The sequence below is a fragment of the Polycladomyces zharkentensis genome (assembly GCF_016938855.1).
Classification (GTDB): domain Bacteria; phylum Bacillota; class Bacilli; order Thermoactinomycetales; family JIR-001; genus Polycladomyces; species Polycladomyces zharkentensis.
Window position 1 is genome coordinate 1 of the sequence record NZ_JAFHAP010000010.1, and the last position, 114,727, is coordinate 114,727.

General features: G+C 53.1%; 121 protein-coding genes, 5 pseudogenes and 2 other annotated features (1 of these 128 cut by a window edge). Of the genes and pseudogenes, 32 read left to right on the forward strand and 94 right to left on the reverse strand.

The annotated features are described in order from the left end of the window. Nucleotides 1-49 precede the first annotated feature (49 nt). From JQC72_RS11275 to JQC72_RS11305, 7 genes are all read right to left on the reverse strand, one after another. Nucleotides 50-607 carry a thioredoxin family protein gene (locus tag JQC72_RS11275; RefSeq protein ID WP_205495717.1) on the reverse strand — a complete coding sequence of 186 codons (558 nt, stop codon included), beginning with the start codon at nt 605-607 and terminating at the stop codon, nt 50-52. A gap of 378 nt (nt 608-985) precedes the next feature. Further along, the gene (locus tag JQC72_RS11280) at nt 986-1,981 is read right to left on the reverse strand and encodes a YncE family protein (RefSeq protein ID WP_205495718.1); all 996 of its coding nucleotides are present in this window, start codon (nt 1,979-1,981) and stop codon (nt 986-988) included. Between the two features lie 115 nt (nt 1,982-2,096). Continuing rightward, on the reverse strand, nt 2,097-2,798 hold the full coding sequence (locus JQC72_RS11285; RefSeq protein ID WP_205495720.1) for a YiiX/YebB-like N1pC/P60 family cysteine hydrolase: 702 nt from the start codon (nt 2,796-2,798) through the stop codon (nt 2,097-2,099). 286 nt (nt 2,799-3,084) lie between these two features. Continuing rightward, nucleotides 3,085-3,579 (reverse strand): molybdopterin-guanine dinucleotide biosynthesis protein B, encoded by a 495-nt coding sequence (gene mobB / locus JQC72_RS11290; RefSeq protein ID WP_205495722.1) that lies wholly within the window; start codon nt 3,577-3,579, stop codon nt 3,085-3,087. Nucleotides 3,580-3,866: 287 nt separating this feature from the next. Continuing rightward, nucleotides 3,867-5,240 (reverse strand): ABC transporter substrate-binding protein, encoded by a 1,374-nt coding sequence (locus tag JQC72_RS11295; RefSeq protein ID WP_205495725.1) that lies wholly within the window; start codon nt 5,238-5,240, stop codon nt 3,867-3,869. 12 nt (nt 5,241-5,252) lie between these two features. Beyond that, complete coding sequence (locus JQC72_RS11300) at nt 5,253-6,089, reverse strand: carbohydrate ABC transporter permease (protein ID WP_205495726.1); 837 nt, start codon at nt 6,087-6,089, stop codon at nt 5,253-5,255. Nucleotides 6,090-6,436: 347 nt separating this feature from the next. Then, the gene (locus JQC72_RS11305) at nt 6,437-6,856 is read right to left on the reverse strand and encodes a DoxX family protein (RefSeq protein ID WP_205495728.1); all 420 of its coding nucleotides are present in this window, start codon (nt 6,854-6,856) and stop codon (nt 6,437-6,439) included. A 761-nt stretch (nt 6,857-7,617) separates the two neighbouring features. Here JQC72_RS11305 and JQC72_RS11310 point away from each other — a divergent pair. After that, nucleotides 7,618-7,938, forward strand: a complete 321-nt coding sequence (locus tag JQC72_RS11310; protein WP_205495730.1) for a hypothetical protein — start codon at nt 7,618-7,620, stop codon at nt 7,936-7,938. A gap of 265 nt (nt 7,939-8,203) precedes the next feature. Here the strand turns inward: JQC72_RS11310 and JQC72_RS11315 are convergent, their stop codons facing one another. From JQC72_RS11315 to JQC72_RS11340, 7 genes are all read right to left on the reverse strand, one after another. After that, nucleotides 8,204-9,091: a carbohydrate ABC transporter permease gene (locus JQC72_RS11315; protein ID WP_205495732.1), complete on the reverse strand. Its 888-nt coding sequence runs from the start codon at nt 9,089-9,091 to the stop codon at nt 8,204-8,206. Between the two features lie 95 nt (nt 9,092-9,186). Next, nucleotides 9,187-9,699, reverse strand: coding sequence for an adenine phosphoribosyltransferase (locus tag JQC72_RS11320; protein WP_205495733.1), 513 nt, complete (start codon nt 9,697-9,699; stop codon nt 9,187-9,189). Then, nucleotides 9,638-12,064, reverse strand: a complete 2,427-nt coding sequence (gene recJ / locus JQC72_RS11325) for a single-stranded-DNA-specific exonuclease RecJ (RefSeq protein ID WP_205495734.1) — start codon at nt 12,062-12,064, stop codon at nt 9,638-9,640. Before recJ ends, JQC72_RS11320 begins: the two co-directional genes overlap by 62 nt. Nucleotides 12,065-12,117: 53 nt before the next feature. Continuing rightward, the gene (locus JQC72_RS11330) at nt 12,118-13,023 is read right to left on the reverse strand and encodes a cation diffusion facilitator family transporter (protein WP_205495735.1); all 906 of its coding nucleotides are present in this window, start codon (nt 13,021-13,023) and stop codon (nt 12,118-12,120) included. A 71-nt stretch (nt 13,024-13,094) separates the two neighbouring features. After that, on the reverse strand, nt 13,095-13,994 hold the full coding sequence (gene secF / locus JQC72_RS16580; protein WP_335342449.1) for a protein translocase subunit SecF: 900 nt from the start codon (nt 13,992-13,994) through the stop codon (nt 13,095-13,097). Beyond that, nucleotides 13,984-15,225, reverse strand: coding sequence for a protein translocase subunit SecD (gene secD / locus JQC72_RS16585; protein WP_302104794.1), 1,242 nt, complete (start codon nt 15,223-15,225; stop codon nt 13,984-13,986). The genes secF and secD overlap by 11 nt, the downstream gene beginning before the upstream one ends. Before the next feature lie 405 nt (nt 15,226-15,630). Beyond that, nucleotides 15,631-15,963 (reverse strand): post-transcriptional regulator, encoded by a 333-nt coding sequence (locus JQC72_RS11340; RefSeq protein ID WP_302104795.1) that lies wholly within the window; start codon nt 15,961-15,963, stop codon nt 15,631-15,633. 170 nt (nt 15,964-16,133) lie between these two features. Here JQC72_RS11340 and spoVB point away from each other — a divergent pair, with 170 nt between their 5' ends. After that, nucleotides 16,134-17,693, forward strand: a complete 1,560-nt coding sequence (gene spoVB / locus JQC72_RS11345) for a stage V sporulation protein B (RefSeq protein ID WP_335342450.1) — start codon at nt 16,134-16,136, stop codon at nt 17,691-17,693. Here the strand turns inward: spoVB and JQC72_RS11350 are convergent. Further along, nucleotides 17,690-18,376 (reverse strand): DUF421 domain-containing protein, encoded by a 687-nt coding sequence (locus tag JQC72_RS11350; protein WP_205495737.1) that lies wholly within the window; start codon nt 18,374-18,376, stop codon nt 17,690-17,692. The genes spoVB and JQC72_RS11350 overlap by 4 nt on opposite strands. 219 nt (nt 18,377-18,595) lie before the next feature. Here JQC72_RS11350 and JQC72_RS11355 point away from each other — a divergent pair, with 219 nt between their 5' ends. Both JQC72_RS11355 and JQC72_RS11360 read left to right on the forward strand, forming a co-directional pair. Beyond that, the gene (locus tag JQC72_RS11355) at nt 18,596-18,991 is read left to right on the forward strand and encodes a TIGR04086 family membrane protein (RefSeq protein ID WP_205495738.1); all 396 of its coding nucleotides are present in this window, start codon (nt 18,596-18,598) and stop codon (nt 18,989-18,991) included. A gap of 115 nt (nt 18,992-19,106) precedes the next feature. Then, on the forward strand, nt 19,107-19,946 hold the full coding sequence (locus JQC72_RS11360) for a phosphatase PAP2 family protein (protein ID WP_205495740.1): 840 nt from the start codon (nt 19,107-19,109) through the stop codon (nt 19,944-19,946). A gap of 70 nt (nt 19,947-20,016) precedes the next feature. Here the strand turns inward: JQC72_RS11360 and JQC72_RS11365 are convergent, their stop codons facing one another. Beyond that, the gene (locus tag JQC72_RS11365; protein WP_205495742.1) at nt 20,017-20,367 is read right to left on the reverse strand and encodes a hypothetical protein; all 351 of its coding nucleotides are present in this window, start codon (nt 20,365-20,367) and stop codon (nt 20,017-20,019) included. Between the two features lie 240 nt (nt 20,368-20,607). Continuing rightward, on the reverse strand, nt 20,608-21,552 hold the full coding sequence (locus JQC72_RS11370; RefSeq protein ID WP_205495744.1) for a metal ABC transporter substrate-binding protein: 945 nt from the start codon (nt 21,550-21,552) through the stop codon (nt 20,608-20,610). Between the two features lie 424 nt (nt 21,553-21,976). On the opposite strand from JQC72_RS11370, the gene JQC72_RS11375 reads away from it, so the two are divergent. The 9 genes and pseudogenes from JQC72_RS11375 to JQC72_RS11415 all read left to right on the forward strand — a co-directional run bounded on the left by JQC72_RS11375 (nt 21,977) and on the right by JQC72_RS11415 (nt 29,488). Continuing rightward, entirely contained in the window at nt 21,977-22,822 is an 846-nt protein-coding gene (locus JQC72_RS11375; protein ID WP_205495745.1) for a TIGR03943 family putative permease subunit, read from the forward strand. Between the two features lie 4 nt (nt 22,823-22,826). Then, on the forward strand, nt 22,827-23,741 hold the full coding sequence (locus JQC72_RS11380) for a permease (RefSeq protein ID WP_205495746.1): 915 nt from the start codon (nt 22,827-22,829) through the stop codon (nt 23,739-23,741). Beyond that, the gene (locus JQC72_RS11385) at nt 23,742-24,002 is read left to right on the forward strand and encodes a hypothetical protein (protein WP_205495747.1); all 261 of its coding nucleotides are present in this window, start codon (nt 23,742-23,744) and stop codon (nt 24,000-24,002) included. It begins immediately after the preceding gene. 353 nt (nt 24,003-24,355) lie between these two features. Then, a pseudogene (locus JQC72_RS11390) lies at nt 24,356-25,711 on the forward strand (alpha-amylase family glycosyl hydrolase); the annotation flags it as partial. Nucleotides 25,712-25,855: 144 nt separating this feature from the next. Further along, nucleotides 25,856-27,172, forward strand: coding sequence for a serine hydrolase domain-containing protein (locus JQC72_RS11395; RefSeq protein WP_205495749.1), 1,317 nt, complete (start codon nt 25,856-25,858; stop codon nt 27,170-27,172). A gap of 118 nt (nt 27,173-27,290) precedes the next feature. Further along, nucleotides 27,291-28,004, forward strand: coding sequence for a DUF975 family protein (locus JQC72_RS11400; protein WP_302104797.1), 714 nt, complete (start codon nt 27,291-27,293; stop codon nt 28,002-28,004). A 106-nt stretch (nt 28,005-28,110) separates the two neighbouring features. Then, the gene (gene rraA, locus JQC72_RS11405) at nt 28,111-28,593 is read left to right on the forward strand and encodes a ribonuclease E activity regulator RraA (protein ID WP_205495751.1); all 483 of its coding nucleotides are present in this window, start codon (nt 28,111-28,113) and stop codon (nt 28,591-28,593) included. 264 nt (nt 28,594-28,857) lie between these two features. Then, a complete protein-coding gene (locus JQC72_RS11410) occupies nt 28,858-29,007 on the forward strand; it encodes a hypothetical protein (protein ID WP_205495754.1) in 150 nt (49 codons plus the stop codon). Between the two features lie 22 nt (nt 29,008-29,029). After that, nucleotides 29,030-29,488, forward strand: a complete 459-nt coding sequence (locus JQC72_RS11415) for a CBO0543 family protein (protein ID WP_205495755.1) — start codon at nt 29,030-29,032, stop codon at nt 29,486-29,488. A gap of 34 nt (nt 29,489-29,522) precedes the next feature. Here the strand turns inward: JQC72_RS11415 and yajC are convergent, their stop codons facing one another. From yajC to JQC72_RS11455, 8 genes are all read right to left on the reverse strand, one after another. Further along, nucleotides 29,523-29,867, reverse strand: a complete 345-nt coding sequence (gene yajC, locus JQC72_RS11420) for a preprotein translocase subunit YajC (RefSeq protein ID WP_205495758.1) — start codon at nt 29,865-29,867, stop codon at nt 29,523-29,525. Nucleotides 29,868-29,930: 63 nt separating this feature from the next. After that, a complete protein-coding gene (tgt, locus tag JQC72_RS11425) occupies nt 29,931-31,064 on the reverse strand; it encodes a tRNA guanosine(34) transglycosylase Tgt (RefSeq protein WP_205495765.1) in 1,134 nt (377 codons plus the stop codon). A 129-nt stretch (nt 31,065-31,193) separates the two neighbouring features. Next, nucleotides 31,194-32,225 carry a tRNA preQ1(34) S-adenosylmethionine ribosyltransferase-isomerase QueA gene (gene queA, locus JQC72_RS11430; protein WP_205495767.1) on the reverse strand — a complete coding sequence of 344 codons (1,032 nt, stop codon included), beginning with the start codon at nt 32,223-32,225 and terminating at the stop codon, nt 31,194-31,196. Between the two features lie 60 nt (nt 32,226-32,285). Continuing rightward, nucleotides 32,286-32,504 carry a DUF2905 domain-containing protein gene (locus tag JQC72_RS11435; protein ID WP_205495769.1) on the reverse strand — a complete coding sequence of 73 codons (219 nt, stop codon included), beginning with the start codon at nt 32,502-32,504 and terminating at the stop codon, nt 32,286-32,288. Then, nucleotides 32,501-33,499 carry a Holliday junction branch migration DNA helicase RuvB gene (ruvB, locus tag JQC72_RS11440; RefSeq protein ID WP_205495771.1) on the reverse strand — a complete coding sequence of 333 codons (999 nt, stop codon included), beginning with the start codon at nt 33,497-33,499 and terminating at the stop codon, nt 32,501-32,503. The genes JQC72_RS11435 and ruvB overlap by 4 nt, the downstream gene beginning before the upstream one ends. Nucleotides 33,500-33,511: 12 nt before the next feature. Beyond that, entirely contained in the window at nt 33,512-34,138 is a 627-nt protein-coding gene (gene ruvA, locus JQC72_RS11445; protein WP_205495773.1) for a Holliday junction branch migration protein RuvA, read from the reverse strand. After that, nucleotides 34,135-34,641: a crossover junction endodeoxyribonuclease RuvC gene (ruvC, locus tag JQC72_RS11450; protein WP_205495775.1), complete on the reverse strand. Its 507-nt coding sequence runs from the start codon at nt 34,639-34,641 to the stop codon at nt 34,135-34,137. Before ruvC ends, ruvA begins: the two co-directional genes overlap by 4 nt. A 294-nt stretch (nt 34,642-34,935) precedes the next feature. Continuing rightward, the gene (locus JQC72_RS11455; RefSeq protein ID WP_205495777.1) at nt 34,936-35,103 is read right to left on the reverse strand and encodes a hypothetical protein; all 168 of its coding nucleotides are present in this window, start codon (nt 35,101-35,103) and stop codon (nt 34,936-34,938) included. A gap of 463 nt (nt 35,104-35,566) precedes the next feature. On the opposite strand from JQC72_RS11455, the gene JQC72_RS11460 reads away from it, so the two are divergent. Beyond that, nucleotides 35,567-36,946 (forward strand): MATE family efflux transporter, encoded by a 1,380-nt coding sequence (locus tag JQC72_RS11460; RefSeq protein WP_302104813.1) that lies wholly within the window; start codon nt 35,567-35,569, stop codon nt 36,944-36,946. Nucleotides 36,947-37,074: 128 nt separating this feature from the next. On the opposite strand, the gene JQC72_RS11465 is transcribed toward JQC72_RS11460, so the two are convergent. Beyond that, entirely contained in the window at nt 37,075-37,806 is a 732-nt protein-coding gene (locus JQC72_RS11465) for an MBL fold metallo-hydrolase (protein ID WP_205495779.1), read from the reverse strand. Between the two features lie 101 nt (nt 37,807-37,907). Beyond that, nucleotides 37,908-38,186 carry a hypothetical protein gene (locus JQC72_RS11470; protein ID WP_205495781.1) on the reverse strand — a complete coding sequence of 93 codons (279 nt, stop codon included), beginning with the start codon at nt 38,184-38,186 and terminating at the stop codon, nt 37,908-37,910. Between JQC72_RS11470 and JQC72_RS11475 the strand changes: the two genes are divergently transcribed. Further along, entirely contained in the window at nt 38,185-38,871 is a 687-nt protein-coding gene (locus tag JQC72_RS11475) for a class I SAM-dependent methyltransferase (RefSeq protein ID WP_205495783.1), read from the forward strand. The two genes, JQC72_RS11470 and JQC72_RS11475, sit on opposite strands and share 2 nt — an antisense overlap. 543 nt (nt 38,872-39,414) lie before the next feature. Here the strand turns inward: JQC72_RS11475 and JQC72_RS11480 are convergent. Then, nucleotides 39,415-40,434 carry a threonine ammonia-lyase gene (locus tag JQC72_RS11480; RefSeq protein ID WP_302104798.1) on the reverse strand — a complete coding sequence of 340 codons (1,020 nt, stop codon included), beginning with the start codon at nt 40,432-40,434 and terminating at the stop codon, nt 39,415-39,417. A gap of 163 nt (nt 40,435-40,597) precedes the next feature. Here JQC72_RS11480 and JQC72_RS11485 point away from each other — a divergent pair, with 163 nt between their 5' ends. The 3 genes and pseudogenes from JQC72_RS11485 (at nt 40,598) to JQC72_RS11495 (ending at nt 42,964) form a co-directional block, all read left to right on the forward strand. Then, nucleotides 40,598-41,380 (forward strand): class I SAM-dependent methyltransferase, encoded by a 783-nt coding sequence (locus tag JQC72_RS11485; protein WP_205495785.1) that lies wholly within the window; start codon nt 40,598-40,600, stop codon nt 41,378-41,380. A 317-nt stretch (nt 41,381-41,697) separates the two neighbouring features. Further along, a pseudogene (locus JQC72_RS11490) lies at nt 41,698-41,835 on the forward strand (transposase); the annotation flags it as partial. Nucleotides 41,836-41,908: 73 nt separating this feature from the next. Further along, nucleotides 41,909-42,964 carry an RNA-guided endonuclease InsQ/TnpB family protein gene (locus JQC72_RS11495; RefSeq protein ID WP_205495787.1) on the forward strand — a complete coding sequence of 352 codons (1,056 nt, stop codon included), beginning with the start codon at nt 41,909-41,911 and terminating at the stop codon, nt 42,962-42,964. A 152-nt stretch (nt 42,965-43,116) separates the two neighbouring features. On the opposite strand, the gene qoxD is transcribed toward JQC72_RS11495, so the two are convergent. The 12 genes from qoxD to JQC72_RS11555 all read right to left on the reverse strand — a co-directional run bounded on the left by qoxD (nt 43,117) and on the right by JQC72_RS11555 (nt 53,588). Next, on the reverse strand, nt 43,117-43,440 hold the full coding sequence (gene qoxD / locus JQC72_RS11500) for a cytochrome aa3 quinol oxidase subunit IV (protein WP_205495788.1): 324 nt from the start codon (nt 43,438-43,440) through the stop codon (nt 43,117-43,119). Continuing rightward, the gene (qoxC, locus tag JQC72_RS11505; RefSeq protein ID WP_205495789.1) at nt 43,440-44,072 is read right to left on the reverse strand and encodes a cytochrome aa3 quinol oxidase subunit III; all 633 of its coding nucleotides are present in this window, start codon (nt 44,070-44,072) and stop codon (nt 43,440-43,442) included. The genes qoxD and qoxC overlap by 1 nt, the downstream gene beginning before the upstream one ends. A gap of 2 nt (nt 44,073-44,074) precedes the next feature. Next, nucleotides 44,075-46,027: a cytochrome aa3 quinol oxidase subunit I gene (gene qoxB, locus JQC72_RS11510; protein ID WP_205495790.1), complete on the reverse strand. Its 1,953-nt coding sequence runs from the start codon at nt 46,025-46,027 to the stop codon at nt 44,075-44,077. 22 nt (nt 46,028-46,049) lie between these two features. Continuing rightward, nucleotides 46,050-46,973: a cytochrome aa3 quinol oxidase subunit II gene (gene qoxA, locus JQC72_RS11515; protein ID WP_205495791.1), complete on the reverse strand. Its 924-nt coding sequence runs from the start codon at nt 46,971-46,973 to the stop codon at nt 46,050-46,052. A 271-nt stretch (nt 46,974-47,244) separates the two neighbouring features. Next, the gene (locus tag JQC72_RS11520; RefSeq protein WP_205495793.1) at nt 47,245-47,526 is read right to left on the reverse strand and encodes a hypothetical protein; all 282 of its coding nucleotides are present in this window, start codon (nt 47,524-47,526) and stop codon (nt 47,245-47,247) included. Nucleotides 47,527-47,711: 185 nt separating this feature from the next. Beyond that, nucleotides 47,712-48,674 (reverse strand): polysaccharide deacetylase family protein, encoded by a 963-nt coding sequence (locus JQC72_RS11525; RefSeq protein ID WP_302104799.1) that lies wholly within the window; start codon nt 48,672-48,674, stop codon nt 47,712-47,714. A 252-nt stretch (nt 48,675-48,926) separates the two neighbouring features. Beyond that, nucleotides 48,927-49,508 (reverse strand): GNAT family N-acetyltransferase, encoded by a 582-nt coding sequence (locus JQC72_RS11530; RefSeq protein WP_205495795.1) that lies wholly within the window; start codon nt 49,506-49,508, stop codon nt 48,927-48,929. Next, nucleotides 49,501-50,256 carry a YebC/PmpR family DNA-binding transcriptional regulator gene (locus JQC72_RS11535; protein ID WP_205495797.1) on the reverse strand — a complete coding sequence of 252 codons (756 nt, stop codon included), beginning with the start codon at nt 50,254-50,256 and terminating at the stop codon, nt 49,501-49,503. The genes JQC72_RS11530 and JQC72_RS11535 overlap by 8 nt, the downstream gene beginning before the upstream one ends. Before the next feature lie 35 nt (nt 50,257-50,291). Continuing rightward, nucleotides 50,292-51,143, reverse strand: coding sequence for an NAD+ synthase (locus JQC72_RS11540; protein ID WP_302104800.1), 852 nt, complete (start codon nt 51,141-51,143; stop codon nt 50,292-50,294). Then, nucleotides 51,140-51,997 (reverse strand): nitrilase-related carbon-nitrogen hydrolase, encoded by an 858-nt coding sequence (locus tag JQC72_RS11545; protein ID WP_205495799.1) that lies wholly within the window; start codon nt 51,995-51,997, stop codon nt 51,140-51,142. The genes JQC72_RS11540 and JQC72_RS11545 overlap by 4 nt, the downstream gene beginning before the upstream one ends. Before the next feature lie 72 nt (nt 51,998-52,069). Next, nucleotides 52,070-53,017, reverse strand: a complete 948-nt coding sequence (locus JQC72_RS11550) for a protein kinase family protein (protein ID WP_205495800.1) — start codon at nt 53,015-53,017, stop codon at nt 52,070-52,072. A gap of 13 nt (nt 53,018-53,030) precedes the next feature. Then, nucleotides 53,031-53,588 (reverse strand): LysM peptidoglycan-binding domain-containing protein, encoded by a 558-nt coding sequence (locus JQC72_RS11555; RefSeq protein WP_205495802.1) that lies wholly within the window; start codon nt 53,586-53,588, stop codon nt 53,031-53,033. Between the two features lie 221 nt (nt 53,589-53,809). On the opposite strand from JQC72_RS11555, the gene JQC72_RS11560 reads away from it, so the two are divergent. Genes JQC72_RS11560 through JQC72_RS11570 form a run of 3 tightly spaced genes read left to right on the forward strand, consistent with a single transcriptional unit; the run spans nt 53,810 to nt 56,532 of the window. Continuing rightward, nucleotides 53,810-54,628 (forward strand): GDSL-type esterase/lipase family protein, encoded by an 819-nt coding sequence (locus JQC72_RS11560; protein ID WP_205495804.1) that lies wholly within the window; start codon nt 53,810-53,812, stop codon nt 54,626-54,628. Further along, a complete protein-coding gene (locus tag JQC72_RS11565) occupies nt 54,618-55,547 on the forward strand; it encodes an ABC transporter ATP-binding protein (RefSeq protein WP_205495806.1) in 930 nt (309 codons plus the stop codon). The genes JQC72_RS11560 and JQC72_RS11565 overlap by 11 nt, the downstream gene beginning before the upstream one ends. Further along, nucleotides 55,540-56,532, forward strand: coding sequence for an ABC transporter permease (locus JQC72_RS11570; RefSeq protein WP_205495808.1), 993 nt, complete (start codon nt 55,540-55,542; stop codon nt 56,530-56,532). The genes JQC72_RS11565 and JQC72_RS11570 overlap by 8 nt, the downstream gene beginning before the upstream one ends. A 213-nt stretch (nt 56,533-56,745) precedes the next feature. Here JQC72_RS11570 and JQC72_RS11575 read toward each other — a convergent pair whose 3' ends face one another. Next, nucleotides 56,746-57,609, reverse strand: coding sequence for a polysaccharide deacetylase family protein (locus tag JQC72_RS11575; protein WP_302104801.1), 864 nt, complete (start codon nt 57,607-57,609; stop codon nt 56,746-56,748). Nucleotides 57,610-57,817: 208 nt separating this feature from the next. Here JQC72_RS11575 and map point away from each other — a divergent pair, with 208 nt between their 5' ends. Then, on the forward strand, nt 57,818-58,564 hold the full coding sequence (gene map / locus JQC72_RS11580; RefSeq protein ID WP_205495809.1) for a type I methionyl aminopeptidase: 747 nt from the start codon (nt 57,818-57,820) through the stop codon (nt 58,562-58,564). Nucleotides 58,565-58,570: 6 nt separating this feature from the next. Here the strand turns inward: map and JQC72_RS11585 are convergent, their stop codons facing one another. Further along, entirely contained in the window at nt 58,571-59,290 is a 720-nt protein-coding gene (locus tag JQC72_RS11585; protein ID WP_205495811.1) for a hypothetical protein, read from the reverse strand. A gap of 65 nt (nt 59,291-59,355) precedes the next feature. On the opposite strand from JQC72_RS11585, the gene JQC72_RS11590 reads away from it, so the two are divergent. Further along, complete coding sequence (locus JQC72_RS11590) at nt 59,356-59,640, forward strand: cytochrome C oxidase subunit IV family protein (protein WP_205495812.1); 285 nt, start codon at nt 59,356-59,358, stop codon at nt 59,638-59,640. Nucleotides 59,641-60,080: 440 nt separating this feature from the next. Here JQC72_RS11590 and JQC72_RS11595 read toward each other — a convergent pair whose 3' ends face one another. The 6 genes from JQC72_RS11595 to JQC72_RS11620 form a co-directional block, all read right to left on the reverse strand. Next, complete coding sequence (locus tag JQC72_RS11595; protein WP_205495814.1) at nt 60,081-60,380, reverse strand: hypothetical protein; 300 nt, start codon at nt 60,378-60,380, stop codon at nt 60,081-60,083. 278 nt (nt 60,381-60,658) lie between these two features. Then, nucleotides 60,659-61,567, reverse strand: a complete 909-nt coding sequence (gene ilvE, locus JQC72_RS11600) for a branched-chain-amino-acid transaminase (RefSeq protein ID WP_205495816.1) — start codon at nt 61,565-61,567, stop codon at nt 60,659-60,661. Between the two features lie 236 nt (nt 61,568-61,803). Then, a complete protein-coding gene (gene pheA, locus JQC72_RS11605; RefSeq protein WP_205495817.1) occupies nt 61,804-62,682 on the reverse strand; it encodes a prephenate dehydratase in 879 nt (292 codons plus the stop codon). A gap of 13 nt (nt 62,683-62,695) precedes the next feature. After that, entirely contained in the window at nt 62,696-63,637 is a 942-nt protein-coding gene (thrB, locus tag JQC72_RS11610; protein WP_205495819.1) for a homoserine kinase, read from the reverse strand. Then, a complete protein-coding gene (gene thrC / locus JQC72_RS11615) occupies nt 63,630-64,700 on the reverse strand; it encodes a threonine synthase (protein WP_205495821.1) in 1,071 nt (356 codons plus the stop codon). The genes thrB and thrC overlap by 8 nt, the downstream gene beginning before the upstream one ends. Nucleotides 64,701-64,739: 39 nt before the next feature. Further along, nucleotides 64,740-65,189 carry an ACT domain-containing protein gene (locus JQC72_RS11620; RefSeq protein ID WP_205495822.1) on the reverse strand — a complete coding sequence of 150 codons (450 nt, stop codon included), beginning with the start codon at nt 65,187-65,189 and terminating at the stop codon, nt 64,740-64,742. A gap of 162 nt (nt 65,190-65,351) precedes the next feature. Between JQC72_RS11620 and JQC72_RS11625 the strand changes: the two genes are divergently transcribed. Then, nucleotides 65,352-65,822 (forward strand): low molecular weight protein-tyrosine-phosphatase, encoded by a 471-nt coding sequence (locus JQC72_RS11625; RefSeq protein ID WP_205495823.1) that lies wholly within the window; start codon nt 65,352-65,354, stop codon nt 65,820-65,822. A gap of 205 nt (nt 65,823-66,027) precedes the next feature. Here the strand turns inward: JQC72_RS11625 and JQC72_RS11630 are convergent, their stop codons facing one another. From JQC72_RS11630 to pdxR, 20 genes are all read right to left on the reverse strand, one after another. Further along, nucleotides 66,028-66,333 carry a hypothetical protein gene (locus tag JQC72_RS11630; protein WP_205496032.1) on the reverse strand — a complete coding sequence of 102 codons (306 nt, stop codon included), beginning with the start codon at nt 66,331-66,333 and terminating at the stop codon, nt 66,028-66,030. A gap of 97 nt (nt 66,334-66,430) precedes the next feature. Then, nucleotides 66,431-67,642 carry a NupC/NupG family nucleoside CNT transporter gene (locus tag JQC72_RS11635; RefSeq protein ID WP_205495824.1) on the reverse strand — a complete coding sequence of 404 codons (1,212 nt, stop codon included), beginning with the start codon at nt 67,640-67,642 and terminating at the stop codon, nt 66,431-66,433. A 23-nt stretch (nt 67,643-67,665) separates the two neighbouring features. Beyond that, entirely contained in the window at nt 67,666-68,946 is a 1,281-nt protein-coding gene (gene obgE / locus JQC72_RS11640) for a GTPase ObgE (protein ID WP_205495825.1), read from the reverse strand. A 16-nt stretch (nt 68,947-68,962) separates the two neighbouring features. Continuing rightward, on the reverse strand, nt 68,963-69,697 hold the full coding sequence (locus tag JQC72_RS11645; protein ID WP_205495826.1) for a Spo0B domain-containing protein: 735 nt from the start codon (nt 69,695-69,697) through the stop codon (nt 68,963-68,965). A gap of 110 nt (nt 69,698-69,807) precedes the next feature. Beyond that, complete coding sequence (gene rpmA / locus JQC72_RS11650) at nt 69,808-70,104, reverse strand: 50S ribosomal protein L27 (protein WP_205495827.1); 297 nt, start codon at nt 70,102-70,104, stop codon at nt 69,808-69,810. Nucleotides 70,105-70,136: 32 nt separating this feature from the next. Then, the gene (locus tag JQC72_RS11655; RefSeq protein WP_205495829.1) at nt 70,137-70,460 is read right to left on the reverse strand and encodes a ribosomal-processing cysteine protease Prp; all 324 of its coding nucleotides are present in this window, start codon (nt 70,458-70,460) and stop codon (nt 70,137-70,139) included. Between the two features lie 10 nt (nt 70,461-70,470). After that, nucleotides 70,471-70,782 (reverse strand): 50S ribosomal protein L21, encoded by a 312-nt coding sequence (gene rplU / locus JQC72_RS11660; RefSeq protein WP_205495831.1) that lies wholly within the window; start codon nt 70,780-70,782, stop codon nt 70,471-70,473. 9 nt (nt 70,783-70,791) lie between these two features. Continuing rightward, nucleotides 70,792-70,861, reverse strand: a sequence feature (ribosomal protein L21 leader region). Between the two features lie 75 nt (nt 70,862-70,936). Further along, a complete protein-coding gene (locus JQC72_RS11665; protein ID WP_205495832.1) occupies nt 70,937-71,782 on the reverse strand; it encodes a M50 family metallopeptidase in 846 nt (281 codons plus the stop codon). After that, complete coding sequence (locus JQC72_RS11670; protein WP_205495833.1) at nt 71,775-72,551, reverse strand: M23 family metallopeptidase; 777 nt, start codon at nt 72,549-72,551, stop codon at nt 71,775-71,777. The genes JQC72_RS11665 and JQC72_RS11670 overlap by 8 nt, the downstream gene beginning before the upstream one ends. Nucleotides 72,552-72,749: 198 nt before the next feature. Beyond that, nucleotides 72,750-73,544 carry a septum site-determining protein MinD gene (gene minD, locus JQC72_RS11675; RefSeq protein WP_205495834.1) on the reverse strand — a complete coding sequence of 265 codons (795 nt, stop codon included), beginning with the start codon at nt 73,542-73,544 and terminating at the stop codon, nt 72,750-72,752. Nucleotides 73,545-73,574: 30 nt separating this feature from the next. Beyond that, nucleotides 73,575-74,249, reverse strand: coding sequence for a septum site-determining protein MinC (locus tag JQC72_RS11680; protein ID WP_205495835.1), 675 nt, complete (start codon nt 74,247-74,249; stop codon nt 73,575-73,577). A 102-nt stretch (nt 74,250-74,351) separates the two neighbouring features. Further along, nucleotides 74,352-74,873, reverse strand: a complete 522-nt coding sequence (mreD, locus tag JQC72_RS11685) for a rod shape-determining protein MreD (RefSeq protein ID WP_205495836.1) — start codon at nt 74,871-74,873, stop codon at nt 74,352-74,354. A 2-nt stretch (nt 74,874-74,875) separates the two neighbouring features. After that, nucleotides 74,876-75,742: a rod shape-determining protein MreC gene (gene mreC / locus JQC72_RS11690; RefSeq protein WP_205495837.1), complete on the reverse strand. Its 867-nt coding sequence runs from the start codon at nt 75,740-75,742 to the stop codon at nt 74,876-74,878. A gap of 17 nt (nt 75,743-75,759) precedes the next feature. Continuing rightward, nucleotides 75,760-76,803, reverse strand: a complete 1,044-nt coding sequence (locus tag JQC72_RS11695; RefSeq protein ID WP_205496018.1) for a rod shape-determining protein — start codon at nt 76,801-76,803, stop codon at nt 75,760-75,762. 72 nt (nt 76,804-76,875) lie between these two features. Beyond that, complete coding sequence (radC, locus tag JQC72_RS11700) at nt 76,876-77,586, reverse strand: RadC family protein (protein ID WP_335342452.1); 711 nt, start codon at nt 77,584-77,586, stop codon at nt 76,876-76,878. Between the two features lie 54 nt (nt 77,587-77,640). Then, complete coding sequence (locus JQC72_RS11705; RefSeq protein ID WP_205496020.1) at nt 77,641-78,258, reverse strand: Maf family protein; 618 nt, start codon at nt 78,256-78,258, stop codon at nt 77,641-77,643. A 238-nt stretch (nt 78,259-78,496) separates the two neighbouring features. Further along, nucleotides 78,497-79,606, reverse strand: a complete 1,110-nt coding sequence (locus JQC72_RS11710) for an SPOR domain-containing protein (RefSeq protein ID WP_205495838.1) — start codon at nt 79,604-79,606, stop codon at nt 78,497-78,499. A gap of 25 nt (nt 79,607-79,631) precedes the next feature. Next, on the reverse strand, nt 79,632-80,339 hold the full coding sequence (locus JQC72_RS11715; RefSeq protein WP_205495840.1) for a prepilin peptidase: 708 nt from the start codon (nt 80,337-80,339) through the stop codon (nt 79,632-79,634). Then, nucleotides 80,330-81,352, reverse strand: coding sequence for a type IV pilus twitching motility protein PilT (locus JQC72_RS11720; protein WP_205495842.1), 1,023 nt, complete (start codon nt 81,350-81,352; stop codon nt 80,330-80,332). The genes JQC72_RS11715 and JQC72_RS11720 overlap by 10 nt, the downstream gene beginning before the upstream one ends. Nucleotides 81,353-81,533: 181 nt before the next feature. Next, the gene (pdxR, locus tag JQC72_RS11725) at nt 81,534-83,003 is read right to left on the reverse strand and encodes a MocR-like pyridoxine biosynthesis transcription factor PdxR (protein ID WP_205495844.1); all 1,470 of its coding nucleotides are present in this window, start codon (nt 83,001-83,003) and stop codon (nt 81,534-81,536) included. 98 nt (nt 83,004-83,101) lie between these two features. Between pdxR and pdxS the strand changes: the two genes are divergently transcribed. Further along, the gene (gene pdxS, locus JQC72_RS11730) at nt 83,102-83,992 is read left to right on the forward strand and encodes a pyridoxal 5'-phosphate synthase lyase subunit PdxS (RefSeq protein ID WP_205495846.1); all 891 of its coding nucleotides are present in this window, start codon (nt 83,102-83,104) and stop codon (nt 83,990-83,992) included. Nucleotides 83,993-84,038: 46 nt separating this feature from the next. On the opposite strand, the gene JQC72_RS11735 is transcribed toward pdxS, so the two are convergent. After that, nucleotides 84,039-84,686, reverse strand: coding sequence for an SCO family protein (locus JQC72_RS11735; protein ID WP_205495847.1), 648 nt, complete (start codon nt 84,684-84,686; stop codon nt 84,039-84,041). A 24-nt stretch (nt 84,687-84,710) separates the two neighbouring features. Further along, nucleotides 84,711-85,151: a FixH family protein gene (locus JQC72_RS11740; protein WP_205495848.1), complete on the reverse strand. Its 441-nt coding sequence runs from the start codon at nt 85,149-85,151 to the stop codon at nt 84,711-84,713. A gap of 231 nt (nt 85,152-85,382) precedes the next feature. Here JQC72_RS11740 and JQC72_RS11745 point away from each other — a divergent pair, with 231 nt between their 5' ends. Next, the gene (locus JQC72_RS11745; protein ID WP_205495849.1) at nt 85,383-85,544 is read left to right on the forward strand and encodes a hypothetical protein; all 162 of its coding nucleotides are present in this window, start codon (nt 85,383-85,385) and stop codon (nt 85,542-85,544) included. Nucleotides 85,545-85,753: 209 nt separating this feature from the next. Here the strand turns inward: JQC72_RS11745 and JQC72_RS11750 are convergent, their stop codons facing one another. The 8 genes from JQC72_RS11750 to JQC72_RS11785 form a co-directional block, all read right to left on the reverse strand. Then, nucleotides 85,754-86,383, reverse strand: coding sequence for a HoxN/HupN/NixA family nickel/cobalt transporter (locus JQC72_RS11750; RefSeq protein ID WP_205495850.1), 630 nt, complete (start codon nt 86,381-86,383; stop codon nt 85,754-85,756). A gap of 19 nt (nt 86,384-86,402) precedes the next feature. Beyond that, entirely contained in the window at nt 86,403-87,221 is an 819-nt protein-coding gene (locus JQC72_RS11755) for an urease accessory protein UreD (RefSeq protein ID WP_205495854.1), read from the reverse strand. A 1-nt stretch (nt 87,222) separates the two neighbouring features. After that, entirely contained in the window at nt 87,223-87,834 is a 612-nt protein-coding gene (gene ureG, locus JQC72_RS11760; RefSeq protein WP_205495855.1) for an urease accessory protein UreG, read from the reverse strand. Between the two features lie 20 nt (nt 87,835-87,854). Continuing rightward, complete coding sequence (locus JQC72_RS11765; protein ID WP_205495856.1) at nt 87,855-88,556, reverse strand: urease accessory protein UreF; 702 nt, start codon at nt 88,554-88,556, stop codon at nt 87,855-87,857. Beyond that, a complete protein-coding gene (gene ureE / locus JQC72_RS11770) occupies nt 88,534-88,980 on the reverse strand; it encodes an urease accessory protein UreE (protein ID WP_205495857.1) in 447 nt (148 codons plus the stop codon). The genes JQC72_RS11765 and ureE overlap by 23 nt, the downstream gene beginning before the upstream one ends. An 11-nt stretch (nt 88,981-88,991) precedes the next feature. Continuing rightward, nucleotides 88,992-90,704, reverse strand: a complete 1,713-nt coding sequence (gene ureC, locus JQC72_RS11775; RefSeq protein WP_205495859.1) for an urease subunit alpha — start codon at nt 90,702-90,704, stop codon at nt 88,992-88,994. Continuing rightward, nucleotides 90,701-91,081, reverse strand: a complete 381-nt coding sequence (locus JQC72_RS11780; protein ID WP_205495868.1) for an urease subunit beta — start codon at nt 91,079-91,081, stop codon at nt 90,701-90,703. The genes ureC and JQC72_RS11780 overlap by 4 nt, the downstream gene beginning before the upstream one ends. 168 nt (nt 91,082-91,249) lie before the next feature. Next, nucleotides 91,250-91,552 carry an urease subunit gamma gene (locus JQC72_RS11785; RefSeq protein ID WP_205495870.1) on the reverse strand — a complete coding sequence of 101 codons (303 nt, stop codon included), beginning with the start codon at nt 91,550-91,552 and terminating at the stop codon, nt 91,250-91,252. Nucleotides 91,553-91,688: 136 nt separating this feature from the next. Here JQC72_RS11785 and JQC72_RS11790 point away from each other — a divergent pair, with 136 nt between their 5' ends. Both JQC72_RS11790 and JQC72_RS11795 read left to right on the forward strand, forming a co-directional pair. Then, nucleotides 91,689-93,224 carry a sodium:solute symporter family protein gene (locus JQC72_RS11790; RefSeq protein ID WP_302104804.1) on the forward strand — a complete coding sequence of 512 codons (1,536 nt, stop codon included), beginning with the start codon at nt 91,689-91,691 and terminating at the stop codon, nt 93,222-93,224. Continuing rightward, on the forward strand, nt 93,221-93,451 hold the full coding sequence (locus JQC72_RS11795; RefSeq protein ID WP_205495872.1) for a hypothetical protein: 231 nt from the start codon (nt 93,221-93,223) through the stop codon (nt 93,449-93,451). Before JQC72_RS11790 ends, JQC72_RS11795 begins: the two co-directional genes overlap by 4 nt. A gap of 172 nt (nt 93,452-93,623) precedes the next feature. Here JQC72_RS11795 and JQC72_RS11800 read toward each other — a convergent pair. From JQC72_RS11800 to JQC72_RS11850, 10 genes and pseudogenes are all read right to left on the reverse strand, one after another. Beyond that, nucleotides 93,624-94,096: pseudogene (locus tag JQC72_RS11800) on the reverse strand (immunity protein YezG family protein). Continuing rightward, nucleotides 94,045-94,233, reverse strand: a complete 189-nt coding sequence (locus tag JQC72_RS11810) for a hypothetical protein (RefSeq protein WP_205496034.1) — start codon at nt 94,231-94,233, stop codon at nt 94,045-94,047. The pseudogene JQC72_RS11800 and the gene JQC72_RS11810 overlap by 52 nt, the downstream one beginning before the upstream one ends. Nucleotides 94,234-94,370: 137 nt before the next feature. Continuing rightward, nucleotides 94,371-95,033, reverse strand: a pseudogene (locus tag JQC72_RS11815) (aldo/keto reductase). 123 nt (nt 95,034-95,156) lie between these two features. Further along, a complete protein-coding gene (murC, locus tag JQC72_RS11820) occupies nt 95,157-96,551 on the reverse strand; it encodes a UDP-N-acetylmuramate--L-alanine ligase (protein ID WP_205495883.1) in 1,395 nt (464 codons plus the stop codon). A gap of 15 nt (nt 96,552-96,566) precedes the next feature. Further along, nucleotides 96,567-97,895 (reverse strand): bifunctional folylpolyglutamate synthase/dihydrofolate synthase, encoded by a 1,329-nt coding sequence (locus JQC72_RS11825; RefSeq protein WP_205495884.1) that lies wholly within the window; start codon nt 97,893-97,895, stop codon nt 96,567-96,569. A gap of 58 nt (nt 97,896-97,953) precedes the next feature. Then, entirely contained in the window at nt 97,954-100,608 is a 2,655-nt protein-coding gene (locus JQC72_RS11830) for a valine--tRNA ligase (RefSeq protein ID WP_205495892.1), read from the reverse strand. A 45-nt stretch (nt 100,609-100,653) separates the two neighbouring features. Continuing rightward, nucleotides 100,654-100,885 (reverse strand) — a binding site (T-box leader). Nucleotides 100,886-101,269: 384 nt separating this feature from the next. Further along, nucleotides 101,270-101,431, reverse strand: a complete 162-nt coding sequence (locus JQC72_RS11835) for a hypothetical protein (protein ID WP_205495894.1) — start codon at nt 101,429-101,431, stop codon at nt 101,270-101,272. A 607-nt stretch (nt 101,432-102,038) separates the two neighbouring features. Continuing rightward, complete coding sequence (locus JQC72_RS11840; protein ID WP_205495896.1) at nt 102,039-103,457, reverse strand: pyridoxal phosphate-dependent decarboxylase family protein; 1,419 nt, start codon at nt 103,455-103,457, stop codon at nt 102,039-102,041. A gap of 789 nt (nt 103,458-104,246) precedes the next feature. Further along, nucleotides 104,247-105,317 carry a YutH/CotS family kinase-like spore coat protein gene (locus tag JQC72_RS11845; RefSeq protein ID WP_205495898.1) on the reverse strand — a complete coding sequence of 357 codons (1,071 nt, stop codon included), beginning with the start codon at nt 105,315-105,317 and terminating at the stop codon, nt 104,247-104,249. 79 nt (nt 105,318-105,396) lie between these two features. Then, complete coding sequence (locus JQC72_RS11850; protein ID WP_205495899.1) at nt 105,397-106,809, reverse strand: LysM peptidoglycan-binding domain-containing protein; 1,413 nt, start codon at nt 106,807-106,809, stop codon at nt 105,397-105,399. A 26-nt stretch (nt 106,810-106,835) separates the two neighbouring features. Here JQC72_RS11850 and JQC72_RS11855 point away from each other — a divergent pair, with 26 nt between their 5' ends. Beyond that, a complete protein-coding gene (locus JQC72_RS11855) occupies nt 106,836-107,153 on the forward strand; it encodes a hypothetical protein (RefSeq protein WP_205495901.1) in 318 nt (105 codons plus the stop codon). 339 nt (nt 107,154-107,492) lie between these two features. Here JQC72_RS11855 and hemL read toward each other — a convergent pair whose 3' ends face one another. Continuing rightward, nucleotides 107,493-108,782, reverse strand: coding sequence for a glutamate-1-semialdehyde 2,1-aminomutase (gene hemL, locus JQC72_RS11860; protein ID WP_205495903.1), 1,290 nt, complete (start codon nt 108,780-108,782; stop codon nt 107,493-107,495). A 336-nt stretch (nt 108,783-109,118) separates the two neighbouring features. Beyond that, the gene (locus JQC72_RS11865; RefSeq protein ID WP_205495905.1) at nt 109,119-109,571 is read right to left on the reverse strand and encodes a M23 family metallopeptidase; all 453 of its coding nucleotides are present in this window, start codon (nt 109,569-109,571) and stop codon (nt 109,119-109,121) included. 526 nt (nt 109,572-110,097) lie between these two features. On the opposite strand from JQC72_RS11865, the gene JQC72_RS11870 reads away from it, so the two are divergent. Both JQC72_RS11870 and JQC72_RS11875 read left to right on the forward strand, forming a co-directional pair. Further along, a complete protein-coding gene (locus JQC72_RS11870) occupies nt 110,098-110,445 on the forward strand; it encodes an ArsR/SmtB family transcription factor (RefSeq protein WP_205495907.1) in 348 nt (115 codons plus the stop codon). Nucleotides 110,446-110,449: 4 nt separating this feature from the next. Next, the gene (locus tag JQC72_RS11875) at nt 110,450-110,896 is read left to right on the forward strand and encodes an SRPBCC family protein (RefSeq protein ID WP_205495909.1); all 447 of its coding nucleotides are present in this window, start codon (nt 110,450-110,452) and stop codon (nt 110,894-110,896) included. 309 nt (nt 110,897-111,205) lie between these two features. Here JQC72_RS11875 and JQC72_RS11880 read toward each other — a convergent pair whose 3' ends face one another. Beyond that, nucleotides 111,206-112,078: a DUF6612 family protein gene (locus tag JQC72_RS11880; RefSeq protein ID WP_205495911.1), complete on the reverse strand. Its 873-nt coding sequence runs from the start codon at nt 112,076-112,078 to the stop codon at nt 111,206-111,208. Nucleotides 112,079-112,393: 315 nt separating this feature from the next. Between JQC72_RS11880 and JQC72_RS11885 the strand changes: the two genes are divergently transcribed. Continuing rightward, nucleotides 112,394-112,609, forward strand: a complete 216-nt coding sequence (locus JQC72_RS11885; RefSeq protein WP_205495913.1) for a hypothetical protein — start codon at nt 112,394-112,396, stop codon at nt 112,607-112,609. Between the two features lie 160 nt (nt 112,610-112,769). Here JQC72_RS11885 and JQC72_RS16590 read toward each other — a convergent pair. From JQC72_RS16590 to hemB, 3 genes and pseudogenes are all read right to left on the reverse strand, one after another. Continuing rightward, nucleotides 112,770-112,988: pseudogene (locus JQC72_RS16590) on the reverse strand (zinc ribbon domain-containing protein); the annotation flags it as partial. Between the two features lie 83 nt (nt 112,989-113,071). Continuing rightward, the gene (ahbA, locus tag JQC72_RS11895; RefSeq protein ID WP_205495916.1) at nt 113,072-114,124 is read right to left on the reverse strand and encodes a siroheme decarboxylase subunit alpha; all 1,053 of its coding nucleotides are present in this window, start codon (nt 114,122-114,124) and stop codon (nt 113,072-113,074) included. Then, on the reverse strand, nt 114,121-114,727 hold the 3' portion of the coding sequence (gene hemB, locus JQC72_RS11900) for a porphobilinogen synthase (RefSeq protein ID WP_205495919.1). 377 nt of this gene lie beyond the right edge of the window; 607 of the gene's 984 nt are visible here — the last part of the coding sequence; the start codon falls outside the window, past its right edge; the stop codon is at nt 114,121-114,123. The genes ahbA and hemB overlap by 4 nt, the downstream gene beginning before the upstream one ends.

The following is a 114,727-nucleotide window of genomic DNA, read 5'->3' on the forward strand; positions in this document are numbered from 1 at the left end:
TACCCGAGAATCCCCCGCCTCTAAGCGTTAGCGTAGGCGGAGGGAGTGTTCAATCTTTCCATTTGATATTGCATCCGATGCTGGGTTTTTGTTTCACTGTGATCGGCTCGTTTCGAAGCAAGCTGTCCAAGGCGGAGCGAATGGATTCGCCGGTGACGGGGATGTCATTGCCGGGGCGGGAATCGTCCAACTGTCCGCGGTATACGCATTTCAAGTCCCGGTCAAAAATGTAGAAGTCCGGTGTACAAGCCGCTTGATACGCTTTCGCAACCTCTTGGGTTTCGTCAAAGAGATAAGGGAACGGATATCCCAGCTTTTGGGCAACTTCTTTCATCTTTTCAGGAGAATCTTCCGGGTATTTTTCCGCGTCATTGGCGTTAATGGCGATAAAGGAAATGCCTTTGGGGATATAATCGTTGGCCAGTTTGACCAGTTGATCTTGCACGTGCTTGACGTAGGGACAATGGTTACAGATAAACATGATTACGGTGGCGATTTCCGACTTCAATTCGTCCAAGGAAACGTTTTTACCGGAAACGACATCGGGCAGGGTGAAAGAGGGAGCTTTTGCCCCGAGCGGAAACATGTTGGATTCGGTAAGCGCCATGGCTGATCCTCCTTTTGATCATTTCTTCAACCTATCGTGACTTGCCCCACACGGCTGAAGCACCGGAGGAGCTCTCTTCTGTTGCCGTGGGCCTGTTTCATCCGGAGTGGCAGCCCACATTCATCCACGAAGGCTTCGTCCAGGCCTGGGTAATTTTTGTAACGAATTTTCGCTCGTATAGTAGTTTAGGTGTTTTCGCAGTTCTCGACTCCATTGTACCAAAATTCTGTTGGTCTTGCGATCAGGACAAAGCCCTCCTGCGTCCGACGCTTGCTTTCATCCCGACCCTGAAGGGCCGGGTTGCTCTTTATACATTCACTTGGTGATTGAACCCCGATTGAGATATTGGGGAATGACCACCACCGAAGCGTTCACTTTCTACCTCTCCGCCACTTCCAAATCCTGCACCAGGGTATCGCGAATCACAGGCAAATCCCACCGTCTCTCCCGTTTCCAGTCTTTGATGGAATACACTCCGATCTCCCCGCCTTTTTCCCGCGAGTGCGATTGGGTGAGAACATACAGCTTGCCGTTCGCCTCACTCACCTTATAGATGGGTTGGGGAAGCCGTATCGTACCCGTGACCCGAAGGGTGGCGGCATCCAGGATGCTGATCCGCCCTTTTGAACCCGCATGCGTGACCAGGATTCGGTCTCCGTCCGGCAGCAGGTATTGGGGTTCGGCAAAGGGAAGCGTCACGTAACGCACCTGCCAGTTCTGCTGCTCCACCACGGCAATCCGCCCGCCTCCGCTCCTCGATGACAGCAGGACTCGACCGTCCGACAGAAGAATGTCATCCGCTTCACCCGTCTCCAGCGGGATCTCCCGCTTCATCTTGCCCGTTTTCCGGTCCAACACGTACAAGAGGGACTTTTTGGCGCTCACCAGGTCGGCGAACACATACACCCTTTGCTCATCCGCCTCCAAGACGCGGAGGAAACCGTCCAGTTCCACATGGTAAGTACGTCCCTCTTTCTTCAAATCTACCTCCAGTGTATTGGTATGGAGCCCGCTGTTGTATGAGGCCAGCAGGATACCGGGCTTAGAAAGGACATCAATCGGAAACGGACGGACGCTTTCCTTTGTCTCCTTGCCCTCCCTGGTGATTCGTATCCACCCTTGACCGAACTGCACGGGCAAGAGCCAGTCCCCTCTCTCATCCGGCACGATCCGGAAGATGCCCATTTCGTTGAAACGTCGGCTGCCAACTCGCTCTCCGCCTTGATCAAACATGACCAGTTCGCTGTCTTTACGGAGCGCATCGGTATAGATCACACCCACCTCCGCCCGGTCAAAACCCGGGTCACCCCAAGCACAGGAGGTCTGTGACAACATCAGGATGATCACCATGAACCGGGCAAACCAGCTGTTCATGCACACACCTTCCTCCAACAAAAATGCGGAGACACACTCCGCCGAATTCGCTTGGCATTTCTCTCATCTGACCATGACCGCTGTGGCCGTGTCATGTCCCAACCGGCTTCCGATCTTATCCCTGGCTGTAGAAGACGATGGTATAAGGGCTTTCGAGCAGGTCCACCGGCCAGACAGCACCGCCGTCATTGAGCTCCCATCCCTGGTTGTACCAGGAGCGCCAGACCAGCTGGGAGCAGTAGAACGAACTGGTGGTGGTGATGTTGAAAAAGTTGTAGTTGTACGGAAGACCGATCTGGTTTCGGGAATAGGAGGCGGAGTAAGCGTAGTTGGAATCATACGCGCCGGACACCCACAACCCCCGCACATGGTGATACCGGGTCGCCCAGTCGTTGGGCCAGTGGCGTACGCCGTTCAGGTCACCCTTGTTGCCGAAGCTCTCCACCACATAGCCGGAGACATCCGACACCACACCTGCGTGCCCGCCTGCCCAGGCCGAAGAGCCGGAGCTGGTGCCGTCCAGGGTCACCAGTATGTCACCAGCGGTTCCCACCGCACTTGCTATCGCACCTATTTGTTGACGCTGAAGTACTTTGTTCGAATCCAAGTTCCGTTTCCGGGATTCCTCCCGCACTTTTTGGATATCAAACACCTTGGACGGCTGAATCAACTCCCTCTCCGTCTTTGCCTTGGCCTGTTCCACGTCCTTCCATTGTTCTGCAGACAAATCGGTCACACCTGCCGCAGCACCCTGCGGTACCCCCACTCCCAGCCCAACGGTCAAAACAACGAGCGCCAACCACCATCGGAAACGCATCGCCACCATACCTCCCTGATCCAATTTTCAGAAATATATTTTCTGTCCGGTGCAAAAATACACCTTTTGATTTTTTGTAAAGAAATCCTGATCGAAATCCGAACATTGATTCCCGTCTCCATCACTTCCACACGGTACAACCCACCGTTCTGCTTGCGGAACTGCACATGCCGTTTGAGCGGAATCTCTCTCACGAAGGTAAAAATCCATCCTTTTTCTCTCATCCCTTTAACCCGTCTGCCATGGAATGCAAAAAAATCCCTTCCACATGGAAGGGATGGTGGGATCACGCTTGATTCAACCAACGGACCAAAGCCGCTTCCATACCGTCCACATCGTCGACGGCGTACAGCGGATACGGACAGTCGTCGATCGGAAACCAGCTGACCACCGCCTGGATGTTGTGCAACTCCCTCAACAGCGGGAAATCTTCCTCCCGGCGAAGGACGACCCATTTTGGCCAACCCGCCCGCTTGAATCCTTCCACCAGCACGAGATCACACGCAGAGTAAAAGGGCAACAGCTCTTCCACCTCCAATGTCCGCGGAAAACACACCACCGTCTGATTGGACGCGCTGATCGTCACGATGTCCGCCCCGGCCTCTCGGTGCCGCCACGTGTCCTTGCCCGGCCGGTCCCATTCCATGGTTTTCCCGTGGTGCTTGATTGTCCCCACTTTCCACCCGTGTTGGCACAATCGCTCGATCAGACGGGTGATCAGAGTGGTTTTGCCGGAGTTGGAATACCCGACGACGGAGAGTACGGCAGGTTGTTGATTCATCTGATATCGCCTCTTTTTGTCGAACGTGTTGGTTCCATTGTACGGCATGGAAACGCTGTTGTCATTCCCGGAGGGCAGGGCAGAAAAAGCCAAGCGGTATCCGTTCGCCCAGTTTGTTGACAAAGTCTGCGTGCTCCGATCTCCCGTTTCGCTCCGGAACGACAGCCAGGTCGCTTGACAGGAAAGAAAGAGGGCTCCGCTTCTCTGAAAGAGATTGACCGTTTTCCCACGAACCACCTCACAGCATTGCAGGAGAGCAGAAACACGACTCACCCGAAACCACCTTGTCAACGCCCCTGTTCCTCGGCCCATTGTTCCATTCGCTGTTGCAACTGGTCAATCTCTTTGTTCAGATCGACCCGCTTTCCTTGCTGCACCTGGGATAACACTTTGCTCACCCAGGGGACCAGGATCGTTTTTTGGTACGGCATATCCATCAACCACGGCGTAGTGGTATTGGTTTTGGCATTTTGAACGTAGACGGGCACATAGGGATCGTCTTTTCTTTGGAAATCAAAGGGCTGAACGCTGGGCGGAACCATTTCATTTTCGTATTTGAACTGCTGAATTTGGGGGCCTGAGAGGAATTTGACCACTTCCCACGCCGCCGCCGGGTTGCGCGTTTTGGCTGAGATGCACCACGGCGTCGTGCTGATCGGCGAACCCAAGCCATCCGGTCCCTTGAAGTTGACACGCAGGGAAAAGCGTTGCAACAAACGGCTATCCTTTTTCCCGACATATTGTTTCCACGGTACTTCCATGTTGGGGTTTTCCAGCACGATCGCATGCTGATTCCGGTCGGTAAACAGGTTTTCCTGTCCCTGGCTCACCAGGAATCCGGGATGAACATAGGGGGTTGCCGCCATCATCCACTGCACGCTTTTGACAAATGCGGGATGGTGAAAGTGGAAATTCAACGTGTGCGGTCGGGAGACGTCACCGGTGACCACCTCGTTTCTCCCCCCATAATAGCTGATCAAGCTTTCCAACAGTGTGGAGGTGCGCCAGACGCCGTCCCAGTAGAGGCCGTAGGTTTGTTCACCCGTTCGTGGATTTTTCCCCGTCATACGCTTCGCTTTCGCCAATACTTCTTCGGGTGTGGGACGGGTCGACAGCGGTTCGACCCCCCAATCGCGGAACAGTTGATTGTCCACCGTGATCAGACGCGAAAACGCCCCGGACGGCAGTCCCAACGTATTTTTCCCCGTACGGTCTTTGATCAGTGGCAAAACCGACCGCTGATAACGTGAGGAAAGCCGCAGCGTGGTGTCTTGCCGGAGCAGATCATCGATCGGGCGGATCAGTCCCTGCTCATAAAAGGCGCGAAACTGCGGGAGATAGAACACATCCGCCTGCCCGCTCATCAGCATGGTTTGCTGTTTGGTGTTGTAATCCTGCCACGGTATGTTGATGAATTCCACCTGCAAATTTGGATGTTTTTTCAAAAAGGGTTTCATCGCGGTCTTCAGTCCCGGCATTTTGGCTCCCGTCACCGGATCCGTGTAATCGTCGATTTTAAAGTCGATGGTGTTGACCACCACTTTGCCCTCCAACCGGGCCGGATCTCCGCTTACTTTCCAGTCTTGGGAGCCTGAGCAAGCCGTCATCACCGTCAACAGCACCGCAAACCACCCGCCGAGAAACCAACGTTGCCGTCTCATTCCGCATCCCCCTCATTGCTTGATCCCGGAATAAGCGATACTTTTCACCACATACCGCTGTAACAGCAGATACAAGACCAGCACCGGCAACAAACTGAGTACCGCCACCGCCATGTGAATGGCGGGCAAAATCCGCTGACCGCTGTCATGCACAAACATCGCCACCCCGATCTGCACGGTATACCAGTCCGGATGACTCAGCATCAACAACGGCCACAACACGTCATTCCAAGACCATAAAAACTGCAGGATCACCAGTGTGGCGATAACCGGTCCGGACAGCGGAACATAGATGCGCCAGAAAATGGTCCATTCGGATGCGCCATCCATTTTGGCCGCATCCCGCAATTCCGCAGGTAATGTATCCATGTACTGCTTGACCAAAAACGTACCGACGACCGCCGCCAATGACGGCAAAAGAAATGCCCACAACGAATTGGTCATCCCCCATTCATTCAGCAGCAGAAACGAGGGAATCATCGCCACTTCCGGCGGGATCATCAACGTTCCCAATGCAAACAGAAACAACCCTCTCGCACCGCGGAAACGCAGCAGGGAAAACGCATATCCCGCCATCAATGCCGACAATACGGAAACCGATACTTCACACAATGCAATAAGAAAGGAATTGAGAAAATAGCGGGCCAGCGGTACATTGGCAAACGGAATGACATAGCTTTTCCAAGTCGGCTCCTCCGGAATCAATCGCGGCGGAAACGGCACCTGCGTCATCGCCTGACCGTCCAAACTGGTGGACACCATCCACAGGAACGGAACCAGCATGATCCCCGCCCCGATCGACAACAACACCATGACGCACCATTGACCCCAAGTGGTTTGACGAAACATGGTCCCCCTCCTCTCATGAAAGTGGTTAGTCCATTGTATGGGCTTTCCGCAATGGTTATGTGCCCGCCACACCGGGTGATTGCCGGACTCGGCGGACATAAAAAACCGGTTCCTCGATGGAACCGGTGAGACTACTGACATGTGGCGAACCATTCACGATTTCAGGTGAGGCGCTTTCCTTTCCGCTCCTCTTGTCGGCAAGCTATGTGGTCAAATGCGGAAATACGACCACCCTCTTTTAGAGGAACAGTTCCGAATTTCCTGTCAAGCGCAGAGTTTCAGACGGGAAACCGAAACCCACCACTTTGGCAACAACCAAACCGGTTCTGCGATGGAACCGGTATTAGTCAGCTTGCGTCGGTAGGGTCCTCCTCCGATGATGCTTTTTTTGACCACAGCGAAGACAACGCCCATTTCCGACTGCCGCTCAGCGTCAGCACCAGACTGAGTCCCAACAATGCCAGATCCAGTTCGTATCCGCCGAAAAAGCCCGCTTTCCATTTGACTGTGGCGATCGCCCCCACCATCACCAATCCGACTGCCGCGGCTGCGATTTCCACCCACAATCCCACGATCAATAACAATCCGGCTACGGTCTCCACCACAGCCACGACATATGCCAACGGTCCCGGCAATCCCATTTGACCAGTGAACATCTGCGCCACTTGACCCAGTGCAAACATTTTTTGCAATCCATGTGCCAACATCACGATACCCAAAACGATTCGACCCAACAACAAGCCCCACTCTGTTCTTGATTGTGTCATGATACATCCTCCTCAGTTTCTTACTATATTCAATTTACTATTATATTTATAGCTACACGAAAAAGATGTGAACTAGATCACACCTGAGAAAAAAACTTTTTGGAAGGCGTTTTATCCAGAACCTGGAGTGAGATGTTTGTCGGGATCTTGTCCTGGTTCATCTCCCGCCAATGGCGATTGAATTGAAACCCTCTTTTTCCCCAACTCTTTCTTCGTGTAAAGAAGAATCTTCATTGATATGTTATCTATAAATCCTTAATATAAGGGAGAGATCAATATATTGACTAAGGAGCCGATGAAAATGGGTTTCTTTGAATCACTACATATCCTGTGGTTAACACCGGTTACGATCTTTTATTTCATAGCAGGCATTGGTCTTTTTAAAACGAGATTCAAAGAGACGATACTGAAATTTGTGAAAATCTCTTTCTATATTCTTCTCATCCTAACCATCCTATCCATTGCCACTTCACCGACGCACACAATAAAAATCATCATCCGTACATCGGCCTGTCTCGTGTTCTCGCTATATTTTTTTATTTTTCCTGCGGGGAACTATACACTTTCCACAGATCATCTGTGGGAAAAAAGTATGAAGTTTGCGAAACCCATATTCACCATCAGTCTCATCCTTCTTGTTTTGATTTATGCTCCCGCTGTCATTCATCGCCTCCTTGAAAGTATCTAAGAACGGTCGCGTAAGAAAGGGATGAAAGTTCATGTGGTTTCTCTCCATTGTCTTCATCCTTGGTGGATTTTTCTTGTTACTGATTTCCTTTTTCTTTATCCGATATATCATTCAACTATTTAAAAAGTATCAATATGTGATGCAGCATATGGTACCCACCGTGGGGGTTATCATTGATGTAAAAAAAGTGGAACTGGATGAACCGATGAAAGTCGGTTATCTTCTCCAAGGTGTCACAACTGTTGTCCATCATATTTATTGTCCCGTTTACGCTTATACCGATTTGCACGGAAATCATCGTTTGCTGGACACCGAAAAACAACGGACGGGGCTTTTCGATCAACGGCAGTATGTATTCTCCTATGGAGAAAAGACCGATTGTCGGGGAAAGTAAAACCATTCTTTATCGTCCTGATACCGGTGAACAGTACGTGGATACCGGGCTTCGGTCGGTTCGGCGAACATGGGGAATGGCAATCGTTTGTTTCTGTTTACTTGCGCTCGTTGCCATCTATTTTTTGTCGGCTGGAATCGCCGGTTTTTTCATTGATTCAACATCATCATAAAACCACGGATTTTGTACCTGATGTTACCACGTGCGTTAGACGGCTTTGCATACTTTGTCAGCAATTCTTTCGAACCGGATTACACAGACAACCCTATTCACGCCGTTGAAACCGGATCAGGCGAAAATGAGCCAACGTGAGCAAAAAGACGACAACAAACAACAAATACGCGGCGGCTGAAGCCTTGCCCAGCTCAAAGCTGTGAAAACCGACACGATAGATGTACAGCATCAATGTGGACAAACTCCCCCCGGGATTGCCCGCCTCGCCGCCAATCATCCATACGTCGTTGAATCGCCGCATGGCGCTGATCATGCCGGTGATCAGCAAAAAAACGAGAATCGGGCGGACGCCCGGCAAGGTTACGTGCCACCATTGTCGAAACGGTCCGGCGCCGTCAATCGAGGCCGCTTCATACAATTCGCCCGGCACCGACTGCAAACCCGCCAACACGATCAAGATAGAATATCCGATCCCATGCCATACGCCCATCAGAGCCACCGCCAGCTTGGATGTATCGGGATCGGCAAACCAACCCTGCGCCGGAAGACCCAATCCGGTCAGCACATAATTGATCAACCCTTGATCGGTGGGATAGAAAAGAAACTGAAAAACGACCGCCACCGCCACCATCGACGTGATGTTGGGCAGGAAATACACCGCACGGAAAAAGGTGCGGCACCATCGGGCCGAATGAATCCATGTCGCCAACACCAACGAACCGGGAATGCTGATCGCTATTCCCATCCCACCCAGAACCAGTGTGTTGCGCAGCGCTTCCCAGAAATCATCGTCCAGCAGCAGGTAACGGTAATTGTCCCATCCCGCCCACGTTTCCACCACCCCGTTGGTATGAAAAAAACTGAGTCTCAGGGATTCCACCAACGGATACAACCGAAACATCAACAATCCCGCCATCAGCGGCAGGATGAATCCCCATCCCGCGAGGTCTTCCAACCGAATTCGGCCTCGTTTGCCCATGACTTTCCGCTCCTTGACCTGTCCTTTTTTCTCATATGTATGGGCCATGACATGAAAAAAGCACCGGGAGATTCCGGTGCCAAACGGTTGACAACTCAATACCGAACCAAGGAGAACACGTCGATGCCTTGCAATTTTTCGCGACCGTTGAGGTAGGTCAATTCAATGAAAAACGCAGCGCCCACCAACTCGCCCTGGAGTTGTCGAACCAGGTTGATCGTGGCACTGATCGTACCGCCCGTGGCCAGGAGGTCATCCGCAACCAGTACGCGTTGCCCCGGCTGGATCGCATCCCGGTGGATGGCCAGTTTGTCTTTCCCGTATTCCAGGCTGTACTCGGTTTCAATCGTTTCCCCCGGCAATTTGCCCGCTTTTCGTACAGGTACGAAGCCGGCCCCCAATGCGTAGGCCAACGGCGCGCCGACGACGAACCCCCGTGCTTCCGGTCCGACAATCAAGTCGATTTGCTTGTCCTTCAGACGTTCCACCATGGTATCGATGGCTGCGCGGTAAGCCGGTCCTTCCTTTAACAGCGTGGTGATGTCCTTAAACCGAATACCCGGTTGCGGGAAGTCCGGAATGACGCGAATCTTTTCTTTGAAATCCATTTTCGTCTCCTCCTATTTTCAAGTCCAGTCCCAGAAGATCGAATACATAATGGCATAATTCCCGGTAGGAAGAATACACGAGTTGGCGCATCACGCGCTCTCGCTCGATCTGCCGCCGATAGGAAGCGGAGGTGTGGAGCGGTCGCTTGGCCGGTTGTGGCACGACCCGAAGATGATCCCCGCTGCCATCCACAAATTCCAGTTCCTGAAACACCCGCAACATGAAGGCGATCATCCGCCTGGAAAGACCGGTCAGCTTTTGAAGACGTTGTAAATCCCGCGGCAAACGAACTGACTCCACGCGCAACAACCAACCGTACAATTGTTTGAACCCTTCCCTGTCCGGGGTTTTCAACAGCACATCATCCATCCCGGCATCGCCGAACGCGAAATAAAAACGTTCCACATGCGAAAGTGTGTAAACGAGCCGTTCCCACGTCTGCAAACTGGGAGGGGGTTCCAACAACACCAACCGGCGAATCTCCGACCACCGCTCCGGTGCCGTCTGTGCTTCCTTCTCCCATTCGTCCCAGGATACCGACCAAGCCGTCGGTTGATCCGGAGCCAATGTCTTTTCAGGAGCGGAAGTCAGCAATAACGTGTACGGATCCGCAAGCAACCGATCCAGTCGATCCCGTTTGTCTCCGTTTCCCCGCCAATCGAAGATCTGGACGTGCGGAACGTGAACATCGCGAATCAACAGCTGAGGGGTTCGTTGGTTGTTCCACTCGTTGATCTGCAGTTCTCCCAACACCTCGATCCGGGCGTGCGGGGTGATTTCCTCGGCCAACTCCTTCATACGGAATCCCACCGCATCCAATGTACCGTTTCCGCCCGATAAAATCAATTTCACATGATTGCGGTCCGCTCCCATTAGTTGGATTTGGGACAAACCCGCTCCCGTGACACGAAACCGCGGGGTGGGATTCCCCACGCCGTACGGTGCAAGGTGCTCTAATTGTTCGATCAATTCCACGCTCACCTGATCCGGTGTCAGTTCGGATTCCACCCGGGAGACCGGAATGTAATCCTCCTCGGTCAGCCATTCGGCCGCCAGACGGTTCAGCCGCCGGTGCAATTCCGGTACGTCCCGGGCCGGAAGCGTCATGCCCGCCGCCATTTTGTGGCCGCCGAAATGAGGGAGCAGATCGGCGCACTCCGACAGGGCACGATACATGTCCAGTCCTTCGATACTGCGTGCCGAACCTTTGGCCATCCCCGTCTCCTCGTCGATACCGAGCACGATGGCGGGCCGGTAGTAGCGTTCCACCAACCGGGATGCAACGATACCGATGACACCGACATTCCAACCGGGTGATGCGACCACGATGAACCGGCGATGCGCTTCAGGGTCCGCTTCCACCATCGCCTGCGCTTCCGCAAAGATCTTCTCTACCAATTGTTGTCGTTCCCGGTTCATCTGATCCAGTTGATTGGCCAGCGCATAAGCGGTTTCATCGTCTTGCGTCAACAACAGTTCCACCGCATGCACCGCACTGTCCAGACGTCCGCTCGCATTGATTCTCGGACCGAGCGAAAATCCGACATGACCCGACCCCACCTCGCCGCGGATCCCGGAGACATCCATCAACGCCCGCAGGCCGACATGTCTCCGCTGGTTCATTCTACGCAAACCGCCGACAGCGATGATTCGGTTTTCATCCACCAATGGGACGAGGTCCGCGATCGTACCCAGTGCCGCCAATTCCCACACTTCTTCCGGCACTTCTCCCAGCAAAGCCTGAACCAATTTGAACGCAACGCCCACTCCGGCCAACATATCAAACGGATACGGGCAGTTCGGCTTTTTTGGATTGATCACCGCCAATGACTCGGGGATCACATCCGGAGGTTCGTGATGGTCCGTAATGATGAGATCCAACCCCAACTCCCGGGCATATGCGGCTTCTTCCACCGCACTGATACCGGTATCCACCGTAATGACCAAATCGACCTCATCCGCTTTGGCTTTGGCCAGCGCTTCCTTGTTCAACCCATATCCTTCACGAAAACGATTGGGTATGTAATAGTGTGCATCAGCACCCAGGCGCCGCAATACCGTCATCATCAAGGCGGTACTGGATATACCGTCTGCGTCGTAATCACCGTATACCAAGATTTTCTCATTTCGTTTCAGTGCTGTTCGGATGCGGTCCACCGCTTCTTCCATCCCGTCCATCAAAAAAGGATCGTGCAAATCGGAAGCGTCTGCACGTAAAAACCGCCGCGCAGATTCCACCTCGGTCAATCCCCGATTGACCAAGAGACGCGCGACGACCGGATGGACTCCAAGCGAGTCCGCCAAGGCAGAACAGCTGGCCTGATCCGCCTCCACGGTCAGCCAGCGTGTTTTCGGGCGCAGCATGGAATCAGGATCACCTCGCTTTGCGCTTCCATTATAGCACACCCCCACCGAAGTCATGTCTTCTTTTCTTCTTCGGAATAGGGATTGACATGTACCAGCACGTCGGAAACATGATCAAAGCGATCCATCAGCGTATGTTTGACCCGTTTGCCGATTTGATGTCCCTGTTCCACCGTGATCTGGGGATCTACCGCGATTTTCACGTCAACGATGACATAATGTCCGTGCTCTCTGGCGCGCAACTCGTCCACCCGCGTCACCCCGGGTACGGAAGCGGCCGTATCCACCAACTCCGCGGCATCCTCCTCGTGCAAAACGTGGTCCATCGTGGTGTGAATCGACTCTTTGGCCAACTTGTAAGCCATCAGCAAAACCAGAATGGATACAAAGATGCCTGCAACCGCATCCAAATAAACCAACGGGGATACACCCAGGCGAGCTCCCAAAATCGCGCCGCCGATTCCAAGCAAAGCGGCAAATGAGGAAAACACGTCGGAACGGTGTTCCCACGCGTTGACAATCAAAGCCTGCGAACCAATCCGTTGGCCCAACCGGTACTTGTAGCGAAACATCCATTCCTTGACGACCATGGAAACCACTGCGGCAACAGCGGCCCACCAACCGGGCGCCCGAGCGGGTACAAACAGCGACTCAAACGAGTCATACACCATCTGAAATCCCACTACGCCCAGCAGCACCGCGACGATAATCGCAGCGATGGATTCGGCTTTGCCGTGGCCGTAAGGATGATCTTCATCCGGCGGCAATTGCGCGGCCCGCACCCCGATCAGCACGGCGAGGGAACCGGCCACATCGGAGGCCGAATGGACAGCGTCCGCGATCAAGGCTTGACTCTGTGCCATCACGCCGATCATCCCCTTGAATAAAGCCAACAGCGCGTTTCCGATGATCCCGATCCAAGCTCCCTTTTCCGCTTGACGAAATTGATCCGATCTCATGGTGGAAACCTCCGAAAGAGATGGCCGCGGAATACCGCGGCCAATGGAAGTTTATGTGATTTCTTTCATTCTTATTCGGAAGCCGGGTTGGCCCGATTCATCGAGCGCCATTTCCAATCGAGCCAGATTTGGCTCGCGATGAAAATCGACGAATACGCGCCGAAAAGCAGTCCCAGCAACAATGCCAGTGAGAAGTAGAAAATACTTTCCCCTCCGAACAACAGCAGAGTGGCTGCACCGAACACCACGGTCAATACCGTGTTGATCGAACGAACCAGCGTTTGGTGGATGCTCTCGTTCACCACACGGGCCAGATCTTCGAACTTTTTGGGTTTATGCAGTTCCACGTTTTCGCGAATCCGGTCGAAAATCACGATCGTGTCGTTGACCGAATACCCGACGATGGTGAGGATGGCGGCCACGAACACCAGATCCACTTCCCACTGAAACAGTGAGAACAGCCCGATTACGATCAATACGTCATGCAACAGCGCCACCACGGCGGAAACAGCAAACCGATACTCAAACCGGATCGTCAGGTACAGGATGATTCCGATCGACGCGATCGCCACGGAGATGATCGCGTTTCGAACCAGTTCCTGCCCGATGATCGGATCCACCTTTTGCTCCTGAATGTCCACTTGTTTGCCGTACTTCTGCTGGAATGCCGTGCGTATCTTCGCCACCTTGTCGGGAGAAAGCACCTCATTGGTGCGAAACACCAGTACCTCTTTGTTGTTACCGGCCGCCCGCACATTGGCGTCCTTGTAACCCAATCCGGTCAACACCTTTTTGGCTTCCGTCAAATCATAGGGATGACCGATGCGAACATCCACCCGGGTCCCGGACTTGAAGTCGATCCCAAGGTTGAGTCCTTGCAGCAAGAACGATACCAAGCCCAGCAACAACAGCACACCGGAGATGAGATAAAACCATTTGCGACGTCTGACGAAGTCCAGTTTATAGTTCACCGATCTCACTCTCCTTCACACCAAACAACGCCGGGCTTTTCAGCACATTGGCCTTCAACAGCAGAGTCATCAGAATCCGTGCCAACGCCACCGCAGTGAGGAAGCTGACGGCGATGCTGACGATCAGCGAGACGGCAAATCCTTTCACGCCGGCAGTTCCGAAGTAGAACAGCACCGCAGCCGCCAACACGGTTGTGATGTTGGCGTCAAAGATGGTGAGGAACGATCGACGGGAGCCGGAACGCACGGAGGCGGGAATGCTTTTGCCCCGACGCATTTCTTCCTTGATCCGCTCATACATGATGATGTTGGCGTCCACCGCCATCCCGATCCCGAGTATGTAAGCGGCAATGCCCGGCAACGTCAACGTGACGTTCAACAAAGAGAAAGTCAACAATACCAGATAGGAATACGCCAGCAGCGTCACAACGGCGATCAATCCCGGCAACCGATAATAACCGATCACGAAAACAAAAATCATCACCAGCGCGATCAAGCCGGCGCGCAAGCTTTTCATCAGTGAATCCTGTCCGAGACTGGCATCCACGGAGTAGCTTTGCTTTTCTTTCAAGTCGACCGGCAGCGATCCGGCGTTGAGCAGATTGGCCAATGTTTTGGCCGACTCCGCCGTAAAGTTTCCCGTGATGATCGCTTTGCCGTTGGGAATCGGCTCATTGATCACCGGTGCATCCAGCTGCTGGTCGTCCAAATAGATCGGCATGGGTTGTCCAACATACTTCCGCGTCAAATCATAAAACTTCTGCGGATTCTTCAGTTCCAGCATTACGGCAGGCCGTCCACTTTGGTCATAATCCTGCGATGCACTGCCCTCCTTCAGGTCTCCCCCGTCCAGGAGCACTTTTTTTCCGGTAGGATCCCGGAATGTGAGACGGGCCGGTTTGCCCAGGATCTCACGCGCCTTCTCCTTGTCCTTCACCCCGGCCAACTGCACGCGAATCCGGTTGTTTCCTTCGATGGTGATGTCAGGTTCGGTCACACCCAACACGTCGATCCGGTTCCGCAGGGCTTCCGCCGCACTGGCCAACGTTTGCGGGGTGATCTTCTGTCCCTTTTCGTGGGGCTTCGCTTCGTACAAGACTTCGAAACCGCCTCTCAAATCCAGTCCCAATGTGATCCGATTGACGACGTCTTTCGTGGTCAGCGCCACCGTCGCCAAAACGGCGATCACCAAGAGGGAAAACCAAACGAGTTGACCCCAGCGAACCCTCATACATCCGATCCTCCTTCATTTGCCCAGACAACTATTCCCATTATCCCAACTGGATCGGGCCATGTCAATTTATCGTTCCGGGCCTTTTGCAGTTCTTTGATATGGACTGATTCCAACTTCTCTACAATAAGAACTCACCTCTATCATAAGAAACATCCCCCCTCAGCCAACTGAAGGGCGTGAATGTCTCTTTGTTGCAGAAACAACCGCGAGGTTGAAGGGATCAAACGGATTTAAGCATCCCGTCCACCAGAACTGCCTTCCGTCAAATCCGGCTTTCGATAAAGAAGTCAGAATCGTATACCCTTGACCTGAGATTTTCATTTAACCAATCCGTTTTTCTATATAATCGGCAAGAAAAAAACACCATCGGCAAATCCTTCCGATGGTGTCAAACACGTTTCCTCAATCACGCTTGTCCAGCGAATCCGATTTGTAAACGCTGATCATCAGCCAGTTCATGAAACGGGTAGCTTTCAGGGACAAAATGTCATTCACCAGGCGGTTCAAGCGCGGCCACCCACGCCGATAATTCTCGGAAACGCAAGCCCACACCTGTTCACCCGTCACATTTTCGTATCCGTACATCCGGAATTCTTCGGCTTTGCTGTTGCACAAATCCTCGATACACTGCATCAGCTCGGATTCGCTCAACAGCTCCACAGAGGACTTGGCTTTCCGGGTCACCGGTTTCAAAGATTGCCGCATGTTGACGCAGACCTCCTTCCACAGGCGCAATCGAAGGCCCTCCTACAGGGTGATTCGATCCCTTTCTATCAAAATCCTGCCGGAAAATCAACCGACGATTTTTAGTCATGAATCGATTGGACAAGGGCATAGGCTTGTATGGAAAAAAGTGTGTCTGGTTCCATCGATCAGACACATCTGAAAGAAAGCGGGGACCACAGGTGACCAAGCAGTCTTTTTTGCACGGCACCCTGATCCTGGTCGGTGCGGGGTTTATCACGAAAATCCTCGGATTTGTCTACCGGATTGCTTTGTCCCGTATCATCGGCGACGAAGGCATGGGCTTGTTCCAAATGGCGTTCCCGATCCTGCTGTTCGTGATCGTCCTCGCGACTGCGGGCTTGCCCGTGGCCATCTCCAAGCTGGTCTCGGAAGCCGAAGCCACCGGCGATGAAGAACGCATCCGCTTCATCCTGAGGGTATCGCTGGGTATCGTCATCGTCACCAGTATGGTGTTGACGGGAATGACGGTTCTGTTTGCACCGTGGATTGCCTCCCATCTCTTGACGGATGAGAGAGCCGTCTACGCTTTGACGGGGATCGCTCCCGTTATCCCCATCGTGGCGATCGCTTCCATCTTTCGGGGCTATTTTCAGGGACGCCAACAGATGAATCCGTATGCGGTTGCCCAGATCGTCGAGCAGATCGTTCGAATCGCCACGATTCTCCTGTTGGCGCAATATTTGTTGCCCTATGGTGTGGAATACGCATCGGCAGGCGCCATGTTCGGCATTGTGGCGGGAGAAGGGGCAGGTTTGTTCGTGTTGTTGCGCGCATTTCGCAATGATCCCCGGAGACCGCCGCTTCGCATGCGGATTGGACGGAAGGACAGCGTCGGCACCCTGAAACGGCTGAGTCGGTTGGCTTTACCTGTTACAGCCAGCAGAACGTTCGGTTCGCTTTCCTATGCGGTGGAACCGATTGTCGTCTCCCAGAGCCTGGCCATCGCCGGCATTGCAACCGCCACGGCGACGGCACTGTATGGACAATTGGAGGGAATGGCCATTCCGTTGGTCTATTTTCCGGCATTCATCACATATGCGCTGTCCGTTTCACTCGTCCCCGCCGTATCCGAAGCGGCGGCACGCGGACAGCGTCGATTGGTCGAACATCGTCTCCGGCAGGCGGTTCGGTTGTCACTGATCGTCGGCGCTCCTTGCGCGGTGTGGATGTTTGTATTGGCTGAGCCTTTGACACTCTTGGTTTACCACAACACAGAGGTGGCCCGCTTGATGCAGATTCTTGCCCCCTTCGCCGTCTTCCTGTACCTCCAGGGACCGTTGGCGGCTGTTCTGCAAGGGTTGGACAAAGCAAACGAGGCCATGCGCAATTCCATTTTCGGATCGTTGATCAAAACAGGATTGATTTTTCTGTTCGCCTCCCGTCCATCCCTCGGGATCGACGGAGTGGCACTGGCTATCAATTGTGGAATCGTCATCGTAACGTCGCTCCATCTCTTGAGCATCATGCGCCATATTCCGTTCACCGTGCATCTGAAGGGCTGGATCAAACTCACCGTCTGCATCGCCGGAATGGGGACAGTATCGTACCTGTGGTTGAATCACAGCATCGGTGCGTTGTGGTTGCGGTTATTGTCCACAGTTGGGGTGAGTGCCGGGGTGTACGGTGCACTCCTGATCCTGTTTTCGCTCATTCGCGGAGAGGATGCCCGACACTTGCCGGTGATCGGCAAATGGATGAACCGCCTTCTGCCGCGTTAATCCTTTTTGGGATCGATATAGAGCCGTCCCCGGTGATCGACGCTGGCGAAGAAAATCTCTTTGAAGTCCTTGTATCCGTACTGCTGAATTTGGTTTTTCAACCAAAAACGGTTTTGTCCGATCTGGTTCAATCCTTCTTCCTGTACCTTGCCATCCACAATCAACGTTACCGGCATCATAAACGGACGGAACCCCGCATTTTCATCTGCGTCTCTTTCTTCCCTTTTTTCCTCCGACGTGCGCGGGATGACGCTCAATTTCCCCGTAGTCTCCAAAATCGCAAATTCCACGTCGGAGATGTTGGATATGTTTTTCTCCCGCAACTGCGTCATGAGATCATCCAAATTGTATCGCTGTTTGGCCATTTCCTCTTCCATGATCTTGCCGTTTTTGATCAGGACAGAGGGTTGGCCGTCCACCAAATGACGCAGGTGGGTATTTTTCAATGAAAGATAAGAAAGTATCAGTTGTCCCAACAACAGGGTCATGATCGGAATCATGCCTTTCATCAACGGCACGCGGGTATCTTCAATGAAGATAACGGCCAAATCGGCAATCATGATGAACACAACCAGATCGAATATGGACAGCTTGCCGATTTCCCGCTTGCCCATCAACCGCATAACCAACAGTACCAAAAAATATGCGAATAATGAACGAAGAAACAGTGACCACCATTCCATGGCCGTGCCCCCTTTCTCCCGATTTGCATCCCGACTGGGGTTCCGTATCCTTGTGGCATTGGCCTTGGCGAGGCCTTCCAGGGCATGTTTGACCAAGATCGTCCGTCGCTTTCCCCACTAGTTTCGTCCAGCGGCACGAGATTTATGATGGCCGCACGATCATAAAACCATGAGAAAGTTCATACCCATGTACAAAATCGGACAATCAGGAGGATGGCCATGAAAACGCCCATGGTGGATCATTCATCCAAATTTCGCCTGCGCTCCCCCCTGTTGGCAGGGTTGCTTCTGATCTGGACGGTAGTGATCGCCGGATCGGTATTGGTCACGTTTTTGTTGCGCTGGACTTCCGTACAGGAATCTTCCCTGCCGTTGTTCACATACGGCATCAATGGCTTCGCCCTGATCGGCGGCGGTTGGCTTGCCGGAAGGAAAAGCAAGCGGAAAGGTTGGTTGTACGGGGGAATGACCGGTTTGATGTATGCACTCATCGTCTGGATGATCGCATTTCTCGCTTTTGATACCGCCATGCGTCTGCAACCGTTGCTGTTTACCGGAGCTGCGTTTGGATTAAGTGCATTGGGCGGCATGCTCGGCGTCAACTCCAGTCGATGACAAAATCAGAAACATCCGGTTTCAAGTGTGCACGCGCGGGGAATATATTCAAAAGCCCAACGCTTCGGTCTGAACGATGCCGGAGCTTTCCTTTTCATATAAAGGAGGGGAATCGGTGTTTCAGTCAGTCGAAACGATCATCGTAACCTGGATTGCATCTATCCTCCTCATCATCGGCTGGTGTCTTCGTTCCAATCCTTTCTCCGCCCTGCACGGCTTTGTCATCGATCTCTTTCGACAGAGGCGCCTGTTGATCCTTTTTGCGGGGGCACTCAGTGTATTGCTGCTCAACAAGCTGGAACTCTTGATCGAACCGCATATTCAGCAAAAAATCGATTTCACCCCGTACATTTTTGCCTTTGAAGGCCATGTGACGCCCTTGTTTCAACAAACATTGGCATCCCGGCCTCTCACCTACATCACCACCTATTTTTATGTGATTGTATTTGCGGCTGTGATGGTTGCTTCACTGGCCATCTACCATCGGGAAAAGGACTTCCGTTCGTTGTACGCGTTTTTGTATGCCATTTCGCTCAATTATTTTCTCGCGATCCCGTTTTTCCTGTTCATACCGGTGGAAGAGACATGGCACATGCATCCGGCTATACGATTCCTGATCCCAGACGTCTATCCGGCCTTTGAGGAACAATACCGTCATTTCTCCGGATTGGACAACTCCTTCCCCAGCCTGCATACGTCCATCTCAGTCATGATGGCCATGATCGCGTATCAGTCCAAAAATCGCCGGTTTGCCCGATTGACGATCGTTTCGGCCGCCGTCATTCTGTTTTCCATTTTGTATTTGGGTATCCACTGGATCATGGATTTGCTGGCCGGCGTCATTCTGGGCATCGTCAGCGCATCGCTGGCATTCAGATGGAGTGACTATACACTCGCTTATCCGTGGTATTTCCCGAACCGAAAAAAACCTGCTTCGGAACAGTCTTATCATTGAAGAAAAAAACAACACCCCCTCGACTTCTTCTTGATCGAGGGGATGTTGTTTTTTTAAAACGAGCTTCATTTTATCCTGATTGAACAGTGATCAATTCCACAGGCCCATGATCATCACAATGATCACCATGAACGTGATGAAGCCGACCATTTACCAGATAATCTGTATGATCACCATGAGGAACCATCTCGTGACCACAATCTTTATCATGGTTACAACCACAAGCAACAGGACGACATGTGTCCGGGTTTATATCAGATACATCAATTTTGCATTCATCCCAATGATCCCCATGTTGATGATGAAGATGGCCATCATGTACATAATCAACATGGCCTCTATGAAGGATTTTGGTATGACCACAAGATAAGCTGTGAATGTGTCCATGGTTTCCATGAACCTGATGCTCTAATTCACTCAAAGAAATTGCCCCCTTTCATTGATTATTCCTTGCCCATCACCAGTATCCTCTTTTGTCATGGAAACATGCATCAGCGTTGCACATGCATGCGCATAAGTGAACGACTGAACAAAAAATAGAGGTTGTGCTGGCCGGAATGGCATCCAAAGGCCAATATCTCCCCGGTTTGCAGAGAGTATGTTTCAACTCTGTATCACCGATGAATAGAAGGTTTCCTTCCAAGATAAGGGAGTATTGTTTTTAGTTTGGCTGAGCTTCCAATGCCTTCTCTAAACTCTCTGCGTTCTTTTTCATCATGGAGAAGTAATCCTCACCTCTATCTCGTTCTTTTTGGGTCAGTCCCTCCACTGGGTTCAAGGTTAACGATTCCGCGCCGATTTCCTTTTTGACAGCGTTAGCCGCTTTTCCATTGACCAGGGTTTCAAAGAGGATGTAGTGGATTGCGTGTTTTCGGGCGATATCTGTGATTTTCTCCAACTCCTTCGCAGTAGGCTCGTCTTCCGGTGACAGACCGGAAACCGGGATCTGCTCCCAACCATATCGTTTGGCTAAATACCCAAAGGCCGCATGAGAAACGATGAATTGATGTTTTGTCGCTCGGTTGGCGATTTCTTGAAAACGATGGTGCAAATCGTTTAAACCTGCCTCCAATCGTTTATAATTCGCTCGATAAGCTTTTTCGTGTTTGGGGTCGGCTTGGATCAAACCATCACGGATCGCTGCAGCTTGCTGCTTGGCCAAAACTGGATCCAACCATACATGAGGATCATACACCCCGTGGTCATGTTCCTCTTTATGTGACTCCTCCGACGGGTGCAACTGGATGGATCGAGTCGAATTTACAATCACTGTTCGTTTCGTATCCAAAAAGGGCTTAACTTTGTCGACCCAACCTTCCAATCCAGCACCGTTGTAAATGAATACGTCAGCTTCTGACAATCGGCTCATCTGTTTAGGAGAGGGTTCGAAATCATGCGGTTCCACTCCAGCCGGCACCATGTTCGTAACCTCAACATAATGTCCTCCGATCTTTTCCGCAAAATCCGCCAAAGGATAAAAGCTGGCATATACCTGGATTTTTTCTTTCTGTGAAGATTGGTCCCCCATTGCCGAAGTGGTACATCCGACGAGGAAGCAAATTCCCACCACAAGAAAGACAAACCATCCGTAGCGCAACAATTTCATATCCATTCCTCCATTCAAATACATACGATTAGTCAACCCTACTGGATACACAATGATTAAATCGTAATCATTATGATTTATATGAACTTATGATAAACCTATTCAACAGTTGTTGTCTACATAATCCGGAAGCCCTTTATGCATGAATTTTACCTATTAGTCGAAATTAGTCGAAGTGACCTTTTGATGTGGAATCCATCTGATGAGTATGTTATACTGGCCAATAAAGCGTAATTATTCGTATTTATGGAGACAGGATCAATGTTCAAATCGAGCGTATCCGGCGGAAATTGTCCCAGTACTTTCCCGCCTTGCTTCACCTATACTCTGCAAGAAAGCTGGTTATGGCCTCTCCGACCATTTCAGCGCCCTGAAAATGGGATGTACGATTGCGGGTGAGATCCCAAAGGTGAGGTGAAAGTGAATGAAGAGGAAACGATTTGATTTTGGAAGATTATTGCAAGCTGTGATTCTATTTGGTTTTTCGATCTATCTGATCAAGCTTTTTGGCACCGGGGAAATCCACAAATTAGTAGCCCCTCATATTGCAGCTTTATTGAAGCTGACACTCGGTGTCCTCGTTGTGATGACCTTGTATGCTCTGTTGACATTCTTTACGAAGCGGTCATCTTGTGAGTGTGACCATGATCATTCCCATCATCATGCGCATGATCATGGCCAATTGAATCCGGTGTCGCTTCTGTTAGTAGTCCCCGTTGTTCTGGGATTGTTAGTGCCTACTCAAGCATTAGGAGTCTCAAAGATGAAAAATGGTCTTCAAACGTTACCCAAAGTCGACTTATCAAAGGTTCCCCGAGAAGAGGCGTCGTATGTTACAAAACCTCCAAAACCCAAAGAAGGATCGGAATTGTCCTTAGCCGATGTGGCGGAAAATATCTTAATAGCACCAGAGTATTATTTTAATCGGAGGTTCAAATTTACTGGATTTGTTTATCATCCAGATGGTTGGCCGTCAAACCGCATGATCTTGTGCCGATACTTAATTGCCTGCTGTGCGGCTGATGCGAGTCCGATTGGAATTGCAGTAGAGATGAAGGACGCAGCGAAGTACAAAAACAATTCTTGGGTACATATTGAAGGGACGATATCAACACGGAAGATTCCTCAATTAGACCGCATTGAAGCCACCAATTGGTATTACGGTTACCCGGAAAAGCCCGTACTGTTCGTTCATACCATTAAACAAATTAAGGAACCCAAAGATCCTTATATCTATTTCACCGGACTGAATGTGACAGGGGGCAACTAAAACAATGTGGCAAGCCGCACAAACAATATTTCTTTCCATTGTCCTTGAGTCGTTGCCTTTCGTTTTATTAGGCGTATTACTTTCTTCGTTGATTCAGGAACTCGTGTCACAAGAGAGAATGTTACGGCTGATGCCGAAAAACGGTAAAATGGCTGTTCTCGTCTCCTCTCTTTTCGGACTGGTTCTCCCGGTTTGTGATTGCGGAACGATCCCGGTTGCTCGTAGCTTGATAAGAAAGGGAATGCCAACTTCTGTAGCAGTGTCCTTCACACTGTCAGCGCCTGTAGTTAATCCGATCACAATGATTGCAACTTATGTCGCGTTTGGCATGAATGCTTCCATGATGTGGTTGCGGGTGACCACAACGTTTGTTATTTCTGTCGTGATTGGCTGGATACTCCTCTCTATTGAAACAAAGGAAAATAAACATTTGGAAACGAGATGTTACGAACATGCTCTAGCAGAAACAGCGACTACGCGCTCTGTTCAACATAGACGATCTGTCTCGCAAGTCTTTGGTGCAGTTATTGGACATGCGATTATCGAGTTTTTCGAAGTCGGGGGATTTGTGGTTGCCAGTGCAGCAGTGGCTGCCGTATTGCAAACGTGGATTCCTGCATCCGTATTGTCTCCTGTTGGAAAAGATCCAATTTGGTCCGTTGCAGGGATGATGATTCTCGCTATTCTGTTATCCCTCTGTTCAGAAGCAGATGCATTTGTTGCACGCTCACTGTCGGGATTGACAACAACTGGAGGGGTATTGGGGTTCTTGGTGATCGGACAAATGATCGATATGCGAAATATGTTTCTACTCCCAAGCGTTTTTTCACGTCGGATCGTCATCATTGCTTTTTCCCTCGCCATGATCCTGACGCTATGTGGAGGGATTCTGATCAACTACATCGGGTTTAAGATCTAGATGGTTCCAAATCGGAATGATGGCCATGATCGCGTATCAGTCCAAAAATCGCCGGTTTGCCCGATTGACGGTCGTTTCGGCCGCCATCATTCTGTTTTCCATTTTGTATTTGGGAATCCACTGGATCATGAATTGCTGGCCGGCGTCATTCTGGGTATCGCCAGCGCATCGCTGGCATTCAGATGGAGTGACGATACTCTCGCTTATCCGTGGTATTTCCCGAACCGTAAAAAACCTGCTTCGGAACAGTCCTTGCAGTGATCAATCAACCGGTGCCGCATTTCGGCGCCGGTTGTTTTTTGGATGGGAAAACGTTTGCACAAACGATGTACCATCTTTTTTACTGATTGATAAACCTTTTGTATAAACAACCGAAAGATAGCACCAGAACGCTTTTGCAATCGTTTTCTTCATTTTGCACATGTTTGCGCATATATGCGAATCTTGAAATATTTTCGCAATTTTTGTATGATCTTTTGCGAAACCGGTTTCACAACCGGTAAACCATCACGGAGGTGGCGATGTGGATGAGATGGGTGTTGCGCACGGTCGTCATTGCGACACTCGCGGGTTTGTTATGGACAGGTTCCACCCCTCCCGCTCAGGCATTGACGTCCACGGAATGGCAAAAGAAAAGCATCTATTTCATCATGACGGACCGGTTTTCCGATGGTGATCCATCCAACAACAACTACGGGGGATTCGCATCGGACAAATCGGACCCGCGCAAATGGCATGGCGGTGATTTCCAAGGGATTATCAATCAGCTGGATTACATCAAGGGAATGGGCTTCAACGCGATTTGGATCACACCGGTTACGATGCAGAAAAGTGCAAACGCTTACCATGGCTACTGGACCTACGACTTCTACAGCGTGGACGGCCATCTGGGTTCGATGGCCAAATTGCAGGAGTTGGTGCAGACCGCTCACAGCAAGGGGATTTCCGTCATGTTGGACGTGGTGGCCAACCACACGGGCGATTTCCAACCCGGCAGCTATGCGGCTCCGCCATTTGACAAGCATGATTGGTATCACCACAACGGCGATGTGCAAGACTGGAATGATCAATGGTGGGTGGAAAACGGGGACGTAGCGGGTTTGGACGATCTGAATCAGGAGAACCCGGCCACTGCCGCCGAGTTGAAAAACTGGATTCGCTGGCTGGTGCAGACCACAGTCGTGGACGGCTTGCGCGTGGACACGGTGAAACACGTTCCGAAGTGGTTCTGGCGCGATTTTGACGCCGCCGCCAACACATTCACCATCGGTGAGGTGTACAGCGGAGATCCCGCTTATGTCGCGGATTACACCAATTATCTGGATGCTGTGCTGGATTTCCCCATGTATTACACGATCAAAAACGTCTTCGGGCACGATCAGTCGATGTATCAAATCCGGGACCGCTATGCCGATGATTGGCGTTATCAAAACAAATTCACCAACGGCCTGTTCATCGACAACCACGATGTTCCCCGCTTTTTGTCCGACGCCACCGGGCGGCCCGGTGCCAGCTGGGACAAGTGGCCACAGTTGAAAGCAGCCCTCGGGTTTATCTTCACTTCCCGCGGCATACCCATCGTTTATCAGGGAACGGAACAGGGATTCAGCGGCGGCAATGATCCCTACAACCGTGAGGACATGGTTTTCAATCCCAACCACGAACTGTACAAATACATCGCCAAACTGAACAGCATTCGCAACGCTCATCCCGCCCTGCAGGACGGTTCGCAGGAGGAAAAATGGGTGGACGACACCTTCTACGCCTTCCAACGGTCCAAAAACGGCGACGAGGTTGTGGTGATGATCAACAACTCCTGGAACAGCCAGACACGCACCATTCCCAATCTCTCCAATCTGCCCGACGGCACTGTGCTGTATAACCGGATGGGAACGGACACGGCCACCGTCAACAACGGCGCCATCACCTCCACCTTGGGACCGAAGGAAGTGAAGATTTTTACCAAATGATGATGTGTCATTTCACTTGCAGGCCTGGCAGTTGCCGGGCCTGATCAATTGTTCGGCAAGTGAATCACTCTTTATTCCACATCGATCTGGTTTTCTGCTATGATGTTGATGAAATCGATGCCATCCAAAAAGGAGCAACCCATTTTGCAAGCCATCGTATCCCGTCTCCATGAATATATGAATGCGCTGGATCAACGCGGTTATTTCCAAGGAGCCGTTTTGGTGGGCCATCAAGGTGAAAAATTGCTTTGCCGGGGTTATGGCATGGCCAATGAGGAACATGGCGTGATCAACACACCGCAAACCAAATTTCGCATCGGTTCGCTGACCAAAGGATTTACGGCCGTTGCGATTTTACAACTGGAAGAACGGGGCCTTCTTTCAACGGAAGATAACATTGGACGTTATTTGCCCAATTTCCCCAACGGGAACCGAATGACCATTCATCATTTGCTGACTCATACATCCGGTATTCCGGATTTCGCCGGCTTGCCGGAATATTGGACGAGGATCATGCGTTTGCCGTCCTCGCTGGATGAGACCATTCGGTTATTCCGCGACCTTCCTTTGGAATTCACGCCGGGGGATCAATTCCGTTACAGTAACTCATCTTACATTTTACTTACCAGAATCATCGAGGAGGTGTCCGGGGAATCTTACACAGACTTTATCCGAAACAACATTTTAGTCCCACTGGACATGAACGACACGGGTGTGGACGATGGCAGAACAATCATCAAAGGAATGGCATCCGGATACTCAGTTTGGAAAGAGAAAATCCGGGCCGAACACATCGACATGTCCATCCCACAGGGCGCTTATGGCATGTATGCCACTGTCGAGGATCTGTACAGATGGGATCAGGCTTTGTTGACCGAACAATTGGCCTCTTCATCCACCCTTCGAAAAATGTTCACTCCTTACAGAGAAAACTACGGATACGGTTGGGTAATTCAACCGCTCACGATTGCCGGAAAGCCCCGTAAATGCATCAGTCATTACGGGGATGTCAACGGTTTTTGCGGCAATATGTTGCGATTGGCGGATAACGGATGGACAGTCATCGTATTAAGTAACCTCAGTCTCACACCGGTGACCCAGATCGGTAAAAACTTGCTCCGGATCGCGTTGGGTGAACCTGCTCGCGTGCCTGATACGGTGCAAACCCTCGATTGGCTTGGAGATGATATCGCCTCCATCGCAGGCACTTATCGATTGGATCATTTGGACGAAAACTTGAAGATTACGGCGGATGGTAAAAAGTTGTATCTCACCGTCGCCAAAATGCACGGGGCTCCCTATTGTTATCCCATTCACCCGATATCCAAGACAAACGGACGAATACAATGCGTCACCGAATACGTCGATGAGGAGCTGCGCTTTGATCTTCACGGAGATGCCGTTCGTCTGACGTATACGGACATGAACGGTCGAAAACGGTCATTTGATCGAATGGTCTGAAATAAAAATTTCCTGCGGAGATTCGCCGGGGTGGTTGTACCATACTTGACCCCCATTGCATTTTGTGGGCAGCATTACGCCATAAAAGATATCTTCCTCATTTGGAGGGGAACTTTCTATGTCAGGCATGGATTTTAAAGAACTTAGAAGACTGGGAAGAGAATCATTAAAAGGGAAATGGGGACTGGCGATTGGATGCACGATTTTGTATATTCTATTAGATTCATTGTTTGACTTTTTTGCTGATAATCCTTTGGATTTGGACATCTCTCTTTTCTTAAACTCTGCTCCCAAAGCCGATTCACATGTTGTATTCTTTCCTGACCACTCCGTTATCGATTGGGTCTCACTCATTTGGAATGTACTCACAACCGGAGGGCTTATGCTTGGGATCAGTCTCATTTTCTTGAATATCTGTCGGACACAGCCCGCTCATATCGGACAGCTGTTTCGGTATTTCACCAATGGAAATTTATTGGTCAGAGGAATGTTGTGGCACGTACTTCAGTCCATCTACTTGATGTTGTGGAGCCTATTATTCATTATTCCAGGGATTATCAAATGGTTTTCCTATTCCATGACCCCGTATATTTTGATTGATCACCCTGAATTATCTGTCAATGAAGCCATTACCAAAAGTCGTGAAATGATGAACGGACATAAGATGGAATTGTTTGCATTGCAACTTAGCTTTATCGGTTGGTTACTCCTAAGTCTGTTCACTTTGGGACTCGGATTTATTTGGTTAATTCCTTACTACTCTGCAACGGAGGTTCAATTTTACCGCAAGATGAAAGGTGAGTTGAATCCTGATTCAAAAAGCACAGCTTGACTTATTTTGAGTCTTGTCCTTGTGATCGATAGGAATTCGCAGATGAACTTCCCTCCAAATTGTACAAGGTAATCAATCATACCGAACATAAGGAGTGAACCCTCAAATGAAAACGACCGACTTATGTGATCAATTTCCAAACCAAGTCCATGTTTGCGAGAATATTTTTCAATCTTTCGGCAAGAGAAAAATTTTCAGCGGGGAAATCTATACCGTGAGGGTTTTTGAAGATAATGTCTTGGTCAAACAAGCGCTCGAAACCATTCCAGCGGGTTCCGTTCTCGTTGTGGATGGAGGCGGCTCCATGAAATGCGCACTCTTGGGGGACAGACTGGCGGGCATCGCGGTGAACCGGGGACTCTCCGGAATCATTGTCCATGGATGTATTCGGGATTCGGCAGACATCGCACAGTTGGATATTGGGGTGCTCGCGCTTGGAACCCATCCGCGGAAAAGCCGCAAAGAGGGAAAGGGAGAAACGAACATTCCCGTTTCTTTTGCCGGAGTCGATTGGGAACCCGGTCATTATGTGTATGTTGATGAGGACGGGGTCATCGTCGCAAGCGAAAAATTGGCACTTGGAGATTGAGGGCTTGGGGGATTGATGTCTTCCCGATTTGAGGTCCGCCCCCCTTTTTTCGTACCTCCTGGGCTGGTTTCGATCAACTCTTTGATGGGAAACGCAGGAAATCCATCATTTTTGTCATTCTCCTCGTTTATTGTTATTACCGCCAACACGTGCTCTGCCATCCAACATCCTCATTGATTTGGACCTTTCAATTTATTACGGATCGATCTTGCATACATCCGCCATCCAAACCAAACACTAACCAAAACAGGGATGATTCAAACCATGAGCATTCGTACACAATGGTGGTTCAGCCTGATACTGTTCCTCATCATGTTGCCGCTTGCATTCCGGTTGATCAGCAGTTGGCAGGTGTCCCTGAAATGGTTGGAGCGGTTGAAGACCAGATGGGGCAAAAGAAAACGGGTGCGATAACCCGCCCCCGGAGAGATGCGCCATGGTGTTTCTGAAATGGTGGCTGGTATGGTGGGTGATTGGACTGGTTCTGATTGACTGGTCCCAATGGCAAAAAGGTTATGCTACAGTACTGGCAGGGGTGGTCGGTTCGTTTTTCCTGGATACGGCTTTCGTTTACAAGGGATTTTGGAAATACCACGACCCGATGTTGCCCGGACTGTGGCCCAATATCACATTGAATCTGGGGTTATACCCAATCGGTACATGGATTTTTTTGCAAAAACTGCCCCGTCGTTTTTGGTGCCAAGCCGTTTGGGTGTTAATCGGCGCCTCCATCCTGATCGCGGTGGAATTTCACCTGCTGTCGACCGGACGCATACGGTATGATCACGGCTGGCACATTGGGTACTCGTGGGTAGCCAATGTGGTGCTGTTGGTATTGCTCTTGCTCCATTACCGGTTGGTGGAGAAAAGATTGTGTCGGATTGGACGGTATTAAACCAACCCCCGGCAATGTGCGCCGGGGGTTTTCCTCAATCCTGTTTCTCTTCTTCTTTTTTCTCTTCCTTTTTCTCGTCCTTCTTATCATCCGTTTTGTTCAGGACCGCGTTAATCGCGGAGCGTTCAAACACCAACCTGGTGTTGTCGCTCACTTTCAGCGTGACGCGGTCATCGGTCAGATCGGTGATCGTTCCATGCAATCCGCCGATGGTGACGACCTTGTCACCCCGTTTCAACGCTGCCAGCATGGCGTTGCGTTCCCGTTGCCGCTTTTGTTGCGGACGGATCAACAGGAAATAAAAGATGGCAAACATCAGGATCAGCGGTGCGATTTGTACCAAAAACGCGTTGTTCACTGTTGTTCCTCCTTCATTCATTTTGAAAACCAGCCGCCCATATTTGGCATCAGGCGGCGGAGACTCACCATCAAGCAATCGCCGTCAAAAGCCGCGCCCTTGATTGGCTCCATAATATTTCTCAAAGAAGGCGTCGCGGAAATCCAACAACCGATCTTCTGCAATCGCCTGACGCACCTGTTTCATCAGGTTGAGCAGGAAGTACAGGTTGTGATACGTCGTCAAGCGCAACCCGAAGATTTCGTCTGCCTTGATCAAATGACGCAGATACGCCCGTGTGTAGTTGCGACATGTATAGCAATCGCATTCAGGGTCGAGAGGGGTAAAATCACGGGCATATTTGGCATTGCGTATCACGATCCGCCCCTGGCTCGTCATCGTCGTGCCGTTGCGGGCGATTCTCGTCGGCAAAACGCAATCAAACATATCAATCCCCCGGATGACGCCTTCGATGAGGGCATCGGGTGAACCCACCCCCATCAGATAGCGCGGTTTGTCAGCCGGCAACAGGGGTGTGGTGTACTCCAACACTTCGTACATCAGTTCTTTGGGTTCACCGACGCTCAATCCCCCCACCGCATATCCCGGAAAATCGAGAGCGGTCAACTGGCGTACGCTTTCTTCCCGGAGATCCCGGTACATCCCGCCTTGCACAATGCCGAATAATGCTTGCTCATCCGGACGCTGATGCGCTTGGAGGCACCGTTCAGCCCATCGGGCCGTTCGTTCGGTCGATGTCCGGACATATTCCCTGTCTGCCGGATAGGGCGGGCACTCATCAAACGCCATGATGATGTCCGCGCCGAGCGCATTTTGGATTTCGATGGATTTCTCCGGACTGATGAACAATTTTTCCCCGCTCAGATGGGATCGGAAAGAGACACCCTCTTCGGTGATTTCCCGCAGATCGCTCAGGCTGAATACTTGAAACCCACCGCTGTCGGTGAGGATGGCACGGTCCCAGTTCATGAATCCGTGCAGGCCGCCCGCTTCCCGGACGATATCGTGACCCGGCCGGAGAAAAAGATGGTAGGTGTTGCCGAGAATAATACCGGCGCCCATCTCTTTTAATTCCTCCGGGCTCATCGCCTTGACGGTGGCCTGGGTACCGACGGGCATGAATACGGGTGTGTCGATGGTCCCGTGCGGGGTATGTAAACGGCCCAACCGGGCGCCCGATTGCTTGCATACTTTGATCAGTTCATATTTGACGGCCAATAACCCCACCCACTCACTACCATTATAACTTGTTTCATTCGCCTTCAACCGGTTGAAAGCAAAATTGTTTTTGAATTTGTTGCCTTCCTCATTATAGATGTCCCGGGAAGGAATCACAAGCGGAAATGGTCACACAATCAACATCGCATCACCAAAACTGAAAAAACGGTAACGTTTCCGAACCGCCTCACGGTAGGCCGCAAGCACCTGCTCCCGGGACGCGAACGCACTGACCAGCATGATCAACGTGGATTTGGGCAAGTGAAAATTGGTGACCATCGCATCCACGGCGCGAAAACGAAATCCGGGGTAGATAAAGATGTCGGTCCAGCCGCTTGCCGCCCGGATGTCACCGAAACGGGAAGCCACCGTCTCCAGGGTGCGTACGGTAGTGGTGCCCACGGCAAAGACCCGCCCACCTTCGACTTTGGCCCGACGGATGATTGCTGCGGTTTCCTCACTCACCTCGTAATATTCGGCATGCATCTGATGGTCTTCCACCTTCTCCGCCGTGACCGGCCGAAACGTGCCCAAACCGACGTGCAGGGTGATATAGGCGATGCGGACGCCTTTTTCCTCGATGCGCTCCAACAACGCAGGCGTAAAGTGCAATCCCGCCGTCGGTGCGGCAGCCGAGCCAACCACGCGCGAAAAGACGGTCTGATACCGCTCCGGGTCGTCCAATTGCTCGCGAATATAGGGCGGCAACGGCATCTGTCCCAGCTCTTCCAACAGTGCTTCCACATCATCCGCCTCATATTGGAGACGAAACAGACGACCGCCGGCCACCTCGGATTCCCCTTCACATACTGCGGTCAGGCGACCGTCGCCGAAAGTGATCACGGTTCCCTTTTTGACCCGCTTCGCCGGTTTCACCAGCGCTTCCCAACGGTCATTCCCCAATGGTTTCAACAACAGCAATTCGATTTTCGCACCCGTTTCCTCCTTGACCCCGATCAAACGGGAAGGGCGGACGCGGGTGTCGTTCAGTACCAGCACATCACCGGGCCGCAAGTAGTCCAACAGATCGGGAAATCGTTTGTGCTCCACTTTCCCCGTCTCCCGATGCAACACCATCAGCCGGGACGCGGATCGCTCCGGGATGGGCTTCTGTGCGATCAGCTCTTCCGGCAAGTCAAAATCAAACATCGATACATCCATGTCACCGACGTCCTTTCATGATAAAAAACGGTTTTGACTGAAACGAAAACGCCCGCCCCGTCAACGGAACAGGCGCACCAAATAAAGAATCAGGGACAGTATGACGGAGAGTACGATACTGGAGACGATCGGAAAGTAGAACCGTACATTTTCTTTCTCGACAACGATGTCCCCGGGCAGTCGGCCGAACGGAAAAAACCGACCGCCGAACTGCCACAGAAGGCCGATCACTACCAGTACAATCCCCAAGATGATCAGCGTTTTGGCAAATGGGTTCATGTCGGCATCTCCAATCCGAAGTGCTCGTAACATTTGGGGGTGACCACACGTCCGCGGGGAGTACGCTGGAGAAATCCGATCTGCATCAGATACGGTTCGTAGACGTCTTCCACCGTATGCGCCTCCTCACCGATCGTGGCCGCAATCGTCTCCAGCCCAACCGGTCCCCCGCGAAAGTTTTCAATGATAGACAACAACAATTTGTGGTCTACCCGGTCCAATCCCATTTTGTCCACCTGAATCCGGTCCAATGCGTCCCTGGCTGCTTCTCCCGTGATCACACCGTCCCCCTGCACCTGAACGAAATCCCGAACCCGTTTCAGCAGACGGTTGGCCACCCGCGGCGTGCCTCTCGCCCGCCGGGCGATTTCCACCGCGCCTTCCTCCCGGATGGTCACCCCGAGCAAATCAGCCGCCCGCTGCACGATCAGGGTGAGTTCGTCCTCAGTATAATACTCCAATCGGCTGACCACTCCGAAACGATCCCGCAAAGGGGATGAAAGCGATCCGGCCCGCGTCGTGGCGCCCACCAGCGTAAACGGCGGCAGATCCAGCCGAACCGACCGGGCGCTGGGACCTTTTCCGATCACGATATCCAGCGCGAAGTCCTCCATCGCAGGATACAGGACTTCCTCCACGGATCGGTTCAAACGGTGAATCTCGTCGATAAACAACAAATCGCCCGGCTGAAGGTTGGTCAGGATGGCCGCCAAGTCCCCCGGCCGCTCGATTGCCGGTCCGGACGTGGCACGGATATGCACCCCCAACTCGTTGGCGATGATGTGTGACAATGTCGTTTTCCCCAATCCGGGCGGGCCGTACAACAAAACGTGATCCAGGGCCTCGCCCCGCATTTTGGCCGCTTCTATGTATACCTTCAAATTTTCCTTTACGCGCGTCTGACCGATATATTCGCTCAGGTAACGGGGGCGCAGGCTGAACTCCACCGTCGCATCCTCTTCCGCCATATGAGCGGAAATGATCCGTTCCTCCACGCTCACATCCCCCTATCGCTTCATCGACAGTTGCAACGCCCTCCGGATCCATTCGTCCAGCTCCGGCTCATCTTCCCACTGTTTACGCGCTTCCTCGACGGCCCAAGCCGCTTCTTCCTCATTATATCCGAGGGCCATCAAGGCTTCAATCGCCTCACCCGCACGCTCCCCGGAGGAGACGGGCATTTCTGCCTGTCCTTCTGCCGGATCGCCGGACTGTTGCATCAACGCGTGGACCCAACCCGCTTTTTTCAATTTGTCCTTCAGATCCAGGATCAACCGTTGGGCTGTCTTTTTGCCGATTCCGGGCAGTTTGGTCAAAAAAACGACGTTTTCCTGTTGGATCGCCTGCACGACCTGACGCGGCGTTCCTGCAGCCAATATGGAAAGTCCCGCTTTGGGACCGATCCCGGACACATCGAGCAACATGCGGAACAAATCCCGCTCTTCCCGGGTCGGGAACCCGTAGAGGCTGATGGCATCCTCCCGCACCACCTGATGCGTATAGACCCGTGTCTGCACATTGGGTTCCCAGCGGTAGGGATTGCCGCAAAACACGCGGTAACCCACTCCCGACACGTTGATGGCGATGTAATCCGCTCCGGCGTAGATGACGGTTCCTTCCAAAAACTCGATCAACGTTTCCAGCCTCCCTGTCTCAACCGGTTCACCCATGTGGATGAATGTCCTTCACAGATGGCGATGGCCAGCGCATCGGCCACATCATCCGGCTTGGGTGTCTCAGGCAGGGACAAAAGCATGCGCACCATTTCCTGCACCTGGCGCTTCTCCGCTTGTCCGTAACCCACCACCGCCATTTTTACCTGCAACGGCGTATACTCCGTAATCGGTACTCCTGCCTCCTCCGCAGCCAGCATGATCACGCCGCGTGCCTGACCGACAGTGAAGGCGGTCGTCACGTTGCGGTTGAAAAAGAGTTTCTCGATCGCCACCACGTCCGGACGATGCTTTTGAAACAACTCTCCGCAAGCGTCGTAAATCTGTTTCAACCGGGTCGCTGTCGCCAAGCCGGCTTCGGTTTGGATACTGCCGTACTCGACGGCCTTGAGGCGGTTTCCCTGACGGTGCAATACACCGTAACCGACGATGGCGATGCCCGGGTCGATGCCCATGATCTTCACGCCGCTCCTCCTTCACTTGCGAACACGTATTCCGGGGTCGCGTGTCGATTATATCACAGATTGGACCGCTGGCGCGGGGAAACCGATGCGTTTTTCAAGGAAGCAGAGCAAGGCCGCCGGGAGGACGCGGACAAGATACACTTTGCTCAGAGGAAATTGCCCGCGATCTGACTCCCTCGCTCGATCGGGCTGAGATCTTGTCGCCCGTCCGGAAAAACAATGCCCTCATATCGAATTACCACTCCCTTGTCAGAGGAACGGGGAGGACGATCACGACAACATTCACCTGTTGCATCACCGCACGTCTTCTGTCCACCGGTTGCAAAACGCACAAAAGTATAGATCATCGGTTTCGTGATAAACGAGATGGTGACCGCATGAGGAACAACATTCGTCCGTGATATGCCCTTCCACCTTGACACCGTCAATGACGATCCAATCCTCTTCCTCCCGTATCTGCATGGAGGTTCCCCCTCCACGTGACTTCATGATGGTACGATAATCAAAATCAAAACATTGAACTTTTTACATCCCCTCTTCTTTTCCCGCCAACAACGATTATAATGGAGATAGCCGATTGTCATATACTTACAATAGACAGCGGATCTGTCAGTCCGTAAACAAAAAGAGGTGTATCCGTTTGAAACCGATCGACAAACAGAACCCTGCAAACGAAGGAACGGAACCACACCGTTCCGCAACCTCACGGGATCGAAAGGAACCCGATACGGAAGATGCCGATTCGGCACGTGATCAGGCCAATTCGGCAACCGATCTCCGTACTTCCGGAACAACAGCGGTCCACGATCCCGGCCATCCCCATCCGTCGCCAACCGATATGCCGGCCGGTCAATCAACCGGACCTGCTCCAGGCACGACGCCCCGCGCACACGGGTTGGGACGGGATGCGACGAACTCGCGCTCGATGTGGCTGTCCCTGCTGCTCTTCCTTATCCCGCTCATGCTGAGCAACACCTTGCAATCGATCGGCGGGACGGTCAGCTCCATCCTGCTGGGACACGGACTTGGCGAATATGCGCTTGCGGCGGCCAGTGCTGTCTTTCCGGTGACGTTTTTCCTGATTTCGTTTATCATCGGACTGGGAAGCGCCAGTTCCGTTTTGATCGGTCAAGCCTACGGGAGCGGCAATACGGAGCGGATGAAAGCAACAGTCGGAACCTCCCTGACTTTTGCCTTCATACTGGGCTTGCTCACTGCCGTGGTCGGCAACCTGTTCGCCCGCGATTTGCTGGAGCTGATCGGAACACCTGCGTCCATCATCTCGTATTCCATCGGTTACGCTCATGTGTTGTTCACGGGACTCCCGTTTTTCTTCCTGTATATCAATTACACCACATTTTTGCGTGGAACAGGGGACGCCAAAACCCCGTTTTATTTTCTGCTCTTCAGTACCATACTGACCGTCGGACTGACCCCTGTCTTCCTTTTCGGATGGGGTGGCCTGCCCCGGTTGGGCGTGAAAGGTCCCGCGCTGGCCATGGTGGTTTCCTCCATCATTACACTGATCGTCACCATCGCCTATCTGGGATGGAAACGTCACCCGTTGGCGCTGGATCGGGAGACGATTCAAAAACTGCGGCTGGACCCGCAAATCGTCAAACTGCTGATCAAAATCGGCTTGCCGACCGGAATCCAGATGATTTTCGTCTCATTGTCGGAAGTGGCTGTCGTTACATTTGTCAACCGGTTCGGCGCCTATGCCACCGCCGCTTACGGCGCGGTGATCCAAGTGATCAACTACGTGCAGATGCCCGCGCTGAGTCTGGGGATCGCCGCCGGGATCTTCGGCGCACAATTGATCGGCGCCGGAAAGCAGGCCCGCCTGCGGCTCCTGGTAAAGAGCGCCGTCATATTGAATTATGTGATCGGGGCTCTCTTGACCGGGATCGTCTATCTGTTCAGCCGCACCATTTTGTCTTGGTTTTTGACCGGTCCCGCCACGCTGTCGGTGGCCGAAGAACTGTTGTATATCACATTGTGGTCGTTCATGATCTTTGGCAACATGATGATTCTTTCGGGTGTGATGCGCTCGAGCGGCACCGTTTTCTGGCCGACGCTGATCGGCATTGTCACCATTTGGGGAGTTGAGGTGCCGGTAGCTTATCTGTTGTCCCACACCATCGGCCTGCGCGGGATCTGGATGGCATATCCCATTGCGTTTGCATTCGGATTGGCGGCGCAATATACCTACTACCGCCTGTTCTGGATCAACCGCCAGCATCAGCGATTTTTTGACGGGCCGGAACCCATACGGGAGGAGAGCAAATTACCGGATACAACCTAACAGCCATCCGTGCATGCCGGCATGTTCCGATTGCTCATCGTCAGTGGCGGAGTGCCTGATCCAAAAGTAAAAAGACCGGCGCTGGTCAGACACCGGGTTGCGAATGATCAGCGCCGGTCGATTTTTTATTAACCGTTGGCCAATTCAGCGATGCGACGATTGACATGCCCCCGATACAGGCCGCCGTGATAGCAGATGACCGCTTCGATATCATACTGCATCAGCTTTTTCAACGACTGGATGGCGACATCCATATCCAGCGTATATTGCGGTACCGGTCCGACCAACTGTCCATCCACGACGGCCAGGGCATCGCCGGCGATCAGGGTTTTGCTCTGTTGATGATACAGACAGATATGTCCAGGAGTATGACCCGGCGTGTGAATGACGGTGATTCCACCACAGAACGGCAACTCCTCTCCATCGGCCACCGTTTTGTCCACCGGAGCTTTTGGCGGATTTTCAAACACCCGTTTTAATCCTGCATGCAGTTCCTGCGGCAAATCATTCGATCCGGCCATTGCCTTCTCGAGTTTGATCAAAGGCTTTTCACCTTGAATATACGGCTTTTCCAGCTCACTCGACAGCACTTCAACCTTTTGGGTGGACGCCTTGAGCAGATCCGGCAAACAACCAATATGATCAATATCCTGATGTGTCAGAACCACTTTGCCGAGATTCTCAACAGGGACGCCGGCCGCCTCCATTGCCTCACGAAACTGGGGTAGTTGACCGGGAAAGCCTGCATCCACCAAAACAGCGGTATCTTCATCCCAGATCAGGGCCGGATGAATCACACTCGTCTCTCCCATCAAATTGGCCCTAATCTCCAACATTTCCAAACCTCTGGCTACTTGCATCAGGGTCCCCCATCCTTATGTTTGGTTTTGTGCGGCTGTACGACTATGATAACAAACCAAACGGTAAATTTCAAATAATTTCTAATAATATCATATTTATATTAATTTGTCAAGTTATTGTTCATGTGATCGGATATATGCTGAGCGGGATTGTCTGTTTGTTCAGCCATACCACATTGTCCCGGTTTTGGACCGGTTCCGCCACACTGTCGGCGGCCGAAGAAGTGCTGGATATCACATGTGGTTTCTTTCGAAATCCCGGAAATCCCTATATAAGCGTCTCGGGCTTCGACATCCCTTCGTTCAAGTTTCAGGTTGACCTTGACGTTGCGTGAACCTTTACGATTGGCCTTGAACAAACCATGAGGAGGTTTTGCCATGCCGGACCACATACAAGTCTACAAGAGTCAAGCAAAGCAATATGACCTTTTGATTTCCCGACAACCTGCCCTGCTTCATGTGATAGAAGAAATCATACCGGTAAAAGGGTTGGATATCATTGATTTGGGGGCAGGAACCGGGAGATTGACAACGATTTTGGCACCACACGCCAAATCCATACTTGCTCTGGATGCTTCTGCGGAAATGCTGGAAGTAAATGCGAAGAAATTGAAGGAAGCGGGTCTTTCCAACTGGAAAACACAAGTGGCTGATCACCGAGAGATTCCAGCAAAAGATCATAGCGCAGATTTAATCTTGGCTGGCTGGACTGTTTGTTATTTGGGCAGTTCAAATCAACCAAACCACGAACAAAATATTGAAAAGGTTATCCAAGAAATGAAGCGTGTTGTTCGCCCTGGCGGTACCATCATCATTTTTGAAACGATGGGTACTGGGTATGAAACACCGAATCCGCCTGATTTTCTCAAACATTATTATGATTTATTGGAACATCGATACGGTTTTACTCACAAATGGATTCGTTTAGATTATCAGTTTAAAGACTTACAAGAAGCAGAAAACCTGACAAGGTTTTTCTTTGGTGATGAATTGGCTGAGAGAGTTGTGAAAGAGAACCTGGTTACTTTACCCGAATGTGCGGGTATTTGGTGGTTGACTAATTGACACTCCACACGGTTCAAGTACCACAGGCACTCCCGATGGACGCCGTGGGATTCTTGGGTGGTTAACACCCTCAGTCCATTTCTGTTTCGGGTATGTTGCTCCAAGCGCCCTCTTCAGAGGGCACCGAGCAACGCCGCCTTTCATCCCGCAATTGGGCTTTCAGGATCAGTAAATGGAAAAGGTGAATAGATGTCATGATGCAAGTATCTTTTGTTCGCATGCAGTAGTTATACATTGCATAAAATCCCCCTGCCTTTTCTGGGATGGGGGACTCTTTTTTGCAGATATGTAATCTGCATCTCTATATCGGAGCCGTGAGTCCCTCTTCACTATGAAAACTGATGGAGTTGACCGAATCTCCAAGTTGGCGACAATCTGATCCCGGATCAGCGCAGGGAATCATTCTCGTCTTCCATTCCCATTCACCCCGGTATCTTACATTCACAAACCCTTGGCTGCTTGCATCAGGCCCCATCCATGATCATGTATGGTTTTTGATCATCTCATGGTGGAACCAGTCAAACAGAGAATCGGCACACTTTCTCATGTCTGTGTTGTTTCCATCCTTTCTTGTTTCTCCAACAATCCCGACAACCGCTCATCATCGACGTTGCCCCCGCTGATGAGACAGACCACGTTTTTACCGGCGATGTCCGGGATACGTCCGTTACGCAATGCAGCCACTCCGACGGCACCGGAACCCTCAACTTTCTGGTGATGCTGACGAGCCATCCAGCACATGGCATCGGCAATCTCCTCTTCCTCCACCAGTACGAAATCATCAACATAACGCAGCACCAACGGAAAAATCTGTTGACCGATACCGCCGTGCAAGCCTTCGGCCAGCGATTCTCGGTATGTCACATCCACTATTCGACCCGCACGGAACGAATAGTACCAAGGTGGGGAGGCATGACTCTGCACCCCGATGACCCGAATATCGGGACGCACCGACTTGGCCAAGATCGCGATTCCCAGGATCAATCCGCCGCCACCGGCCGGGACTACGATCACATCCGCCTCCGGCCAATCAAGTAAGATTTCCAGACCGATCGTACCGTGCCCGGCGATGGCATGCCGGTCCTCATAGGCATGAATAAATGTCCGACCGTTTTCCGCCGCCAATCGGTACGCATGTTCTTCCGCCTCATCATAGTTGGTCCCGTGAAACACCAATTCCGCTCCCAGCCGCTGAATACCCAACACCTTGGTCTTGGGCGTGCTTTCAGGTACCACCACCTGTGCCGACGCATTGATCAATCCTGCCGCATATGCTACCGCCAACCCGTGGTTTCCGGCCGACGCGGCAATCACCCCCCTTTTTCTCTCTTCCTCGGACAATGTTCTCATCTTGTTGATCGCCCCTCTTGGCTTGAACGAACCGGTTCGTTGCCGGTTTTCCAACTTGAGCCGCACTTGTGCCCCGGTCCATTTACTGAGTGGAACCGATGGAGCCAAAGGGGTCCGTTCGACGAAATGCTCGATTTGGTGACGCGCCCGAAAGATGTCGTGAATGGAGATTTGCACACGCTTCATCCTTTCGTTGCAGGTTTTGTTTGACATCTCCTATCTTCCCAACTAGAATGAAAGTTCAAACTACTAAACATCGGAACATCATGGGTGAAGGGATTTGGGGCCACGGTTCCTAACTGTGACATGGGGGTGTCTTATTTTGCTTCCCTAATTAAACGGTGAACGGCAGGGAACGAATGAGGAGGAGAGTCTCATGCCGATTGACTTTCATTCTAAGGACAACCGTTTCACCTATGCTACACGTCGGGCTGATTCATCTTGGATGTCTGCGATCCAAAAAATCGTTGATGTGAAAGGCAAACACGTTTTAGATGTCGGCTGCGGTGGGGGTATTTATTGTAAGGCATTTGCTGAGATGGGTGCAGAACATGTTACCGGAGTCGATTTTTCTAAGGAGATGATCAAAGGCGCTGTAGAAAACTGCAAGGGCTATCCCCAAATCACGTTTGTTGAAGGGGATGCACTTGATACGAACTTACCAAGTTCTCAGTATGATGTGATTCTGGAAAGGGCACTTATTCACCATCTGACGTACTTGGAAGCGTGTTTCCGTGAGGCCTATAGGTTATTGAAACCGAGCGGCATATTGATTGTGCAGAGTCGCACCATTGAGGATGCCTTACAACCGCCGAATGAGCATCATATTCGAGGGTATTTCTTCGAAGTATACCCAAGACTCATTCAAATAGAAGCCGAACGAAGACACGATGGCAAAACCGTGAAGAAAGCCTTGCTGAAAGCGGGCTTCCGATCCATTGACGAATACAAATTAAGTGAGACAAGAAAAACCTACACCGGTCTTGAGGAGCTCAAGGATGAACTTTTGGCGAGAACAGGTCGGTCCATTTTGCACGAACTATCGGATCTGGAATTGGAATATCTCGTTCAATATATATGCGAACGCTTGCGTAATCGCAGTACGCAAGAAATTGTCGAGCAAGATTATTGGACGATTTGGTTGGCTAAAAAGGAATAGTAGCCCATCAATGGATTCCCGATCGCCCATCCGGCAAATCCGTCAATCGGTCAACACTTCCACCGGCAGTTATCGCATCCCTCTCTCAAACAGTTCCCAACTATAGCATAACGGATTGCGAAGTACCACGAAAAAAGCCGCCCTTTCTCACGAAAGGACGGCCAACTTTTTTACAGAAATAGTCGCCTGAAAGCCCACGGTTTCAATCGTGGGATGAAAGGCGGCGTTGCTCGGCGCCCTCTGAAGAGGGCGCTTAGAGCAACATTTTTTGTTTTTAGTTGTTGCAGTATTAATAAAATACTGATACAACTAAAAACATGGGACAACCATACAGAAGGACCAAAAAGACGGTATCTCTGATTAACTACCACTTTGTTTTCTGCCCACGTTATCGCAGAAAAGTGTTGATAAACCAAGTGGAAGAGAGATTCAAACAGTTGGTGAAAAACATTTGTCAGGCTGGAAACGTTTCAAGAGAAACGATCCGGCAATATGTGGAAGAACAAGAGAAGAAAAGGGGGTGAATGGATGCCCACCATCACACTCAAGCTGGAACTGTATAAACCAACCAAATTCAAACAGGCCATGTATGAACGAATGACACAGATCAACACGAAGTTTGCAAACTGGCTCTTGCTTCATCCTGACGTGAACAAGGCGACCAGCAAGATTTTCAAGGAGTTTTCTGACGAGAAGTTCCCGTCTGCGATCATAAACCAAACGATCCGGGATGTGAAATCGCAGAAGAAACACCAACAAGCTCGGGCATTCAGGAAGATGTGGTGTTCGTTCAACAATCAGAACCTGAAAGTCGAGAAAAACGGCGACTTCTATACGGTGTCGTTCCCTATGCTGGAGAAGCGCATCGGTGTGCCGGTTGTGGCTCGGTCATATCAGCAACAATGGCTGGATCGGATCATCGACGGAATGGCCAAACAAGGAACGGCGAAGCTCTACAAGAAGAAGCGCAAATGGTTTATTGCCTTGCCAATCACGTTTGATGTGGAAGCCAGCCAAGGCGATAAGGTGATGGGCATTGACCTCGGACTCCGCTATTTGGCAGTGGCAAGCATAGGAACCAAATCCCTGTTCTTTAAAGGGAATCAATGCGCATACATACGCAGACGCTACGCCGCCAAACGGCGGAAGCTGGGCAAAGCCAAGAAGCTCGATGCGATCCGCAAGTCCAAGAACAAAGAAGCCCGGTGGATGAAAGATCACAATCACAAGATCAGCCGTCAAATCGTCAACTTTGCGGTATCCAACGGTGTTGGAATCATCCGTATGGAAGACTTGACGGACATCCGAAACCGAGCTAAGTCAAAAAAAGAAGCTGGACGGAACCTGCATTCCTGGTCGTTTTATCAGCTGAAAGAGATGATCCGCTACAAAGCAGAGATGGCGGGTATTCGGGTGGAGATCGCCAATCCCGAATACACCAGCCAAACCTGCAAGTGCGGTCATCGCGAAAAGGCGAACAGAAGCGGTATCCTCTTCAAGTGCAAACAGTGCGGATACACTATCCATGCTGATCTGAATGGGGCGATCAACATCGCCAAAGCCATTTCAGGGTTAGTAGCCTAGCACACTGGTAACAGGTGTGCCGCCCATCCGGGTACGTGCTAACCGGGTGGGATGGGCTGATGACACAGCCCTAGCTTGAGGGTTGCCCGAAACAGAAATGGACTGAGGGCGTTAACCACTCAAGAATCCCACGGCTTTTGCCGTGTGGAGTGTCAAATCCCGTACATTCCCAAGAAGATCCAGACAGAACCGACGACGGTCACCACCGCGACGAACACGCCGTACAAAGTGGTCACCACTTGGTATGTTCCGCTTCCCTCCGTCCAGTGCATGAACATCAACAGTTGGACGAAGAACTGCATCACGGCCAGCACGAGAATGGCGGTCAACATGACCGGCTTGGACACCGGCGCATACAACGCCACCCACAGCGCCGCAAACGTCAGGACCAAGGAGAGGATGAACCCGAGTATGTGCTTGATCGGCGTTTCACGGTGACCGTGGCCGGTTTGCGCGTTTCCTTTATCGTTTGCCATCAGTACGCCACCCCCATCAGGTAGACGAGCGTGAAGATGAAGATCCAGACCACGTCCAGGAAGTGCCAGTACAGGCCGACGATAAACACTCTCCTGGCCGTTGCGGCGGTGACGCCGCGTTGAACCAGTTGGATCAAGATCAGTATCATCCAGAGAATCCCCAGGCTGACGTGTGCGCCGTGCGTACCCACCAACGTGAAGAACCCGGACAAAAATGCGCTTCGTTGCATTGTCGCGCCTTCACCGACGTAATGGACAAACTCCATGATTTCCAGTGCGATGAAGGCCAGACCCAACAGCAACGTCACGACATACCAGAACAGGATGCCCCCCTTGCTCCGGTTGCGCAAGGCCAAGGTGCCGAGACCGCAGGTAAAACTGCTGGTCAACAGGATGATCGTTTCCATCATGAAATCCTTGACCTCGAACAGTTCTTTCGCTGTCGGTCCGCCAGCGGTGCGCCCCGCCAAAACGAGATACGTGGCAAACAAACTGGCGAACAAGACGATTTCCGCACCCAGGAACACCCAGAAACCGAAGATTTTCAGACGACTTTCCTCTGTTGAGTACTCCAAGGGCAAGGCGGACTCTTCCGCGGATTTACTGTGCGTTTGCAATGCGTGTTCTGCCATTGTCACGCCCTCCCTGCCGCAGATTCCGTACGTTCGATCTCGTCCACTTGAATGTAGTGGTGATCGTCGTATTCAAACGAACGTTTCAGCATGCAATACAGAACGCCGAGCAATCCGATGATGCCCATCCAATGCCATTCAAACACCAATCCGAACCCGGCCACGAAGAACCACGCCGACATGATAAACGGCCGGCCCGAATTGTTGGGCATATGAATCGGTTTGAGCGGTCGCAGTTCCCAAGGTTGTTTCCGTTTCCGCTTCTTCATGTGCCACCACGCGTCCAGGTCATCCACTTCCGGGATGCGGGCGAAGTTGTAGTGCGGTGCCGGCGAGGAGATCGACCACTCCAGCGTCCGTCCGTTCCAGATGTCGCCCGTGAGATCGCGTTCACCGTGACGAATGCTGTACAAGATGTTGTACACCATGATGATGAACCCGACGCCCATCATATAGGCGCCCACCGTAGAGATCAAGTTGTACGGAGTCCAGCCAAGCCCTTCCGGATAGGTGTACATCCGCCGGGTCATCCCCATCAAGCCCACGAAATACTGCGGGAAGAAGCAGAGGTTGAACCCGATGTTAAACAGCCAAAACGCCCATTTCCCTTGCCGTTCGTCCAGCTTGAATCCGAACATTTTGGGCCACCAGTAGTACAACCCCGCCAAACAACCGAAAACTGCTCCCCCTACCAATGCATAGTGGAAATGGGAGATCAGGAAATAACTGTTGTGATATTGGTAATCCGCCGGTGCCACAGCGAGCATCACCCCTGTCAGGCCCCCGATCAGGAACGTGGGGATGAAACCGACCGCCCACAGCATCGGCGTCGTAAATTCAATCCGTCCTTTGTACAGCGTAAACAGCCAGTTGAACACCTTCACACCGGTCGGAATGGCGATCGCCATCGTCGACACCGAGAAGAAGGAGTTGACCGCCGGCCCTGCGCCCATCGTGAAGAAGTGGTGCACCCATGTGAGGAAGCTGACTGCCGAGATCACGACCATCGAGTACACCATCGCACTGTAACCGAACAGCCGCTTGCGGGCGAACGTGCTGATCACTTCGGAGAAAATGCCGAATGCCGGCAAAACCACGATATACACTTCCGGGTGACCCCAGATCCAGAACAGGTTGGCCCACATCATCGGCTCTCCGCCACCGGAGACGGTGAAGAAGTGCGACCCGAACAACCGGTCGATCGTCAACAGGGCCAACGCCACGGTCAGCACCGGGAACGCGAAGATGATGATGATCGACGTGATCAACACGGACCACGTAAACATCGGCATCCGCATCAATGTCATGCCCGGCGCGCGCATTTTCAGGATGGTGACCAGGAAGTTGATCCCGGTCATCAGCGACCCGATCCCGGAAATCTGCAAGCTGAGCAGATAGTAGTTGATACCGGGTCCGGGAGCAAGATCACTGCCGGCCAGCGGCGTGTAGTTGGTCCAACCCGCATCCGGTGCGCCACCAATCATGAACGAAATGTTGAACAGCATGCATCCGAAGAAAAACAGCCAGAAGCTGAGCGCGTTCAGGTAAGGATAGGCAACGTCACGCGCTCCGATTTGCAGCGGCACGGCCACGTTCATCAATCCGAAGATAAACGGCATGGCCATGAAAAAGATCATGATCGTTCCGTGCGCGGTGAAAATCTGGTTATAGTGTTCCGCGTCGAGAACGTGCAGGTTGGGCAAGGCCAACTGCGTCCGCATCAGCAAGCCGTCAATCCCACCGCGGAACAACATCAACAGAGATGAAATGATGTACATAATCCCGATCTTTTTGTGGTCGACGGTCGTCAGCCATTCGTCCCACAGCCATTTCCATTTCTTATAGTAAGTCAAAGCGAAAACGATCCCGGCGAGGGTGAGCACGCTCAATACTTCGGCGACAACAATCATCGGTTCGCCGGTCACCAAAAAGTTTTTGGGAAGATGAAATCCCATACTTGCCAATCCTCCTTCTCCCTCAGTGGGCGTGATGGTGATGGTGCATCGTTCCTGTGTCAGGCTCTTCCGGCCGGTTCATCTTCTCCCGGATGCCTTTGACTTCCCCAATCAATCCCGCTTGATCAGCAATTTTAGGATAGGAAGAGAAGGTCATTTTCTTCGCCAAACCGCGCTCCAACAACTGAAGATACTGCGCTTCCGTCTGTTTCGGCGCAGTTTTCTTCACCTGCTGAACCCATTTGTCATAATCCGCAGGCGACTTGGCGATCACGTCAAAGGTCATATGGGTAAAATACTTACCGGAGAAGTTGGCGCTTCTCCCTTGATATACACCGGGTTGATCCGCCTGCAACCACAGATTCATCACCATGCCGGGCATGGTATACTCCTGTCCGCCCAGTGAAGGAACCCAAAACGAGTTCATCGGTCCCACCGCGTCCATCTCGAACCGAACCGGTGTATCGGCGGGAATCGTCACGTAGTTGACGGTTTCGATCCCTTCTTTGGGATAGCGGAAAATCCATTTCCAATCCGCCGACGTCACCTTGATCGTCATCGGCGGTCTGTCACTGGAAGGCTGTTTTTCCAAGCCGTATGTCGCCTTCACCGTAGGAATTGCCAATGCGATGACGACTGCGACGGGAATCAACGTCCAGATCGTCTCGAGAAGTTTGCTGCCCTCCTGATCCGGCGGTTCGTAGCCTTTGTTTTCCGGTTTGGCCCGGTATTTGATGATCACGTACGCAAAAATCCCAAACACCGCCAAAACGATGATCAACATTAATCCGAACGACCAGACGATGAGATCATATTGTTGTTTCGCGACAGGGCCTTTCGGATCCAGTACCACATATTGTTCACGACTGCAGCCCGCCAGCAGCAACACCGCCGACAAGCCGACCAGTGTCAGCCATTGACGTAGACGTTTGCGAAATGGCTCCATCGTCGTTATCCCCTTTCCCGCATTGACGAAAATTGTTCAAAATTTCACATAAGTATATCATATGATTTCGCCAATGCTTCTTCTCTTTCGGTTGGCTTCCGGTAAATACCGGCAGTTTCAGGATGTTTCAGGATTTATTAGGGCCTTGTAAAGGATTTTGATTCCATCCCATCATATCAAATCCTTTCCTGTGCAGTCCCCGCTTTCAGCTCGATTTCAAACGAAATTCAACAAGATGAAACAAATCAGCCACCATTTGTCGATAAAAACGTCACATATATGGAATAAATTGCTTTTTTTCATCAAAAATCCCTGTTGAAATGGATGAACAGGAATCGTTTTGATTGATAAAGAGCGGTGGGAAAACCCAACCCTTCAGGGTTGGGATAAAAGCGAGCGTCGGACGCGGGAGGGCCTTGTCCCTCTCGCAAGTCCGCCGGAATATGGTTACGATGAAGTCGAGAAGTGCGAGAAAATCACCCGGGCCTGTGAAGCCATCGTGGATGGATGTGGGTTGCCACGCCGGATGAAGCGAAAAGCCCAAGGAGAACAAAGGGGATGCCTCCGGTGCTTAGTCGAGTGGGGCAAGTCACCGGAATTGGATACAAAAAAAGTCGATCCCGCAGCGGATCGACTTGGAAAACTTAAATGTTGCAAACGATTGGCTCTACACTGATAGCGGAAAAGCAAGGAAGGAGAAGAGGTGAAACCCCATGCAGTTGCATGGGGTGTTTGTGTTCATTTGTGTGGGATGCCCATATAAGCCGGTTTGTCCAGCAACTCGGGGATCGTGACGATTTCGTAGCCGTGCGATTTGAGGTATTTTATGATACGCGGCAACGCTTTGATCGTGTTGTCCAAATGTCCGGGTGCCCCCGCCGAGTGTTGCAGGATGATGCCGCCCGGTCCCGTCTGGTGCTGGACATAACGCATGATTTTGGCGACCGGCGTACCCGCCCAGTCGCGGGTATCCACACTCCAGTTGACGATGGTGTATCCCATCTGATGAAACCGCTGTTTGAGCTGATCATTCAGCTTTCCGTACGGTGGACGGAACAACCGCATACGCATGCCTGTCAATTTAAAAATGACCGTATTGGTCCGTTCGATCTGCGCAACCGCCTGACTTTGCGTCAAACGGGTCAAATCGGGATGATTCCAAGAATGGTTGCCCAGCACATGTCCTTCCTGAAGAATCCGCCGGATCATCTCCGGATGTGCTTGGGCATTTTTTCCCGTGACAAAAAAGGTGGCGTGAACGCCTTCTTTTTTCAGGATATTCAACACCTGATTCGTGTAGTATGTATCCGGTCCGTCATCGAAGGTGAGCGCCACGACTTTTTTTCCGCCCGATCCCTTGAAAAAGATCAACGGCTCGGACGCGGCGGACGGTTTTTGCTCCGACAGTCGGGTGGAGCTTTTCTCATGATTGGTCCGGGTGTCAGCACGGGAATGCTTGCTGTCTGGCAACGCCCCTCGCTCCGGCTGCTTGACAGATTGTGCACCTGATGCAGGCGATGCAGGTTGTTTGGATTGCGGCTTTGCGCCGGAAGCGGACGCTTGGTGCTGTACAGTATGTTGTGACTGATGGTCCACGTGCGGTTTCGATGCGGGGGCTGACTTCGCGGTCTCTTGACCCGAACAGCCCGCACCAAGCAAGACCATCACCCCCAAAAGCGCGAACCGGGTCCACAGTCGCAAATACGTTCCCTCCCATTTCTCTCAATCTCTCTCTTCATTTGTCAAGGTGAATGAAAAAATCAACACAAAAAGAGAAGGTGCAGTTCCCGTCACCGCACCCTTTGGGTTATGCCCGCCGTCCAAAACCGATCAAGCGAACGGATGATTTCATTGTATCATGATCGTCACGATTCGACATTTTGCAAACAGGCCCGATTTTCTGTTGAAACCAGGAGAAAATAACCTTTTTTGACTCCTTTCCTTTCTCTTTGATCATTTTTTGTGAAATTCCATGAAGAAATCAGCGGTGGTTCTTTTTGCCGTTCTCCCACTCTCTGCGTAACATCCCGTAAAGCCACATATCGTGGCGACGACCATCACGATGCAGGAATTCGCGGTAACATCCTTCCCGTTGAAATCCAAGTTTCTCGTACAACGCGACAGCAGGACGTTGTAGGCGAAAACGGTCAGTTGGACACGGTGCAGGTTGCATTCGTCAAACGCAAAATCCAAGATCAGACGTAAGGCTTCTTCGCCGTATCCGTTACCCCGGTGTTTTGGTCCGACCGAGATCGACAACCATCCCGTTCCGTGATTCCACAATATGTCCTCCAGTGTGACCGTACCTACCAACCGATTATCGTCCTTCGTACGGACCCCGAACAAAAAACTTTTCTCATCATTCCGATAACGATTAGCCCATTGCTCCAACCGCTCCCGTGTCATCGGCACCTCAAAGGCGGACAACATACGTATCCATTGCCCATCCGCATACCACTGTGCAATCACATCCAAATCGGAATCGGCAAGCGGGCTCAACCGAACCCGCTCACCGGCAAACAACGGTTTAACCATTGTATTTCTCCATTTCCTCTTCACTGATGTCGAAGTTGGCGTAGACGTTTTGCACATCGTCATGGTCTTCCAACGCTTCCATCAAGGCCAGCATTTTGGGAACGTCTTCTCCCGACAGCTGCACCGTATTTTGCGGCACCATCGTCACTTCGGCGGTGGTGAAGGATAATCCCTCTGCTTCCAGCGCATTTTTCACTTCCTCGAAGCTTTCCGGATCGGTCGTGATTTCATAGGATTGATCCGTCGTTTGGAAATCCTCCGCTCCGGCTTCCAACGCCACGGCCAAAATGTCTTCTTCGTCCTTGTCCGTTTGGTCCCGGTCGATTACCAGCAACCCTTTGCGGTCAAACATCCAGGCCACACAGCCGGATTCACCCAGGTTGCCGCCCCGTTTGGAAAAAATGTGCCGCATATCGGCGGCCGTCCGGTTGCGGTTGTCCGACAAGGCCTCCACCATCACCGCGACGCCGCCGGGACCGTACCCTTCGTATACGATATGCTCGAAATTGCTGCCTCCGTTTTCGCCCGTCGCTTTTTTGATCGCCCGATCGATATTGTCGTTGGGCATGTTTTGCGAGCGTGCCTTGGCGATGGCCAGGCGCAACCGCTGGTTGTTATTGGGGTCCGGGCCGCCTTCCCGTGCGGCGACGAAGATTTCGCGAGCCAGTTTGGCGAACAGTTTGCCCCTCAGTGCGTCTTGCCGTCCTTTACGATGTTGAATGTTTTTCCATTTGGAATGACCAGCCATGTTCCACACCTCTCCCCACAGCGTCATCCGTATTGTTACAAACCCCAGTCGCGCAGGTAACGGAAGTCGACGCCGATCGTGCGGTCTCCCAGCTTCAGAATCACCGGCAGTCGGCGTTTGTACTGGTTTCGCACGATCCGGCGGGTCACCCTTTCCACCAAATCGGAAGGGAACCCCAGCTCCGACAGCTGTTCCCGCGTATAGCGGCAATCGATCAAGTAGTACAGGAGCCGGTCGACGTCAAAGTAACTGAAACCCAGTTCTCCTTCGTCCGTTTGATCCTGCCACAGATCGGCACTCGGCGGTTTGGTGATGATTTGTTCCGGCACGCCCAGATAGGCCGACAGTTGGCGTACCTGCGTCTTGTACAGATCCCCGAGCGGATTGACCGCCGACGCCATGTCGCCGTATTGGGTCCCGTAACCCAACAACAACTCCGTCTTGTTGCTGGTACCGATTACCAAAGCATTGTATTGGGCGGACAGGTCGTACAGAATCGTCATCCGCTCACGCGCCATTTTGTTTCCCCGTCTGAGCGGGGTGGCATCGGGAAACCGCTCAAAATAGGCATCGATCTGCGGGGTGATGTCGATGGTGAGCGACGCTACACCCGTATCGTCGATCGCCGCCTGCGCATCGGCCAAACTGGACGGACTGCTCGATTTGTACGGCATCCGCACAGCCGTCACGCGGTCCTTGCCGAATGCTTCCACGCACAGATACAACGACAAGGCGGAATCGATGCCGCCGGACAACCCGAGGATGACCCGGTCGAATCCGGCTTTTTCCACCTCTTCCCGCAGCGCACGCGTCAAGAGATCGACGGTCAGTTTTTCATTTACCCGCAAATACGGCGCTTGCGTCAACATATCTTCGATCCTGTTCATGACCGGCTCCCCTCCTCCGTCCGCCGGGCCAAGATCCGGTTTAGTTCGCGCGCCGTCAATTCCACATCCTCGTCGCGCAACATCGGCATCTGGAAACGGGCCCGGCGAATCTGGTCGGGCTTGACGTCGACCAGCACCAAATCCGGATCGAACAAGGCGCCTTGCTTGATCAGACGGCCGAACGGATCGTAGGCCATCGATCCGCCGAAAAAGGTGACGCCGTCCTCTACACCGACACGGTGGGCGAAAAAGACATAAGACCCTTGCAACATCGCATGAGTGGAAAGCAGACGGTGCCACACCTGTTCGGAGCCCAGCCCTTCACTCCCCACGCGGCGAGCCGGAGAATTGGACAGGACAATCAGCCATTCCGCCCCGTCCTGGGCCAACAGATACGGCGCCGATACATGCCACATATCCTCGCAGATCAACATGCCCATCCGTCCGAAACGGGTATCGAAGCTGCGGATGCTCCGTCCACGCCCAAAATACCGGGCTTCGTCGAACATGCCGTACGTGGGCAGATACACTTTGCGATGGACGTGGACGATTCGGCCGCCGCTCGCATAGACACCGGCATTATACAAAATATGGTCCGGACTCTCTTCCACCATCCCGAACACGAGATCCATCTCTTCGGACAGCGCTACCAGCTCCCGGATCTCGGGATGGTCCATCGTCCGGGCCACTTCATACGTCAAATCTTGCAGTTGATATCCAGTCAAGCTGAGTTCCGGGAAGATAACCAGATCCACTTGATTTTCCTTCGCTTGTCGGATCATCTCCCGGTGCAATGCGAGATTGCGATCCAACCGCCCCAGTACGGGACGGATCTGCGCCAACCCAATTCTCATCGATCGGCCTCCTCAAAACAACAAAAAAAAGGCTTATGAAATCATTCTTCATGATACCATAAGCCTTTCCAACTACCAAGATCTTATTGTTTCGAGAAATCGCTGCCATTGGTCACGGTCCCGGACGATCTGTCTGAGGTAGGGCAGGGATTTGTCAAGTGCGTATCCTCTCTTCTCTTTGGCGAGACCGATCGCTTCCCGAAAAAATTCATTGGGAAACGAAAGCAGAGCGACGAGCAATGCCTTGTCCCGGGCGGAAAGAGGACGAACCGCTTCGTACTCGGCCAGGAGCATCCGATATACATCCGATTCCCAGCGATGTTCGGACAGTGTGCGGGACAACAACTGCCATACATCTCCCAACTGGCAGTCATAATCGGCAGTCTCAAAATCGATCAGCCACAATTGTCCCTTTGTATCCGACACCCAATTGTGACTGGCCAAATCACGGTGTGCCAAACGGTGAAGGCGACGATCCCGCGCCACCCGTCCGCGCAAATCCAGCGCACTCAGCCGCGACATCGCCACCACCCCGGCTTGAAAAAAATAAGGACCGTTTGTTTTCAACAAGCAGGCCAACTCATGACCCGTTACTCCGGGTGTCGTCATCGTCCGATAAAACTCGCGCAGCCGGGTGTCCAAACGCTCTTCCAGCAAATATTCCCCCTGATGATACGACCGGGTCTGCAAACCGTCTCCCAATCGATGGAACCAGGCCAGTTGACGCACTGCTTTTCGTGCATCCGACAGCTTTTTATACGAAGCCGGTTGTCCCGGGATGAGCGGTGTCAACACCCATCGTTTCCCGTCCGTCCTGATCTGCGGCATCAGATGGAAGCCGCGCATTCGCATCTCCCGGTCCACCCGCAACCACCAGTGCAGGTGAGGAACGTGCCGCACCGGTTTGGCCACCCAATCGCCTCTGGAGGTGCGTACCCGCCATAAGCGCCGAAACGGTTCCGCTCCCCAGACCGGCGTGCCCAACACATCGGCCACCCGCATCAGGTCTTTTTCTTTCATACTCCCTTCCCCGTCAATATTCCGCTGATGAACTTTCCGCCGTCTCCACCGCGCTTTCCCATTCAAAAGCGGGTGATGTCGGAGATTCCTCCACGGCATGGGTTCGCGACAGTTTGGACCGTTGTCCCGGAGAAGACGGAACCCCCGGTGACTGTGACGGCCACCCGTACCAAAAAGGCGGGTACATCGGCGGAGCATACGTATGATAATCGGGTGTGTAGGGAAACACTGGCGGACAGAAGCCGGCCGGGGGATTTGGCAAGGGCGGTATACCGGAACGAATGGGTCTCGGAAAACCGGGTGGCTGGACCGGTGTCGGAATGCGCGGGACAACGGGACGACGGGGAGGAGGATCATACTGGCGGGAAGATTCCATCTCACCTGCGATTGCTTTCGAGCAGGCGGTATTCACCTTCACCCGACCGGTAGGCATTTTCACTTTGGTTCCCGGCGTCAATTCGTCTCCGTCACTCAACTGCGGGTTGAACTCTTTCAATTTGGCGACGGAAACACCGTAACGCGCCGACAGATCCTCCAGTGTTTCCCCCGATTGCACAATATGAATTTTCATTTGTTCTTCCCTCCCAAAAGGCTCCGCTGAAAAGAGGAACACGCTCCGACGATTCGGAAGCGTCCAGTATCACGGGCGAACATCTTCTTTACATCATATGCACCTGTGGGCGATTTGCTCACTTTAACAAAAATGTTGCGATTTCGTTGGAGTGTGTAGTTGACGAGTTCGGGCGCAAATCGATATTGTAGGCTTGAAACCCTTTGACAGGAGCGATTGAGATGAAAATCAAACCAAATCCCGTATGGTTTTTGGTCAGCATGCTCTCCTGTACAGCCTTGCTCCTCTTTGCAGGTGGATTTGTTCTCGGTGTCAGAGAGATATTGTCACCACCGGACGCACCGTCCGTCCCCGCTTCTGCCGGCAAACAGGAGCGGACGAGTGTTACTGCGGGTAACGGGCTCCTGGTCGGTATGGGTGATTCATTGACCCGGGGGACGGGGGATCTCTCCGGTAAAGGGTATATCGGGTACGTCCGGGATGCCCTGGAAAAGCAAACCCGGCATCCCGTAGGTCTGGTCAATCTGGCGGTCAAAGGTCAGACCTCCAGCCAATTGGCGCAACAAACCGACGAACCGCGTGTTCGTCAACTGGTACGTTCCGCCCGCTGGATCACCTTTACCATCGGTGGAAACGACCTGTTCAGGGGGAGCGGTGGTCCGGACCGCATCAACACGGATGCATCGGAACAAGCCCTCCGGCTGTATGAGCGAAATCTGCGACACATTCTGGACAATATTCGCAAACACAATCCGAATGCTCCCGTTTTCGTGTTCGGTTTGTACAACCCGTTCGGGGACTTGGCGGGAAATGACCAAACTTCCCGTCTCATCTGGGAGTGGAACCATACACTGCAACGCGTGGCCAATCAGTATCCCCGTGTGGTGGTGGTACCCACGTTCGACCTGTTTCAACTGAATCCCGGCCGATATCTTTACAGCGACCATTTCCACCCCAACTCGGACGGTTATCGCTTGATGGCCCAACGGTTGATCCAAGTGATGAATCCGTCAAGCGGAGGTGACACCCATGCCCAATGAATCCACACCCGTCTTGTCGGTTGAGGATCTGACCAAAACAATCGGTTCGCGTACCATCGTGGACCGCGTTTCCTTCGAAGTAAACCCTGGGGAGATCTTCGGCTTTCTCGGACCCAACGGCGCGGGGAAAACGACCACGATCCGCATGCTGGTCGGGCTGATCCGGCCCACTGCAGGATCGATCCGCATCGCCGGCCATGATTTGCAAACCGACTTTTTGCGTGCGATCCGCCATGTCGGTTGCATCGTGGAAAATCCGGAGATGTACCCCTACCTGACCGGAAGAGAAAACCTGGAGATTTTCGCCCGTATGCAGGGAGATGTCAGCACGGAGCGAATCGAGGAAGTCGTCCGGTTGGTGGAGCTGGAGCACCGCATCGACGATCGCGTCAACACCTATTCACTCGGGATGCGGCAACGGCTCGGCATTGCCCAGGCCTTGCTGGGGCGTCCCTCGTTGCTCATATTGGATGAACCGACCAACGGACTGGACCCGGCCGGAATCCGAGAGCTGCGGGCGTTTGTCCGGCAATTGGCCAAAACGGAAGGCATCAGTGTGTTCATCTCCAGCCACATTTTGCATGAGGTGCAATTGATGTGCGACCGGGTCGCCATCATCCACCAGGGCCGCTTGGTCAAAACCGGTACCGTCCAGCAGTTGTTGGCAGGATACCCCCGTGTGGAGTGGCGCCTGCAATCCGTTGAGAAAGGCGAACAGGTATTGCGTTCCCTACCCGATGTAGTGGTCTTGGAGACAACCGAAGACGGCAACGTGTTGACACAGATGCCGGAAGAGCGAATTGCCCAAGCCAACCGCGCCTTGTTGGAAGCGGGAGTGGACGTGTTCGGCATCTGGCAGAAACGACCCACATTGGAAGACTTATTCCTGGAGACGACGGAGGGGAGCCACATTGCGTAATTTCGCGGGTTTGGTCTACAACGAACTGCTGAAAGTGTTGCGCAAACGGCGAATCCTGGTCGTCCTGCTGATCTTGGCCGTACTGATTCCCATCTTTACCTACGCCCAATACCGCACCGTGCAAAATACCGTGAAACAGTTGGGCACCTCCGACTGGCGTGCCGTCGTGCAACAACAAATCATCGACATGCAAAACCGCCTGTCTTCCAGCCGCGTGCCGGAGGAATGGAAAAACTGGATTCGCCTCAACATACAACAGCAACAATATTACCTGGATCACAACATCAACCCGACCAGCCCCGGAGCACCCACATTCGTCCGAAAATTTGCGGAAGAATCGTTGTCCCTTTTTCTCCCGCTGCTGGTGGTGGTGATCGCATCGGACATGGTTTCATCCGAGTACGGGGCGGGCACCATCAAATTGCTCCTCACCCGGCCGGTTCGCCGCAGTCGCGTATTGTGGAGCAAGTTTGTCGCCCTGCAGTTGGCGGTGGCACTGATGTTGCTGTTGAGTGCCATTTTGTCTTATGTGATCTCCGGGGCGCTGTTCGGATACTCCGGATGGACGATGCCTGTGCTCACCGGTTTTCAGGAGCGCGGCGGAGAGCTGATCACCACGCATGTCCATCTGGTGCCGCAATGGCAATACATTCTGATGAGCTACGGACTGGCATGGTTCGCTTGCGCCGCTGTGGCCACCATCTCGCTGATGGTGTCGGTGTTGGTGCGCAGCACGGCCGCCAGTATGGGCATCATGATGGCCGCCTTGATTTCCGGTACGCTGCTTTCCCAGCTGGCCCCTTCCTGGTCTGCGCTCAAATATCTGGCTTTCACCAATCTTGAGCTGACCAATTTTCTTTCCGGCTCTCCGACAATGGTGGAGGGGTTGACGCTTCCTTTCTCCCTCGTCGTGCTGTCTCTCTGGTCGCTGGGCAGTCTTGTCGTCGCTTTTACCGTTTTCACCCGGCGCGATGTGTTGGCATAAGCTCCAGCACAGGAAGGAGTTACGGGCAAATTCCCTTGAGAGAAGCGTACTTTGTCCGCATCCTGCCCCCGGTTCGGATCGGTCACGCCTGATGAAGCGAGCCGGAAACGTGATGCAAGACGGTATGGATCAGACACGCCTCGCCGTAATAACGGGAACCGCACCTCTCCCTGCACGATCCAAAGGGACGCCGGGTTGCGCGTTCCCGTTTTGTCATCCATATGCCCGGATATCGAGCAGTTCAGATACCCTGACAAAGCGGTATCCCTCGCGGCGCAGACGCTGAATGATGCCGGGCAAGGCCTGTACCGTGTTTTGCAAATGGCCCCCTCTTCCCGTGGCCGAATGCATCAGAATGATCGATCCGGGACGAACGTGCGACAACACATTGGTCGCAAGGGCCGTCCCCGGAATGCCTGACCAATCGAGACTGTCCACATTCCACAAAATGATTTTGTACCCTTCCGCCACTGCCACCCGGATCACCGTTTCACTCAATGCGCCGTACGGCGGCCGGAAAAAACGGGGTCGCACGTTACCCACCCGATTCATCTCGCCACTCGCTCTCTGCAGTTCCGTTCGGACTTGTCCCGCCGATTGCCGCGACATCTTGGGATGACTCCACGAGTGATTGCCCACTTCGTGCCCTTCCCGCAACATGCGTTGAAATACGCCCGGATAACGTTGAACCCGTCTGCCGACGACGAAAAAAGTGCCTTTGACCCCTGTTCGACGCAAGACATTCAGAATCTGCTGCGTGAATACCGCATCCGGTCCGTCGTCAAACGTCAGGGCCACTTCCCGTCTGTTCATCGGCCCGCGCAAAATGACATCCCGGGGATAAAGCGAGGCCCAATCGATCGTCCGCGAATAGGGCGGACGCTGCCCGGGCCGCTCCGGCCCGCCGGAAAGCGGAGGCAACTGGCTGACTCCCGCCGGTACGGTGGGAATGGAAGGCGGAACGGAGAACGGAGTGAGTATAGAAGGGAACTCCATTCGCAGCGTGGGAGCCGGAGTAACAACAGATGGCCATGCCGACGTCATCCAGGGGAAATGGGGATTGCCGTAACCGAACATGCCGCACCCTCCCGATGAGTTGACACAGTGTAGCCTATGGGCGCATGGGCGAATCGGTGACAAATCCGCCGGAACGGTTGCCCCTGACTGGATTCTGTTGTCGGCAATCACTTGCGAAACCGGCTCTCCATCCATGATCCCATTTTTGTCAATCTCCCGTTCGGTGTCATACGCTGTAAAAAACCACGAATCGAGAATCGGAGGACCCATGATCACGATCAAAACGGCTGAACAATTGAAACACATGCGGAAAGCGGGGCATTTGCTCGCGCTGTGCCACAAGCAAATCGCCCGGCGCATCCGGCCGGGCGTCACAACGCGGGAAATCGATTCATTTGTCGAGCAGTTTTTGAAAAAACATGGGGCCAAACCGGCACAAAAGGGGTACATGGGGTATCCGTACGCCACATGCGCATCCGTCAACGATGTGATCTGTCACGGATTTCCCGATGAAGAGCCGCTGAAAAACGGTGACATCGTCACCATCGACATGGTGGTCAATCTTAATGGTTGGCTGGCCGATTCCGCTTGGTCCTACCCTGTGGGGACCGTTTCCCCACGCCCGCGCAAATTGCTGAAGACCACCCTGCAGGCGCTGGAAGCCGGTATCCGCCAAGCCGTGATTGGAAATCGGATCGGTGACATCGGTCACGCGATTCAATCATTGGCGGAAAAGGAGGGTTTCTCGGTGGTTCGACAATTTGTCGGTCACGGAATCGGGCAACGGATTCACGAAGACCCTGTCATCCCTCACTTCGGTCGCCCCGGCACCGGCCTGTGTTTGGAAGAAGGCATGGTGATCACCATCGAACCCATGCTCAATATGGGCGATTGGCAAGCCAAAATTGATTCCAACGGCTGGACCGCCCGCACAGTGGACGGGCAATGGTCCGCCCAATATGAACACACGGTCGCCATCACATCGGACGGACCGCAAATATTGACCAAGTTGTAGGAGCGGTTACCGGTCTTCCACTCGAAGCGGACCGATCTGCATCGGCTGAAAGGACAACGCCTGGTCTGGTTCCGCTTTGGTATCGATCAGTTGATATTGAGGACGGATCGTCCGTTTTTGCAGGTTGATGGGTGCCACGATCAGTGCATCTTTGTAAGTATCCACCACAACAACGGGTTGCGGTTTTTTCGACACCAAATACCACTGCTGATTTTCGGCGACCAGTTCACCGCTGATCCGTGCAGTGATCACCACCAACACGACAAGCACCAGTATCCCCGCCAGCAACCGCCTCCTGTGCAAACACTCGAACAGCACCCCGATCGCCGCGACGTTGAAAATGCAAAGTCCCCACCATTTGTAGGGGTGTTCCCAGTCAAAAAAGAATCCCATCTTGACACTCGTTACAAACCACAACGACAACGGGATCAACAGCGGGAACACAAATCGTCCGTACTGATGAATCCATGGAACTTGCAAGGACAAGATACCCAGCAGACAAATTAACACGATGATACTGACAGATAAGATCAGTGTATTGACGCTGATGTCCGCATACATGGACGGCAGACGGAAATACGACTTGTACCCGATCTCGGACAAGTACGCGGAAAAGTATCCCAAACCGGTAATGACACCCAACAACAATCCTTCCGGCAAAGAAATCCGCAGCGGACTCATCCGTTCCATGAGTTCATGAAGCCATCTTTCTTGTTTTGCTTCCACGTCGTATCGCTCTCCTTTTATTGCGCCATACTGTAAAAAAACATCTATCGCGCAAGGTGAACAAAATGAAATCAACCAACACCAACCACACTGAATTGCGTACCATGCTGCTGTCCTTTGCGGCCATGGTGGCGCTGAGTGCTGTCGCGTTTGCCCTCGTTTGGCTGCGGATGCCGCCCAATATGGTCATCCCGGTGATCTTGATATTGGCATTTGTCCAAGTGATTTTGCAACTGTATTCCTTCATGCATCTCAAGGAAAAGAAAAACAACGCTTTTCCCATACTGTTCATCAGCAGCGGCATCTTTTTCGGTCTGGTCTTCGCTTGGTACATGTGGTATACAAAGTGATCACGGAAAAGCTTCCGGGTAACTCGGGTGAGCCTTTTCCTTGCTCTCTGCTGTTTCGCCCCAACCTCAAGGTTTAGGCTGGCGACGAACCAGTGATGCCGGGAACTGCCGTTCGGCCTGGTGACGTCTCAATTGAACACGGGATGTGGCTGATCATCCTGTATGTATCACTTTCCCGCTCTGACCTGCGCCCTGCAAGCATACAGATCAAGGACACTTGGAATCAGGGGGCGCAGGACGGGCAATGCATGTTCGCTCAAAAGACTTTTACCATGCGATGGGGTACCTGCGCTTTCGGGACCGATACGCAGTCGGGCTTCGGAACTCGCTTATCTGAACGATGGCGTCTGCATGAATGTCCAAACGGTCACCGGGAATCAATCTCTCTTAAGCACAGTCAGGGATGCCCATGATCCCCAAGAACCGCAATTGATCATCTGTCATGCCGGTTGTTGGGGGTTGACGGCATGCAAATGGCGCCACTTTCGATCCAGCAGCGTTTTCGCTTCCCGAACCGCCCGACTTTTCCAGTGCTCATGCTTTTTCAATACCCACCCGACAACGGGACGGTCTCCCATCCAGATCCGTTCTTCCAAATAAATCTCCCATTGAAAACAACCCTTTTTTTTCACTTTGGCACGTAACGTGGAACCGGATGAATTCGCTAATTCCAAAAAGACCCAGTCTCCCAAGGCCCCCTTGATCTCCACGGTGATTATACGACGGTCGGTGTTGAGCATGAATGTGTTCTCCCTTCAGCCGATCACGGTGCATCTCTCTTTTGTTTTAACGTATGTCACAGCCGGGTGCAACCGGTCTTTCCCCGCACGACGGTTGACATGACACCGCTTGGTGAAGCTAGCACTACAAATTTCTGGTATTCAGTTATCATGGAAATGGGATTGGACAACCACATGGTGGATTTCGGCCCGGACCATTCGGACCGGGTGTTTTTTGAGACAAAAAAAGCAAGGGGCGCGTTGCTCCCTTGCTTTTTTTGATACCCTTCAATTGACCGTCATCCGGCGTGTACCCCGACGGCGGATTCCGGGTAAACCTTTACGCCGTCCACCCGCACCAACCGACGGAACTCCGCCAGCAGTTGGCGTGTGATGGGACCCGGTTTGCCGTCGCCGATCTCCCTGCCGTCCACGTTGACGACCGCGATCACTTCGGCGGCGGTTCCCGTCAAAAACGCCTCATCCGCCACATAGACGTCATGCCGCGTAAACGGCTCTTCCTTGACCGGGAGTTGCAGCTGATGGGCCAAATCGATGATGGCTTGGCGGGTGATGCCCTCCAGCGCTCCCACATAGCCCGGCGGGGTGTACAGCACACCGCGTTTGACGATGAAGATGTTGTCCCCCGATCCTTCCGCCACATAGCCGTCGGAATTCAACATCAGGGCTTCACCCACACCCGCGCGGTTCGCTTCGATTTTCACCAAGATGTTGTTGAGGTAGTTGAGCGATTTGATCTTCGGATTCAAGGCGTCCGGTACGTTCCGACGGGTCGGAACAGTCACAATATGCAGACCCTTTTCATAGGTTTCCTGCGGAAACAGACGAACCTGATCAGCGATGATGATCACTTCGGGCCGGCTGCATTTTTCCGGGTCCAAACACAACTCGCCCACACCACGCGAGACGATCAATCGGATATAGGCATCGCGCAATTGGTTTTTCCGCACCGTTTCCACCACGGCTTGTTCCATTTCCTCCAACGTGTAGGGAATGCGGAGCATGATGGACTTGGCCGAATCGTACAAGCGTACGAGATGCTCCCTCAGTCGGAACACGTTGCCGTCGTAAACACGGATGCCCTCAAACACACCGTCCCCGTATAGAAAACCGTGGTCGAACACGGATACCTTGGCATCTTCTTTTTTGACATACTCTCCACTCATGTAAACCCATCGTTCTGTCACTCCAAGACCCCTCCCGAGAAAGTAAAAATAAAAAAGCCTTTTCCGTGCAGGTCAAACGAAACGTCAGAACCTGCCGCACGAGGCTTTTATCCCCACGGTGTACACCGGCTTAACGGTGTTGATACCGCTCGGTCGCAGACCTTCGCCGACCCGGCGAAGCGGAACCCTAGGTATCCTCCTGACTGAGCAATGATTTCGAATATTGAGGATTATTATAAACCCCCTCCCGCTTGATGTCAACGGGAGAGTGATTGAACAGATTGTGAACGATAGCACGGATACGATCCCAATACACGTACTTTACAGCCAAACGCCTCAATCTCGGCGATGGCTCCTTTCAGCAGAACATGCTCTCTTTCCATTTCGGCATCAATGATAAAGTAATAATTCCCCAGACCCGTTTTCGTTGGGCGGGATTCGATTTTCGTCAAGTTGATCTTACGCCAGGCGAATGTTGCCAGCACTTGATGCAGCGCGCCGGGAAAATCACTGGCCAGGGTCACGCACAAACTGGTTTTCCACTGACCGGGCGGTGTGCGGCGTGCCGGCAAAGGGGAGCCCACCGCGATAAAGCGGGTGTAATTGTTTTGGAAGTCTTGTACATCGGCTGACAGTATATGCAGGCCATAGCGCTTGGCGGCCTGCCGCGTGCCGATCGCCATCCACGCCTCGGTCGGATGCCGGCTCACTTTTTCCGCCGCTTCAGCCGTGCTGTTGGCATATTCCACCTGAACCTGCGGATAATGACGGCGCAAATGCAGCTGACATTGCGCGATCGCCTGCGGGTGGGAGATGATCCTGTTCCACGCCTCCTTCTGACGGTTGGCTTGCGATGGATGCACAAGCAGGCACTGGGTGATCGGATGAACCAGTTCACCAACGATGGGAACATCCACTTGGTGAATCAACCAATCCAGGGTCAGGTTGACCGCCCCTTCGATGGCGTTCTCTACCGGAATCACACCGTGCGTGCATTCCCCCCGGTCGACTGCCGACAGCACATCCGGGATGGTGGGATACGGCATCATGTGGACGGGCTGATCCGAAAACAGTTGACATGCCGCTTCGTGCGTGAATGTACCTTCTGGTCCCAAATACCCTACCGTCGGTTTCATCGTTCCTCTCCTTTTAGATGTTTCCCATGAATGTACCCCATTTTTTGAATGTTGTCAATCGGACAGTCGCCCCGTCAGGCCAAGGCTTCAACACTTCGATACGGACGGAGGTGCCCTCCTGGCCAAATACTTCTCTCATAAAGGCTACGAGCGGCTCGGTCTCGCGGGCAAAGGCGATGACCGTCGGACCGGCTCCGCTCAATGCCGCCCCCCATGCACCGTTTTGCGGCGCCTCGCGTAACACCCGCTCCATCCCGGGGATCAACGAGGCCCGATAAGGCTGGTGAAAACGATCCCGCATCGCTGTCTGCAACAATTCCCATTTGCCGGTGAAAAAGGCGGCCGTCAGCAAGTTGGCCCGACTGCTGGCCAACACCGCTTCATCGTGCGGCAACTCAGGCGGCAGTACCTGCCGTGCCCGGGAAGTCGGCAAGGGATAAGCGGGGATGGCCGCCACCACGTCCCAACCCGGGCAGGGGGCTTGCACAACATCCACCCGCTCGCCGTCCCATGAGCCGATCACCACACCACCCAGCAGTGATGCACCCACATTGTCCGGATGACCTTCACGCTTGGTGGCCTTGAGCAGGATTTCCTCCCGATCCCACGGCTCACCCAACAGATGATTGGCCAACAAAAGACCCGCGATAATCGCTGATGCACTGCTCCCCATCCCTCTCATCAACGGGATGTCGCTTTCCGCTTGGATGTGGAGAGGAGGAGCCGTTTGACCGACCGAACGGAACGCGTCTTCCACCACCTGCAACAGAAAGTTTCGTCCGTCCTGCGGTAATCCTTGAAGATGCGGGCCGATCAGCTCCAGCTCCGTCCGTTCCGCGGGATACGCCCGGATGCGGAGGAAACGGTTCAAGGCCATTCCGATCGAATCAAATCCCGGACCCAGGTTGGCTGTGCTGGCCGGCACTGCAATTTCCACGACTTTGTGTTCACACATGGAAAACACCTTTTTCCTTCAGGATTTCTTCCAACACCGCATCCATCGTGCAGGGAATCACCCGCGGCTGCACCGCTGCCGCCTCCAATGCGGTGGACGGATCTTTCAACCCGTTACCGGTCAGTACACACACCACCTTGGAACCGGGACGCAATACTCCTTGCGCCCACATTTTCATCACACCGGCTAACGACGCGGCCGAAGCGGGTTCAGCGAAGATGCCTTCCGAACGGGCCAGCCTCCGGTATGCGCTGAGGATCTCATCATCGGAAACACAATCGATTCGTCCGCCGGACTCTTCCGCCGCCCGTACCGCCAAATGCCAACTGGCCGGATTTCCGATACGAATGGCGGTGGCGATCGTCTCGGGACGTTCGATCGGTTCACCGCGGACGATCGCCGCAGCCCCTTCGGCTTCAAAGCCCCACATGTGCGGCAAACGGTCAATCTTGCCTTCTTTTTTGTATTCCACAAACCCCTTCCAGTAAGCGGAAATGTTGCCCGCATTGCCAACCGGAATCGCCAGGATGTCGGGGGCTTCCCCCAACTGATCGCACACCTCGAACGCCGCCGTTTTCTGTCCTTCCAACCGGTAGGGATTGACCGAGTTCACCAACGTAATCGGATGTTGGTCAGCGATTTGGCGCACCAATGTGAGTGCCTGATCGAAGTTGCCTTCCACCGCCAGCACTTCAGCCCCGTAGACTACGGCCTGGGACAATTTCCCCAAGGCGACATGGTTATTGGGCACCAATACGATACAGCGCAGTCCGACCCGCGCGGCATACGCAGCGGCGGAGGCGGAGGTATTACCCGTCGATGCGCAGATCACCGCCTGGCTGCCCTCTTCCACCGCTTTTGCGATGGCCATCACCATGCCGCGATCCTTAAACGAGCCGGTCGGGTTTGCTCCCTCCACTTTGAAATACAGTTCCACTCCCCATTCCTCGGATAACTTTTCCGCTTTGACCAGTGGCGTGTTTCCTTCCTGCAGGGTGATCATGGGCGTTTGATCGTTGATCGGCAGATATGGTCGATAATGATGCAACAGTCCTCTCCACATGTTTCTCTCTCCCTTTGTCCCCATCATCGTGAGGGAATTTTATTCGCCTGAACCCACCAGCATCGCACGGCTGACACCGTCCAACTCCTGCAGCCCGTCGATCAGACGGGTAACATCGGTCCTCAGATAGACGGTATCCACCGACATGGTGACGTTGGCCACTCCTTGCAACGGAATCGTCTGGTGTATAGTCAACACATTGCCGCCATACTCCGCCAAGTGACGCAACACTTGGGACAACACACCGGAACGGTGTTCCAGCGTCAGCGAGATGGTAACGATCTTGGATTTGACCATCGCATTGAACGGCAAGATCCCGTCTTTGTATTTATAAAACGAACTGCGACTCAAGCCCACCCGTTCCACGGCTTCCTGAACCGTGCGAACCTCTCCCTTCGCCAGCAACTGTTTGGCATCCACTGTTTTCTGTATCGCTTCCGGCAACAGCTCACCCTTGACCAAATAATAGGCATCCGCTTCAAATCCCATGCGATGTCCTCCTGTAGTAGACAGTTGTTTATTTGCTTTGGACATTATAAGATGTGAAAGCGTTGTCAGGCAAGTGTTTTTTTGAAACGTGTGAAAGAATGCCGAACCGATCGGACTGTGATACCATAGAATTCGTCACCATTTACAAAGGAGGGAGACAGCGTGATCTCCGTGTTGTTCGTCTGTTTGGGCAATATTTGCCGCTCACCGATGGCGGAAGCGGTCTTCCGACACATGGTAAAAGAAGAGGGGTTGGAAGATCGAATCCGCGTCGATTCAGCGGGCACGGGTGACTGGCATACAGGTGAACCCCCTCACCATGGTACACGCCGCATCCTCAAACAATACGGCATCTCCGACGAAGGCATTCGCGCCCGTCAGGTGAAAAAGCGGGATTTGGAAGACTTCGACTACATCATCGCCATGGACGACAGCAACTTGGCCAACCTGCGCCGCTTGGCCGACCGACATCACCAACGACTCTACCGGTTGACAGATTTCATCCCGGACACAACATATACGGAAGTACCGGACCCTTACTACACGGGAAACTTCGAAGAAGTATACGAGCTGGTTTCCGCCGGTTGCCGCGGTCTCTTGGAACGAATCAAAGAGGAACAGGGATGGAAGTGATACAGCTGAGGCAAGGAGAAGGAGTGTTTTCCCGGAGCCGCACCCGTATCGCAAGTGAATGATCAACGTCTGTTTCAGGAACATGCCAGCGTACTCTCCCTTCCGACGGAAGGGAGTTTTTTGTTTAGCCCATACCTGAGAGGTTCATACTAAGGGGGAGTTTCATCAAGGGAGCGGTGCAGACGTGCGCGGATTCCGAAACCGATCAAGAAGAAAAAAGTATCGCCGGCCAGATCCCCATCCGGATGTGTCCGTCCCGAAGAATACGCGGTTGTATGAGGAGCTGGAAGCCAACATCAACGAGTTGAGAGAGCAGTTCGGCCACAGTACGGACCTGATGATCCGATTTGCCGAAATGGGAAAAGAACCTCAGATCGACGTCGCTGTTGTCTATATGGACGGATTGGTGAATGAACAAGCGGTCAGTCAGTTTGTCATGCATACGTTGTTGATTGACTCCGCCGGTCAGCAAGGCGCCATCACCAGGGAAACCGATCCCCCAAATTTTCAAGTCTGTGCCCCCCCGCCGCGCTTGTCGATGGTTATTATGCCCCTTCCCACAAAAAAACCGACAATCCCTTCGGACTGCCGGTTGTCAACCTTGATTCTCATACCAACATGCCGGCCATGGACGCACTCAACAGCGAACCCATCATACCGGCAATCATGGCGCGCAAACCGAAACGGGCCACATCGCTCCGACGGTTGGGAGCGAGTGAACCGATCACCCCGATCTGAATCGCGATGGAGGAGAGGTTGGCAAATCCGCACAAAGCAAACGTGACGATCGCCACCGTTTTTTCCGACAAATGCGGAATTTGCGGGCCAAATGCAGTATAAGCCACAAACTCGTTGAGAATGAGCTTTTGCCCGATATAACCGCCGGCCTGAATCGCTTCCGACCATGGCACCCCCACCACAAACGCGATGGGAGCGAAGAGGTAACCCAATACTTTTTCCATCGACAATCCGGGTACCCCCACCCAGTTGCCGATGCCACCCAATATCCCGTTCATCAATGCGATCAGCCCGATAAACGCCAACAACAATGCGCCGACGTTCAGTGCCAGTTTCAATCCGTCAATCGCACCCCGGGCTGCCGCATCGATCACGTTGACGGATTCGTTGTCTTTGGCCATGCGAATCTCCTCATCGGCCAGCGGGGTTTCCGTTTCCGGCATCACGATTTTGGCCATGACCAAACCGGCGGGTGCCGCCATGATGCTGGCCGCGAGCAGATAATGGAGCGGCACGCCCAACAGGGAATACCCCACCAGAACCGAACCGGCAACCGAAGTAAATCCGCCGGTCATCACCGCAAACAGTTCGGAAGAGGTAAGCCGGGCCAGATAAGGACGGATCAGGATCGGTGACTCCGATTGTCCGAGAAAAACGGTCGCGACCGCGGTCAATGACTCCACCTTACTCGAGCCCATCAACCAAGAGATGGTACCGCCCAGGATCTGAATGATCCATTGCATGATGCCGAGATAATACAGCACCCCGATCAGAGAAGCGAAAAATATGATCACCGGCAGTACCTGAAGCGCAAAAACCGGTGCCTGATGACCTTCCAACAACGGACCGAACAGAAACCGGATGCCTTGGTCCGCATATCCGATCCCTTTCTCCACCTGTGAGCTGAACCATTGCAATGCGGCACGCCCCAACGGCCATTTCAACACAAAAAAAGCAAAAGAAAACTGTATTGCCAAACCGACAAGAACGGGACGCAGGCGAATCGCTTTCCTGTCAGTGGACATCAGGAAAGCGATTCCCAGCACCAACAGCATGCCGGCGATTCCCCACAAAATATTCACACCGAAACTCCTTCCCACGACTGTCAATCCGTAAATTCGAATTCCATGTCCCCGATCCGGATCGTATCCCCTTCTTTCGCCCCTTTTTCGCGCAGGGCGTCTTCTACGCCCATTTCCTTCATGATGCGCGCAAATCGGCGAACGCTGTCATAATACTGGAAATTGGTCCGTTTCAGGAGACGTTCCACCCGTTCGCCCTCCACGACAAACACGTCGTTTTCACGGCGAATCGTAAAGGGTTCTTCCGGCGGTTTGCTTTTGTACACTTTGTACGTTTCATCTTTTTCCGCCTCGATGGATGGTTGTTTCGGAATCCGGTCCAACAAGTCTGCCACACCGTAGATCAATTCGCGCAAACCTTGACGCGTCGCTGCCGAGATGGGATAGACGGGAATGTCCGGGCCCACCTTTTCACGGAAAGCCTGCAAATGTTCCTCGGCATTCGGTAAATCCATCTTGTTGGCCGCCACCACTTGGGGACGCTCAGCCAACGACTCCCGGTACCGTTTCAGTTCCTGGTTGATCTGTTTCCAGTCTTCCCACGGATCACGCCCCTCGGAACCGGCCATATCGATCACGTGGACCAATACCCGGGTTCGCTCGACATGGCGCAGGAACTGGTGTCCCAATCCGACACCCTCGTGGGCGCCCTCGATCAAGCCGGGTAAATCAGCCAAAACAAAACTGCGCCCGTCTCCTACATCCACCACGCCCAGATTGGGGGACAGTGTAGTGAAATGGTAGGCACCGATTTTGGGCCGGGCAGCCGACACGGCCGCCAATAACGTCGATTTCCCCACACTGGGATAGCCAACCAAACCGACATCGGCCAAAAGCTTCAACTCCAATTCCACCCACAGCTCTTCTCCCGGCTCGCCGTTTTCAGCGATTTCCGGAGCGGGGTTGACCGGTGTGGCAAACCGCATGTTACCCCGTCCTCCCCGCCCGCCGCGGGCGATGACCGCTTCTTGTCCGTGCACAGTCAAATCGGCGATGACCTCGCCGGTGTCGGCATTTTTCACCACGGTTCCCGGCGGTACGCGCACGATCAAAGGCTCCGCATTGGCACCGTGCTGCCCTTTGGATCGACCGTTTTCTCCCCGTTTTGCTTTGAAGTGGCGTTGGTAGCGAAAATCCATCAGCGTGCGCAGTCCTTCATCCACGCGGAAAATGACGTCACCGCCCTTGCCGCCGTCGCCGCCTGCAGGTCCTCCGTGCGGTACATACTTTTCTCGCCGAAAAGCAACCATTCCGTTGCCGCCGTCGCCACCCCGGACAAATACCTTGACTTGATCCACAAACATTGCTAGCCACCTGCCCTTACATCAACCGTGCCTTACCGGTTTTCGACCGATTCACAAACCGAATGATCCATTCGTTTTCCCCGTTGCGCTTCATCTCCGTACCATTTTGAAGGCCGCTTTGCACCTGCGCTTTTTCAATCGCATCCGTCAACGGTACCTGTGATGTCAACGTGATCAACAAGGTGTCACCGTCCGAATCGAACACCATCCGCACAGACGCATCCTCGGGAGCGTCAGTCGTCACATTCGTCAAGCATTTCGCCAGATTTTCCACATAGACGGCGGCGTCATCCCCCTGTTGGACAGACAAGTCGCCTGTTTCCATCAGGAATTCGATCTGCCAGCGCCAGCCGGGGGTATGACGAAGCAACTGGATCAGCGCCACCGCCAAGAGGGGATGGGGAATTTGGGAAATGGTCCGCTCCTGCTCCAGATCCTTTGCCAGACGAAGCAAATACGGACGAACGCGGTCGGTTTTGTTCATCGAACAATAACCCAGGAGTACTTGGATCTCGTTGAGCCAATCATGGCGCAACCGGGTCAACCATCGAAGCGCGGTTTCCGCTTCATGGACGAGGATGGTCCGTTCCGCGATGCGTCCGGCCCTCCGTTGCGCCCAAATCATGCATGCCCATACCACCGCTCCGAGGATCATTCTTCCCCACCAAGGCCAAGGGTAAGCAACCATGGCCACCAACATGATCCCCGCGGGGATCGTCGGCTTCAGCCATGCCTTCCACCTGTCCGGCACAGGTACCGACTCCCATCTTTTTTCAGATATTTTTATAGGCGTCCCTATTGTACTTCAATACGACCCATAAAAAAACCCCGGTAGAAACCGGGGCGCATATTTCCGTGATTTCAGGCTTGGACAACCGCTTCTTGCGGATAGACGGACACTTTTTTCCGGTCGCGTCCCATCCGCTCAAACCGAACCACACCGTCCACTTTGGCGAACAGGGTGTCGTCTCCACCGATGCCTACGCCAAAGCCCGGATAAATTTTGGTACCGCGTTGACGCACCAAAATGCTGCCTGCGGTAACAAACTGACCGTCTCCACGTTTCACACCGAGACGTTTGGCGATGCTGTCCCGACCGTTTTTCGTGGAGCCGACCCCTTTTTTCTGAGCGAAGAATTGCAGATTCATTTTCAGCATGGGTGTCAACCTCCTTTTCAGCCCCATCGGGCCTAACGATTCTCTATCCGAACATGATCCGGATACGCCTCGGCAATCTCGGCGAGCGAGTGAACCATCGCCTCCATCAGCAACTGCACGCGTTCGGCCGTATTCGGTTCCAGTTCGGGAATGCGACACGCGATTCTGCCTGCGGATTCGTCCGCTTCGTACACGCGGACACCCAACAGTTTTTCCGTCGCATTGACCAGGCCGATGGTGATCGACGAGACGGCGGCACAGACGATGTCCCGCCCCGGTTCGTCGAAATAGGCGTGGCCTTCCACGATCACCCGCTCGATTCGCCCGCGTTTCCGGAAAACATCCACCCGGATCATTTTATCTTCCTTACGCTTCGATCGCTTCGATCACCACTTTGGTGAACGGTTGGCGATGACCTTGTTTCCGTTTGTAGTTTTTCTTCGGTTTGTACTTGAATACGGTGATTTTTTTGCCTTTGCCGTGTTGTTCCACTTTCCCCTTCACCACGGCACCTTCCACGACCGGTTTTCCGACAACCGTACCGTCTTCTTTGGCCACGAGCAGGACTTTGTCAAAGGTGACGGTTTCACCTTCGGCCACCGGCAGTTTTTCCACATAAATCACATCGCCTTGTTTGACGCGGTATTGTTTGCCGCCTGTTTCGATGATTGCAAACATCCCGGTACCTCCTCTGCTCCAGACTCGCCGGCCAAGGGTGGATCACTTATGAACCCTTGCCGTGCGGTTGTACGCCTTTCCGGGAAAAAGCGTAAGTGCACAAAGAGCATCTTAGCATAAACCTGCGTCCTTGTCAAATCTGTTCCACATCCCGTTACAAGTCCCCGATACGCCGGTCATGCTCACTGTGGTCCAACAGCCGGGCCAGCACCGCTTCTTCCGGTATCACGCGTCGGGTACCCCGAACCATGATCACATGGTACGCTTCTTTCCGCCATGTTTTGACCACCGACAACAATGTGGCCCGCGGAGAAACACGCAGGGTAACCAAACGGGATGACGGCGGTGGCGGATGATTTTTTCGATTGACCAAAAAGCGCATGAATTGAAATTCTCGTTGCCGCCACGCCTGCCAATTGGCGTGCAATAAAAATACGGCGATCATGACGAGATTGACATGAATGCCGCCGATCCATCCCCACACCATCAGCATTCCGGCTGCAACGGTGCTGATCTTCACCGACCATGCCACCGCCTCCCGATACGGCAACACATAGCCCAAGAGCGCCTGCATCACCCGACCGCCATCCAGCGGATAGATCGGCAACAGGTTAAACCCGACCAACATCGCATTGAGATGGACGAAATAGCGGGTCCACTCCTGATCCCACCAACCGATCCACATAAACAGGCCGCCCGCCAATATCATCATCACATTGTGAAACGGCCCGGACAGTGCGACGATCAGTTCTTCATGAATGGGTACACTTCCCCATTCATCCGTCTTGACCACCCCGCCGAACGGCAACAGTTCCAAAGTCCCCATTCGCCATCCCAAGGACCATGCCGCGGTGGCATGGCCCATCTCGTGAATGATCACCAACACGAACAATGTCACGATTTCCAAAAAGCGTCCCATCACCACCGCCCACAGGATGACGATCCAAAACAGGAAATGAATGCGGACCTTCAATCCCTGCCACGGCAGGCGATTATTCAAACGGAATCACACCCGTGGGATCGACAAAGGTTCCGTTTCGGCGCAAAGCGAAGTACAGCAGGGGACGTCCGCCTGACCCACCGATCTCACCCAACAATTGTTTCCCGGTCACCCAATCCTTGGCCCGAACCCGGACCGTTTCCAACCAGCCATACCATGTTTCCCTGCCGTCGGCATGACGGATCACCACGGTTTTTCCCAATCCCGGTTTCGACCCGGCAAACACGACCCAGCCGTCCGATGCCGCAACAACGGGGGACGAATTCTTACTCTGGATCACCACGCCGCGTCCGTCCTCAGCAAAAGGTTGCGCCACTTTCCCTTTGACCGGCGTGTACCAGGACGGTGTCGGATTGGTGCGCTGATTGTCCGTCACCCCGGAAAAGGCCGGAAGCAAGTCTCCCGCTCTCCCTGCATACGTGCGATACCACTCAGCCACACCCGCAAAATTGAAGTCCCGATGGAGCGCTTCACTGATCCACGCTTGGGTACGGCGGCTCATGGCCGAATCGGATTGGAACACCAAATAGGTAAAAGAGAGGAGCAAAAAAGCTGCAAATGTTTGGTAGAGCAACCGACCGGTGTGATTTTTCTTCGGCTCCTCCGTCCACCATCCCGGCCGGTTCCACGGCGCACTCTCTTCCCGCCACCGGTCGCGCCGATCCGCCCACGGTCGGGAAGAGCGAAACAACAAGGGGGGCTGACCCTGTTGGATCGCCCTCACTTGCCGTTCCCGCCGCTTGCGGATTCCCTGGGCCCACTCCCGCATCTTTGACCCCATCCCTTCGTTCGGCATGTCCTTGGATTGTTACAAAGATATGAGACAAGCGGTTCAGTTATGCTCACATTGCCGTTGGAGGAAAGGGGGTGGACCCCAGAAAAAACGGGGGCATCATCCCCCGACCATGATGATCGATGAACCCTATATGCTGTACATGTCCGCTCCAGAAATTATGTACGAACCAAATCAGGCAAAGCCCAGCCACCTTTTCAATTTGGACATCACATTTCTCTCTTTGTCCAAAACCAAGAGCGGTACCGATTCTCCCTGAATTCGGCGCGCGATGTTGCGATATGCCTGTGCGGCCGGACAATCGTGATGCAGAACGATCGGTTCTCCTTGGTTGCCGGCACGGATGATGCGCTCGTCGTCAGGTACGACACCCAACAAGTCGATGGCCAAAACGGAAACCACTTCATCAACGTCCATCATGCCTCCGTCTTTGACCATTTGCGTTTTGAGACGGTTCACCACCAGCTTGGGGGCTCCCACCCGCTCCTTTTCCAGCAATCCGATTACCCGATCGGCATCCCGAACCGAAGCATTTTCCGGGGTGGTCACGACAATGGCCTGATCGGCACCGGCCACCGCATTTTTAAAACCGGTTTCGATCCCGGCCGGACAATCGATGATCACATAATCGAATTCTTCTTTCAACTCGCCGATCAATTTGCGCAACTGATGGGCGGAAACAGCTGACTTGTCCTTGGATTGCGCCGCCGGCAACAGATACAGTTCATCACATCGCTTATCACGGATCAGTGCCTGCTGCAAACGGCAATTTCCCTCGATCACGTCGACGAGGTCGTAGACGATCCGATTTTCCAGCCCCATCAGGACATCCAAATTGCGCAATCCAATATCAGTGTCAACCAAGCACACTTTTTTCCCCGATAAGGCGAGGGCGGTACCGACGTTGGCGGTCGTGGTGGATTTGCCCACACCGCCTTTCCCCGAAGTTACAACGATGGACTCCCCCACAACTTCTCCTCCTCTCGGGCTTACCCCCTCTTACCATCGCCGCATTCGGTTTTCTTTCCATTCTCGATCCGGTCGAATGAGGCTGAAATGATGAATCTTGTCCACCGCAATCTGATGATTGACCAAATAAGCGAACTTCATCTCCACATCGGACTCATCCCACTCGTCGGGCGGCCGGGAGATGGTGTCCGCGATGCGCAACTGCGTCGGACGAAACTGAGCGGCAGCGATGATCGCTGTCTCGTCTCCTTCACTGCCGGCATGAGCCAACCCGCGCAAGGCGCCCAAAACATACAAGCTGCCCGTCGTGCGGACACATCCACCCGGATTGACATCCCCCATCAATAACAGGTCTCCCCGATGTTCCAACACTTGACCCGACCGCACCGTGCCGGTCAACATGCGAATGCCCGTATTCCCGTCTGCCAGATATGGCATACCGTCCGCCTCGATGGATGTGATGATCAGGTTTTTGCGAAGCGAAAACAGCTTGCGCATCTCCGCTTCTTCCTGCTGTGTGATCTGCCTTTGTCCCAGCTTGATCCACACGCGGGTATCGGGACCGTCCCATATCGGGCCGCCGCTGTCCAATTTGTGTCTCAATTCGTTCAGGATGTCGGAAAACGGGCGCGAATCGTCAAACAAAAACAGCAGCCCATCTTTGGTCCCCTTGATGGTTACGCCCGGTTTTAACACTTTTTTCATGCTCGTGTCACCCCGTCTCAACATATGGATTTCGGCGAATCTCATGGAATATCCTTCTTCCACCAAGGGGCGGTTCACGGCGGTACGCAAGGCGTAACGGGATCAATCAAATGAAAGAGATCGGGTTTCCAATTTTCGGACCCCCCATCGCAACACGCGGTCGACGGGGAGGGCGGCTACGGCATTCAACACCACGGACGGCGCGACATGATAAACCAAAGCTTGATTCCAATTCATATCCGTCAATCCGAACAGACGATACAAACCGAAAATCATGATCAGATGGACGGTGATACTGAGCGTCGTGGTCAGTAACGACACGATCGCACCGGGAGCGAATTGACGGGAGATGAGACCGGAAAAATAGCCGACTGCCGACATGGTGAACGCGTGCATGCCGAGAACCGGACCATACACCACATCATGGAGCAGTCCGAAACCGAAACCGTAAATCAGACCGGCTCGCTCCCCGCGAAACAACGAGAGGATCACCACACCGGCCACCACCAATTGGGGAACAATCACAACGGTGCTTCCCCAAGCCTGAGGAAGCACCCACTGCAACACCGTTCCTTCCAACACCAATAAAAAGAAAAGAAAACCGACGAAGACTGCGCGATTCACCATCATTTCCCCCCATCGCCGGCGGCACCCGTTTGTCGTTCATGCTGACGCAGTTGAATCTTCTCCGGATCGCGCACAACCAGCACATAGCTGAGCTGTTCCATGGAGGCCGACGGTTTGACGTACACCGTCTTGTCCACCCCGTACTCACCGGGTGCAACACCGTCCACGGTGCCGATCAGCAAACCGCCGGTGTAGATGTCGGATTGGTCGGACGTGACCACGATGTCGCCTTTTTTCGGTTTGGCCGCAGCCGGGATATACTTCATGACCAAACGTTTCCGTCTCTCATCAAACCCGTCCACAACGCCGAAATAGGTTCCTTGTGCGGTCTGCACATGCGCCGCGATGCCGGGTCCTTCGTCCGAATCGGTGAGCAGCTGGACGTCAGCCATGTGCCCGGTGACCGCTGTGACCCGCCCAATCAGTCCTTGGTCGGTAATCACCGGCATATGAACCAACACCCCGTCTTCCGAACCGCGGTCGATCACCACCCGGTTGTTCCACCTGTCCGGATTGCGCGCCACGACATGGGCCGCGATATAGGAAACTTCATTTCCTCTCCGGTATCCGATGATCTCTTTTAACTGGCGGTTCTCCTCTTTCAGTTTCGCCAGTTGCGATTTCAGCTGCAAAACCTGTGCGGAAGCGACGCTCTCCCCGGATGACGGAGAAGCATGAAACCATCCGACCAAAACGGAAGTGGGTCGATATAACCCACTTCCCACCGTGTCCGTCACATTTTTGATCCAGCGCTCGGGGAGCGTCAACCCGTCACGCTCCCCGCGGGTCATTCCCATCATGGACAGCAGGGCGATCATCGACAACAACAACACCAACAATCTTCGATTGCCAAACAGTCGCGACAACAACGGCGATCACCCGCTTACTTACGTCGTCCGAACCGGAAGCCTGAGGACGAACCGGATGTGAACAAATGAATGTTTTCCAGTGCCTGACCAGTACCGATGGCCACACAATCAAGCGGGTTGTCCGCCACGACCACCGGCATCTCGGTTTCCAGGCTCATCCGCTTGTCCAAATTGCGCAACAAGGCACCACCGCCCGTCAACACAATGCCGCGGTCCATGATGTCGGCGGCCAATTCGGGCGGGGTTTGCTCCAACGTCTGCTTCACCGCTTCCAAAATGGCATCCACCGTGTCGGACAACGCCTCGGCGATTTCCCGGGAAGTGATGTGGATCGTTTTGGGTAATCCCGTGATCAGGTCGCGGCCGCGAATGTCCATCGCCTTGCCGTCGTCTGTCGGCATGGCGGAGCCGATCTCCAGTTTCAATGTCTCCGCGGTGCGCTCTCCGATCATCAGGTTGTAATTTCTTTTGATGTATTGAATGATGGCCTCATCCATCTCGTCGCCGGCCACACGAAGCGATTTGCTCGTCACGATCCCTCCCAACGAGATGACGGCCACTTCCGTCGTTCCCCCACCGATATCGACAACCATACTGCCGGTCGGTTCCCATACCGGCAAATCCGCACCGATCGCCGCCGCAAACGGCTCCTCGATCGTGTACGCTTCCTTTGCCCCCGCTTGGCGCGTCGCTTCTTCCACCGCCCGCTTTTCCACGGGCGTGACGCCCGAGGGCACACACACCATCACGTTGGGCTTGCGGGGAATATAGATCCGGTTTTGCTTTTGGGCCTGACGAATGAAGTACTCGATCATGGTCGCCGTCGTGTTGTAATCGGCGATCACACCATCCTTCATCGGACGGATCGCCACAATGTTGCCCGGAGTACGTCCGATCATCCGTTTCGCCTCGTTGCCGACTGCCTTGATTTCTTCCGTCCCGGTTTCCAATGCCACGACGGAAGGCTCGCGTACGACGATCCCCTGTCCTTTCACGTAAACCAAGGTATTCGCCGTACCCAGATCAATCCCCATATCCCTCGTAAATCCGCCAAACATCGGGAATCTCTCCTTCCGACTGTCCTCTCCTTTGCTTCCCAACCCCATGCGCATCAGTCGTCCACCCTCCCGTCAATCACGCGGTTCACCAGGCAGATATCCGTTTTCGCGCATACTGAAAAACACGCCGTCACCAATCACAATATGATCAATCAATTCAATCCCGACAATCCTTCCTGCCTGAAACAGCCGTTCCGTCACTTGAATGTCTTCCACACTCGGACTCGGGTCTCCGCTTGGATGATTGTGGAAGCAGATGACGCCGGCAGCACTGCGGCGAATCGCCTGACGGTACACTTCCCTCGGGTGAACGACTGAACTGTTCAAGGTTCCGACAAAGATGCACGTCTTTTCGAGTACGTGATTTTTGGTATTCAGAAAGAGGCAAACAAAATGCTCCTGCTTGAGATGGCGCATCTCCTCCATGACCCAGTCAGCGGCGTCCCGCGGCGAACGAATCGCTTTTCGTTCGGGGGGCAGCGTACGGGAGATCCGCCTGCCCAATTCGATCCCCGCAAACAGTTGGACCGCCTTGGCCGGGCCGATCCCGCGAATGTTCATCAGCTCGTTCAGTGTCACATCGGCCAATTCACGCAGTCCGCCCGTTTGCGTGAGCACACGTTCGGCCAGATGGAGAGCCGACTCCGACGATGTCCCCGTCCGAAGCAGAATCGCCACCAGCTCGGCATTGGACAACCGTTCAGCCCCCTCGTGCATCATCCGCTCACGGGGACGTTCACTTTTCGGTACATCCCGGATTCTCAAATGTGTGCCAGGGTTCACCCGATGCACCCCCGCATCTTTCGACTGACATCGCCGGGGCCGCCCGTTCGATGGTCATGATTCGGTGAAATCAATCAACGAATGCCCCATGTCCCGCGCCATTTCATAAAGCAAGGGGACCGAAAGACCCACCACATTGGTGTAGCAACCGTCAATCCCCGCGACCCAGAAAGATCCCAGCCCCTGAATGCCGTAGGAACCGGCCTTGTCCATCGGTTCGTTTGTATCGATATACCACTCGATCTCGTCGGGGTTCATGGGCCGCATGTGAACCCGGGTGATGCGATGGCGGACACTCCGGCGGCATATCTGCCCGCTTTTGTCCGTTTCCACCAGTGCAAGGCCGCTGTATACCTGATGGGTTCTACCTTGCAGCCGCTCCAACATCGCATACGCTTCCCGACGATCGGCCGGTTTACCCAGCACCTCACCGTCCAGTACGACGACGGTGTCCGCGCCGATTACCAGAGAATACTTGCAGGATCGGGCGACGGACTCGGCTTTGCAGAGCGCCAATTGTTCCACCATTTCACCCGGAGGAAGCGACTGGGCCATCTGTTCGTCGATCGTACTGGGAATCACTTTGAATGAAAGGCCCAAGCCGCTCAAAATCTCGCGGCGGCGAGGGGAAGCGGATGCGAGAACCAGTGTGATCAACACCAACGCCTCCAGTCTTTTAACAGCAAACGTGTACCATAACCAAACATGCGATCGGAGTATGGGAGCTTGTCCCGTTCGTCATGACGGCTTTTTTCGGGAAGACAAGAAGAACCTTCCCCAAAACGGAAGGCAACAAGCAGGACGGAAGGATCTTCAGCGGGTTGAAGGTTGAAAACCATTCAAAACCTCGTTGGACCACTCTCGTTTTTAGTGTAGCAAAATCAAAGGGGGCGAACAAGCGAGATTTCGCTCACTTCCAGGCCGACACGAATTGTTCATAAGCCAGTACGTAGCGCACCAACCCCTCTTGAATCTGCCAAATCAGGGCGGAACTGGGGTTTTTCCGCGCCTCCTCCGCGCCCTGCACGGCAAGATCCAGCGCTTGCATCATGCCCAGAGCTGCTGACTTCGCTTGTTTGGGCAACTTGGCTTCCAATTGGGTGCCTTGAATCACAAACGCTTGATACTGCTTTTGCAAATCGGTCATCCCCGAAAAAGCCTTCACGGTGTTGTCGCTTTGCAAATGAGACACCGTCTGTTGGCCCAACCGCTGAAACAACCCACGCCCTTTTTCCGCAAAAACCGTCATCTCCTTGGACAAGCGAGCTTGTTTTTCCGGGATGCGAACCCCATCACCGCGCACAGCCCAATCCTTCAGATAGACCTGTATATTCCGCTTCTGATAGAGGACGGACAACTTCAGGGCATCATCCCGATTCATGCCCACCCCCAGGTAGATTCGGTGCGGCGGATCGGGCGTCATCACTGCCGCCCATCCATCACTCCGAAGATCTTCCACTGTTTGTTGCGCTCCCTTTTTTTCGGAGTAGCTTCCTGCCTGCAAGAGAACCGCCTGCAAGGAGGGAAGCCGAATCGCCGTGCCCGGCTTGTGCGAAACTTTCCCGCTTTCCAAATCCGACGGGGTGCTCTTCAAATGGGAATCGATCGTGCGGGTTTGTACCGAATCACCCGAAAAAAACGTAGACAACAGGGTCATCCCCATCAATGTGCCCAACACGACCGCGCCGAAAATCGACAGGATCAACCAACCCGCCGGCCAACCTGAAAACAGGGAAACCCGATTCCGACGGGAACGCGGGGGAGAGGACGGGGAACGCCATCCAATCCCTTCACCCCACTGCTCCTCATCCGTTGAAAAAACGAGTGGAAACCGGGAACGGATCGATTCCTCCTCCTTGGAGCGGACAGCCTCCGTTGTCATAGACGTTGGAACGTCCCGGTTTGTTTCAACCTTGGGCGACAGGGGTTTGCCACATACTTTGATTTGTTTGGGAGCTTCGGCGGACTCCCCCTTCCCGTCGGGGGATTGGGACCGCAACGTGATCCGGGGTTGGGGCATGGTCATCCTCTCCTTATCCAATCTGCTACCACATGTATATGGTTTTGCTAGAGAAGATAGAACCCGTCAGAAGCGAGCCATACCATGCCGCCCATGCTTCTCCCCAAAAATAGGCGGTGATGATCCCCGCTGCCAAAAACGGACCAAAGGGGATCGCCTCTCCTGCTCTGACACGGCCGGTTCCCCACCACCACAATGCCGTCACGCCGCCGACCAACACGGAGAGCCACAGTGCAACCCCGGCAGCAGGCCATCCCAACACCCATCCTGCCATTCCCAAGAGTTTGACGTCTCCCCATCCGATCCCCTTGCTGATCCAGGCCAGAACCGCCAACATCGAACCTCCGGCCAAACAACCTGTCAAGTAGTCAGTCCAAGGATGGGGTCCCACCCAGAACCGGAGGATGGCAAACAACAATGCGGCGGGGCAGATGACCATATCCGGGATCCACTGCAGGTGCAAATCCGTAATCGTCACGACCAACAACACGGCAAACAACAACATCGCCACCGCTGATTCGGGCAAACCGGGGTGAGAAACGGTGACAAACCCGCATACCCCGCCTAAACACGCCGGTGCGATCCATTCCATGGCGGGGTGCCACATGGAGGGACTATGCCATTTCGATGAAACCCCGTTTCCCCATCGAGCGCAGAGAAACCAACCAAAGCGTACCAGCCAGCCCCCGATCCACCATCCGCCAACCGCCGCCCATACCCCGATCACATCCATGATTCCACTGCTCCAGCTGCGATCTTTTCCAGCTGCAGCAGCCGATCCGTCTCCTGTTTGAACGTTTGCATCCCCCATACCGCCCCCGTCTGCATGAGTGACGAAAGCTGATGGAGTTGACCGGAGCGAATGAGATTGGCTGCGGCAGGGGTGTTGACCAACACCTCAAATACAGCGAGACGGCCACTCCCCTCCCTCCGGGGCAACAGCCGTTGCGCAACCACACCGGCCAATTGTTCGGACAACTGCATGCGGATATAAGACTGTTGCTCCGCAGGGAATGCGTCAATCAACCGGTACACTGCAGAGACGGTGTCCGCGGCATGCATTGTCGCCAATACCAATCTGCCCGTTTCCGCGGCGCGGATGGCGGTATGGATCGTTTCCCGATCGCGCAGTTCCCCCACGACCAGACAATCCGGATCTTGCCGCAAAGCTGCATACAATCCCCGTTCAAATCCCGCGGTATCGCACCCCACTTCCCGCTGTTCGATCATCGACCGCCAGGGGGAGTGTTGATACTCGATCGGATCTTCCAGCGTGATGATCCGCAACGTATGGTGCGTGTTCAAATGGTGGACCAAAGACGCCACGGTCGTCGTTTTTCCCGCCCCCGTCGGCCCGACGACCAACAACAGGCCATGCATACGCTCGCAGAGTTGCAACACGGTTCGCGGGATGCCGATACTTTCGGGCGTCGGAATGAGGGTGGGCAAAATGCGGACGGAAATGGCCAACTTCCCCGCCCCTTTGCGAAATGTATGTACACGGATGCGCGTCACCTCATCCCATTCCGTCGACGCGTCAGTCTCCTCCCGCACCCGCGCACGTTCCCACGCTCTTTCCCCCAGCATCACAATCCCCCAGACGTTGATATCATCAGCGGTCAAAACCTCATCACTCATGGCACAAAGCCGGCCGTCCAGGCGTATGTACGGCCGATGACCCACAGACAGATGCAAATCGGATGCGCCCAGCCTGATGGCGGCGGACAACCAATTCGGCTCCGGCAACCCCACTCCCCCTGTCATTGTGGCTTGATTTCATTTATAGAGTCACGTTTTACCATGTATATATTTTATCATTTTGTATAAGATTGTCTAATATTATTTTATCTGCTTTAGATACTCTTTTTTGCGTTTGTTTATATAAAATGGAATCTCCGCCCATTGAATCCTTCAAATCGACCATTGCTCAAAACAAAGGCGACTTTCCCTTTCTGTTCGTGAGTAAAGAGAGATACCGTTCCATCACGCGGCAGAGTGTGGTAAGACCTCGTTCCAAATCGGCCTCCGTTGTCGGTGAAAAACTGATACGCAAATGCCGCCACTGAATCTGATTGGGATCACACGCAGACCCCGGCAAAAACCGAATGCCGGCTTTTTCTGCCTCCGCCAGCAGTTCGTTGGCATTGGCTCCTTCAGGCAATGACACCCATACGTTAAAACCGCCTTGGGGAATCTTCCAAGTTACATTGTCGGGTGCATGCCGTTTCAACAGGCGAAGCGTCAGGTCCCGTCTTTTGCGCAACGTTTCCCGAAGGCGTCGCAGGCTTTCCCGGATCGATCCGTTTTCAAACAAGGGAAGGATCACTTTCTGATTGAGCAGGGGATTCCCCAGGTCCGCATTGGTCTTGGCCGCCACCAATCGTTCCAATACCGGGCCGGTCGCGATTAAAAAACCGATCCTGCATCCAGGGGACAAGATTTTGCCCAGCCCTTTGATATAAATGACATTGCCCGTCTCATCCATCGATTTCAGATGCGGCGGAGGCGGTTCATCAAAATGGATTTCGCTCCATGGATCGTCCTCCAGTACCAGGCAATTGACTTCAGACGCGATGGCGATCAATTCCCGCCGCCGCTTGATGCTCATCACCGAACCCGTCGGATTGTGAAAGGTGGGGATCGTGTAAATCAGTTTGGGTGTGTATCGGTCCAGCAGATTGATTAACTCATCAATCCGCATCCCATGTTCGTCCACCGGTACGGACAGCACGGTGGCGCCGCGGCTTCGGAAGGCATCGATGGCGGCCGTGTAAGTGGGTTCTTCGGTGACAACCACGTCCTGCGGGCCCACAAAACTCCGCGCCACCAGATCGATGGCCTGTTGCGACCCGTTGGTCACCAAAATTTCATGAGCGGAGACCGTGATCCGTTCCCCGCTGATGTACCGTGCCAAAGCCTGACGCAACGCGAAATCTCCCTGAATCTCGCCGTATTGCACCAATACGTCCGGTTCCTCCCGGATCAAGCGTCGAATGCTGTCTGCCAATGCCTGCGTGGGCAACAGGGAAGGATGTACGACCGATTGGGCAAAATCGATGGAGACTTCACTCTTCTGATACTGCCAGTATTGTGAGCGATACAAATAGTCCACGACAGGAAACGTTTTCTCTCGTTCTTTCCTCTGATCGGTATTCGCATGTTCTTCATAGACAAACGTTCCTTTGCCTTGGACTCGGGTGATCAATCCTTCCGCCTCCAACAAATCCAGGGCATGAACCACCGTAACCGGACTTACCTTCAACATCCTGGCCAACTGGCGAACGGAAGGCAACTTGGCTCCCCGCTCGAGATGGCCGGACAAAATCCGATCGGCAATGGCTTGGTGAATTTGCTGGGCGAGCGGCACTTTGGATTGACGGTTGATGACGAGTTTCATCGCATCCACTCCAACTGTTACAATCTGATATTGACTGTTACATATGATGATACATAAAATTCAGCCGAAAGTGGAGAAAAAAAGGGGGAACCATCATCATGAGTCAACATCAAACCGGTACGGACCGTGTCAAACGCGGCATGGCCGAAATGCAAAAAGGCGGCGTCATCATGGATGTCGTCAATGCCGAACAGGCCAAAATCGCGGAAGCCGCCGGCGCGGTGGCCGTCATGGCGCTGGAGCGCGTCCCGGCAGATATTCGGGCCGCGGGCGGCGTGGCGCGGATGGCGGACCCGACCGTCATCGAAGAAGTGATGAACGCGGTGAGCATTCCGGTCATGGCCAAAGCGCGCATCGGACACTTCGTGGAGGCACGTCTGTTGGAAGCGTTGGGCGTGGACTACATCGACGAGAGTGAAGTGCTCACGCCGGCCGACGATCGTTTTCACATCGACAAAACCCAATTTACCGTGCCATTCGTCTGCGGAGCGCGGGATTTGGGCGAAGCGCTGCGCCGGATCGGTGAAGGTGCTTCGATGATCCGGACCAAAGGGGAACCCGGCACCGGCAATATTGTCGAAGCCGTCCGTCATATGCGGATGATGCAGAGCCAGATCCGCAAGGTGCAATCGATGTCCCGCGATGAGCTGATGGCGGAAGCCAAACAGCTGGGGGCGCCGTATGAGCTGTTGCTGCAAGTGCACGAAACCGGGCGCCTGCCGGTCGTCAACTTCGCGGCGGGTGGTGTGGCAACACCGGCGGACGCGGCGTTGATGATGCACTTGGGTGCAGACGGCGTCTTTGTCGGATCGGGGATTTTCAAATCGGAGAATCCGGAAAAATATGCGCGTGCGATCGTGGAAGCGACGACGCACTACGAAGATTTCGAGCTGATCGCCCATCTGTCCAAAGGATTGGGCGGCGCGATGCCGGGGATCGAGATCGACCGTTTGGAACCGGCGGCCCGGATGCAGGATCGGGGATGGTAAAAAGCAAAGGCCCGTTTCCCTTGTGGAAACGGGCCTTTGTCATCCATTATTTCTGAAGTTGCCGAATGTCATTGACGATGGTTTTCTCGTCCGGGCGGAGACCGTCATAGATTTTCATCACCTTGCCATCAGGGCCGATCAGATAGAAACGGGCCGTATGGCTGACCATCACCATGCCGTTGGTTTCAGACTTCATCAGTTCCTGTTTGAACGCCGATTGGGCGAATTTGCGGATCTCGTCATCCGTGTAGCCGGTCAGAAAATGCCAGTTGTCCAACTCGGCCCCGTGTTCCTTTGCAAATGCGCGCAGCTTTTCCGGTTTGTCGTACGACGGATCGACACTGAACGAAACGATGTCCGCCTTCAATCCCGCTTGATCCAGCGCCTTTTGAATGCGCGCCATATTGGAAGTCATCGGTGGACAAATATCCGGACATCGCGTGAAAATCAAGTTGGCCAACCACACTTTTCCTTTCAGCTGCGACAAACCGAAAGCTTGTCCGTTCTGGTCCGTATACCGGAATTCCGGCACCCGCCAGTTCAGTTGGGATACATCATTGGACTGGTTGTTGGTACGGGCACTTGGGGTCGACGGAGACGGCTCCACAGGCGCCGCCTGGCCGCATGCCGTCATTACAAGGCACAGCAGAAAAACGGCGATCCCCCAACACCCTTTTCGTCTGTTCACCGACATGAATTACACCCGCCTTTCGACGCGTCACTGCCGTACTTCCAACTTTTGTGCATTCATGACGTGACTCCCGTTGGCCGTCACATGATACATCACCTGATACGCTCCCGGTTGCTCCAAACGAACGGCGGCCGTATAGACACCGTTTCCGGTCCGCTTGGTCCCGATCATACGGTGAGGCGACCCGGGACGCGACGCATTCCACACTTCCACCTGCACCCGATCCGCATCGTTTACCGGCTGTTTGTCCACTGTCACCAGTACGTGAATGCGGATGGACTCACCGGTTTTGGGTGTGGCAGGTGAAAATGAAAGGGACACTTCCGGCATGGAAAGTGAAACGGTTGTCTTCTTTTTCGAAGCCGACTCCCGGGGATGTCGATGTTCATCCGCCCCGGTGCAACCGCCCAGAATCACCCACACACTCAACAGCAGGACGGTCAACGCGATTCCGCCCATTTTCCTCATACGTTCACACTCCCAAATTGACCATACAACAGTTTAACCATACCATATTTTCCCCTTTTGCAAAAATGGTGAGAATGTGAACGGTCATGAAAAAAACCCCTTTCAAGGCCTGTTGACAAAATCCTGCCGGTTCCCATTCTCTTGATCTCACCCTGGCATCAGCCTGTGTCGCTCGACCGGAAAATCCGACCTGCTTCCAAATCGCAAGGGTTTCAAGCGGGGACTCTTCCATTGGCTGGACATGTTCACGGTCACTTTTTTACGAACATTCCCGCGGAGGAAAGACCGGCACTTTACCGACACATCGCGGAACGCCTGCAAAACGACCTTTGGGTTGACGGCCAATGGATCGCCGATTACAAACGGTTACAAGTCGTCGCAATCAAAGCGTGACGAGTGGGACGGTTCGGGTATACCGGTTGAATCCGGTTTGTACCCGACAGCCAATCAGGAGTGTATAGGCTACAATTGCCTGCTGCTGGCCAGCGAAGCCACTGAAAGAGGGTGGCCGTTTTCCCGCCCGGAACCTTTAAAGTCAAGAGCGGGAGGGAAAACGGTACACCCGGAACCGTGAAGCGACAGACAGAGGCGGCGGTGTGGTCTCAGATCCACATCCGCCACAATCCTTCCGATACGGCTGTACTGTACATGTAATAAAGACCGTAGACGGTGCTCAATACCGCCGCCGCCTGGGTCAACACGCCATGAATCATCCGATTGCGGGACGTCATGACAAAGGGGATGCCGATACATGTGGAAAAGGTAAACATCCCCACCACGGTTCCCATGCCGAAGATCAGGATATACAGTGCTCCTTCCACGACCGTTTTCACGGTGGTCATCGTCAGCAACACCATCGCCGCACTCCCGGAAAGCCCATGAACAAACCCGACCAACAGCGATTTTTCATAAGATGCTCGCGGGGTATGAACGGGCCGGTATGAACGCATACCGGACCATCCCAGGTAAACCAGCATGATCCCCACCACAAACTCCAGCGACAATGCCCATTTTTCGGAAATCTGACCTTTTAACACAAGCAAGATCATCCCGACCAGGAACAAGGTTGCCGTGTGCCCGATCCCCCAGCAGATCCCTGCCAACGAGGAACGGTACCACCTATTGCTCCGACTCGCGATCGTGGTGACCGCCACGACATGATCCGGCTCGAATGCATGCTTGATTCCCATCAAAAACCCCAAAAACAATGTGGACCATAACCCATGTGCCATCATACCACAATCCCTTTTTTCAATATTTGCGCAAAAACACCGTTGTTGCGCCCCACCTGTTCTCCCGCAGGATGCCGCGGCAGAGATCGAAAATCGATTCCACATCCTGCGTGCGTTGGGCCAATACACGGAGAGCCAACCCCGGAACCATCAGCAGGGACAACCCGATTTTCACTTCGGAGAACGGCTCAAGCAGTCGATGAATGCGATCGATAAAACTGTCGTCGATTCCTTCCTGAATGACAACCAACGAACCAAGGTGCGTAAACCCCTCCATATACCCTAGGCCCGGCATATCCCGATCCGGTTCCAACTTCACATGATCAAACAAGACAAGCTGATCCTCCATGTACACGTCCATCCGGGATTGCAGCAAATCATAGCGAAACCGGGAACCGTCCGGAGCCCAGCCGGGTGTTAACACCTCAGTACAAACCAACGATGCCCCCGGCTCCATCCGTACGATGGTCCGCTGCGCGAAACGCGCATGCGGATACGCGATGACAGGGTCCGGAACATACTCCAGGAAACTTCCTTTCTTCAGATTCAACTCTGTTTCCTGCAAAACCGGCCGCCGAGGGGTTTTGTAAACTTTGGTGGAAGATTGCGTCGTGAGAAGCACTTCCGCTCCCGCTTCCAGAAAGACCTCCATCCGGTAGGAATCGCCGCCCAGATATCCGCCTCCGGGATTCATGAGATAGACGCACGCTTGACCGGTTTCGTCCAGATAGACCGGTTTCGTGATTTTGAGCGCCCCTTCAAAGTAGGCATCCCTCAACACACTTCTCTCTCCCTTTTGGGAAAATACCGCCCGCAAATAACCCGTCCAGCTTCCCATCTCAATCCATTCCCGCCAAAAGCGCGTTCTTCTTGATCCAATCGACCACTTCATCCAAACCGATATCTTCTTTCAAATTGGTGAATATGAACGGTTTGTCGCCGCGGGCTACCCGGGTATCTGCCGCCATTACCTCGAGACGGGCACCTACATGGGGAGCCAGGTCGATCTTGTTGATGATGAACAAATCGGATTTGATCATTCCCTGTCCGCCTTTGCGCGGGATTTTCTCTCCCTGGGCCACATCGATGATATAAATGGAGAAATGGACCAGCTCGGGGCTGAAAGTGGCCGCCAGATTGTCTCCCCCACTCTCCACAAAAATCAAATCCAGGTCCGGGTGTCTGGACATCAATTCATCAATCGCCGCAAAATTCATCGAGGCGTCTTCGCGTATGGCAGTATGCGGACATCCGCCCGTCTCCACCCCGATGATCCGGTCCGCAGACAGGACGCTGTTTTTGATCAAAAACGCTGCATCTTCTTTGGTATAAATATCGTTGGTCACCACGGCGATGCTGTATTCTTCGTGCATATGTCTCGTCAATCGCTCCACCAGCATGGTTTTTCCGGCTCCCACCGGACCGCCGATTCCGATGCGGATCGGTTCCATTCGTTTTCAACCTCCTTTTGTCATGACATGAAGAGGCGCACATGCAGGCGTTCGTGCCGCATTTGCGCAATCTCCAATCCCGGAGAAACGGCTCCGAGATCCTCCGGCTGCAACTGTTGGATCTTTTCCGCCGCTTGGATCAGATGTGGTTGCAGCTCAAGCAGGAGACGCTGTCCGTCGGTTTGCCCCAACGGAATGCCGCGTACCCCGTTTTGAACCAACGTTGACATGCTCGTATACAAAAAGGACAAGACCCCCTCTTTTTTCGGGATTTGCAGATGGTGGGCGATGATTGTAAACACCACAGCCGGATGTCCGAATGATTGTTTGGCGAGAATTTTTTCCCGATATGCCATAAGCAGCGGCAGGGAAAACAGATCGATTCCCAACCGGATCATCCGCTCCCCCATCCGCCGCCCCGCTTCCCGGGATTCCCGCGGCAGATTTTGCGCAGTCATCACCCGATCCAACCGCCAAAGCTCCTCAATCCGATCTTGTTCGATCGCTTCATAGGCAAGGCGGCAAGCCAATCCGTCGGCATAAACCAATTGTTTGTCCAAATATGCCCGCAACCAACAGGCAAACGTTTCCTTGTCTTTCACCCGTCCGTCCTGGATGTACGTTTCCATCCCGAAAGAGTGGGAAAAAGCGCCCGAAGGAAAGTTGGAATCGCAAAACTGCAATAATGACAACAGACGATTACCCGTGATGGTGGCCGACATGCCGAAACGCCTGCCTTACTTTCCTCTTCTCCCTTTCATACGGGATATCCAACTGTTGCAGTAATTCCTCCACCAATCGGTCGTATTGAACCAGCATTACCTCCCCTTCAAATTGGGCCGGCAGGTGGCGATTGCCCAGTTGGTGCGCGATTTCCCCCATTTGCTTCAGATTGCGGGGGCGGATGACCAGCAAATCATCTTCCAACACACTTACCACGATCGCTTTTCGTTCATCCAGATACAAAATATCGCCGTCGGTCAATTCTTTCGCTTCCTTCAAACGAATCCCGATTTCCTTGCCGTGGTCCGTGATCACCCGTTGAATGCGTTTGACCAAGTCGTCACTTGGCATATATACCGTTTCCACATGCCGATCGCCGATATCGTACTGACTCACATTTCCCACGATTCGCTCGATAATCAATTCTCTCCCCCCTAAAACAAAAAGTAACGCTGTGCCATCGGTACCACATCCACCGGATCGCAGGTGATGCACTCACCGTCCACCTTCACTTCATAGGTTTGCGGGTCTACGTCAATTTGCGGTGTCTCCGAATTGAACACCATGTCTTTCTTGGTCAATTGCCGAGTTCCGCGGACGGGTTTGATCCGTTTTTTCAGGCCCAACTTTTCATGAACGCCCCGTTCGATCGCCGCTTGCGACAAAAACGTGATCGAGGTGGCATGTTTCGCTTTCCCGAATGACGCAAACATCGGCCGGTACAATACCGGTTGCGGCGTCGGGATGGAGGCGTTGGGGTCCCCCATCAGACTGTGAACGATCATCCCGCCTTTGATCACCATTTCCGGCTTTACGCCGAAAAATGCCGGGTCCCAAATCACCAGATCCGCCATTTTCCCCACTTCCACCGAACCGACTTCGTCGGCGATGCCGTGGGTGATGGCCGGATTGATCGTATATTTGGCGATGTAACGTTTCACACGGTAATTGTCGCCTATTCCTGTGTCTTGGGGCAGCTTTCCTCTCTGTTTTTTCATCTTGTCCGCCGTTTGCCAGGTACGGGTGATCACCTCCCCGACACGTCCCATGGCTTGGGAATCGGAGCTAATCATGCTGAATACGCCCAGATCGTGCAGGATATCTTCGGCCGCAATCGTCTCCTTGCGGATGCGCGAATCGGCAAAGGCGATATCCTCCGGGACATCAGGGTCGAGATGATGGCACACCATCAACATGTCGAGATGCTCGTCCAGCGTATTTTTTGTAAACGGCCGGGTCGGATTGGTGGACGACGGCAAGATATGGGGATAACCGGCCACTTTGATGATATCGGGAGCATGTCCGCCTCCCGTCCCTTCGGTGTGGTAGGTGTGAATGACCCGGCCATCGATGGCCGCCAACGTATCCTCCACAAATCCTCCCTCATTCAACGTATCCGTGTGAATAGCCACCTGCACGTCGAACCGATCAGCCACCCTTAGACAATGATCGATGGCTGAGGCAGTCGTTCCCCAATCTTCATGGAGTTTGAGGCCGACCGCTCCGGCGAGGATCTGCTCCACCAACGGCTCCTCCGCCGATGCGTTGCCTTTCCCCAGAAATCCCAGATTCACCGGGAAAGCTTCTGCCGCCTCCAACATCCGATGAAGGTTCCACGCACCCGGAGTGCATGTGGTCGCATTGGTTCCCGTGGCAGGGCCGGTCCCTCCCCCAATCATCGTTGTCACGCCTGAGGCGAGCGCCGTTTCGATCTGCTGGGGACAGATATAATGGATATGGGTATCCACCCCACCCGCCGTCACAATCATCCCCTCGGCGGCAATAATCTCTGTCGTTGCCCCGATGATGATGTCCACTCCATCCATCAACAGGGGGTTTCCACTTTTGCCGATCCCCGCAATCCGCCCGTCACGAATCCCGATATCCGCTTTATAGATGCCGGTGTAATCGACAATCACCGCATTGGTGATGACGACATCCATCGCCCCGTCAGTACGGGTGATGAACGGATGCTGTCCCATCCCGTCGCGAATCACCTTGCCTCCGCCGAATTTGACTTCATCGCCATAGATGGTATGATCTTTTTCAATTTCGATAAACAAATCCGTATCAGCCAAACGGATGGCATCCCCGACAGTCGGGCCGAACATGTCCGCATACTGCTTTCTCGACATCCGCAAACTCATCGTTGGATTTTCCTTTCCATATTGGAGTGTGCCTGAATGTCTTGACCGGACAAGACCCGGCGCTTCAACTTGTCGAGCGGTCCGTTGGTTCGGTTGTTCAAACCGTACACTTCCCGTGTACCGGAAAACGGGACCAGCTCCACTTCTTTGGCGTCACCGGGTTCAAAACGGACCGCTGTCCCCGCCGGAATGTTGAGATGCATGCCGAACGTCAGCGCACGGTCAAATTCCAGTGCATGATTCACTTCGTAGAAATGAAAATGGGAACCGACCTGTACAGGACGGTCTCCTCTGTTGAGCACAGAAATTTTTACCGTTGGTTTCCCCTGATTGCAGATGATGTCATCCTTTTTCAGCAGCAGTTCACCTGGAATCAAAGCACGGTCACCACCTTTTGTATCCTCTGATCATTCCGCTTTATCAGAACATGTATGATCCGTCATGCATGTAACCACTGTTTCGAATCGATCTCAGTCTGGATCAGTCGCCCGCTTGAAATAAACGTTGCCCGTGTTGAAATGACCATGGAAATGACCATACACCACCTACCGAATCGGTTCATGTACGGTTACCAGTTTTGTTCCGTCGGGAAACGTGGCCTCCACCTGAATTTCCCGAATCATTTCGGGGACGCCCTCCATCACGTCTTCCCGCGTCAAAATTTTCGCCCCCACGCTCATCAACTCCGCCACTGATTTCCCATCCCGTGCACCTTCCATGATCTCGTATGTAATCAGTGCGACCGCCTCCGGATAATTCAATTTCAATCCACGTTCTTTTCGTCTTCTCGCCAAGTCGGCTGCAACCACGATCAACAATTTTTCCTGTTCACGTGATGTCAGCTTCATCCATCGGTCCTCCTTCACAAAATGACTCCTTCCCAAAAAAGGAGGAGATCATCATGCTTCTCTTTGCATTCTTGTAAACAAAACTGACATATGATAATGTAAATATACCAAATATACCACGAGGAGGGCAACTATATTGACACCAATTGTGGGGTATCTGGTTCTCATTGTGTTTGGCGTCGGATTTACTGTTATCACCGCTGTTCTGCACCGCATGGCTATGAAACGTCACGGAAATGAAATGACAGCGGAGCGTTTCAATACTGCCGGCAGAAGTGTGGGTGTCGGACTGGCCAGCGCCTCCATCGTGGCTGCTTGGACCTGGGCGGCCACCATTATGATGTCGTCTTCAACGGGCTACCAGTATGGAATCAGTGGGCCTTACTGGTATGCAGCAGGAGCCACTATCCAAATATTGTTATTCGCAATTATCGCAATACATTTAAAACAAAAAGCACCACAAGCGCATACGTTCTTGGAATTCATCGCCCAACGATTTGACAAAAAAAATCATCGGCTGATGCTGGGATTTGCATTGATGACGAACATCATCGTCACATCGATGATCATTCTTGGCGGAGCGATTACATTGAACCAACTGACGGGGATGAACCTGTACCTGGCCGCATTTCTGATCCCCCTGAGCTTTACGATCTATACGATGATCGGCGGATTGAAAGCCTCGTTCATCGCAGACTATCTGCACACCGTCATTTTATTTATCGTGCTGGCCGTATTGGGCGTAGCGATCTATACCAAGTTCGGCATCACCCCCATATACGAGGGATTGCGCCACCTTCCGGAATCGAAGCAGATGCTGACCATGGCTTCCATCCCCGGGCTGATGTTCGGTGTGATCAACATCGTCGGTAACTTCGGCACCGTTTTTGTCGACCAAGCTTACTGGCAAAGAGCGATTGCCAGCACTGATCGGGCCGCTTCCAAGGCTTTCATTTACGGAGGTCTCGCCTGGTTCTCCATTCCATTCGCCGTCGCCACCATTCTGGGGGTGAGCGCGGCCGGACTGGGGATCGCCGTACCGACACCGGATTCCGTGGCTCCCATCATGGCTTCCCATGCATTGGGCACGGTCGGTTCGGTCCTGTTCCTCATCATGCTGTTCATGGCCGTTACGTCGGCGGGATCGGCGGAACTCACCGCAGTAACCAATATTCTGGTGACAGATGTTTACCGCCATTCCATCAACCCCGACGCGGACAGTAAAACCCTGCTCCGGGTATCCCGTTGGATCACGCTTGGTTTCGGAATCGCGATGAGCATCTTTTCCATTTTGCTCTTTTATCTGGGCATCAGTCTGGGATTTGTGTATATGGCGATGGGCATATTCGTCAGTTCGGCGGTCATCCCGGTGGCACTCGGTTTGATGTGGAAACGGACGACCAATGAAGGGGCCTTTTACGGAACGTTGCTCGGTATGATCGGGGGGATTGTGATTTGGCTCTTTTCCGCATATCAACTCACCGGTCTTATCAATGTTGATTCCCTGGGCCAACTGTATCCCATGCTTTTCGGGAACCTTGCTGTTTTCATCGTCAGCGGCATCATCACCATCGGTCACAGCCTGACATCATCCACCGAATTTCAGTTTGAATCGTTGAAAGGCAAATTTAAGAGCTTTGACGAAGTTGCGGAACGGGAGGAAACGGCATGAAAGATCAACGGTTGGCGAAGGAAACCCGATTGTACACACGTTGGGCGACCGGATTGAGTTTGGTGTTGATCGTGATCTGGCCGGGTATCATGTTTGCGACCGGTTACGTCTACAGCTTGTCCTTTTTCAAAGCGTGGGTGGCGTTGGCGTTCGGATGGATGATCGCGGCCGCCGTCTTTATCACGATTCGCCCCCTGATTGAATTGTACAGGGAGTACAAAAGGTGAGCACACCGGCCACCCTGGCTCAGGCCAAGAAGCCTCACGGTCTGAGCAGGGAACCGGTTTCAAGCACCCTCTGTGTGAATTTCGGGTGCTTTCGCGATGCTGGTTCCCATCCACCATATCATTTGTGTCCTTCCCCCGAACGGACTGATCACCGTTCGGGGACATATTTTCATCAATCGCTTTCATCCACGGCATCCTTCAAATATTCTTCCAAAATCCGCTTCCCAAGGTTACTCTTCGGAACAAGCCCAAGATATTTATATCTCCAAATTACCATTCTGTCATAATGATCCGTTTTGGATAAATCCTCGTAACCATATTCGACCTGAAACTTCCCCGAATGATCAAAGACCATCATGAACGTGGTCCACGGCTCATGACCGCTTTGTTGAAACTCATTCCACAAGTTTTTAATCTGATCATAGAATTGATCCACCCGTTTTTCGAACTCTTCCTCGTCCACTTGGAACAACTCGGGAATATCAAAAATTTGCACGGGTTCTTCATTTGATAGTAAAAATAGTTACTTTGTACACCATCCATTCGTTCTCCATATACATATACCTTCGTCCATTCCTCCGGGATCATTTCCATCACCGTTTGGGCGATTGATTGATACATACTGTCCAGTTTTGCATGATCCATCCGATTAACCCCCGCAACATTTTCAAATGTTTCAGTGTCCATACACGTTCACCTGTCTGATACCCTACTTCCGTCTTGTTGTGAATCTCCTTGTATGCTTCGGTTCTTAACGAAACGGTCAGCGTGACTTGCCCCACACCTGAAGCACCAGAGGCACTCCTTGGTCGACATGGGCTTCTCGTTCGTCCGGCGTGGCAACCCATGGCTGAGTTTTCCCGCTCGCTCTTTATAAAAAGAGACCCCGCGCGAACCGAACGGGGTCCGTTTTGTCTTCTCACGCTTTCCCTGCTTGGGGATGATCGTCACTCACCCAATCGGCGGTTTTGGCGTTGGAAATCACATTCTCCACATCTTTGCAGCCCGGGATGACACAGGTCACTGCCGGATGTTTCAGACACCATGCAAGTGCCCACTGTGCTATCCCCATCTCTTCGGGCACTTCATTGTGCCGAACTTCCTCCACCATTTGGGTATTTTTGTCATTTCTTCTTGTAACCGGTTGCGGACATCATTTTGCCGAAATACCACACCCAGTCGATAGTTGTCGCTCAAAAGCCCGCTGACCGGCGGCACCCGTGAAAGTACACCAAGACCTTGCCATTACCAGGAAGGAAATACCCGTTCTTCCGGTTTTCTGCACGTCCTCCGGCGACAATGATGGGTCTGGTTCATATGACCATGGAACTGATGACCGAATTTGATCGCTATCATCCCATCCTGTCTTTCCCGTTGGATTGATTTCCCGATGAAAGATTCGGACAAATGATCGCCGTAGCATTCAGCCGTGTCGATCAGGTTGATCCCCTTTTCTTGCCGTGGCCAAAATCCGGTCGACTTCAACCTGGGTAAACGACTTGCCCCACTCACCGTCGAATTGCCGAGTCCCTACGCCAATAACCGACATGTTCAATCCAGTTTTTCTGTCTGCGGTATTCATCCCAATCACTCCTCGTCCGGTGCATTCAGTTTCCGGAATAACGATTATTTCAAACATTTTGTCAATAATTGAAAGCAAAACCCAGCCATTACTGGGTTTTGCTTTGTTCACTCACCTTCCCCGTCAACCGCGATCCTTGACGGTCCGTTTCTCCTCCAACGCCGGCACCAGTTCATGCGCCACCCGCCAAATGTCGCCTGCTCCCATCGTCATCACGACATCGCCGGGGCGCGTATGTTCGAGCAGGTACTGTTTTACTTCCTCTTTGGTATCAAAATACCGCACGTTGTGATTGCTGTTTTGTCGGATCAACTCCGCCAACCGCTCCGCGGTGACACCATCGATCGGCTTTTCCCCCGGCGGAGCGTAAATGCGATTGATGATCACTTCGTCTGCTTCACCGAAAGCGCGGCTGAATTCATTCATCAACAGATGCGTTCGGGAATAGCGCTGGGGCTGGAAGACCACCACGATCCGCCGGTTCAGCGCCTGGGTTGCCTGGATGGTCGCCCGTATTTCCGTCGGATGGTGTGCGTAATCATCCACAACCAAAATGTTGTCCACTTCCCCGATCACCTGGAAGCGCCGTTTGGCCCCGCTGAATTGTGCAATCGCCCGTGCGGCTTCTTCGAATGGCACGCCCGCATGCATGCATGCGATGATTGCGGCCATCGCGTTAGCCACATTGTGAAGACCGGGAACGTTCAGTTTCACTTCTCCGAGCGGGGTGTCCCCTTTTTTCATGGTAAACGTGATTTGACGCAGGTGCTGACGGATCCCTTCCGCCGTATAATCAGCATTTTGGTGTAATGCATACGTAACCACACGGACGTCCAAATCCTTCACCATCTCGCGCAGGTGCGGGTCATCCATGCACAACACGGCCAGCCCGCCCGGTTTCACTTGGCTCAAAAATTGGCGGTACGCCCGTTTCAGATTGTCAAATTGTCCTTCGTAATTTTCCAGATGATCCGGTTCGATGTTGGTGACCACAGCCACTTCCGGGTAATATTCCAGGAACGTACCGTCGCTCTCGTCCGCTTCGGCGACGACAAAATCGCTTTTGCCAGCCTTGGCGTTGCTGCCGAGTCCGACCACTTCCCCGCCGATGATGAACGAGGGATCGACGCCGCAAATCTCCAGTGTTTGTGCGATCATGGACGAGGTGGTCGTTTTCCCGTGCGCGCCGGCCACGGCAATCCCCTTTTTGTCATTGAGCAGACGGGCCAGCATTTGGGAACGGTGCAATACCGGAATCCCTTTTGCTTTTGCGGCTTGCAGCTCCACGTTGTCCATCGCGATACTGGAGGAGTAGACAACCACGTCCGGCTCCCCGACCTGCGCTGCATCATGACCGATATGGACGACGGCACCCCGTTTGACCAGATTTTCCGCCAATTTGTTCATGGCGACATCCGATCCGGTCACTTTGACCCCCTGATCCAACAATACACGGGCGATCGCGCTCATGCCGTATCCGCCGATCCCGATAAAATGAACGTGTTTGGTCTCGTTCATCCTGCCCACCAACCTTTATCCTTGATTTTCCCCTGATACCACATGCTTGCGAATGTCGGACACGAGAAACAGTGATCCCGTCACCATGATGAGATCATCCGCGGACGCCCGTTGTCGCAGGTGGTTCAGTCCTTGCTCCGGCGTGTCGGCCGTTTCCACTTCCGCGGAAGTAAGTGACCGTACCAACCCGGCGAGCCGTTCCGCTTTCATCGCTCGAGGGTGATCCGCCTGTGTGATGACGATATGTTCAGCCAGCTGCACCAACGGTCGCAGCACCCGTTCCACCTCTTTGTCTTCCATCACGGAGAGCAACAAGTGCAATCGCCGGTATGTCAGTTGCTTGGACAGAAACGCCGCCAACGCTTCCGCTCCTTCCGGATTGTGTGCGCCGTCCAGCCAGATTGGCGGATCATCCGCCACTTTTTCCAATCGTCCGGGCCATTGCACCTTGGAAAATCCGGCCAACACATCTTCGTCTTCCAATACCGTGGCGTAAAACTGACGCAACACTTCCAGGGTCATCATCGCCGTGGCTGCATTTTTCACCTGGTGCTCTCCCGCCAGCGGAATGGTGATCTCCTCCAATGTCCGATACATATTGCGGAATCGGATACGCTGATGTGACGGCGTTGATTCGATCATTTCCGCGGCATAATCCCGCCCGATCAGATACAGGGAGCTTCGACCCGTTTTCACCTTTTCTTCGATCACCCGCACGGCGGTCTCATCCTCACAACCGCACACCACGGGTACACCCGGCTTGATGATGCCGGCTTTCTCCTCTGCGATCTGAGATAATGAATCCCCTAATAAATGTATGTGATCATGCCCGACATTGGTAATGACCGACACCAACGGATATACCACGTTGGTCGCGTCCCACCTGCCTCCAAGCCCCGTCTCCCAAACAATAAACCACGGCAGGGCTTCTTTGGCGAAATAACAAATCGCCAGCAACGTCCAAAATTCAAACGGCGAAGGTTGTCCGACGCCGGATCGGATCATTTCCTCGACAACGGGTTTCAGCTCGTTGGCCCAGCGTACGAACGATTCCTCAGAGATGTTTTCTCCGTCAAAACGAATGCGTTCGCTCCAATGCATCAGATAGGGAGACGTAAACATCCCCACCGGATAACCGGCCTGTTCAAGCACCTTGGCGACCATCGCCGCCGTTGAGCCTTTGCCGTTGGTCCCGGCAATATGAATCCATTTCATCCGGCGCTCCGGATGCCCCAACCGATCCAGCGCCCATTCCATCCGGTCCAGTCCCGGTTGGATCGCTTGCACACACGTTTCATCCATCCAGCGAAACACGTCTTCAGCGGTGACAAACCGTTGATCCATCCTGACCGTTCCCTTCCGTCGACGACTCTGTTGTTGGGAGTGAAAGGGCAGGGGAAGCCTACCCTTTCAACTCGTTCAACCGTGCCAATACCTTTTCGCGTTTTTCGCGATACTCTTCCCCTTTACGCCGCTCTTCTTCCACAACGTGCTTCGGTGCCTTGGTCACAAATCCCTGGTTGGACAATTTTTTCTCCACCCGCGCCACTTCGGCATCCAGCTTTTTCAACTCCGCTTCCAGCCGGGCGATCGTTTGGTCGATATCGATCAAGCCCGCCAGCGGCACGAACACCTCCGCACCGGTGACCACCGCGGTCATCGCTTTGTCCGGGCGGGTGACGTCTTCTCCGACCGTGACCCGTTCCGCCCCGCACAGCCGGCGAATGGCCGCTTCGTTTTGCCGGATGGCCGACAACACCTCGGCATCGGCGCGGATCAGGAGTTCCACTTGCTGTTTGACCGGCACTTCCATCTCCGCCCGGATATTGCGCACCGAGCGGATGATCTCGATCAGCACCTGCATGTCCCGCACCGCTTCCGGTGCTTCCCACTCCGCAGACGGTTTCGGCCACTCGGCCACCGTGATGCTCCGACCGGCCGTCGGCAGGTGCTGCCAGATTTCCTCCGTCACAAACGGCATAAACGGATGCAGCAGGCGCAGCGATTGATCCAGCACATACGCCAAAACGGAGCGTGTCACCCGTTTGGCTTCTTCGTCTTCACCGTACAGCGGGAGTTTGGCGAACTCGATGTACCAGTCGCACAACTCGTCCCAGATAAAATTGTAAAGGACTCGCCCCACTTCGCCAAATTCATAGCGTTCCAACAGGCGGGTCGCTTCTTCAATCGTTTCGTTCAGCCGGTGCAAAATCCAGCGATCCGCCGTGGAGAACGGGCCGGTCAGCTTCAATTCCTCCGCCGAAACACCGTCCAGATGCATCAGGGCAAAACGGGACGCATTCCAGATCTTGTTGGCAAAGTTCCGAGCCGATTCCACGCGCTCCCAACGGAAGCGTTGGTCATTGCCGGGCGTACAGCCGGTGGCCAGCATAAACCGCATCGCATCGGCACCGTACTTGTCGATCACTTCCATCGGATCGACGCCGTTGCCGAGTGACTTGGACATTTTGCGTCCTTCGGCATCCCGCACCAGACCGGTGATCAGCACGTCGCGGAACGGTTTTTGTCCCGTAAATTCCAACGCGGTAAAGATCATGCGGGCCACCCAGAAGTAGATGATGTCATACCCGGTGACCAATACGTCCGTCGGGAAATAGCGCTTCAAGTCTTTGGTCTCGTCCGGCCACCCCAACGTGGAGAACGGCCACAGCCCTGAGCTGAACCAGGTATCCAGCACATCCGGGTCCTGCTCCAGATTCCGGCTGCCGCATTTTGGACAGGTTTTTGGCTCTTCGCGCGCCACGGTCATTTCGCCGCAGTCGCCGCAATACCAGGCCGGGATGCGGTGACCCCACCACAATTGTCGCGAAATGCACCAATCGCGCACGTTTTCGATCCAGTGCAGATAAATCTTTTCAAACCGCTCCGGCACAAACCGGACCCCTTGACCCGACCGGGTTTGTTCGATGGCCCGTTCGGCAAGCGGCTTCATCCGCACAAACCATTGCGTGGACAGATACGGCTCCACCACCGCGCCGGATCGTTCGCTGTGCCCGACGGAATGCACGTGTTCTTCGATATGGACAAGTACGCCCTGTTCCTGCAGATCCTGAACGATGCGCTTCCGGCACTCGAACCGGTCCAACCCTTGGTACGGTCCCGCGTTCTCGTTCATCTTGCCTGTCTCGTCCATCACCAACACCTGCGGCAGGTTGTGACGCTGCCCGATCTCGAAATCGTTGGGATCGTGTGCCGGCGTGATTTTCACGGCACCGGAGCCGAACGACGGATCGACATATTCGTCGGCGATGATCGGGATTTCCCGGCCGATGATGGGCAGGATCACCGTTTTTCCGATCAGGTGCCGGTACCGTTCATCTTCCGGGTGAACCGCCACGGCCGTGTCGCCCAACATCGTCTCCGGACGCGTCGTGGCCACTTGGATGTATCCCGTGCCGTCTTTGAGCGGGTACCGCATGTGATACAGCGCGCCCTTCACTTCTTTATGGATCACTTCGATGTCCGAAAGCGCGGTGCGCGCGACCGGGTCCCAGTTGATGATGTATTTGCCGCGATAGATCAACCCTTTTTCATACAAACGCACAAACACTTCCCGCACCGCACGGGACAACCCTTCATCCAGGGTGAAACGTTCGCGCGAGTAGTCCAGCGACAGCCCCATCTTCCGCCATTGATCGCGGATGATCTGCGCATAGTGATGCTTCCATTCCCACACTTTCTCCAGGAATTTCTCCCGCCCCAGATCATGCCGGCTGATACCTTCTTCCCGAAGCGTCGCTTCCACCCGTGCCTGGGTAGCAATTCCCGCATGGTCCATGCCGGGCAACCACAGCGCGTCATAGCCCTGCATGCGTTTGAAGCGGATCAGCACGTCCTGCAGCGTATTGTTGAGCGCATGCCCGATGTGCAGATTGCCCGTGACATTGGGCGGGGGGATCACGATGGTAAACGGCTGTTTGTCCGAATCGGCGTCAGCGCGGAAAAAACCGCCCTCCAACCAGTAATCATACCATTTTTCCTCCGCCGCCTTGGGATCATAGGTCGGCGGCAATGATGCTTTCGGTTGTTCGGCCATGCCTCTAACCTCCTCACTTCCCAAAACAAAATAACTCCTTCCATCACAAAGGACGGAAGGAGTTGTTTCCGCGGTACCACCTTTGTTCGCCCGTTCGAAGAACGGACGCCCTCAACTCCCGTATCGTGGGAAAACGGTTCGGCCTACTGCCGGTCGGGTTCAGCCGAACAGCTCCAGGGGGACGTTCACCGGCTCCGCCTTGGGAAACCTTCCAGCCTCAGGGTTTCCCTCTCTTGAAGGCGAACGACCGACTACTCTTCCCTGTCATCGCCGCTGGGTTTCATGATAGTTGTGAGTCGTTCTCTCCAGTGTAACACTGTCTCGTCATCTTATTCTACAATGCACGGGACGGACACGTCAAATCCCGCAAGTGACTTGCCCCACACGGCTGAGGCACCGGAGGCACTCCTTTGGTCACCGTGAGCTTCTCGTTCCCTCTGGCGTGGCAACCCACACCCATCGACGCATGCTTCGTCCAAGCCCGGGGGATTTTCCTCACACATTTTCGTTCTCATATTCATTTTCGGTTTTTTCCCAATATTCAGCCTGATTGTACCAAATTTTTGTCGGACTTGCGAGAGGGCTGAATCCCTCCCGCGTCCGACGCTTGCTTCTGCTTTCCCACTCACTTTTTATAAATAAGACAAGTCCAAATGCGATCTTACCGAACCATACCAAACGCCCGCTCGACACTTTCCATCATCAGACCGGGATTGGCGAGAAACGCCAGCAACAATACCGTGCACAACAGCATCACACTGAGAAAGATAATAAACAACACCCCGCGATAGGCACTCTTGACCATCGACTTGACCACGCTCAATCCGAAAACCCCCTTTGGTCCCTGACGACGATTTTCTCTCTTATATTTTGTTCTTTTCCGCTCGTATTGTCCAGCCATGAAAACAAAAACGGGCGAAAAAAGAAGTGCCCGCACACAGGGACACTTTTTGCATACGATTTGACTGAAGGAAACTTTTTTCACACAGAGAAACATATGTGTCCCCATGCCAATCTTTTATGAAAGCAGGGAATTCCATGTTTCGCACGTGTCTTTGGATACTGGCATTGGCGTTGCCCATCAAAGCATGCGAGATGTGTTTGCAAAAATGGCTGAAACAAAGACATCGGCGATGAGATGAAGAAACAAAAAAACACACCATCATCATGATGGTGAGCGCTCTGCTTGTCTTGAATCGCTTTCGGCACCATTTCCACCTGACTCTGGGGAGTATTGGGTATAATGTTTGCTTTGTCTTCCCAAACAAGAGCACACAACCAGGGCTCGAACCTTCAAGCGCAGGACGCGGGCAATGTACACTCGCTTAAAAGAAATTACCCGCGCATGACTTGCTGCGCGTTTCGAATCGATCCTCCGGGAGAACGCAGCCGCCCGAACAAATGAGAAAACAGTCCCCCGAATCCAAGGATTATATCCCATAAATCTCTCTTCCGATTCCTTCCATTTTTTGTATGGTGTTCTGAATATCCTCCTTGGTTGTGCGTGGATTGATCGTACACAAACGCAAAACGGTTCGACCTTTTAATTCCGTTGTACTGACCATGGCATAACCTTCGCGGATCATCCGATTGACAATCTGCTGCTGCACCTTGTCAATCATCTCTTCATGCATAGAATCAGGAGCAAAACGGAAAGTAACGACTCCCAACTGTGCCGGCGATACCACATCCCAATAAAGGGACCGACGCAAGGTTTTCTCCGCCGTTTCGGCCATCTCTAAACCGTGACTGACCGCCCTGCGAAAGGATTCGATACCAAACATCTTAAATGACATCCACAACCTTAACGCACGGAAACTGCGGGTAAGCTCGATACCGTAATCGCAGAAATTGACTTCCGTTTCCTTTCCTTCAACATCTCGCAAATACTCGGGGAGAATGTGAAAGGTCATCTTTAAATGTTGACTGTCCCGAACGAGTATACATCCCGTATCGTAAGGTTGAAACAACCACTTGTGAGGATCGATCGTCAATGAGTCTACTGATTCAATTCCTTTCAGCAGTTTTCGCCCTTGATCGCTCAGGATTGCCGGGGCACCATAAGCACCGTCAGCATGAAGCCATAACCCTTCCCGGTTACAAATCTTCACCAAGGTTTCCAAAGGATCCACAGCCCCTGTGTTGGTTGTGCCTGCATTCGCGATGACGCAAAACGGTTGTTTTCCCTGTGATCGATCTTTTTGAATCTGCACCTCCAGCTCGGGGGCTGATAGACGAAAAGCCTCATCTGAAGGTATTCTTCGAATCTGTTCCTGTCGAAACCCCAGGATTTTCAAGGCCCGTTCCACAGAGGAGTGAGTTTGATCGGAGAAATAAACGGTAGCGCGTTCCGAAGGACCGCCCAGCTTCACCTGCCGAGCCACTGCTAATGCCGTCAAATTCGCCATGGAACCACCACTGACAAACAATCCCCCTGCCGTTTTCGGAAGACCGAACAGTCGGGCAATCCAATCTACAGTAACCCGCTCGACCTGGGCCGGACCTGAAGCCTCCAACCAAGTTCCTGCAAACACATTCAATCCGCTGGCTAAAAAGGTTGCCAGCGTTCCAATATAATTGCTCGGGCCTGGAACAAACGCAAAAAAACGGGGGTGATCCAGATGCATGATCTGAGAAAAAACGACTTCATCCAGCTGTTGCATGATTTTTTCAAAAGAAATGCCTTGCTCGGGAAGTGATTCGCCCAACGCTTTTTCCAATTGGGCAGGACTGCTGTTTCTTGTCACCGGTTTGTCCGGCAACTGACAAAGATGATCCACAATCCGATCGACCACTTGATACCCCATCTTCCGCATCTCTTCCGGGGTAAAGTGCAACTTTTCGTTCATGGATTCTTTCCCCCATTTGATACCGATCTCCACCGGATACTGCATGATCTGCCTTTAACCGGAACACATCGACTCCTTGACGACCGGCTTCTTACTCGCCATCATTTTCAGTAGCCTTTCAATATGTATTCACTCTTTTTCAATTGTGCAGAAATAGATCGGAAACCGCCGCTTTAAACTCATATTATCACGGAAAGCCACGTGCTTGGTCGCATAATATGATGATTGGAGCAACGGACAACGATTACTTCGCTTCCTCCTTGCAATGCCCTGATCCTGAAACTGGAGCGGAACCATCACAGCGCAACGGGGGGTGCCGCCGTCACAATTGCCATCAAATCGATGCGATCCCCTGGTTGACATCTTGCTCGGAGTGGGTTGCACAGAGCTATCCAGCATCGTTTTGAGGTTAAAATGGATATACGGGTACAATTGTACCCGTATAGAGTGTCGACAAAGGTGATTTGCCCCACACGACTGAAGCACCGGAGGCCTTCTCGCTTCATCCGGCGTGGCAAGCCGCATCCACCCATAATCGCTTCGTCCGTCCAAGCCTGGGTGATTTTCGTAACGAGTTTTCTCTCGCATCGTAGCTTTCAGTGTTTTCGCACTTCTCGACTCCATTGTACCAAAATTCTGTCGGACTTGCGAGAGGGACAAAACCCTCCCGCGTCCGACGCTCGCTTTCATTCCAACCCTGAAGGACCGGGTTTTCCCGCTCGATCTTGATAACAGAAAGATAACAGATCAGCAGTGTCAACCTCTCATCCTGATCATTGTGTGTCAACATCATTGTGTGTCAACTTTTTTGGCTCGGGTTAAGACGACCCCGGTCTTTCGCGTTTTTCTCCCGCTCCCCTTTTTACTCGGCCAAAGCGAACGGATCAACGACTGCAACCATCTGAGATGGGCGATCTCCTCTTCCCAGCGCCGAATCGCGATCGTTTCCTCGATCCGGTCCGGCATCTCATAATAGCGGGCAAGCAATCGAAGCGGCCGCTCGGGATACGCCAAATAGAGAGCCAACAGCTTTTTTTCCTTTCCGCTCAGCTTCCATCTCTCTTCATAACGGGTCAGGTAGAATTGCGGCTCTTTCTCGTGATCCAATCGCTGGGAAAATCGGCGGAAAAACGCACCCAGATCGCGAACCGGACTGTCAACAGCTGCATGATCCCAGTCGATCCACACCCACCCGTCGTCTTTTTTCAACAGGTTGCTGGGATGAATCCGACCGTGACACAAAGTATATCTCGGCGCGATCCCTTTATCCGACTGCATGAATTTTTCCATCCCCTTCACTGCAAAACGCAGTGCCTTGTCCACATATTCCGCATCAGCCGCAAAAGCATGATCAAACGGGGAACGAAATGTTCGGCTCTCCATCACTTCCCGGTATTCGCACAATTTTTCCAACTTGTCCTTCCAAACTTGCAGGCGTTCGGCATCGATGACCTGTTTCTGCTCCGATTGTTTCCCGACAACCGGGAACGCCGAACGGTGAATGTGTGCCAACATGGTCGGCAATTCTTCAATGGGAACCGTTTCCCGCAAGCCGGCGTCGCTTTCCACCCACGGAGTGGCGTACCAAACCGCATCTGTTGTCTGGACGAAAGGTTCCCCATCAGATGTGTTCACCCATGGCAGAAATATCTCCTGGCCTTTGGCGTGAACCGTTTCCATCACCTTGTGCAACCAAGCGAGCCGATCGGCGGAACAAGACGATTTTTTCAATGCAAATATGCCATCCTCCGTCTGGACGCGCAATACACCTTCGACGGGTCGTACTTGCAGGGGAACCCATCCGTACCGTTCAAACACTTGTTCCAATACCGCTCGCTCTTCAGGCAAATGAATGCGCACACTCCTCCCCCCTTTTCAAATAAAATCAGCCACTGCCGCCAAAAGTACGGCAGTAGCTCAAATGGTCCCTTTTGATCGTTCACGACTCGTTCAACCGAATTTTTTGCGGGATGTGGATGATTTGACCCTCTTTCAATCCTTCCTCTTCCAATTGATTCACACGGATCAACTGACTGGCCAACACATCGTACTTTTCAGCGATGGAGTCGATGGAGTCTTCTTTTTGCGCGATCACCATTTTGAGTTTGACGAATTTCTCTTCCCCTTCACCGATCAACCATTTGGCCCACTCCAACTGCGTGGCTGGTTTCTCCTGATTTTGTTCCACCTGGTCGCTTGTTTCCTCTTCATGCGTTTCCACTTCATCAGCGTATTCCGTCGGTTTCTCTTCCCCATGGTCTTTGAACAACTGCACATTTTTCGGCCATGCCGGCTCTTCCTGATTCGTTTCCCATTGATTGCTCGGAGCAAAATCGGGAGGGGGATCCGCTGGCCACGTTGGTGGATGCTCCGGTTTTCCCAACAGGCGATCTTGAAACCGAAAGGATGACGGTTGCTGCTCTTTTTGGCGTTGGAACCCGACTTTCATTTCCCGCTGGCGAAAGGCCGGTTCCTCGTCTTCCGATTCGTTCTCCTCCTGATTCTCCGTGACACCCTCCTGATTCTCCGCGACACCCTCCTGATTCTCCGCGACATCTTCAGACTCGTAGGGTTGCAATTTGGCCACGGGATCGTCCGCGTTCCATTCCGGTTCGCGTTTTTCCCCATCGGACGCGTGAGGCGACTCCGCCTCTTCTTCCGGTTCGCCGGAGGATCGGATCGATACATCCTCCGCATGTGAACGGGTTCCCCAACCGTATTGGCTGTCAGGATCGCGATAAGCCGGTCGTGCATCATGGGGATGAGCCATATGTTCAAACTGATACGTCGGTGGCTGTGACGAGGCTGTTTCGTACGATTCCATCTGTTCTTCCGGAGAGGAAGGGGTAAAGCCGGAGAATGTGGGACTGTCTTCGGATGTTTCTCTCTCCGATTGCTCTTCCCGCGGCGGTTCGGGAATAAATCCGTCAATCGCCAGTACCGCTTCGATTTGCAGTTCAAATGGCGACAACACACGGTAATCGAACGATTCCACCTCGGCGGAGATATGGTCCAGTGCGGCGCGGTTGGCGGGCAATGTGATCTCGACAGGGATGACGTACGCCAGTTTCTCCGTCTCCTCCCCCTCTCCCTCCGCTTGTTCCTGTTCGGTTCCCCCGGACAATTCCGTTTGCTCCGCCGCTTGTTCCCCGGACACCATCCAGTCGTCTCCCCTGTACCGACCATTCAAACGAAGGTATCCGCGGATTTTCAAGTGCGATCCATGGTTTTCGATCTCCACATCGGGCGTCAAATCCAGTTCCAACAAATCACCGATCCCGGGCTGTTGGGGATGGAGCCGAACTTTCTCCAAGATATCAAACCTCAGTTGACTGTATTGATCGTCCGCCATGCTCTCCCTCCTTACACAGACAGATCTTGCCCGAAACCGCCGCGACCAACGGCGCATGTGATCTTTTCCGGGCGAAACCACAGATTTTCGACGGTACTATCTATATGCGCCCAGGCAGTGGATATAACCGGGTCGAAGACAAGAGCGGCGAGATCAAAGAAAAGGCGGATGAAACGAAAAAGAAAAAAGCCAAGCGTGACAAATCACGCTTGGCGAAGACTGACGCAGCGTTCCACAAACAGATCACTCCCGATCATGAAACTGTGCGCCATGTACCCACTCTGCTGTTTCAGCACAGCACAAAGAATGGTCATGAGAAAAGGGCGAAACTTCTCTTCAGATGATGTCCGGAATACAGCAAGTGCATTCATCGCGAAATGGCGAACCGAAGCGGCATCCGCTTCAAGTGCAAACAGTGCGGATACACCGTCAGCACTGATCTGAAAACAGGGCGATCCACATCGCCAAAGCCATTCCAGGGTTGGTAACCCGGCACACCGGTAATACCACGGGCACTTCCGTTGGTCGCAGGTGTCCGCCCATCCGGGTACGTGCGAACCGGGCGGGACGGGCTGATGACACAGCCCTTAGCTTGAGGGTTGCCCGAAACAGAAACGGACTGAGGACGTTCACCACTCAAGAATCCCACGGCGACCATAGGGAGTGCCTGTGGTACTTTGGCCTCAAAGTTGTTTCAACGCATTCCGGTTGGCTTCGATCGTCCGTTCAATATCTTCGTCACTGTGCGCACAGGAGACGAACATTCCCTCAAACTGAGACGGCGGCAACAGAATCCCCTGTTCCAGCATGAGTCGGAAATAACGGGCAAACCGCTTGGTGTCGGATTGTTTGGCCTGGGTGTAGCTGACTACTTTTTCTCCTGTGAAGAACAAACACACCATGGAACCTACCCGGTTAATATGGTAGGGAATTCCCGCTTCTTCCGCGTTTTGCCGGAATCCTTCCTCCAAACGGGCCGCTTTGGCTTCCAATTGCTCATAAATACCGGGTTTGCCCAACTCCTTCAATGTGGCGTATCCGGCAGCCATGGCCAACGGATTGCCGGAGAGTGTTCCCGCTTGATACACGGGACCGGTCGGAGCCACCATCTCCATAATTTCACGTCGACCGCCGTATGCCCCGACAGGCAAGCCGCCACCGATCACTTTCCCCAGGGTGGTCAGATCCGGCATCACTCCGTACTTGCCCTGCGCACAGTGATAATCGACCCGAAAACCGGTCATGACTTCATCGAAAATCAACAGGGCACCGTAATGCGAGGTCAACCGGCGCAATCCCTCCAGAAAGCCCGGCTCGGGCGGAACGACACCCATGTTGCCCGCCACCGGTTCCACGATCACCGCGGCGATATCGTGGCCGAACTTCTGGAAGGCGACGCGGGCGCTGTCCAAATCGTTATAGGGGACGGTCAATGTGTGCTGCGCCGTATTCTCCGGTACACCGGGACTGTCCGGCAACCCTAATGTCGCCACACCGGAACCGGCTTTGATCAACAAGCTGTCAGAATGACCGTGATAGCTTCCCTCAAATTTCAAAATCTTGTTTCTGCGTGTGTATGCACGCGCCAACCGCAATGCGCTCATTGTCGCCTCAGTACCGGAATTGACCATCCGGACCACTTCCACGGACGGCACGATCTCCGCCACCAATTGGGCCAGTTTTACCTCGATCTCCGTCAGCGCACCGAAGCTGGTCCCTTTTTCCGCTGCGGCTTTGACCGCCTCCACCACGGACGGGTGGGCATGACCCAGGATGAGCGGTCCCCACGAACAGATATAATCGATGTATTCGTTCCCATCCACATCCCATACCCGGCTGCCTTCGCCGCGCTCCAGCACCACCGGGTTCATCTCTACGGATTTGAACGCGCGAACCGGGCTGTTCACCCCGCCAGGAATCACTTTCACCGCTTGTTCATAATAGGCAATCGACCGCTGAAATCCCTTATGCAAGCCACATCACCTCTCAAACGGTATTGTACCGCAAATCCTGGCATAACACACGAGGGGAGGAAAGAGGTTTTTGTCCGTTTGGTGGATGATTACCGATTCATCGCGGAGCCGAGCCGCAAGATATTCACTTGCGTTCCCTATATAAGCTGAAAATCACTTCTAATTGGATCAGGAGAGATCACTTTTGAAAAAAGAATGGCTCTGAGTTCCGCTCCGCTGTTGGTGCTGGAGCGAAAAGTCAGAGCCGAAACCAAACGATGAGCGCCTTTCACGCCCATGCGGTTCAGTAAAACGGATGCCACTCCCCACTTGCAAGAGACCGTTAAATGAACCGCATCACTTCATGACACTCATTGGATTGATCTTTTTCCCGTCTTTGATCACTTCCAAATGAAGAATCGGGTATTTTGCCCGCACTCTGCCAGTCTTGCCCATATTGCCGACTTTTTTCCCCTTTTTCACTTTTTGACCCTGTAATACACTGATTCCGCTGAGATGGGAATAGACACTCACGTAACCGTCTCCATGATCCACCATCACGTGCCATCCGTAGGCGCACTTCGCATCTCGTTTTACCCTGATCACTTTCCCGTCCCCGATGCTGCCAACGAAACCTTTGTCACGCTTGTATCGCTGATAGTCGATCGCCCGGTGCTGTTTCCCGTATTTCTGCGTGATATACGTACCGGATAAAGGCTGTGAGAAAGATTTCGCTGCCCAGACGTGCGAAGTACCCGCACCGACCAACAAAGCCGCGGTCACCATCAGGGATGTGATCCAATGTTTCACAACATCACCTCATCATAATAGTGGATTTTTCCACTAAACCCCTATAAAGGGATTTAAGTGATGACGAGGGGTTATTTCCCTTATGCCGCCGTGGTTAAACCCCTTTTTTCAGAGGAGGTTCTTTTTTATGAAAGCAGGTTTTTACTTCCGATAATGTATTGGTATCGGAAGTAAAAAGGAGTGCAGTCGGAAGAGGACTTTGAGATGTCCCGCCAGCAATTGATAAAAAGGTACGCTAAGCACGAAAACCCTTCATTTTGAACGTAATTGCATACGCTAAGGATCGTTCTGTGATGAAAAATTCAAGGGATATTCCCCTTTCTAAGCACGGCGTTTATGTCATGCACTATCTGCAAAAGTGGCGTTGAAAGGCTATTTTCACGTCGGAGAGTGATTTCTCGGGATCAATTTTAGTCTTGTACACAACCTTAACAGTAAGGGAATGGTGGCGACTCCAGCCCAGACTTTCACCCTGCACAATATTTATAACTTTACAGTTATATAACCAATAGGTAATATAAAAACCATGAGGAGTTCAATCTTTGAAGTAATGGCTGAACCCAATCGTCGGCGAATACTTGATCTTCTGAGAGAACGTGAACGTTCTGTGGGAGAACTTGTCAAAGAGACCCGACTTAGTCAACCCGGAATCTCTAAACATCTTCGGGTCCTTCGCGAAGCCGGGTTGGTTGAGGTTCGCCAAAAAGGACAAAAACGCGTGTACCATTTACGCGCCGAACCACTAGTAGAAATCGATAACTGGCTTGAGCCGTATCGACGGTTCTGGTCCGAAAATCTGGATGCTCTTGAAAAACATCTAAACGGGAAGGACAAACATTCAACAGACGCAGCGCTCCCCGAGAAGAAAGGATGATCCCATGAATTTTGAGTCGAATGCCAAAATACGTGTCACCCGTCGCTTTAGCGCATCGCCGGAGCAAGTTTTCGAGGCTTGGCTGGATCCTGAGATGATCGGCAAATGGATGTTCGGCCCTGCTCATCCTGAACGTGAAGAAGAAGTCGTGCGAATCTCTCTCGATCCGCGTGTGGGAGGCTCGTTCTCTTTCGTTGTGCGTCGACAAGGACAGGAAATTGACCACGTAGGGGAGTATCTTGAAATCGACCGGCCTCGCCGCCTCGTGTTCACCTGGGGAGTGGCGGACGTGGGGGATAGCAGCCGTGTCATCATCGACATCGTTCCGCTGGAGAAAGGGTGCGAGCTCACATTGACCCACGAATTGCACCCAAACTGGGTAAACTTCGCAAGCCGCGCCGAGGCCGGCTGGACCAAGATGCTCGACGTTCTAGCCGAAACACTCAGTTAGGGGAAACTAATAAACAAAACCCGGAACCCTTAACACACAGGGTACCGAGCTTTTTTAGCCGTGCCCCTTTGATTTCATAGAAAGATGCTGATGTTTTCACCAATAATCTTTTGAGAAAACCCCGAACGGGAATCTGATCATCGTTCAGTGACATCCTCCATCAAATCTTCTTCCAAAATTCTCTTGACTAAACAGAAAGGAGCCCATTTGAAGGCTCCCTCGATTTCGCGACACCATCGTCATTCGCCTCCGCCATGCACCGTGCAACCGGAGTTGCAAAACCGGTGACGGAGCGGTTCTTCACAGACGTTATTGCACCTGTACTTCTTGGGCGCTGTTTTTCACGTCTTCCGGTACGGTGATCGTTCCGTTGAACTCACCAACCAGATTCATTTCCGTTTTTTGACTCGCCTTCAACACACCGCTGGCGGAAGGATCATTGATCGGGATGTCCATTTTGATCTCTTGCACCACTTTGGTCTGTTTGAAGGTCTTTTTGTCGATGGTGATTTTTTGCGTAAATTGATGCAGTTTGATTTGAGCGGCATCCACGGGGACACCCGCCTGCTGAAGCTGCGGCAGCATCGCAGCCTTCACTTCCTCCAGGAATACGTCCTTAATTTTGTGAGTGGTTTGTTCGTTTACGTTGATCTCCAATAGGTAGGCGTCCGCTGTCTCCGTCATTTTCAGCATTTTCTTTTCTTCCGGTGTTTGCAGCTTACCGAGCAACTCTTCCAGCTTTTGCAACGCTTGGTTCGGATTTTGTGAATTGTCGGCGGAACCGAGATCCGGCGCTTTCGATTTAATCCAACCGCTTCCGTCGACCGTCTGCTGATAGATTTCATTGCCGACCAGATACATTTCTCCGGTGATTTGCTGTCCTTCACTATGAATCGTTGTCGTCGTATGCATTGCCTGCGGTTTATTGGTCATCTCCAGTTTGGCCTCGATGGTTTGATCGACGGATTGGGTTTGACCGCCCGCTTCAATTTCGATGGTTTGATTTCCTGTTGCTTTGTAGGAAAATCCTTTCGCGTTTTCGGCGGCATGCTCTGCTTTGATCAGCACTTCCTTGGGCGTCAGCTTTTTCATGCCCTCGGCGTCGATGTTGAGTTGTCCACAACCCGAGACGAGAACCAGAATCATGGCAGAAACAAGCAACCAATTCCACTTGCGACGCATCACAGTCTCCCTTTCTTTTTTGGATGATTGCCGACTCCCTTTGAAGTACTAATAAAAAAATCAAGACTTTATCTCAACTTCAAAAGGAGACTTTACCATTTTATCACAAAGTTCACTAACCGTCATGCAGAATTTGCGATTTTTATTCTTTTGTCCATATTCCCCCATTTCCATAGAAAAAAAGTACTAGAATGCATCTGGAAAATTCTGTTCACACAGCCTCCTTAACGAAACGTCCCGTATTGACACTCCACACGGCTAAAGTACCACAGGCACTCCCTATGGTCGCCGTGGGATTCTAGGGAGTGTCTGGTATTGTCCACAGTGTTTTCCCGGCTCGCTCCACCTGCGCCCTGCAGGAATGCAGATGATGATCGCTCCGACCCGGTCAACGCAGGTCGCGGGCAAAGTACGCTTCGCTTGGAGGAAATTGCCCGCGATTTCAATCCTGCGCTTCCCGAGTCTTCGCTCAGTCAGGGCTTGGTCAGTCGCTCGTCCGGGAAAACATTGCTCCCTTACGGAATGAAATGACCAGACACGCCCCAGAGTGGCAAACGCCCTCAGTCCATTTCTGTTTCGAGCCCCCTCAATCTAAGGCTGTGTCATCAGCCCGTCCCACCCGGTTCGCATGTACCCGGACGGGCGGCACATCTGCGACCAATGGAAGTGCCCGTGGTATTACCAGTGTGCCGGCTTTGGCGATGTGGATCGCTCCACTCAGAACAGCGCGGATGGTGTATCCGCACTGTCTGCACTTGAAGCGGATGCTGCTTCGGTTCGCCTTGTCTCGATGACCGCACTCGCAGGTTTGGCTGGTGTATTCGGGGTTGACGATCTCCACCCGAATGCCCGCCATCCCTGCCTTGCAGCGAATCATCTCTTTCAGCCGATAAAACACCCGGAAATGCAGGTAAAGCAAAACACCCCCACCGATGGATCGGCGGGGGTCATCTCCGTGATGTGAACACGTACAGCGTTGAGACACGTCTTCATTCACAGGCCGAAACGGCGGATCACTTTTTCCTCCCACTCATCCGCTTCCGGAGTGAAATAAGAGACGCGGGTTTTTTTGTATTCCTTGGTAGAGTACAAGACGGCGCGCTCGGTAATCCCCGTTTCATCCTCGATCGCCTGCAGAATCGATTCGCACTCCTCCATCGTCCGGCCGTGTACCATGGTAAAGATACTGTACGGCCAATCCGGGTACGTCGGACGTAAATAGCAGTGGCTGACCGCCTTGAAGGAAGCCATTTTCGGTCCGACCTCATCCACCCGATCTTCCGGTACGGCCCAAACGCCCATGCCGTTGAAACGGAAGCCGGCCTTACGGTGATGGAGCACGGCGGCAAAGCGGCGCATCTGTTTCCGGGCTTGCAGATCGCGGCCGGCTTGGAGGAGTTCCTCCGTGCTGATGCCGATATTTTGGGCCCAACGGTCAAACGGCCGGGACTCAATCGGCAGGTCTTTCTGCAGTTCACGAATGACGGCAATGTCGAAGTCGGAGACGGTTTTGGCCGCCTGTTTCCGGTCTTCTTCCCCGTAAGCCGGTTTGGCCTTTGCCTTGGTCTGGTCTTCCTTGCCGGTCATGTCCAGCTGAACGCCGATCTTGAACAATCGGAGCGTGGGCATCAGCCGGATTACATCCACTTCAGCCATTTCGCCCAAGAGCTCCACCGTTTTTTCCAATCCGAGACGGCTGTTCGGGGGCACGGCGATCGTAAACCACAGGTTGTAGTCATGATTGCGCTTGTAGTTATGGGAGACGCCGGGGTGATCGTTGATGATCTGCGCCGCCTCGTCCAGCCGCTCTTCCGGAATTTTGGCCGCCACCAAGCTGGATTGGTATCCGAGTGTGCGCGTATCGAAAATGGCAGAGATCTGCCGGACAATGTCCCCTTTCATCCGGCGAACCCGCTCCATGACATCTTCTTCCGTCGTGCCCACCTTATCGGCTATGGCCAAGAAGGGGCGCTCCACCAACTCGATGCCTTCCTGCAACAGGTTCAGGATTTCCTGATCCAATCGGTCCAACGTTTGTGCGGTCATCCGATCATCCCTCCTCGCAGCCACCGGGCCACATCTTTGGCGTGATAGGTCAGAATCAGGTCGGCGCCGGCACGTTTCATCGCAGTCATCAGTTCCATCACGATACGCTGTTCGTCGATCCACCCGTTTTGCGCAGCCGCTTTCACCATCGCATACTCGGCACTGACGTTGTACACCGCCACCGGCAGATCAAACCGCTCTTTCAACCGGTAAAGGATGTCCAGATACGCCATGCCCGGTTTCACCATGAGCAGATCGGCTCCCTCTTCCACATCGGAAGCCGCTTCCCGCAGCGCTTCCCGTGCGTTGGCCGGGTCCATCTGGTACGTGCGGCGATCTCCGAATTGGGGTGCCGAATGAGCCGCATCACGGAACGGACCGTAGAAGGCGGAGGCATATTTCACCGCATACGACATGATCGGGATGTTGGTGAACCCTGATTCGTCCAGTCCCTGGCGGATGGCGGCGACAAACCCGTCCATCATGTTGGAAGGCGCGATCATGTCCGCACCGGCACGTGCTTGGGAAACAGCGGTTTTCACCAACAGCTCCAGTGAAGAATCGTTGTCGATCTCCCCGTCTTCCACCACGCCGCAGTGGCCG

What these genes read in the sequence shown, in the direction of transcription:
- JQC72_RS11275 (WP_205495717.1), bottom strand. Translation starts at nt 607, where the DNA reads ATGGCGCTTACCGAATCCAACATGTTTCCGCTCGGGGCAAAAGCTCCC.
- JQC72_RS11280 (WP_205495718.1), bottom strand. Translation starts at nt 1,981, where the DNA reads ATGAACAGCTGGTTTGCCCGGTTCATGGTGATCATCCTGATGTTGTCA.
- JQC72_RS11285 (WP_205495720.1), bottom strand. Translation starts at nt 2,798, where the DNA reads ATGCGTTTCCGATGGTGGTTGGCGCTCGTTGTTTTGACCGTTGGGCTG.
- mobB (WP_205495722.1), bottom strand. Translation starts at nt 3,579, where the DNA reads ATGAATCAACAACCTGCCGTACTCTCCGTCGTCGGGTATTCCAACTCC.
- JQC72_RS11295 (WP_205495725.1), bottom strand. Translation starts at nt 5,240, where the DNA reads ATGAGACGGCAACGTTGGTTTCTCGGCGGGTGGTTTGCGGTGCTGTTG.
- JQC72_RS11300 (WP_205495726.1), bottom strand. Translation starts at nt 6,089, where the DNA reads ATGTTTCGTCAAACCACTTGGGGTCAATGGTGCGTCATGGTGTTGTTG.
- JQC72_RS11305 (WP_205495728.1), bottom strand. Translation starts at nt 6,856, where the DNA reads ATGACACAATCAAGAACAGAGTGGGGCTTGTTGTTGGGTCGAATCGTT.
- JQC72_RS11315 (WP_205495732.1), bottom strand. Translation starts at nt 9,091, where the DNA reads ATGGGCAAACGAGGCCGAATTCGGTTGGAAGACCTCGCGGGATGGGGA.
- JQC72_RS11320 (WP_205495733.1), bottom strand. Translation starts at nt 9,699, where the DNA reads ATGGATTTCAAAGAAAAGATTCGCGTCATTCCGGACTTCCCGCAACCG.
- recJ (WP_205495734.1), bottom strand. Translation starts at nt 12,064, where the DNA reads ATGCTGCGCCCGAAAACACGCTGGCTGACCGTGGAGGCGGATCAGGCC.
- JQC72_RS11330 (WP_205495735.1), bottom strand. Translation starts at nt 13,023, where the DNA reads ATGAGATCGGATCAATTTCGTCAAGCGGAAAAGGGAGCTTGGATCGGG.
- secD (WP_302104794.1), bottom strand. Translation starts at nt 15,225, where the DNA reads ATGAGGGTTCGCTGGGGTCAACTCGTTTGGTTTTCCCTCTTGGTGATC.
- JQC72_RS11350 (WP_205495737.1), bottom strand. Translation starts at nt 18,376, where the DNA reads ATGGAATGGTGGTCACTGTTTCTTCGTTCATTATTCGCATATTTTTTG.
- JQC72_RS11355 (WP_205495738.1), top strand. Translation starts at nt 18,596, where the DNA reads ATGAAAACGCCCATGGTGGATCATTCATCCAAATTTCGCCTGCGCTCC.
- JQC72_RS11370 (WP_205495744.1), bottom strand. Translation starts at nt 21,552, where the DNA reads ATGAAATTGTTGCGCTACGGATGGTTTGTCTTTCTTGTGGTGGGAATT.
- JQC72_RS11375 (WP_205495745.1), top strand. Translation starts at nt 21,977, where the DNA reads ATGAAGAGGAAACGATTTGATTTTGGAAGATTATTGCAAGCTGTGATT.
- JQC72_RS11380 (WP_205495746.1), top strand. Translation starts at nt 22,827, where the DNA reads ATGTGGCAAGCCGCACAAACAATATTTCTTTCCATTGTCCTTGAGTCG.
- JQC72_RS11385 (WP_205495747.1), top strand. Translation starts at nt 23,742, where the DNA reads ATGGTTCCAAATCGGAATGATGGCCATGATCGCGTATCAGTCCAAAAA.
- JQC72_RS11400 (WP_302104797.1), top strand. Translation starts at nt 27,291, where the DNA reads ATGTCAGGCATGGATTTTAAAGAACTTAGAAGACTGGGAAGAGAATCA.
- rraA (WP_205495751.1), top strand. Translation starts at nt 28,111, where the DNA reads ATGAAAACGACCGACTTATGTGATCAATTTCCAAACCAAGTCCATGTT.
- JQC72_RS11410 (WP_205495754.1), top strand. Translation starts at nt 28,858, where the DNA reads ATGAGCATTCGTACACAATGGTGGTTCAGCCTGATACTGTTCCTCATC.
- JQC72_RS11415 (WP_205495755.1), top strand. Translation starts at nt 29,030, where the DNA reads ATGGTGTTTCTGAAATGGTGGCTGGTATGGTGGGTGATTGGACTGGTT.
- yajC (WP_205495758.1), bottom strand. Translation starts at nt 29,867, where the DNA reads ATGAATGAAGGAGGAACAACAGTGAACAACGCGTTTTTGGTACAAATC.
- queA (WP_205495767.1), bottom strand. Translation starts at nt 32,225, where the DNA reads ATGGATGTATCGATGTTTGATTTTGACTTGCCGGAAGAGCTGATCGCA.
- JQC72_RS11435 (WP_205495769.1), bottom strand. Translation starts at nt 32,504, where the DNA reads ATGAACCCATTTGCCAAAACGCTGATCATCTTGGGGATTGTACTGGTA.
- JQC72_RS11455 (WP_205495777.1), bottom strand. Translation starts at nt 35,103, where the DNA reads ATGCAGATACGGGAGGAAGAGGATTGGATCGTCATTGACGGTGTCAAG.
- JQC72_RS11460 (WP_302104813.1), top strand. Translation starts at nt 35,567, where the DNA reads ATGTGGCTGTCCCTGCTGCTCTTCCTTATCCCGCTCATGCTGAGCAAC.
- JQC72_RS11465 (WP_205495779.1), bottom strand. Translation starts at nt 37,806, where the DNA reads ATGCAAGTAGCCAGAGGTTTGGAAATGTTGGAGATTAGGGCCAATTTG.
- JQC72_RS11475 (WP_205495783.1), top strand. Translation starts at nt 38,185, where the DNA reads ATGCCGGACCACATACAAGTCTACAAGAGTCAAGCAAAGCAATATGAC.
- JQC72_RS11470 (WP_205495781.1), bottom strand. Translation starts at nt 38,186, where the DNA reads ATGGCAAAACCTCCTCATGGTTTGTTCAAGGCCAATCGTAAAGGTTCA.
- JQC72_RS11480 (WP_302104798.1), bottom strand. Translation starts at nt 40,434, where the DNA reads ATGTCAAACAAAACCTGCAACGAAAGGATGAAGCGTGTGCAAATCTCC.
- JQC72_RS11485 (WP_205495785.1), top strand. Translation starts at nt 40,598, where the DNA reads ATGCCGATTGACTTTCATTCTAAGGACAACCGTTTCACCTATGCTACA.
- JQC72_RS11495 (WP_205495787.1), top strand. Translation starts at nt 41,909, where the DNA reads ATGCCCACCATCACACTCAAGCTGGAACTGTATAAACCAACCAAATTC.
- qoxD (WP_205495788.1), bottom strand. Translation starts at nt 43,440, where the DNA reads ATGGCAAACGATAAAGGAAACGCGCAAACCGGCCACGGTCACCGTGAA.
- qoxC (WP_205495789.1), bottom strand. Translation starts at nt 44,072, where the DNA reads ATGGCAGAACACGCATTGCAAACGCACAGTAAATCCGCGGAAGAGTCC.
- qoxB (WP_205495790.1), bottom strand. Translation starts at nt 46,027, where the DNA reads ATGGGATTTCATCTTCCCAAAAACTTTTTGGTGACCGGCGAACCGATG.
- qoxA (WP_205495791.1), bottom strand. Translation starts at nt 46,973, where the DNA reads ATGGAGCCATTTCGCAAACGTCTACGTCAATGGCTGACACTGGTCGGC.
- JQC72_RS11530 (WP_205495795.1), bottom strand. Translation starts at nt 49,508, where the DNA reads ATGGTTAAACCGTTGTTTGCCGGTGAGCGGGTTCGGTTGAGCCCGCTT.
- JQC72_RS11535 (WP_205495797.1), bottom strand. Translation starts at nt 50,256, where the DNA reads ATGGCTGGTCATTCCAAATGGAAAAACATTCAACATCGTAAAGGACGG.
- JQC72_RS11540 (WP_302104800.1), bottom strand. Translation starts at nt 51,143, where the DNA reads ATGAACAGGATCGAAGATATGTTGACGCAAGCGCCGTATTTGCGGGTA.
- JQC72_RS11545 (WP_205495799.1), bottom strand. Translation starts at nt 51,997, where the DNA reads ATGAGAATTGGGTTGGCGCAGATCCGTCCCGTACTGGGGCGGTTGGAT.
- JQC72_RS11550 (WP_205495800.1), bottom strand. Translation starts at nt 53,017, where the DNA reads ATGAAAGAAAAAGACCTGATGCGGGTGGCCGATGTGTTGGGCACGCCG.
- JQC72_RS11555 (WP_205495802.1), bottom strand. Translation starts at nt 53,588, where the DNA reads ATGAAAATTCATATTGTGCAATCGGGGGAAACACTGGAGGATCTGTCG.
- JQC72_RS11560 (WP_205495804.1), top strand. Translation starts at nt 53,810, where the DNA reads ATGAAAATCAAACCAAATCCCGTATGGTTTTTGGTCAGCATGCTCTCC.
- JQC72_RS11565 (WP_205495806.1), top strand. Translation starts at nt 54,618, where the DNA reads ATGCCCAATGAATCCACACCCGTCTTGTCGGTTGAGGATCTGACCAAA.
- JQC72_RS11575 (WP_302104801.1), bottom strand. Translation starts at nt 57,609, where the DNA reads ATGTTCGGTTACGGCAATCCCCATTTCCCCTGGATGACGTCGGCATGG.
- map (WP_205495809.1), top strand. Translation starts at nt 57,818, where the DNA reads ATGATCACGATCAAAACGGCTGAACAATTGAAACACATGCGGAAAGCG.
- JQC72_RS11590 (WP_205495812.1), top strand. Translation starts at nt 59,356, where the DNA reads ATGAAATCAACCAACACCAACCACACTGAATTGCGTACCATGCTGCTG.
- JQC72_RS11595 (WP_205495814.1), bottom strand. Translation starts at nt 60,380, where the DNA reads ATGCTCAACACCGACCGTCGTATAATCACCGTGGAGATCAAGGGGGCC.
- pheA (WP_205495817.1), bottom strand. Translation starts at nt 62,682, where the DNA reads ATGAAACCGACGGTAGGGTATTTGGGACCAGAAGGTACATTCACGCAC.
- thrB (WP_205495819.1), bottom strand. Translation starts at nt 63,637, where the DNA reads ATGTGTGAACACAAAGTCGTGGAAATTGCAGTGCCGGCCAGCACAGCC.
- thrC (WP_205495821.1), bottom strand. Translation starts at nt 64,700, where the DNA reads ATGTGGAGAGGACTGTTGCATCATTATCGACCATATCTGCCGATCAAC.
- JQC72_RS11620 (WP_205495822.1), bottom strand. Translation starts at nt 65,189, where the DNA reads ATGGGATTTGAAGCGGATGCCTATTATTTGGTCAAGGGTGAGCTGTTG.
- obgE (WP_205495825.1), bottom strand. Translation starts at nt 68,946, where the DNA reads ATGTTTGTGGATCAAGTCAAGGTATTTGTCCGGGGTGGCGACGGCGGC.
- rpmA (WP_205495827.1), bottom strand. Translation starts at nt 70,104, where the DNA reads ATGCTGAAAATGAATCTGCAATTCTTCGCTCAGAAAAAAGGGGTCGGC.
- JQC72_RS11655 (WP_205495829.1), bottom strand. Translation starts at nt 70,460, where the DNA reads ATGATCCGGGTGGATGTTTTCCGGAAACGCGGGCGAATCGAGCGGGTG.
- rplU (WP_205495831.1), bottom strand. Translation starts at nt 70,782, where the DNA reads ATGTTTGCAATCATCGAAACAGGCGGCAAACAATACCGCGTCAAACAA.
- JQC72_RS11670 (WP_205495833.1), bottom strand. Translation starts at nt 72,551, where the DNA reads ATGCGGGAGTGGGCCCAGGGAATCCGCAAGCGGCGGGAACGGCAAGTG.
- JQC72_RS11680 (WP_205495835.1), bottom strand. Translation starts at nt 74,249, where the DNA reads ATGAAAAAAGTGTTAAAACCGGGCGTAACCATCAAGGGGACCAAAGAT.
- JQC72_RS11695 (WP_205496018.1), bottom strand. Translation starts at nt 76,803, where the DNA reads ATGTTTGGCGGATTTACGAGGGATATGGGGATTGATCTGGGTACGGCG.
- JQC72_RS11710 (WP_205495838.1), bottom strand. Translation starts at nt 79,606, where the DNA reads ATGCCCCAACCCCGGATCACGTTGCGGTCCCAATCCCCCGACGGGAAG.
- JQC72_RS11715 (WP_205495840.1), bottom strand. Translation starts at nt 80,339, where the DNA reads ATGGATGTGATCGGGGTATGGGCGGCGGTTGGCGGATGGTGGATCGGG.
- pdxR (WP_205495844.1), bottom strand. Translation starts at nt 83,003, where the DNA reads ATGAAACTCGTCATCAACCGTCAATCCAAAGTGCCGCTCGCCCAGCAA.
- pdxS (WP_205495846.1), top strand. Translation starts at nt 83,102, where the DNA reads ATGAGTCAACATCAAACCGGTACGGACCGTGTCAAACGCGGCATGGCC.
- JQC72_RS11735 (WP_205495847.1), bottom strand. Translation starts at nt 84,686, where the DNA reads ATGTCGGTGAACAGACGAAAAGGGTGTTGGGGGATCGCCGTTTTTCTG.
- JQC72_RS11740 (WP_205495848.1), bottom strand. Translation starts at nt 85,151, where the DNA reads ATGAGGAAAATGGGCGGAATCGCGTTGACCGTCCTGCTGTTGAGTGTG.
- JQC72_RS11750 (WP_205495850.1), bottom strand. Translation starts at nt 86,383, where the DNA reads ATGGCACATGGGTTATGGTCCACATTGTTTTTGGGGTTTTTGATGGGA.
- JQC72_RS11755 (WP_205495854.1), bottom strand. Translation starts at nt 87,221, where the DNA reads ATGGGAAGCTGGACGGGTTATTTGCGGGCGGTATTTTCCCAAAAGGGA.
- ureG (WP_205495855.1), bottom strand. Translation starts at nt 87,834, where the DNA reads ATGGAACCGATCCGCATCGGAATCGGCGGTCCGGTGGGAGCCGGAAAA.
- JQC72_RS11765 (WP_205495856.1), bottom strand. Translation starts at nt 88,556, where the DNA reads ATGTCGGCCACCATCACGGGTAATCGTCTGTTGTCATTATTGCAGTTT.
- ureC (WP_205495859.1), bottom strand. Translation starts at nt 90,704, where the DNA reads ATGAGTTTGCGGATGTCGAGAAAGCAGTATGCGGACATGTTCGGCCCG.
- JQC72_RS11785 (WP_205495870.1), bottom strand. Translation starts at nt 91,552, where the DNA reads ATGAAGCTGACATCACGTGAACAGGAAAAATTGTTGATCGTGGTTGCA.
- JQC72_RS11795 (WP_205495872.1), top strand. Translation starts at nt 93,221, where the DNA reads ATGAAAGATCAACGGTTGGCGAAGGAAACCCGATTGTACACACGTTGG.
- murC (WP_205495883.1), bottom strand. Translation starts at nt 96,551, where the DNA reads ATGAACGAGACCAAACACGTTCATTTTATCGGGATCGGCGGATACGGC.
- JQC72_RS11825 (WP_205495884.1), bottom strand. Translation starts at nt 97,895, where the DNA reads ATGGATCAACGGTTTGTCACCGCTGAAGACGTGTTTCGCTGGATGGAT.
- JQC72_RS11830 (WP_205495892.1), bottom strand. Translation starts at nt 100,608, where the DNA reads ATGGCCGAACAACCGAAAGCATCATTGCCGCCGACCTATGATCCCAAG.
- JQC72_RS11840 (WP_205495896.1), bottom strand. Translation starts at nt 103,457, where the DNA reads ATGAACGAAAAGTTGCACTTTACCCCGGAAGAGATGCGGAAGATGGGG.
- JQC72_RS11850 (WP_205495899.1), bottom strand. Translation starts at nt 106,809, where the DNA reads ATGGCGGACGATCAATACAGTCAACTGAGGTTTGATATCTTGGAGAAA.
- JQC72_RS11870 (WP_205495907.1), top strand. Translation starts at nt 110,098, where the DNA reads ATGAGGAGTTCAATCTTTGAAGTAATGGCTGAACCCAATCGTCGGCGA.
- JQC72_RS11875 (WP_205495909.1), top strand. Translation starts at nt 110,450, where the DNA reads ATGAATTTTGAGTCGAATGCCAAAATACGTGTCACCCGTCGCTTTAGC.
- JQC72_RS11880 (WP_205495911.1), bottom strand. Translation starts at nt 112,078, where the DNA reads ATGCGTCGCAAGTGGAATTGGTTGCTTGTTTCTGCCATGATTCTGGTT.
- ahbA (WP_205495916.1), bottom strand. Translation starts at nt 114,124, where the DNA reads ATGACCGCACAAACGTTGGACCGATTGGATCAGGAAATCCTGAACCTG.